General features: G+C 64.5%; 110 protein-coding genes and 1 tRNA gene (1 of these 111 running past the window's edge). 86 read left to right on the top strand and 25 right to left on the bottom strand.

The window, feature by feature from the left end:
* Window positions 1–1287, bottom strand: the 5' portion of a protein-coding gene (locus tag I6F38_RS11440; RefSeq protein WP_225160367.1) for a caspase family protein. 552 nt of this gene lie to the left of the window's left edge; only the first 1287 of its 1839 coding nucleotides appear in the window; the start codon lies at window positions 1285–1287; the stop codon falls past the left edge of the window.
* Between the two features lie 620 nt (window positions 1288–1907).
* Here I6F38_RS11440 and I6F38_RS11435 point away from each other — a divergent pair.
* The 3 genes from I6F38_RS11435 (at window position 1908) to I6F38_RS11425 (ending at window position 3282) form a co-directional block, all read left to right on the top strand.
* Window positions 1908–2465, top strand: coding sequence for a zinc-dependent metalloprotease (locus I6F38_RS11435; RefSeq protein ID WP_225160366.1), 558 nt, complete (start codon window positions 1908–1910; stop codon window positions 2463–2465).
* An 89-nt stretch (window positions 2466–2554) separates the two neighbouring features.
* Window positions 2555–3010: a cupin domain-containing protein gene (locus I6F38_RS11430; RefSeq protein ID WP_225160365.1), complete on the top strand. Its 456-nt coding sequence runs from the start codon at window positions 2555–2557 to the stop codon at window positions 3008–3010.
* A gap of 89 nt (window positions 3011–3099) precedes the next feature.
* Window positions 3100–3282, top strand: a complete 183-nt coding sequence (locus I6F38_RS11425) for a hypothetical protein (protein WP_168857061.1) — start codon at window positions 3100–3102, stop codon at window positions 3280–3282.
* A gap of 48 nt (window positions 3283–3330) precedes the next feature.
* Here the strand turns inward: I6F38_RS11425 and I6F38_RS11420 are convergent, their stop codons facing one another.
* Window positions 3331–4326, bottom strand: coding sequence for a phosphotransferase (locus tag I6F38_RS11420; protein ID WP_225160364.1), 996 nt, complete (start codon window positions 4324–4326; stop codon window positions 3331–3333).
* A 128-nt stretch (window positions 4327–4454) separates the two neighbouring features.
* Here I6F38_RS11420 and I6F38_RS11415 point away from each other — a divergent pair, with 128 nt between their 5' ends.
* The 4 genes from I6F38_RS11415 (at window position 4455) to I6F38_RS11400 (ending at window position 8085) form a co-directional block, all read left to right on the top strand.
* Window positions 4455–4925, top strand: coding sequence for a copper chaperone PCu(A)C (locus I6F38_RS11415; protein ID WP_346657109.1), 471 nt, complete (start codon window positions 4455–4457; stop codon window positions 4923–4925).
* Window positions 4926–5060: 135 nt separating this feature from the next.
* The gene (locus tag I6F38_RS11410; RefSeq protein ID WP_129965109.1) at window positions 5061–6833 is read left to right on the top strand and encodes a PQQ-dependent dehydrogenase, methanol/ethanol family; all 1773 of its coding nucleotides are present in this window, start codon (window positions 5061–5063) and stop codon (window positions 6831–6833) included.
* Between the two features lie 86 nt (window positions 6834–6919).
* Window positions 6920–7462 carry a c-type cytochrome gene (locus I6F38_RS11405; RefSeq protein ID WP_225160363.1) on the top strand — a complete coding sequence of 181 codons (543 nt, stop codon included), beginning with the start codon at window positions 6920–6922 and terminating at the stop codon, window positions 7460–7462.
* Complete coding sequence (locus I6F38_RS11400) at window positions 7459–8085, top strand: hypothetical protein (RefSeq protein WP_225160362.1); 627 nt, start codon at window positions 7459–7461, stop codon at window positions 8083–8085. The genes I6F38_RS11405 and I6F38_RS11400 overlap by 4 nt, the downstream gene beginning before the upstream one ends.
* A gap of 162 nt (window positions 8086–8247) precedes the next feature.
* On the opposite strand, the gene I6F38_RS11395 is transcribed toward I6F38_RS11400, so the two are convergent.
* Both I6F38_RS11395 and I6F38_RS11390 read right to left on the bottom strand, forming a co-directional pair.
* The gene (locus tag I6F38_RS11395; RefSeq protein WP_225160361.1) at window positions 8248–9921 is read right to left on the bottom strand and encodes a bifunctional protein-serine/threonine kinase/phosphatase; all 1674 of its coding nucleotides are present in this window, start codon (window positions 9919–9921) and stop codon (window positions 8248–8250) included.
* Between the two features lie 63 nt (window positions 9922–9984).
* The gene (locus tag I6F38_RS11390) at window positions 9985–11244 is read right to left on the bottom strand and encodes an MFS transporter (RefSeq protein WP_028339346.1); all 1260 of its coding nucleotides are present in this window, start codon (window positions 11242–11244) and stop codon (window positions 9985–9987) included.
* A gap of 636 nt (window positions 11245–11880) precedes the next feature.
* Here I6F38_RS11390 and nirB point away from each other — a divergent pair.
* The 4 genes from nirB (at window position 11881) to I6F38_RS11370 (ending at window position 18497) form a co-directional block, all read left to right on the top strand.
* Window positions 11881–14340: a nitrite reductase large subunit NirB gene (nirB, locus tag I6F38_RS11385; RefSeq protein WP_225160360.1), complete on the top strand. Its 2460-nt coding sequence runs from the start codon at window positions 11881–11883 to the stop codon at window positions 14338–14340.
* Window positions 14337–14669 (top strand): nitrite reductase small subunit NirD, encoded by a 333-nt coding sequence (gene nirD, locus I6F38_RS11380; protein ID WP_225160359.1) that lies wholly within the window; start codon window positions 14337–14339, stop codon window positions 14667–14669. Before nirB ends, nirD begins: the two co-directional genes overlap by 4 nt.
* 11 nt (window positions 14670–14680) lie before the next feature.
* Window positions 14681–17344 (top strand): nitrate reductase, encoded by a 2664-nt coding sequence (locus I6F38_RS11375; protein WP_225160358.1) that lies wholly within the window; start codon window positions 14681–14683, stop codon window positions 17342–17344.
* Between the two features lie 97 nt (window positions 17345–17441).
* Window positions 17442–18497 (top strand): amidohydrolase family protein, encoded by a 1056-nt coding sequence (locus tag I6F38_RS11370; RefSeq protein WP_225160357.1) that lies wholly within the window; start codon window positions 17442–17444, stop codon window positions 18495–18497.
* Here I6F38_RS11370 and I6F38_RS11365 read toward each other — a convergent pair.
* Window positions 18494–18745 carry a hypothetical protein gene (locus tag I6F38_RS11365; protein ID WP_225160356.1) on the bottom strand — a complete coding sequence of 84 codons (252 nt, stop codon included), beginning with the start codon at window positions 18743–18745 and terminating at the stop codon, window positions 18494–18496. The two genes, I6F38_RS11370 and I6F38_RS11365, sit on opposite strands and share 4 nt — an antisense overlap.
* A 272-nt stretch (window positions 18746–19017) precedes the next feature.
* On the opposite strand from I6F38_RS11365, the gene I6F38_RS11360 reads away from it, so the two are divergent.
* Both I6F38_RS11360 and I6F38_RS11355 read left to right on the top strand, forming a co-directional pair.
* Window positions 19018–20244, top strand: coding sequence for a CaiB/BaiF CoA-transferase family protein (locus tag I6F38_RS11360; protein ID WP_225160355.1), 1227 nt, complete (start codon window positions 19018–19020; stop codon window positions 20242–20244).
* A 243-nt stretch (window positions 20245–20487) separates the two neighbouring features.
* Window positions 20488–20883 (top strand): Rid family hydrolase, encoded by a 396-nt coding sequence (locus tag I6F38_RS11355; protein WP_225160354.1) that lies wholly within the window; start codon window positions 20488–20490, stop codon window positions 20881–20883.
* A 29-nt stretch (window positions 20884–20912) separates the two neighbouring features.
* On the opposite strand, the gene I6F38_RS11350 is transcribed toward I6F38_RS11355, so the two are convergent.
* The gene (locus tag I6F38_RS11350) at window positions 20913–21602 is read right to left on the bottom strand and encodes a TetR/AcrR family transcriptional regulator (RefSeq protein ID WP_225160353.1); all 690 of its coding nucleotides are present in this window, start codon (window positions 21600–21602) and stop codon (window positions 20913–20915) included.
* Between the two features lie 342 nt (window positions 21603–21944).
* On the opposite strand from I6F38_RS11350, the gene I6F38_RS11345 reads away from it, so the two are divergent.
* From I6F38_RS11345 to I6F38_RS44210, 4 genes are all read left to right on the top strand, one after another.
* Window positions 21945–23177, top strand: coding sequence for an acyl-CoA dehydrogenase family protein (locus I6F38_RS11345; RefSeq protein ID WP_225160352.1), 1233 nt, complete (start codon window positions 21945–21947; stop codon window positions 23175–23177).
* A gap of 135 nt (window positions 23178–23312) precedes the next feature.
* Window positions 23313–24371, top strand: coding sequence for a phosphotransferase family protein (locus tag I6F38_RS11340; RefSeq protein ID WP_018272167.1), 1059 nt, complete (start codon window positions 23313–23315; stop codon window positions 24369–24371).
* A 415-nt stretch (window positions 24372–24786) separates the two neighbouring features.
* A complete protein-coding gene (locus tag I6F38_RS11335) occupies window positions 24787–25407 on the top strand; it encodes a DMT family transporter (RefSeq protein WP_346657108.1) in 621 nt (206 codons plus the stop codon).
* Window positions 25401–25664 (top strand): DMT family transporter, encoded by a 264-nt coding sequence (locus tag I6F38_RS44210; RefSeq protein ID WP_346657107.1) that lies wholly within the window; start codon window positions 25401–25403, stop codon window positions 25662–25664. The genes I6F38_RS11335 and I6F38_RS44210 overlap by 7 nt, the downstream gene beginning before the upstream one ends.
* Before the next feature lie 32 nt (window positions 25665–25696).
* On the opposite strand, the gene argE is transcribed toward I6F38_RS44210, so the two are convergent.
* Both argE and I6F38_RS11325 read right to left on the bottom strand, forming a co-directional pair.
* Window positions 25697–26866, bottom strand: coding sequence for an acetylornithine deacetylase (gene argE / locus I6F38_RS11330; protein ID WP_225160351.1), 1170 nt, complete (start codon window positions 26864–26866; stop codon window positions 25697–25699).
* A gap of 634 nt (window positions 26867–27500) precedes the next feature.
* A complete protein-coding gene (locus tag I6F38_RS11325; RefSeq protein ID WP_225160350.1) occupies window positions 27501–28286 on the bottom strand; it encodes an SDR family oxidoreductase in 786 nt (261 codons plus the stop codon).
* 152 nt (window positions 28287–28438) lie between these two features.
* Between I6F38_RS11325 and I6F38_RS11320 the strand changes: the two genes are divergently transcribed.
* Together I6F38_RS11320 and I6F38_RS11315 are read left to right on the top strand one after the other, a co-directional pair.
* The gene (locus tag I6F38_RS11320) at window positions 28439–29146 is read left to right on the top strand and encodes a histidine phosphatase family protein (RefSeq protein ID WP_225160349.1); all 708 of its coding nucleotides are present in this window, start codon (window positions 28439–28441) and stop codon (window positions 29144–29146) included.
* A 139-nt stretch (window positions 29147–29285) separates the two neighbouring features.
* Window positions 29286–30053 (top strand): SDR family oxidoreductase, encoded by a 768-nt coding sequence (locus I6F38_RS11315; RefSeq protein WP_026192903.1) that lies wholly within the window; start codon window positions 29286–29288, stop codon window positions 30051–30053.
* A gap of 116 nt (window positions 30054–30169) precedes the next feature.
* On the opposite strand, the gene I6F38_RS11310 is transcribed toward I6F38_RS11315, so the two are convergent.
* Window positions 30170–31393 (bottom strand): serine hydrolase domain-containing protein, encoded by a 1224-nt coding sequence (locus tag I6F38_RS11310; RefSeq protein WP_225160348.1) that lies wholly within the window; start codon window positions 31391–31393, stop codon window positions 30170–30172.
* 169 nt (window positions 31394–31562) lie between these two features.
* On the opposite strand from I6F38_RS11310, the gene I6F38_RS11305 reads away from it, so the two are divergent.
* Window positions 31563–31638, top strand: a tRNA-Trp gene (locus I6F38_RS11305).
* A gap of 64 nt (window positions 31639–31702) precedes the next feature.
* Here the strand turns inward: I6F38_RS11305 and I6F38_RS11300 are convergent.
* The gene (locus tag I6F38_RS11300; protein ID WP_225160347.1) at window positions 31703–32908 is read right to left on the bottom strand and encodes an ABC transporter substrate-binding protein; all 1206 of its coding nucleotides are present in this window, start codon (window positions 32906–32908) and stop codon (window positions 31703–31705) included.
* Window positions 32909–33093: 185 nt separating this feature from the next.
* Here I6F38_RS11300 and I6F38_RS11295 point away from each other — a divergent pair, with 185 nt between their 5' ends.
* Together I6F38_RS11295 and I6F38_RS11290 are read left to right on the top strand one after the other, a co-directional pair.
* Complete coding sequence (locus I6F38_RS11295; RefSeq protein ID WP_018272155.1) at window positions 33094–33858, top strand: FCD domain-containing protein; 765 nt, start codon at window positions 33094–33096, stop codon at window positions 33856–33858.
* Window positions 33859–33917: 59 nt separating this feature from the next.
* Entirely contained in the window at window positions 33918–35531 is a 1614-nt protein-coding gene (locus I6F38_RS11290; protein ID WP_225160346.1) for an acyl-CoA synthetase, read from the top strand.
* A 5-nt stretch (window positions 35532–35536) separates the two neighbouring features.
* Here the strand turns inward: I6F38_RS11290 and I6F38_RS11285 are convergent, their stop codons facing one another.
* Window positions 35537–36370 carry a DUF3313 domain-containing protein gene (locus tag I6F38_RS11285; protein ID WP_225160345.1) on the bottom strand — a complete coding sequence of 278 codons (834 nt, stop codon included), beginning with the start codon at window positions 36368–36370 and terminating at the stop codon, window positions 35537–35539.
* Between the two features lie 204 nt (window positions 36371–36574).
* Here I6F38_RS11285 and I6F38_RS11280 point away from each other — a divergent pair, with 204 nt between their 5' ends.
* From I6F38_RS11280 to I6F38_RS11250, 7 genes are all read left to right on the top strand, one after another.
* Window positions 36575–37321, top strand: coding sequence for a response regulator transcription factor (locus tag I6F38_RS11280; protein ID WP_225160344.1), 747 nt, complete (start codon window positions 36575–36577; stop codon window positions 37319–37321).
* A complete protein-coding gene (locus I6F38_RS11275; protein ID WP_225160343.1) occupies window positions 37318–38655 on the top strand; it encodes an ATP-binding protein in 1338 nt (445 codons plus the stop codon). The genes I6F38_RS11280 and I6F38_RS11275 overlap by 4 nt, the downstream gene beginning before the upstream one ends.
* Window positions 38656–38991: 336 nt before the next feature.
* Window positions 38992–39183, top strand: coding sequence for a preprotein translocase subunit SecE (secE, locus tag I6F38_RS11270; protein ID WP_028335448.1), 192 nt, complete (start codon window positions 38992–38994; stop codon window positions 39181–39183).
* Between the two features lie 20 nt (window positions 39184–39203).
* On the top strand, window positions 39204–39737 hold the full coding sequence (nusG, locus tag I6F38_RS11265) for a transcription termination/antitermination protein NusG (RefSeq protein WP_021081670.1): 534 nt from the start codon (window positions 39204–39206) through the stop codon (window positions 39735–39737).
* A 130-nt stretch (window positions 39738–39867) separates the two neighbouring features.
* Window positions 39868–40296: a 50S ribosomal protein L11 gene (rplK, locus tag I6F38_RS11260; RefSeq protein ID WP_016840552.1), complete on the top strand. Its 429-nt coding sequence runs from the start codon at window positions 39868–39870 to the stop codon at window positions 40294–40296.
* 6 nt (window positions 40297–40302) lie between these two features.
* A complete protein-coding gene (gene rplA / locus I6F38_RS11255) occupies window positions 40303–40995 on the top strand; it encodes a 50S ribosomal protein L1 (protein ID WP_018272150.1) in 693 nt (230 codons plus the stop codon).
* Between the two features lie 155 nt (window positions 40996–41150).
* Window positions 41151–42107: a 2-hydroxyacid dehydrogenase gene (locus I6F38_RS11250; protein ID WP_225160342.1), complete on the top strand. Its 957-nt coding sequence runs from the start codon at window positions 41151–41153 to the stop codon at window positions 42105–42107.
* Between the two features lie 8 nt (window positions 42108–42115).
* On the opposite strand, the gene sigJ is transcribed toward I6F38_RS11250, so the two are convergent.
* The 3 genes from sigJ to I6F38_RS11235 are packed head-to-tail and all read right to left on the bottom strand — an operon-like array spanning window position 42116 to window position 43926.
* The gene (sigJ, locus tag I6F38_RS11245) at window positions 42116–43000 is read right to left on the bottom strand and encodes an RNA polymerase sigma factor SigJ (RefSeq protein ID WP_141342195.1); all 885 of its coding nucleotides are present in this window, start codon (window positions 42998–43000) and stop codon (window positions 42116–42118) included.
* Window positions 42978–43499 (bottom strand): hypothetical protein, encoded by a 522-nt coding sequence (locus I6F38_RS11240; protein ID WP_210183458.1) that lies wholly within the window; start codon window positions 43497–43499, stop codon window positions 42978–42980. The genes sigJ and I6F38_RS11240 overlap by 23 nt, the downstream gene beginning before the upstream one ends.
* A gap of 16 nt (window positions 43500–43515) precedes the next feature.
* Window positions 43516–43926 carry a hypothetical protein gene (locus I6F38_RS11235; protein ID WP_225160341.1) on the bottom strand — a complete coding sequence of 137 codons (411 nt, stop codon included), beginning with the start codon at window positions 43924–43926 and terminating at the stop codon, window positions 43516–43518.
* A 585-nt stretch (window positions 43927–44511) separates the two neighbouring features.
* Between I6F38_RS11235 and rplJ the strand changes: the two genes are divergently transcribed.
* From rplJ to I6F38_RS11205, 6 genes are all read left to right on the top strand, one after another.
* On the top strand, window positions 44512–45030 hold the full coding sequence (gene rplJ / locus I6F38_RS11230; RefSeq protein WP_028335452.1) for a 50S ribosomal protein L10: 519 nt from the start codon (window positions 44512–44514) through the stop codon (window positions 45028–45030).
* A gap of 52 nt (window positions 45031–45082) precedes the next feature.
* The gene (gene rplL, locus I6F38_RS11225; RefSeq protein WP_028335453.1) at window positions 45083–45463 is read left to right on the top strand and encodes a 50S ribosomal protein L7/L12; all 381 of its coding nucleotides are present in this window, start codon (window positions 45083–45085) and stop codon (window positions 45461–45463) included.
* Between the two features lie 441 nt (window positions 45464–45904).
* Window positions 45905–50023: a DNA-directed RNA polymerase subunit beta gene (rpoB, locus tag I6F38_RS11220; protein ID WP_057019553.1), complete on the top strand. Its 4119-nt coding sequence runs from the start codon at window positions 45905–45907 to the stop codon at window positions 50021–50023.
* Window positions 50024–50150: 127 nt separating this feature from the next.
* Complete coding sequence (gene rpoC, locus I6F38_RS11215) at window positions 50151–54353, top strand: DNA-directed RNA polymerase subunit beta' (RefSeq protein WP_225160340.1); 4203 nt, start codon at window positions 50151–50153, stop codon at window positions 54351–54353.
* Between the two features lie 180 nt (window positions 54354–54533).
* Window positions 54534–56594 carry an FAD-dependent oxidoreductase gene (locus I6F38_RS11210; RefSeq protein WP_225160339.1) on the top strand — a complete coding sequence of 687 codons (2061 nt, stop codon included), beginning with the start codon at window positions 54534–54536 and terminating at the stop codon, window positions 56592–56594.
* A gap of 226 nt (window positions 56595–56820) precedes the next feature.
* Window positions 56821–58860: an ABC transporter ATP-binding protein gene (locus I6F38_RS11205; RefSeq protein WP_225160338.1), complete on the top strand. Its 2040-nt coding sequence runs from the start codon at window positions 56821–56823 to the stop codon at window positions 58858–58860.
* 13 nt (window positions 58861–58873) lie between these two features.
* On the opposite strand, the gene I6F38_RS11200 is transcribed toward I6F38_RS11205, so the two are convergent.
* Window positions 58874–60085 carry an NAD(P)/FAD-dependent oxidoreductase gene (locus I6F38_RS11200; RefSeq protein ID WP_225160337.1) on the bottom strand — a complete coding sequence of 404 codons (1212 nt, stop codon included), beginning with the start codon at window positions 60083–60085 and terminating at the stop codon, window positions 58874–58876.
* A gap of 698 nt (window positions 60086–60783) precedes the next feature.
* Here I6F38_RS11200 and rpsL point away from each other — a divergent pair.
* The 33 genes from rpsL (at window position 60784) to I6F38_RS11035 (ending at window position 81293) form a co-directional block, all read left to right on the top strand.
* Window positions 60784–61155 (top strand): 30S ribosomal protein S12, encoded by a 372-nt coding sequence (gene rpsL, locus I6F38_RS11195; protein WP_006611834.1) that lies wholly within the window; start codon window positions 60784–60786, stop codon window positions 61153–61155.
* Window positions 61156–61170: 15 nt separating this feature from the next.
* Window positions 61171–61641, top strand: a complete 471-nt coding sequence (gene rpsG, locus I6F38_RS11190) for a 30S ribosomal protein S7 (RefSeq protein ID WP_016843741.1) — start codon at window positions 61171–61173, stop codon at window positions 61639–61641.
* A 30-nt stretch (window positions 61642–61671) separates the two neighbouring features.
* Complete coding sequence (gene fusA / locus I6F38_RS11185; RefSeq protein ID WP_092082422.1) at window positions 61672–63744, top strand: elongation factor G; 2073 nt, start codon at window positions 61672–61674, stop codon at window positions 63742–63744.
* A gap of 39 nt (window positions 63745–63783) precedes the next feature.
* Window positions 63784–64974 (top strand): elongation factor Tu, encoded by a 1191-nt coding sequence (gene tuf / locus I6F38_RS11180; protein ID WP_018272140.1) that lies wholly within the window; start codon window positions 63784–63786, stop codon window positions 64972–64974.
* An 86-nt stretch (window positions 64975–65060) separates the two neighbouring features.
* Window positions 65061–65369: a 30S ribosomal protein S10 gene (gene rpsJ, locus I6F38_RS11175; protein WP_002712302.1), complete on the top strand. Its 309-nt coding sequence runs from the start codon at window positions 65061–65063 to the stop codon at window positions 65367–65369.
* Between the two features lie 54 nt (window positions 65370–65423).
* The gene (gene rplC / locus I6F38_RS11170; RefSeq protein WP_092082424.1) at window positions 65424–66143 is read left to right on the top strand and encodes a 50S ribosomal protein L3; all 720 of its coding nucleotides are present in this window, start codon (window positions 65424–65426) and stop codon (window positions 66141–66143) included.
* Window position 66144: 1 nt separating this feature from the next.
* A complete protein-coding gene (gene rplD / locus I6F38_RS11165) occupies window positions 66145–66765 on the top strand; it encodes a 50S ribosomal protein L4 (RefSeq protein ID WP_016843745.1) in 621 nt (206 codons plus the stop codon).
* Window positions 66762–67061, top strand: coding sequence for a 50S ribosomal protein L23 (locus I6F38_RS11160; protein ID WP_028339313.1), 300 nt, complete (start codon window positions 66762–66764; stop codon window positions 67059–67061). The genes rplD and I6F38_RS11160 overlap by 4 nt, the downstream gene beginning before the upstream one ends.
* A 12-nt stretch (window positions 67062–67073) precedes the next feature.
* Window positions 67074–67907: a 50S ribosomal protein L2 gene (rplB, locus tag I6F38_RS11155; RefSeq protein WP_021081655.1), complete on the top strand. Its 834-nt coding sequence runs from the start codon at window positions 67074–67076 to the stop codon at window positions 67905–67907.
* A gap of 12 nt (window positions 67908–67919) precedes the next feature.
* Window positions 67920–68198 carry a 30S ribosomal protein S19 gene (rpsS, locus tag I6F38_RS11150; RefSeq protein ID WP_028335459.1) on the top strand — a complete coding sequence of 93 codons (279 nt, stop codon included), beginning with the start codon at window positions 67920–67922 and terminating at the stop codon, window positions 68196–68198.
* 10 nt (window positions 68199–68208) lie between these two features.
* Window positions 68209–68595 carry a 50S ribosomal protein L22 gene (gene rplV / locus I6F38_RS11145; protein ID WP_016843750.1) on the top strand — a complete coding sequence of 129 codons (387 nt, stop codon included), beginning with the start codon at window positions 68209–68211 and terminating at the stop codon, window positions 68593–68595.
* Between the two features lie 20 nt (window positions 68596–68615).
* Entirely contained in the window at window positions 68616–69317 is a 702-nt protein-coding gene (gene rpsC, locus I6F38_RS11140) for a 30S ribosomal protein S3 (protein ID WP_016843751.1), read from the top strand.
* A 30-nt stretch (window positions 69318–69347) separates the two neighbouring features.
* The gene (gene rplP / locus I6F38_RS11135) at window positions 69348–69761 is read left to right on the top strand and encodes a 50S ribosomal protein L16 (RefSeq protein WP_016843752.1); all 414 of its coding nucleotides are present in this window, start codon (window positions 69348–69350) and stop codon (window positions 69759–69761) included.
* 5 nt (window positions 69762–69766) lie between these two features.
* Window positions 69767–69973: a 50S ribosomal protein L29 gene (gene rpmC / locus I6F38_RS11130; RefSeq protein WP_016843753.1), complete on the top strand. Its 207-nt coding sequence runs from the start codon at window positions 69767–69769 to the stop codon at window positions 69971–69973.
* Window positions 69974–69983: 10 nt separating this feature from the next.
* On the top strand, window positions 69984–70232 hold the full coding sequence (gene rpsQ, locus I6F38_RS11125) for a 30S ribosomal protein S17 (protein WP_016843754.1): 249 nt from the start codon (window positions 69984–69986) through the stop codon (window positions 70230–70232).
* A gap of 75 nt (window positions 70233–70307) precedes the next feature.
* The gene (rplN, locus tag I6F38_RS11120; RefSeq protein ID WP_011473865.1) at window positions 70308–70676 is read left to right on the top strand and encodes a 50S ribosomal protein L14; all 369 of its coding nucleotides are present in this window, start codon (window positions 70308–70310) and stop codon (window positions 70674–70676) included.
* The gene (gene rplX / locus I6F38_RS11115) at window positions 70676–70990 is read left to right on the top strand and encodes a 50S ribosomal protein L24 (protein ID WP_016843755.1); all 315 of its coding nucleotides are present in this window, start codon (window positions 70676–70678) and stop codon (window positions 70988–70990) included. The genes rplN and rplX overlap by 1 nt, the downstream gene beginning before the upstream one ends.
* Window positions 70983–71540: a 50S ribosomal protein L5 gene (gene rplE / locus I6F38_RS11110; protein WP_016843756.1), complete on the top strand. Its 558-nt coding sequence runs from the start codon at window positions 70983–70985 to the stop codon at window positions 71538–71540. Before rplX ends, rplE begins: the two co-directional genes overlap by 8 nt.
* A gap of 46 nt (window positions 71541–71586) precedes the next feature.
* Complete coding sequence (rpsN, locus tag I6F38_RS11105) at window positions 71587–71892, top strand: 30S ribosomal protein S14 (protein ID WP_225160336.1); 306 nt, start codon at window positions 71587–71589, stop codon at window positions 71890–71892.
* A gap of 15 nt (window positions 71893–71907) precedes the next feature.
* Window positions 71908–72306, top strand: coding sequence for a 30S ribosomal protein S8 (rpsH, locus tag I6F38_RS11100; RefSeq protein WP_018272133.1), 399 nt, complete (start codon window positions 71908–71910; stop codon window positions 72304–72306).
* A gap of 14 nt (window positions 72307–72320) precedes the next feature.
* Window positions 72321–72854, top strand: coding sequence for a 50S ribosomal protein L6 (rplF, locus tag I6F38_RS11095; protein ID WP_092114986.1), 534 nt, complete (start codon window positions 72321–72323; stop codon window positions 72852–72854).
* An 11-nt stretch (window positions 72855–72865) separates the two neighbouring features.
* Window positions 72866–73225, top strand: coding sequence for a 50S ribosomal protein L18 (gene rplR / locus I6F38_RS11090; RefSeq protein ID WP_016843760.1), 360 nt, complete (start codon window positions 72866–72868; stop codon window positions 73223–73225).
* Window positions 73226–73283: 58 nt separating this feature from the next.
* Window positions 73284–73859, top strand: coding sequence for a 30S ribosomal protein S5 (rpsE, locus tag I6F38_RS11085; RefSeq protein ID WP_016843761.1), 576 nt, complete (start codon window positions 73284–73286; stop codon window positions 73857–73859).
* A gap of 39 nt (window positions 73860–73898) precedes the next feature.
* The gene (gene rpmD / locus I6F38_RS11080) at window positions 73899–74090 is read left to right on the top strand and encodes a 50S ribosomal protein L30 (protein WP_028335461.1); all 192 of its coding nucleotides are present in this window, start codon (window positions 73899–73901) and stop codon (window positions 74088–74090) included.
* A gap of 21 nt (window positions 74091–74111) precedes the next feature.
* A complete protein-coding gene (gene rplO, locus I6F38_RS11075) occupies window positions 74112–74597 on the top strand; it encodes a 50S ribosomal protein L15 (protein ID WP_225160335.1) in 486 nt (161 codons plus the stop codon).
* Between the two features lie 156 nt (window positions 74598–74753).
* Window positions 74754–76088: a preprotein translocase subunit SecY gene (gene secY, locus I6F38_RS11070; RefSeq protein ID WP_057019546.1), complete on the top strand. Its 1335-nt coding sequence runs from the start codon at window positions 74754–74756 to the stop codon at window positions 76086–76088.
* A gap of 71 nt (window positions 76089–76159) precedes the next feature.
* On the top strand, window positions 76160–77068 hold the full coding sequence (locus tag I6F38_RS11065; RefSeq protein ID WP_225160334.1) for an adenylate kinase: 909 nt from the start codon (window positions 76160–76162) through the stop codon (window positions 77066–77068).
* A gap of 189 nt (window positions 77069–77257) precedes the next feature.
* A complete protein-coding gene (gene rpsM / locus I6F38_RS11060) occupies window positions 77258–77626 on the top strand; it encodes a 30S ribosomal protein S13 (RefSeq protein WP_092082432.1) in 369 nt (122 codons plus the stop codon).
* Between the two features lie 114 nt (window positions 77627–77740).
* Complete coding sequence (rpsK, locus tag I6F38_RS11055) at window positions 77741–78130, top strand: 30S ribosomal protein S11 (RefSeq protein ID WP_006021048.1); 390 nt, start codon at window positions 77741–77743, stop codon at window positions 78128–78130.
* Window positions 78131–78249: 119 nt separating this feature from the next.
* Window positions 78250–79281 (top strand): DNA-directed RNA polymerase subunit alpha, encoded by a 1032-nt coding sequence (locus I6F38_RS11050; protein WP_035631062.1) that lies wholly within the window; start codon window positions 78250–78252, stop codon window positions 79279–79281.
* Between the two features lie 209 nt (window positions 79282–79490).
* The gene (rplQ, locus tag I6F38_RS11045) at window positions 79491–79907 is read left to right on the top strand and encodes a 50S ribosomal protein L17 (RefSeq protein WP_016843769.1); all 417 of its coding nucleotides are present in this window, start codon (window positions 79491–79493) and stop codon (window positions 79905–79907) included.
* A gap of 288 nt (window positions 79908–80195) precedes the next feature.
* Window positions 80196–80990, top strand: a complete 795-nt coding sequence (locus tag I6F38_RS11040) for an SDR family oxidoreductase (protein WP_225160333.1) — start codon at window positions 80196–80198, stop codon at window positions 80988–80990.
* A 6-nt stretch (window positions 80991–80996) separates the two neighbouring features.
* Window positions 80997–81293, top strand: coding sequence for a DUF1330 domain-containing protein (locus tag I6F38_RS11035; protein WP_225160332.1), 297 nt, complete (start codon window positions 80997–80999; stop codon window positions 81291–81293).
* Here the strand turns inward: I6F38_RS11035 and I6F38_RS11030 are convergent, their stop codons facing one another.
* From I6F38_RS11030 to I6F38_RS11020, 3 genes are all read right to left on the bottom strand, one after another.
* Window positions 81294–82421: a hypothetical protein gene (locus I6F38_RS11030; protein WP_225160331.1), complete on the bottom strand. Its 1128-nt coding sequence runs from the start codon at window positions 82419–82421 to the stop codon at window positions 81294–81296. It lies immediately after the preceding gene.
* 53 nt (window positions 82422–82474) lie between these two features.
* A complete protein-coding gene (locus I6F38_RS11025) occupies window positions 82475–83554 on the bottom strand; it encodes an ecdysteroid 22-kinase family protein (RefSeq protein WP_225160330.1) in 1080 nt (359 codons plus the stop codon).
* A gap of 190 nt (window positions 83555–83744) precedes the next feature.
* Entirely contained in the window at window positions 83745–84758 is a 1014-nt protein-coding gene (locus I6F38_RS11020) for a zinc-binding alcohol dehydrogenase family protein (RefSeq protein ID WP_225160329.1), read from the bottom strand.
* A gap of 117 nt (window positions 84759–84875) precedes the next feature.
* On the opposite strand from I6F38_RS11020, the gene I6F38_RS11015 reads away from it, so the two are divergent.
* Window positions 84876–85256, top strand: coding sequence for a helix-turn-helix domain-containing protein (locus I6F38_RS11015; protein ID WP_057019538.1), 381 nt, complete (start codon window positions 84876–84878; stop codon window positions 85254–85256).
* A 339-nt stretch (window positions 85257–85595) separates the two neighbouring features.
* On the opposite strand, the gene I6F38_RS11010 is transcribed toward I6F38_RS11015, so the two are convergent.
* On the bottom strand, window positions 85596–87194 hold the full coding sequence (locus tag I6F38_RS11010; RefSeq protein ID WP_225160328.1) for an OprO/OprP family phosphate-selective porin: 1599 nt from the start codon (window positions 87192–87194) through the stop codon (window positions 85596–85598).
* 345 nt (window positions 87195–87539) lie between these two features.
* Between I6F38_RS11010 and I6F38_RS11005 the strand changes: the two genes are divergently transcribed.
* Together I6F38_RS11005 and I6F38_RS11000 are read left to right on the top strand one after the other, a co-directional pair.
* Window positions 87540–88898, top strand: coding sequence for a DegQ family serine endoprotease (locus tag I6F38_RS11005; protein WP_225160392.1), 1359 nt, complete (start codon window positions 87540–87542; stop codon window positions 88896–88898).
* On the top strand, window positions 88895–90229 hold the full coding sequence (locus tag I6F38_RS11000; RefSeq protein WP_225160327.1) for a replication-associated recombination protein A: 1335 nt from the start codon (window positions 88895–88897) through the stop codon (window positions 90227–90229). Before I6F38_RS11005 ends, I6F38_RS11000 begins: the two co-directional genes overlap by 4 nt.
* 282 nt (window positions 90230–90511) lie before the next feature.
* On the opposite strand, the gene I6F38_RS10995 is transcribed toward I6F38_RS11000, so the two are convergent.
* Window positions 90512–91429 (bottom strand): alpha/beta hydrolase, encoded by a 918-nt coding sequence (locus I6F38_RS10995; RefSeq protein WP_225160326.1) that lies wholly within the window; start codon window positions 91427–91429, stop codon window positions 90512–90514.
* 167 nt (window positions 91430–91596) lie between these two features.
* Between I6F38_RS10995 and I6F38_RS10990 the strand changes: the two genes are divergently transcribed.
* From I6F38_RS10990 to I6F38_RS10980, 3 genes are all read left to right on the top strand, one after another.
* Window positions 91597–92865, top strand: a complete 1269-nt coding sequence (locus I6F38_RS10990; protein ID WP_225160325.1) for an RluA family pseudouridine synthase — start codon at window positions 91597–91599, stop codon at window positions 92863–92865.
* Between the two features lie 115 nt (window positions 92866–92980).
* On the top strand, window positions 92981–94195 hold the full coding sequence (locus I6F38_RS10985) for an amidohydrolase family protein (protein WP_225160324.1): 1215 nt from the start codon (window positions 92981–92983) through the stop codon (window positions 94193–94195).
* An 88-nt stretch (window positions 94196–94283) separates the two neighbouring features.
* The gene (locus tag I6F38_RS10980; protein WP_225160323.1) at window positions 94284–94586 is read left to right on the top strand and encodes a hypothetical protein; all 303 of its coding nucleotides are present in this window, start codon (window positions 94284–94286) and stop codon (window positions 94584–94586) included.
* A 146-nt stretch (window positions 94587–94732) separates the two neighbouring features.
* On the opposite strand, the gene I6F38_RS10975 is transcribed toward I6F38_RS10980, so the two are convergent.
* Window positions 94733–94942 (bottom strand): hypothetical protein, encoded by a 210-nt coding sequence (locus I6F38_RS10975; RefSeq protein WP_225160322.1) that lies wholly within the window; start codon window positions 94940–94942, stop codon window positions 94733–94735.
* A 427-nt stretch (window positions 94943–95369) separates the two neighbouring features.
* Between I6F38_RS10975 and glsA the strand changes: the two genes are divergently transcribed.
* The 4 genes from glsA to I6F38_RS10955 all read left to right on the top strand — a co-directional run bounded on the left by glsA (window position 95370) and on the right by I6F38_RS10955 (window position 100562).
* Window positions 95370–96368, top strand: a complete 999-nt coding sequence (glsA, locus tag I6F38_RS10970) for a glutaminase A (protein ID WP_225160321.1) — start codon at window positions 95370–95372, stop codon at window positions 96366–96368.
* A gap of 58 nt (window positions 96369–96426) precedes the next feature.
* Entirely contained in the window at window positions 96427–98091 is a 1665-nt protein-coding gene (locus I6F38_RS10965) for an MFS transporter (RefSeq protein ID WP_225160320.1), read from the top strand.
* A gap of 433 nt (window positions 98092–98524) precedes the next feature.
* Entirely contained in the window at window positions 98525–99088 is a 564-nt protein-coding gene (locus tag I6F38_RS10960) for an HdeD family acid-resistance protein (RefSeq protein WP_212056747.1), read from the top strand.
* Between the two features lie 112 nt (window positions 99089–99200).
* Window positions 99201–100562 (top strand): amidohydrolase family protein, encoded by a 1362-nt coding sequence (locus tag I6F38_RS10955; RefSeq protein ID WP_225160319.1) that lies wholly within the window; start codon window positions 99201–99203, stop codon window positions 100560–100562.
* A 114-nt stretch (window positions 100563–100676) separates the two neighbouring features.
* Here the strand turns inward: I6F38_RS10955 and I6F38_RS10950 are convergent, their stop codons facing one another.
* On the bottom strand, window positions 100677–101132 hold the full coding sequence (locus I6F38_RS10950; protein ID WP_225160318.1) for a hypothetical protein: 456 nt from the start codon (window positions 101130–101132) through the stop codon (window positions 100677–100679).
* A 70-nt stretch (window positions 101133–101202) separates the two neighbouring features.
* On the opposite strand from I6F38_RS10950, the gene I6F38_RS10945 reads away from it, so the two are divergent.
* The 5 genes from I6F38_RS10945 (at window position 101203) to I6F38_RS10925 (ending at window position 105577) form a co-directional block, all read left to right on the top strand.
* The gene (locus I6F38_RS10945; protein ID WP_225160317.1) at window positions 101203–101988 is read left to right on the top strand and encodes an ATP12 family protein; all 786 of its coding nucleotides are present in this window, start codon (window positions 101203–101205) and stop codon (window positions 101986–101988) included.
* Window positions 101989–102052: 64 nt separating this feature from the next.
* Window positions 102053–103636 carry a flagellar hook-length control protein FliK gene (locus tag I6F38_RS10940; protein ID WP_225160316.1) on the top strand — a complete coding sequence of 528 codons (1584 nt, stop codon included), beginning with the start codon at window positions 102053–102055 and terminating at the stop codon, window positions 103634–103636.
* Window positions 103633–103896 (top strand): EscU/YscU/HrcU family type III secretion system export apparatus switch protein, encoded by a 264-nt coding sequence (locus tag I6F38_RS10935; RefSeq protein WP_225160315.1) that lies wholly within the window; start codon window positions 103633–103635, stop codon window positions 103894–103896. The genes I6F38_RS10940 and I6F38_RS10935 overlap by 4 nt, the downstream gene beginning before the upstream one ends.
* A gap of 131 nt (window positions 103897–104027) precedes the next feature.
* Window positions 104028–104840: a class D beta-lactamase gene (gene blaOXA / locus I6F38_RS10930; protein WP_225160314.1), complete on the top strand. Its 813-nt coding sequence runs from the start codon at window positions 104028–104030 to the stop codon at window positions 104838–104840.
* An 80-nt stretch (window positions 104841–104920) separates the two neighbouring features.
* Window positions 104921–105577 carry a carboxymuconolactone decarboxylase family protein gene (locus I6F38_RS10925; RefSeq protein WP_225160313.1) on the top strand — a complete coding sequence of 219 codons (657 nt, stop codon included), beginning with the start codon at window positions 104921–104923 and terminating at the stop codon, window positions 105575–105577.
* Between the two features lie 233 nt (window positions 105578–105810).
* Here the strand turns inward: I6F38_RS10925 and I6F38_RS10920 are convergent, their stop codons facing one another.
* Window positions 105811–107184 carry a PLP-dependent aminotransferase family protein gene (locus I6F38_RS10920; protein WP_225160312.1) on the bottom strand — a complete coding sequence of 458 codons (1374 nt, stop codon included), beginning with the start codon at window positions 107182–107184 and terminating at the stop codon, window positions 105811–105813.
* A gap of 334 nt (window positions 107185–107518) precedes the next feature.
* Here I6F38_RS10920 and I6F38_RS10915 point away from each other — a divergent pair, with 334 nt between their 5' ends.
* A complete protein-coding gene (locus I6F38_RS10915; RefSeq protein ID WP_225160311.1) occupies window positions 107519–108382 on the top strand; it encodes a DMT family transporter in 864 nt (287 codons plus the stop codon).
* Between the two features lie 144 nt (window positions 108383–108526).
* Here I6F38_RS10915 and I6F38_RS10910 read toward each other — a convergent pair whose 3' ends face one another.
* Entirely contained in the window at window positions 108527–108943 is a 417-nt protein-coding gene (locus I6F38_RS10910; RefSeq protein ID WP_225160310.1) for a DUF4260 domain-containing protein, read from the bottom strand.
* Between the two features lie 160 nt (window positions 108944–109103).
* Here I6F38_RS10910 and I6F38_RS10905 point away from each other — a divergent pair, with 160 nt between their 5' ends.
* Entirely contained in the window at window positions 109104–110636 is a 1533-nt protein-coding gene (locus I6F38_RS10905) for an acyl-CoA carboxylase subunit beta (RefSeq protein WP_225160309.1), read from the top strand.
* A gap of 241 nt (window positions 110637–110877) precedes the next feature.
* Here I6F38_RS10905 and I6F38_RS10900 read toward each other — a convergent pair whose 3' ends face one another.
* Entirely contained in the window at window positions 110878–111948 is a 1071-nt protein-coding gene (locus I6F38_RS10900) for a serine hydrolase (RefSeq protein WP_225160308.1), read from the bottom strand.
* A 122-nt stretch (window positions 111949–112070) separates the two neighbouring features.
* On the opposite strand from I6F38_RS10900, the gene I6F38_RS10895 reads away from it, so the two are divergent.
* Window positions 112071–112418: a hypothetical protein gene (locus I6F38_RS10895; protein WP_225160307.1), complete on the top strand. Its 348-nt coding sequence runs from the start codon at window positions 112071–112073 to the stop codon at window positions 112416–112418.
* The last annotated feature ends 255 nt before the right edge of the window (window positions 112419–112673 follow it).

Below are 112673 nucleotides of genomic sequence, written 5' to 3'. Positions count from 1 at the left end.
CTGCGGCGGCGCCGTGTTCAAGGCGGCTACCTTCGCGCCCTCGCTATTCAGCGACGGGGTAGCGGTTGCAATATTGTCCGGCTTGGCGCTGTCTGGCACAGGTCCGTTCGCGGAAAGCATGGCGACCGTTGAGGTTTGGGATGCGGTCCGCTTCCGTTCAGCCTCGGCAGCTTGGTCCTGCGCCGCCTGCTTTGTTCTTTCTGCCGCGATACGAGCATCCTCCGCGGCCTTGAATTCTGCGGCCGCCTTTTCCTGCTCCGCTCGCTGGGCACCTTCGGACGCAAGCCGCGCCTTCTGCTGCTCCGCTTCCTGCGCTTTCCTGGTGGCGGTAACGCGCGCGTCCTCCGCGTCGATCTGGTTGAGCTGAAGCTTGGCCAGATTTGCATAATAGCCGTCGGGATGCTGGGCGAGGAACGCGCTCATGGCGGCCTTATTGCCGACCTGCAGGGCCAATTCGTAGTCGCGACGGATCTCCGACGAGGCGTTAACCGCCGGCGGCGCCGGCTCTTCTGCCTTTGGCACGAGCGCAACGTCCTCACCGCCCAGTGAGCCGTAAACGTAAGGCTCCTGCCGGTTGCCGGTCGCTTGCAAGACATCATCGCGGACGAAGCCGAAAGCCCTGCGCAGGTCCAGTCCAGGCTTTGCGATATATTTCACCAGCGCTGTCGCGTAGGGACTGTTCGTGCTGTTGCCGTCGAGCGCGGTCAGTCCGGCCTTCGCCGCAAACGCGATCAGCGTATTGGATACGGCGGGTTCTACCCGGGCGAGCCCGCGGCTGATCGCGCGCGAAGCGACGGTTCGTTTCATCGTGTCGGCGAATGGATTGTTGCGGCAGGCGTCGACAATCACGACGCGCAGCTGCTTCGCGGGCTCGATCGCCAGCAGGACACGATCGAGCGAGAAGGCCTCGTCATAGATATCGGTGTCGCGTTCAAGTCTGGCATCCGTCGGGATCAGATAATTCGTCCCGTCGATCTCGATTCCGTGACCTGCATAGTAGACGATGGCGATATCTGCATCGCGAGCTTGATCGGCGAAATCCCTCAGTGCCCGCCGCATGTCGCTCGAGGTCAGGTTCAGCCGAGACACCACCAAATCGAACCCGGCGCCCTTCAAGGTCGCGGCGATAGCGGTGGCATCATTGGCAGGATTCGGAAGTAGTGGCGCATTTTGATAGTTCGAATTGCCGACCACCAAAGCCACTCGCTTCGTTGCCCAGGCTGGCTGAGACGCCAGGAGAACCGAAGCAGCAAGAAAAACAAGAACTCGGAGGAGCGTGTAGCGCATGGCGAACGTCCAAAATCGGCTCGAAACAACGGCAGGTTTATCGAAGGTGGCCGCGCGCAAACTCCACTGCGTCAAGCGTTACGGGCGCCGGCATACCTCCGTAGAGAACAAACTTGAGTCCAATCCATTCCTGATGTTGTCGTCCGGGGCGGCGAGATTGTTCAAGGATACACCGAAGCGTGTAGGGCCGATGGTACACGGCCGAATAAATGTCAGTCGATCTGTAAGTTATTGAAATAGCTGTCTTTTATCTTTGGCGCCGGAATGGCTGGCAGTGCCGGCATCCGGCTGGGCTTCGCCAAGCGAAGTTCCATCTCTCGATAGTGATCTCGGAATTGAACTCGTATGCTCAGGCGATGCGCGTGCCGGATCGTCAGCGTGTGACGGCCGCGTCGTTGTTCTCGGTGGCGTCGACAAGGTTCAGCCCGTTCGTCTCGGCTGTTTGTCGCAGCCGCGGGCCTCTTCCATAGGAGCGCGAACTGCGTCTATCTGGAAGCAACGCCGATCCGTTCGAGCTGAGACGTGCGAGTCCCGAAAGAATCGAAATCTGCGTCCTCGGGATCCGGACGTCGACGTGTGGACGCCCACCGCAGGTGTCGTCGAAATCTCTGGAGACGCACATGTCTATTCCACTGAAAATCTACATTACGCCATTTGCCGAGAAAGGTGTCGCCGAGCCGCAAAAATGGAGTGGCGAGGCCGCCAAGAAGGCACTGGATGTGGTCAATAAGATCTGGGCGAAGGCCAAGATCGCGTTCGTGATCAATGATTACGTGGAAGATAAACCGCTCGATATGGCGAAGAGCGCGCGCAACAATGATCAGCGCGTGCTGGATGTTCTCAGTTTCCGGCATGCTCCCGACAATGCGGTCCACATCTATCTCGTCAATCCGATAGTCAATCTCTCGGCCGGTGGCGGCTCGTATCTTCATAGCGATCCCGAGCCGGCAAGCTTTGTCCAATGGTATGGCAATGACTTTGCCAACGGACGCGCGTGGGCCCATGAACTTGGGCATTTGATGAGTCTCGACCACGTCGACGTAGATTACGCCGATGAGAAGCAGGCCGCCCTGCGCAGCAACTTGATGACGAAGGGATTGAGCGTGGGAAGCGATTTGACCGGTCAGCAGATAAGCACGGCCAAAAGTTCAAAACTGGTGAAGCGATTTGGCGGCTGACCGCGGAACCTCCTCGCTGCCGCCTTCCATGAAACGGTTTACAGCCGGCCCGATCGCTCGTTCGCCCGCCAACTCGCTGGAGAGACGCCATGCCCAGGATCGACCTTGCAAACGTGGCGGAGCGCAAGGGGACCGGCTATCCGGCGGAGTTCGCGGCGCCGTGCGCCGAGCGGGTGCGGCAGCGTCTCGGTGATGCCGGCGGGCTCGCCGACTTCGGCGTCAACCTGATGCGGCTGCCGCCCGGCAACTGGTCGAGCCAGCGCCACTGGCATTCGGATGAGGATGAGTTCGTCTATGTGCTCGCGGGCGAGGTGGTTCTGGTGGAGGACGGCGGCGAGACGGTGCTGCGGGCCGGCGATTGCGCGGCGTTCCCGAAAAACTCCGGCAACGGGCATCATCTGATCAACAGGTCGCAGATGACGGCGACCTATCTCGAGGTCGGCTCGCGCTCGCGCGCCGACGTTATCACCTGCTCCGACATCGACATGATGAGCCCGAGCTCCGACGGCCGCTTCCTGCACAAGGACGGCAAGCCGTACGAATAGCCCTACCTGCCGCGGCCGCGCCCGAAATCGGGCGTTGCGGATTGGCCGGTGAAGGACCAATGTTCCGGCGAGGAGCTTTGGTCGCCTCCATGGCGGAATGGTATTTCATCTGGGTCGATGGTCCGCGCGGACCCGAGCCGCAGAAATGGTCGTCGGACGCGCTTTGGGGCCAGCTGGCGCGTCAGGACGTGATCGTGCGTTTTCCCCTGAGCGATCGCGAAGCCGAATTGTCGCTCGACCAGCTCGCAAGGCTGCACCCGGTGCCGCAGTGACCTGCGCCGCAGTTCTTTCCGTCGACGTTCAATCCGCCGGGGTGAACGTCAGACCGAAAGATCGAAGCCGGGCGTCGCGACCTCGGTCAGGAACGCGGCGACGAACATCTTGCCCAGCACGTGCTTGGCCGCCGGCGTGCCGGCCTTGAGCCGGCCGGCGCGTGTGGCATCTGCGAGCCCGGCAAGCGTCGGTGCCGCAAGGCTCGTGTCGGGTGTGGTGCGCGGCGCCGTCGCGGATGCGCTGAGCAGCACGCCGGCATAGTAGAGCCGGGTGAGCGCGCGGACATGTGCGAGCCGTGCGCGCAGCGCCTCGTCGAGCGGGCGGCCGAGCCAGGCACGGTGCAAGATGTTTTCCAGCTCCGGCGTCCGCGCCAGGCTATCGCCGACAATCGCAAGATCGACCAGCGGATCGGTGCGATAGGCGGATTCCCAGTCGATCATCCAGAGCCTGTTGCCGTCGAACAGGATGTTGGCGGGGAGCGAGTCGTTGTGGCTCGACACCGAGTTGGCCTCATCCCAGGCATAGGCCGCGCGGATGCGCGCGAGGTGCGCGTTGCAGCGCTCAAGCACGCCGGGCGCGAACAGGCCGGTGCGGCCGACATGGGCCCAGAGCCGGGCCACGATGTCGGGGTAGCGCACGAAAGCGGGAAAGGTCGGCGTCGCCTGCAGGCGCGCCAGCAATTCGCCGAGCGCCTTCGCCAGCGCCGGCAGGCCGCCGGGATAGCGGCCGAGCGGCTGCCGCTGCACAAAATCCATCACAGCGATGCGCGAGGCCTCGTCGACAAAATGGAGTCGCGGCGCGATGCCGGCCTCGGCGGCGATCCTGAGCGACACATACTGAAACGGATTGCGCAGCGGGCTCGGCATTCCTTCGATTCGGAGCAAATAATTCTCGCCGCCTGCATCGATCCGGAACAATTGCGCCGACGTTGCGCCGCCCGAGACCGATGTGACCGCGTCGATCGCTACGGTGCCGATCACCTGACGCAGTGCGGCATGTGCTGCGTCGCGCTGTGCCGGCGGAAGTTTATCGAGAGCACTCATGCGCAAGAAGCTAGCATGGCCGCTATGCGTGCCCAAAATCGCGTTGATGCAGCGTTCGCGATCTATTGCTGGAAGCGCACGACGAAGCATGAAACAATGCTGCAAAAATCATGTTGGGAGAGAACTTGATGTCGTTCGAGCGGGAGTTGCATTGCGCCGTTGCGTGCCGATCATGGATGGCGTTGCCATTATTCTGCCTGATCAGCACGTTCGGAGTGATGCATAACGCCGCCGCGAACGAGTCCTTGCAGATTGTGGACGCGCGCGTGCCGGCGGTCGACAAAGCGGGCGGGGACCTACCGTTGACGATGACGATCAAGAACGAGGCCGACAGCGCCGATGCGTTGCTTCGTGTCCGCTGCCCAGTTGCGAATTTTTCCGAGCGTCATACTGTGGATCGCGGCGAGGGCGCACCAGCGATGCGCTCGATATCCAATATACCAGTGCCGGCAAAGGCAATGCTCGAGCTGAAGCGTGACGGTTATCACGTCATGCTGCTGCAGATGCGTCAGGCGCTCACGCCGGGCGAGACCTTCAAATGCGCGATCGTTTTTCAGAAAGCAGGCACCATCGAGACGGAGGTACAGGTCCAGAAGTGACCTCACACAAGTGACTCAAGAAGACGGCGGGTGGTGCACAGCCATGCGCCGGGACTCAAGGCTTCTCGCGTGATCGCCCGTGTGTGACGGGCGGTTCGATCAATGAAGAATGCTAGATCCGGAGGAAATGAACTCATGACAAGGTTGAATTGGGTAAAGTCGCATATGCTCGCCGCGGCAGTAGCATCCGCAGCGACCTTCGCGGGCTCTTTCGCGCTCGCCGACGATGTCGGCCAGGACCGTCTGCTCAATGCTGACAAGGAAGCAGGCAACTGGCTGCACCACCACAAGAACTATTCGGCGACGCGCTTCTCGTCGCTGGCCGATATCAACAAGGACAACGTCAAGAACCTCAAGGTCGCCTGGACCATGCATCTCGGCGGCGTCGAGGGCGGCGGAATCTGGTCGCATGGCGGCCTGGAGGGGACGCCGATCGTCGAGAACGGCTTCATGTATGTCACCGACGGCTGGGGTTCGGTCTACAAGATCGATGCGCATGGCGGCAAAGGCGTGCTGCTCTGGAAGATGGATCCGAAGACCGACCATGACTGGGCCGGCGCAGTCGCCTGCTGCGGCGTCGACAACCGCGGCGTCGCATTGTGGGGCAACCTCGTCGTCTCGCACACGCTCGACGGCCGCCTGATCGCGACCAACAAGGAGACCGGGCAGGTCGCCTGGCAGCGCCAGGTCGCCGATCCCGACAAGGGCGAGGTGATCACCGGCGCACCGCTGATCGTCAAGGATATGGCGATCACGGGCGTTGCCGGCGCCGAATACGGCATTCGCGGCTGGATCGCCGCGACCGACCTGAAGAGCCAGAAGGAAGTGTGGCGCACCCACACCATCCCGGGCAAGGACGAGGCCGGTCACGAGACCTGGAAGGACGACAAGGACGCCAAGGCGAGCGGCGGCGGATCGACCTGGGTCACCGGCAGCTTCGACCCCTCGACCAACACCATCGTCTGGGGCGTCGGCAATCCCGGACCGGACTGGGACAACGAGTATCGGCCCGGCGACAATCTCTACACCGACTCCTCGCTTGGTCTCGATGCCGACACCGGCAAGATCAAGTGGCACTACCAGCACACGCCGAACGATCCCTACGACTATGACAGCGTGGCGGAGAACGTGCTGGTCGACGTCCCCGGTCCGAACAACACGACGCAGAAGCTCGCGCTCGAGGCCGACCGCAACGGCTTTGCCTATGCGATCGACCGCAACAGCGGCAAGTTCATCTGGGGGCTGCCGTTCGTCAAGAAGGTGACCTGGACCAAGGGTCTCGACCCCGAATCCGGCAAGCCGGTGGAGTATGATCCGAAGCAGGGCGTGCAGCGCTACAACGCGGCGGTGACGCCAAGCCGGACCAACAAGGTGACGGACATCTGCCCCGGCAACATGGGCGGCAAGAACTGGCCGCCGACCGCGTACAATCCGAACCTGAAGCTCTGGTACATCCCGGTGATCGAGAGCTGCAACCGGATCACGGTCGAGGAGACGACGCCGGACAAGTTGAAGAAGCGTGAGTTCTTCACGGGCGGCGGACCGAGCCAGCCGGTCAAGATCACCGGCAGCGTCACCGCGATCGACGTTACCACCGGCAAGGTGGCAGGGAAGGCGGAGACCGAATTCCCGAACCTCGGCGGCATCCTGGCGACGCCCGACCTCGTGTTCTCCGGACAGCCGTCCGGCGAGGTGATCGCCTACGACGCGAAATCGCTGCAGCAACTCTGGCAGTTCAACACCGGCGGCGGCGTCAATGCGCCTCCGATGACGTTCTCGGTGGATGGCAAGCAGTATGTCGCGATCCTGGTCGGCCTCGGCGGTGCCTGGGACAAGTGGTTCATCGATGCCACGCCCGAGCTGAAGCGGATGCAGCCGGGCTCGATGCTCTACGTGTTCGCCCTTTGACGTCGCAAGCGCGGGAGGCCTCTCACCGAGGCCTCCCGCGTCGATTTGGCCGAGAAAGACAAGAAAAAAGACAAGAAACAAGACAAATGAAAAAAATATCGCTGGTTGGCGCGTGGCTCGGCTACGCGCTGGTGATGGGATTTATCGGTACCGCGCAAGCGCAGTCGGCAAGCGATCCGACCGATGCGGGCAAGGCGGTGTTCAAGCGCGGCAATTGCGTCGGCTGCCACAAATGGCATGGCAATGGTGGCGGCGGCTATGGCGGCGACGCGCTGTCGCTGCGCAAGACCGAGCTGACCCGCGAGCAGATCATCGAGACCGTGACGTGCGGGCGGCCGGGCACCGGCATGCCGTTCTTCGTGCGCGGCTCCTACGACACCACGAAATGCTACGAGATGACTCGGCAGGACGTCGCGGACCGCATGCCGCCCGAAGCGAATGTGTTCCTGCGGCCGAACGAGATCGAGGCCGTCGCCGACTACGTGCTCGCCCGCGTCAAGGGCAAGGGCGAGCCGACCTACGATGAATGCATCGCGTTTTTCGGCGATGGCTCGCGGGTCTGCAACATCTACAAGGAGGCCGGCCACGCCGCCGCGCCGTCCGACCAGAGCGAGAAGGCAAAGCCATGAGCAAGCAAGGATCGGCAATCCGTGGCTTGGTCTTCGCTGTGACAGTCACGGCAGCGGTGCCGGCGATGGCGACCGCGGGAGACCTGCGCGACATCAGCGTCGGAATGACGATCAGCAGCGTACCGGACGCGGGCTACATCAACCTGACCTGCGTCGGCGAGAAGACCCACAGACTGGCCGACTGGGCGCAGTGGCAGGCTTGCCAGGCCGGACCGGACCAGCTGCGCGGCATCCGCTTCGAGTACGATCGCGAGAGCGGGCGGGAAGGCACCATGGTCGGCGGCCATCCCGCGATCCTCACCGTCATGATCGACAAGGACGCCAAGATCGCGGCGCTGATGATCGAGACCGATCCGAAGGCGCGGCTCTATCTGCGCAAGAAGGCCTTCCTGCTCGGCCTGCAGGCGAGGTCGCGCTATGGCGAGGACGGCTGGACCTGTTCCAAGGCACAGCCGGGCGCCGACAAGCAGGAGGTCGGCGGCGTATTTGTCGACGAGAAATGCACCAAGACGATCGACGGCCGCACGGTCGAGATCGAGCGCCATCTCTACCGCGAGCCGAACAAGGAACTCAAGGACATGACCGACGAGACCCGGATCACGATCCGCCGCGCCGGGTCCTGAGCTGCAAACTGAAATAGCCAAATTTCAGCTGCCTAACTGATCTAAGATGACTCTCTTTGTTTTCGTCATGGCCGGGCTTGTCCCGGCCATCCACGTCTTTTCTTACGCGATTGCAGCGAAGACGTGGATGCCCGGCACAAGGCCGGGCATGACGGAGCTAGTCTAATGCCGAGCCAGCAGCACGACGACGATCAGGGCCAGGATCGCGCACAGCACCTTCCAGAAGGTCACGGGATCGCGGTCGTGCAGCGATTTGCGGGTGGTGACGGCGGGGCCGGCCCAGGTCGCGCCGTTTTCCAGTTCGTGTGCGAACTCGATGGCATCGCCGAAGCGTTGCGCCGGGTCGACGCTGAGCGCCTTGCCGATCACCGCGTCGAGCCAGGCCGGCAGGTCCGGCCGGTAGCGCGATAGCGGCGCCGGCTTGCCGAAGCGAGGCCGCGAGAACGGTTCGATCTCGCCGAACGGATAGTTCGCGGTGAACATGCGATAGACCGTGACGCCGAGCGCGAACAGGTCGGAGGCCTCGTCACCGGCCTTGCCGCCGAACAGTTCGGGCGCCATGTAGCTCGCGGTGCCCGGAATGTCCTCGGCGGGAAAATCCTCCAGCAGCGGCACCCGCGCGACGCCGAGGTCGACAAGGCGCAACCCGCCGTCCTTCAGCAAGATCACGTTGTCCGGCTTGATGTCGCGATGGATGATGCCGGCGCGGTGCAGCGCGGTGACCGCGCGCACCAGCTTGGTTGCGATCGCGATGCCGTCGGTGAGCGACAGCCGCGGCGCGCGGCCAAGCCGCTGCTCGAGCGTTTCGCCCTCGTAGAGCGGCATCGCCGAATAGAGCCTGGTCTGCCGCTCCGCCGGCACCTCGATGATTTCGCCGATCCAGAGGCTGCGCACACGCGCGGCGACCCAGGCCTCGCGCACGAAGGCGAGGCGGTAGGAGCCTTCGCTCGCGACCCGTGGATGCGGAAACTTCAGCACCACTTCGCGGCCGGCGCGCTTGTCGATCGCCTTGAACAGGCGGCTGTAGCGCCCGTCGGACAAGACGTCGCCGAGGCTGAAATCGTCGATCGTATCGCCGGTCACCGGCAAATCGAGGATCGGCAGCGTCGCGATCGCGTGGGTGAGATCGTCGCGGTCCGCCGGCGGCAGGTCGACGACGTCGAGCACCAGCGCGGTCGTGTTGTCGCTGCTGCCGGCCGCGAGGGCGGCATCGACGATGCTGCGCGCCGATTTGTCCGGCGGCGTGCGTTCCTCCAGCAATTGCTGGAGGCGTAAATCGCCGAGCGCGCCGTGAACCCCGTCGCTGCAGATCAGGAGACGGTCGTGCTGCCGGAGCCCGAGGGACGTGTAGTCGAAGCGGGCGAATTCCTCGAAACCGATGGCCCGGTTCAGCATGTGGGCGAGGTCGCCGCGCCCGGCGATATGATCCTGCGTCAGGCGTTCCAGCCGGCCGTCGCTCAGGCGATAGACACGGGTGTCGCCGATATGGATCACATGGCATTGCCGCCGCGACAGGATGATCGAGGAGAACGCGCAGGCCATGCCGCTGCGCGCGGCATCGACGCGGCCCTGGCCGTAGATCCAGCTGTTGGCGGCTTCCAGCGCCCGCGCGGCGCGGCGGCGGACGCCGAGCGTCTCGGGCAGCGAATAATAGGCGTCGATGAAGCTGCGGACCGCGACCTCCGCGGCCTCGCGTCCGCCCTTGTGGCCGCCGACGCCGTCGGCGACCGCGGCGACGACGTCGCGGTGAACCGCACCCGGCTGGCCGAGGCAGGCCGCGACATAGTCCTCATTGGCGGCGCGCTTGCCGGTCTCGCTGGCGAAGCCGACGCGCACCCCCAAGTCCCGTTGCGAACCGTTCGCCACGTCCGAGCCCCGTCACGTTGCGGAGCGGAGTCCTCAGACGCGCGCTCCCGACACCGCGCCCCAGGTGGTGCGCCAGCGGACCTTGACCATGGCAAGTCCGATGAAGCCAAGCAACGCCAGCCCGCCGAAGAACAGGAAGCCCGCCCCGAATCCGCCGGTCATGCCCTTGGCGAAGCCGAGCGTCTGGGCAAGGAAGAAGCCGCCGATGCCGCCGGCGCAGCCGACCAGCCCGGTCATCAGGCCGATCTCGTGACGGAAGCGCAGCGGGATTAGCTGGAACACCGCGCCGTTGCCCATGCCGAGCGCCAGCACGCCGATCGAGAACAGCAGCACCGAGATCCAGGCGATGCGCGGCAGTTCCGTCAACGCCCAGCCGGCCTGCGTCGGCGCCGTCGGGCCCTCCGGCATGAAGGCGATGACGAGATAGGCGGCGACCACGACACCGAACAGGATCGACAGCGAACGAATGCCGCCGATCCGATCGGCGATCATGCCGCCGACGGGACGGAACCCCGAGCCGAACGCGACGATCAGCGCGACCAGCATGCCGGCCGCGACGCCGGAGACATGATACTGCACGGTGAAATAGAGCGGCAGCGCGTTGGCAAGGCCGACGAAGCCGCCGAAGGTGATGAAGTAGAAGAACATGAACCAGCGGCTGTCGGAATCCTTCAGCAGCGCGCCGTAAGCCTGCAGCGAGACCTTCTTGCGCTCGCCCGGCGCGTCCTTGGCTGCAAACGCGTAATAGGCGAGCACCATCAGCATCGGAATAAGCAGGCAACCGAACACGGCCTGCCAGCCCCAATGCTCGGCAATGGTCGGCGCAAGCAGGGTGTCGAGCACGACGCCCATATTGCCGGCACCGGCAATCCCCATCACCACGCCCTGATATTGCGGCGGATACCAGCGGCTCGCCTGGGGCAGGGCGACGGCAAACGAGGCGCCGCCGACGCCGAGCGCAAGCCCGAACAGCTCGATCGCGAGCTTGCTGGTCAGGCCGAAATGCCACACCGCAGCGGTCGCGGCGATCACGACGAGCTGGGCGATGATGCCGGTGCGCTTGGCGCCGATGATGTCGGCGAGAATGCCCATCGGCACACGCAGCAGCGCGCCGGCGAGCACGGGAATGGCAACGAGGGTGAACTTCTCGTTCACGGCCAGATTCATGTCTCTCGCGATGTAGACGATCAGCGGTCCAAGCGCGACCCACGCCATGAAACTGATGTCGAAGTACAGGAACGCGGCAAGCAGTGTCGGCCAGTGACCTGCCTTCTTGAACTCGGCTAGCTTCATCGCAAGCATCTCGCGTTGATGCGGCGGAGGCAGCCGCAAAAGCGCGGCCATCTCAGGCGCAGACAAATGGAATGTTGGTGAATGGTGAGTGCGCTCGTCGTTGAGACGCACTCCGTCAACAGTTGTGGTCAGCAATTACCGTGCCATCGATCCGGTCGCGTCGCTTTGCCGTGTAGTCGCAAGACGTTGCCGCGCACGCGCGAACAGCGTTCCGCCGGCGCGCGTGGCGTGGCTTGCGGCAAGTGCCGCCGCGCAAACGTGCACGCTGGTGCTTTTTTGTGCGATGCGACAAGCCCGTGCGATCGCGCATCAAATGCGATTTCGCGATCGCCATCGCGGCCCGCGATGCTGTGATGCACAAGAGATCATCGGCGTGGCTAAAATTTCGGCCGGCTGTCGGCGCGGAGCGCGACCTGGCGGATTTTGATCGGCCGGAAACGTGTTGATTTTGCAGCCGGATTCGCCCGCCACGGGTTGGCACGCGTTTTGAATATCAATCAATAACGGAACATCGGTCGTCATCGAAGACGGTCTGCGCCCGCGGCTGGGCTTCCTACAACTCCAAACCTTTATCGGTGCCCATCAACGACGCACGCCGCGTCGCTGCGCAGCGCCGTCGGAATTGAAAGGCGGACCATGCTCGACAAAGTGACCAAGCAAAAGCTCGTGGTGATCGGCAACGGGATGGCCGGCATCCGGACGGTCGAGGCGCTGCTGGAGCGCGCGCCCGATCTCTACGACATCACGGTGTTCGGCTCCGAGCCCTACGGCAATTACAACCGCATCCTGCTGTCGCCGGTGCTCGCCGGCGAGAAGACCGTCGACGACATCATGCTCAACACCGTCGACTGGTACGAGGACAACAACATCACGCTGCGCAAGGGCGAGACGATCACCATGATCGATCGCCGGACCTGCGAAGTCGTCACCGAGGCCGGCGAGCGGGTGCCCTATGACCGCCTGCTGATCGCGACGGGCTCAAACCCGATCATGCTGCCGCTGCCGGGCAAGGAACTGCCGGGCGTGATCGGCTTCCGCGACATCTATGACGTCGATCGCATGATCAAGGCTTCGACCGACTATCGCAACGCGGTCGTGATCGGCGGCGGCCTGCTCGGCCTCGAGGCCGCCAACGGGCTGATGAAGCGCGGCATGAACGTCACGGTCGTGCATCTGCTCGACACGCTGATGGAGCGTCAGCTCGATCCGGTGGCCGGCGGCCTCCTGCGCAAATCGCTGGAAGAGCGCGGCATGGTGTTCAAGATGCCCGCACAAACGCAGGCGATCCTGGGCGAGGACCGCGTCACAGGCGTGCGGTTCGGCGATGGCACCGAGCTGCCGGCCGATCTCGTGGTGATGGCGGTCGGCATCCGCCCGAATTTCGAGCTCGCCAAGAAGGCCGGGCTCTACTGCGAGCGCGGCATCGTCGTCTCCGACACCATGCAGACCTATGACGGCCGCATCTACGCGGTCGGCGAGTGCGTGCAGCACCGCCGCCAGACCTACGGTCTCGTCGCGCCGCTGTTCGACCAGGCCAGGGTCTGCGCCAACCACCTCGCGATGAAGGGGTTTGCCACCTATGACGGCTCGGTCACCTCGACCAAGCTGAAGGTCACCGGCATCGACCTGTTCTCCGCCGGCGACTTCGCGCCGGGGCCGGACAAGGAGGAGATCGTGCTGCAGGACGCCAACCGCGGCGTCTACAAGCGCATCATCCTGAAGGACAAGAAGATCGTCGGCGCCGTACTCTATGGCGACACCATCGACGGCCCCTGGTACTTCCAGCATCTGCGTGACGGCACCGACGTCTCGCATATGCGCGAGCGCCTGGTGTTCGGCGCCGCCAATCTCGGCGATGGCGGCGTCAGCGGCCAGAGCTCGGTTGCCGCGATGAGCGACGAGACCGAGATCTGCGGCTGCAACGGCGTCTGCAAGGGTGCCATCGTCAAGGCGATCAGCGAGAAGAAGCTGTTCACGCTCGACGACGTCCGCGCCCATACCAAGGCATCGTCGTCCTGCGGCTCCTGCACCGGCCTCGTCGAGCAGGTGCTGGCGTTCACGCTCGGCGGCGACTATTCGGCGGCCCCGAAGGTCAAGCCGCTGTGCAAATGCACCGATCACAGCCACGACGACGTTCGCCGCGTGATCGTCGAGCAGCAGCTCAAGACCATTCCCGCGGTCATGCGCTTCATGGAGTGGAAGACGCTAAACGGCTGCCACTCCTGCCGTCCGGCGCTGAATTACTATCTGCTCGCGACCTGGCCCGGCGAATATCGCGACGACCAGCAGTCGCGCTTCATCAACGAGCGCGTCCACGCCAACATCCAGAAGGACGGCACCTATTCGGTGGTGCCGCGGATGTGGGGCGGCGTCACCACGCCGAGCGAGTTGCGCGCGATCGCCGACGTCGCCGAGAAGTTCAACATCCCGACGGTGAAGGTCACCGGCGGCCAGCGCATCGACCTGCTCGGCGTCAAGAAGGAGGACCTGCCGGCGGTGTGGGCCGACCTCAACGACGCCGGTATGGTGTCGGGCCACGCTTACGCCAAGGGCCTGCGCACGGTGAAGACCTGCGTCGGCTCGGAATGGTGCCGCTTCGGCACCCAGGATTCCACCGGCCTCGGCGTCAAGCTGGAGAAGTTCATGTGGGGCTCGTGGACGCCGGCCAAGGTCAAGCTCGGCGTCTCCGGCTGCCCGCGCAACTGTGCGGAGGCGACCTGCAAGGACGTCGGTGTGGTCTGCGTCGATTCCGGTTACGAGATCCATTTCGCCGGTGCCGCCGGACTGCACATCAAGGGCACCGAGTTCCTGACCAAGGTCGAGACCGAGGACGAATGCCTCGAGGTGATCGTGGCACTGACCCAGCTCTACCGCGAGGAGGGCTGGTATCTCGAGCGCATGTACAAATGGTGCGACCGCGTCGGTCTCGAGCAGATCAGGAAGCGGGTGGTCGATGACGTTGCGAACCGCAAGGCGCTGTTCGCTCGCTTTGCCTATTCACAGCAGTTCGCGCAGACCGATCCGTGGGCCGAGCGTGCCAGCCGCGGCGTCGACCGCAACGAGTTCGCGCCTCTCGCCGAATTGGAGCTCGCATGACCCAGTGGATCGAAATCGGCGCATTGGCCGACATTCCGCGGCTCGGCTCGCGCGTGGTGCGCACGCCGGGCGGCAACATCGCGGTGTTCCGGACCGAGAGCGACGAGGTGTTCGCGCTCGACGACCGCTGCCCGCACAAGGGCGGGCCGCTGTCGCAGGGCATCGTGCACAACAAGCGCGTGACCTGTCCGCTGCATAACTTCGTCATCGAGCTGGCGAGCGGGCAGGCGGTCGCGCCCGACGAAGGCTGTACCCATACCCATCCGGCCAAGGTCGAGAACGGCGTTGTCTGGCTGTCGGTGCGGCAGGCGGCGGCGGCGGTGAGCTGAGCGGTCAGGCAATGTCCGTCAAGACCACGTGTCCCTATTGCGGTGTCGGCTGTGGCGTCATCGCGTCGAAGGACGCGGCGGGCGCCGTCCAGGTCGAGGGCGACAGGCAGCATCCGGCCAATTTCGGCCGGCTCTGCAGCAAGGGCTCGGCGCTCGCCGAGACCATCGATCTCGATGGGCGTCTGCTCGAGCCGATGGTGGACGGCGCGCCGGCGGCGTGGGACGACGCGCTCGATCGTGTCGCCGATGGCTTTAGCAGGATCATACGCGAGCACGGGCCCGACGCGGTCGCGTTCTATGTCTCCGGCCAGCTGCTGACCGAGGACTATTACGTCATCAACAAGCTCGCCAAGGGCTTCGTCGGCACCGCCAATATCGACACCAATTCGCGGCTCTGCATGGCCTCCAGTGTCGCCGGGCACAAGCGCGCGTTCGGCAGCGACACCGTGCCGGGCTGCTACGAGGATCTCGAGCAGGCGGACTTGCTCGTGCTGGTCGGCTCCAACGCCGCCTGGTGCCATCCGATCCTGCACCAGCGCATGCTGGCGGCGAAGGAGAAGAATCCGGCGTGCAAGATCGTGGTGATCGATCCACGCCGCACCGCAACCTGCGAGGGCGCCGATCTGCATCTGCCGCTGCGCTCGGGCAGCGATTCCGTGCTGTTCAACGGCCTGTTCGCCTTCCTCGCCGGCAGCAACGCGGTCGACCGCGGCTTTGTCGGCAATTGCACGACGGGTGTCGTCGACGCGCTCAAGCAGGTCGGCGGCCTGACCGTGGCGCAGACCGCGGCGATCTGCGGGCTGACCGAAGGCGCGGTCGGGCTGTTCTTCGACTGGTTCACCCGGACCGAGCGCGTCGTCACGCTGTATTCGCAAGGCATTAACCAGTCGTCGAGCGGCGTCGACAAGGTCAACGCCATCATCAACTGCCATCTGTTGACCGGGCGCATCGGCCGTCCCGGCATGGGGCCGTTCTCGCTGACCGGGCAGCCCAACGCGATGGGCGGCCGCGAGGTCGGCGGGCTCGCCAACCAGCTCGCCGCGCATATGGAGATCGAGAATCCCGCGCACCGCGCGCTGGTGCAGCGGTTCTGGCGTGCGCCTGTGATCGCGGAGAAGGCCGGTCTGAAGGCGGTCGACATGTTCGACGCGATCGCCGACGGCCGCATCAAGGCGGTGTGGATCATCTCGACCAATCCGGTGGTGAGCCTGCCCGATGCCGATCGCGCGCGCGCCGCGCTCGACGCCTGCGAGCTCGTCGTGGTGACGGATTGCATGCGCGACACCGATACCACGCGCCATGCCGACGTGCTGCTGCCGGCCTTGGCATGGGGCGAGAAGGACGGCACCGTCACCAATTCCGAGCGCCGGATCTCGCGGCAGCGGCCGTTTCTCGCAACGCCGGGCGAGGCGCGCGCCGACTGGCGCATCATCTGCGACGTCGCCGGTCGCATGGGATATTCCGGCTTCGACTATGCCTCGGCCGCCGAGGTGTTCCGCGAGCACGCCGAACTGTCGGGCTTCGAGAATAGCGGCCGGCGCGATTTCGACATCTCGGCGCTGGCGGCGCTGGATGATGACGCCTATGACGCGCTGGCGCCGGTGCAGTGGCCGGTGACGTCAGACCATCCGGCCGGCACGCCGCGGATGTTCGAGAGCCAGCAATTCTTCACGCCGGACCGCAAGGCGCGCTTCGTGCCGGTGGCGCCGCGCGCGGCGCGCAACGCCACCAGCCGCGACTTTCCGCTGGTGCTCAACACCGGCCGCGTGCGCGATCAGTGGCACACCATGACCCGTACCGGCAAAACCGGCCGGCTGCTGGCGCACGTGTTCGAGCCCTATGCCGAGTTTCACCCCGAGGATGCGCGGCAGGCCGGCCTGCAAAACGAGGGACTGGTGCGGCTGACCAGCAGCTGGGGCGAGATGATCGCGCGCGTCGTGGTCAGCGCCGACCAGCGCCGCGGCTGCGTGTTCGTGCCGATGCACTGGAACGAGGAGTTCGCCGGCGAGGGCCGCGTCAACGCGCTGGTCAATCCGGCGGTCGATCCGCTGTCCGGCCAGCCGGAGTCGAAGCACACGCCGGTCAAGGCCGATCCCTACGCGCCGAAATGGCACGCCTTCATCCTGAGCCGCGACGCGATCAGGCGTCCGGCAAGCGGCTATTGGGTTTACGGCAAGGCCGGCGATTGCACGCGGCTCGAACTTGCGCTCGACACTCGCCCGGAGAGCTGGCGCGACTGGGCGCGGGCGCAGCTCGGGCTCGAAGGTGTCGAGATCGAATGGATCGCCTATCGCGATCCGGCCGCGGGCCGCTTCCGCTACGCGGCGGTGCGTGACGGCCGGCTTGAGGGCTGCGTGTTCATCGCTCCCGATCACACGTTGCCGTCGCGTGCGTGGCTGACCGGCCTGTTCGTCGAACAGCAATTGTCGGCCAATGCGCGGATGTCGCTGCTGGCCGGACGGCCGTTCGGCGCGGGCGAGGATGTCGGCCCGATCGTCTGCTCCTGCTTCAGCGTCGGACGGCACCAGATCACCGCCGAGATCAAAAAGGGCGCCGACAGCGTCGATGCGATCGGCCGCTGCCTGAAGGCCGGCACCAATTGCGGCGGCTGCAAGCCCGAGATCGGCAAGCTGATCGGCGCCACCGCGCAGCTGCGGCAGGCGATCGCGTCGTAGGTCGCCGCGCCAGGGCCCAGCCGAGAAATGCGCGATTCAAGATTGTTGCGGCGCAAATTGACCGTGAGCCCTATTTCTACGGCCGCAATTTCCTGATGTGATCTTCAATATTGCGAGCCAGTTTGCGGTGACCCCTGCTGAGGCGCGCCGTGCCGATCACCATCATGTCGTGACCAAAGCCATAGAACAGGAAGGACATTACATGCCTTCACGCCGTCATCTTCTGACCGGCGCCGTCGCGACCGGTGTCGCGCTGTCAATGCAACGTGCCACGGCAGCAGTCGCGCAGCAAAAACGAGTGATCGTCGATTCGCAGGTTCACCTGTGGCCGGCAAGCACTCCGGAGAGACCCTGGCTCCCCGGTGCCAAGCCGCAGCTCCCGGAGCCCTTCACCATCGAGCGAGTCATTCCACTGATGGACGAGGCTGGCGTCGATCGCGTTGTCATCGTTCCGCCAGTGTCGCTTGAAGGTGAGCGCATCGATTATGCCCAGGAGGCAGTCAGACGGTACCCGGGCCGCTTCGCCATCATGGCGCGCGTCGCCCTCGACAAGCCCGACCGCGCGGCACGGCTTGCGACTTGGCGCGACCAGCCCGGCGTACTGGGCGTGAGGTTGAACGTCGGCCCCGGCGAAGCGGCGTGGCTGACAGACGGAACCGCGGACTGGTTCTGGCAGGCGGCGGAGAAGGCCCGCCTGCCGGTGATGTTTCTCACTGAGGGGCAGACGTCGCTGTTCGCCCGCATCGCCGAGCGGCACCCGCAACTTACGCTCATCATCGATCACATGGGCGTCGGCGCGGGACTTCGCCCTCGTCCCGGCTCATCGGAAAACAACATGGTGCCGGAGGCTATCGTCCAGGCGGCCGCGCTCGCGAAATATGCGAATGTATCGGTGAAGTTGTCGTCGGTCCCGCTGATTTCGACTGAGCCATATCCATTCCGCGACGTGATCCCGCACATCCACCGCCTGTTCGACGCCTACGGCCCGGAGCGCTGCCACTGGGGGACCGATCTAACCAACTCATTCGCCCGGGCCACTTACCGGCAGCGCGTGACGCAATTCACGGAGGAGCTTCCGTTCCTCAGCGAAAGCGACAAGGACTGGATCATGGGCCGTGCGATCCTGGCGCGGCTTCGCTGGACGTCGTCCTAGCAGCCGCGGCAGATGCTCTTCAGCTTGCTGTTGAGCAGGCGGTCCTCTTCGTCGGAGGCCGCCTTGGTGTAGGGGTCGTTGCCGTGGCGCTTGTCGTCGGCAAAACTGCCGGCGCCAGTGGCGCCGCCCACGTGCATGCCGTGAACCGCGTGCCCGCCTCCATGGCCGTGGCTGCCGCGCGCGTCCACCGGCGGCATCGCGGCCGCAAGCAGCGTCAGCAGCAACCCGACCGTCGTGATCGTCCGCATGTTTTCCTCCTCGTCGCGGCAAAATACCGCTGACGCTGAGGCAAATCGGTGTCGGCCATCTTCACAATTTCGCGTGGCGGCAATCGGGGCAGGGGCCGGCCGGTTCCGGCCAAATACCGCCGGTGCGCCGCACATAGGCCGCCCGGGGATGGCTTCATGCCGACAATGCAGTGCTCGTCACACCAAAATGGTGTATCGGCAGGCTTGAGCGCGCGCGGGCAGCGGCCCGACGCCACACAATCAAGATATCGTAAGATTTTGGAGGAACGTTCATGTCGGCTCTGCCACTCTCGGGCATCAAGATTCTCGATCTGACGCGGGTGCTCGCGGGCCCGCTGTCGGCCCAGATGCTGGCGGATCTCGGCGCCGAGGTGATCAAGATCGAGCGGCCCGGCGGCGGCGACGACGCCCGCGCTTTCGGCCCGCCCTATCTCGCCGACCCCGAAGGCAAGCAGAACAACAACAACTCGTTCTACCTCTGCGCCAACCGCAACAAGAAGTCGGTCACCGTCAACATCGCCAAGCCGGAAGGGCAGGCGATCATCCGCGAGCTCGCCAAGACGGCCGACGTGATGATGGAGAACTACAAGGTCGGCGACCTCAAGCGCTACGGCCTCGACTACGAGACCATCAAGCAGCTCAACCCCGGCATCATCTATTGCTCGGTCACGGGTTTCGGCCAGACCGGACCTTACGCGCCGCGCGCCGGCTACGACGCGATCCTGCAGGCGATGGGCGGCCTGATGAGCGTCACCGGCCATATCGACGGCGAGCCCGGCGAGGGCCCGATGAAGGTCGGCCCCTCGATCGTCGACTACATGACCGGCATGAACACCTCGATCGGCATCCTCTCGGCGCTCTACCATCGCGACGCCAACAACGGGGAAGGGCAGCACATCGACGTCTGTCTGTTCGACACGGTGATCGCATCGCTGTCGCACTGGCTGCAGATCTACCTCGTCAATGGCAAGACCCCGCCGCGCCGCGGCACTTGGGGCAATGGCGGCATGCCGGCCGGCGTGTTCCGCTGCACTGATGGCGAGCTGATGCTGGTGGTCGGCAATGACGGCCAGTTCCAGCGCACCTGCGCCGTGCTCGGCGAGCCCGAGCTCGCGAACGACAAGCGCTTCGTCAAGAACAACGACCGCGTCGTGCACGGCAAGGAGATCATGGCGATCTTTGCCGGGTTGTTCCTGAAGAAGCCGGTGGCCTATTGGCTGGAGAAGCTCGAGGAGGCCGGCGTGCCGTCCGGCCCGATCAACAATTTCGAGCAGGTGTTCAGCGATCCGCACGTGCAGTCGCGCGGCATGCGGGTCAAGGTCGACCATCCCTTCGAGCCGAACCTGTCGCTGATCCGCAACGCGCTGACCTTCTCCGGCACGCCGATCACCGAATACCGCGCCCCGCCGCTGTTAGGGGCCGACACCAAGGACGTGCTGGCGACCATCGGCTATGACGACGCCAAGGTCGAGGGCCTGAAGGCGCAGGGGATTCTGTAGGCGCTGACTTCGAGGCCGCGGGCCACCGTTCCGTCATCCTGAGGAGCGGCCACTTGGCCGCGTCTCGAAGGATGAACGGCCCGGCTGGTGGCCGTCGATCCTTCGAGACGGCCGCTGCGCGGCCTCCTCAGGATGACGGTTAGACAGTGGAGCCCGCGCAATAACACTTCGATCCATATCGAAACATCATTGACATCCGCCTGCTAGATTGGCGCCATCGATCCCTCATCGAAGGTGCCAATCATGAAACGGGAAGTGGTCCGCGTCGAACCGATCTCGAGCTGGCTGGAGCGCTGGAAGGCGCCGGCGTCGGCGGTCACGCGTGCGGGCAACATGATCTTCGTCTCCGGCCTGCCGCCGTTCGATCCCGCAACCGGCGAGTTCGCCGCCGGCGCGTCGATGGAGCGGCAAAGCGAACTGGTCATGGAGCAGCTCAAGCAATGCCTCGAGGCGGCCGGCGCCACGCTCGACAATGTGATGAAGTGCAACGTGTTCTGCGCCTCGGCAAAGCACTTCACGACCTTCAATGCAGTCTATGCAAGGTACTTCCCGCAGCAGCCGCCGGCGCGGATCTTCGTCTGCATCCCGGAATGGACCGGGCCGTTCGACGTCGAAATCGACTGCATCGCGATGGTGTAAGGGCAGGGCGCCGCAGCGGCGCCCTCGCTTCACAAATCCTGCCGCGTCAGCCGGCCGTGCATCGCGACCGGCCGCGCGGCCGGCCTGCTCGGCACGTCGCCCATCGTCAGCGCCATCACCGAGACCGTGACCACGCGATCGATGATGGCGCGGACGTCGTCGAGGTCGCATTTGCCTTCCGACAGCCGCAGCAGGCGTTCCTTCTCGCGGATGGTGTGATGCGCCATCGCGAGCGCGAAGTGCAGGCCCCAATAGAGCTCGGTGTCGCTGCTGGCCGGCATCGCGCGGCGCATCGCGGCGGCGAACTTGCGCAAATGATCGACCTCGCGATTCTTGATGCGGCGGATCGGCGGCACGGATTCGATCGAGGCGCGGATCATGAAGCGCGCCGCGGTCGAGCCCTCGCGATCCGGCCCGAGGCAGCCGCGCAAGGTGGGGCCGACGAGGGCGCGCATGATGTCCTCGATCGAGGCGCGGCCGCCGCCTTTTTCCTCCGCCGCCCGCAGTTCGTTGAGGCGCTCGCGGTTGGTCTGGATGCTGCGGGTGACGAACAGCTCCGCGATCAATTCGTCCTTGGAGCCGAAATGATAGTTCACCGCAGCGAGGTTGACGTTCGCCTCCGCGACGATGTCGCGCAGCGTGACGTCGCCGAAGCCGCGGTCGGCATAGAGCCGCTCGGCGGCGGCGAGAATGGCGGATCGGGTCTGGTCGCTGGCCATGGCTGAGAGCCTCCGGTCATTCCGGCGCGATGCGCAGCATCGAACCCGGAATCTCGCTCCACAATTTCCGGATTTCGGGTTCAGCCCTGCAGGCTGCCCCGGAATGACGAACGCAAGGTTGCATTTCAAACATTTGTATGAAACTATCGTTTGAACGGTCGGAAATGTCAATCCGCGGATCGCGGGGCAGCATTCTGGCACACCACCGCCGCCCTTCCGCGAACGCCCTTGCGAGCCGCGGAGGCGGGGTCAACAATGTCGGCAAATGGCTACGGCCCAGGTCATCGGCCCAAGTCAGCGGCCCAAGTCAGCGGCCCAAGTCTAGGAAACGAGGAGCGTCCCATGGATTTCACGATGTCGGCCAGGCAGAAGGAATGGCTGGAGCGCGTTCAGGCTTTCATGAAAACGCATGTTCGCCCGGCCGTGCCGATCTACGACAAGCAGGACGCCGAGGGCCCGCGCTGGAAGGTGATCCCGATCCTCGAGGACCTGAAGAAGAAGGCGAAGGCCGAAGGCCTCTGGAACATGTTCATGCCGCCGTCCTCGCATGAGGACGATGAATTCCACGGCGCGGGATTGACCAATCTCGAATACGCGCTTCTGTCGGAGGAGATGGGTCGCATCTCCTGGGCGTCCGAAGTGTTCAACTGCTCCGCCCCCGATACCGGCAACATGGAAGTGTTCATCCGCTACGGCACCAAGGAGCAGAAGCGCAAATGGCTGCGCCCGCTGATGGACGGCGAGATCCGCTCCGCCTTCCTGATGACCGAGCCGGCGGTTGCTTCGTCCGACGCCACCAACATCGAGACCCGGATCGAGAAGGACGGCGATCACTACGTCATCAACGGCCGCAAATGGTGGTCGTCGGGCGTCGGTGATCCCCGCTGCAAGATCGCAATCCTGATGGGCAAGACCGACTTCAACGCCGCCAAGCATCAGCAGCAGTCGCAGATCCTGGTGCCGCTCGACACCCCCGGCATCAAGGTCGAGAAGATGCTGCCGGTGTTCGGCTTCGACGATGCGCCGCACGGCCACGCCCAGGTGCTGCTCGAGAACGTCCGGGTGCCGAAGGAGAACATCCTGCTCGGCGAAGGCCGCGGCTTCGAGATCGCGCAGGGCCGTCTCGGTCCGGGCCGCATCCATCACTGCATGCGCACCATCGGCCAGGCCGAAGAGGCGCTGGAGAAGATGGTGAAGCGGCTCGCCTCGCGCACCGCGTTCGGCAAGAAGATCATCGAGCATTCGGTCTGGGAGCAGCGCATCGGCGACGCCCGCACCGACATCGAGATGAACCGTCTGCTCTGCCTCAAGGCCGCCGACATGATGGACAAGGTCGGCAACAAGACCGCACAGGCCGAGATCGCGATGATCAAGGTCGCAGCTCCCAACATGGCGCTCAAGATCATCGACCAGGCGATCCAGGCCTTTGGCGGCGGCGGCGTCTCCGACGACGCAGGCCTCGCCCGCGCCTATGCCCACATCCGCACGCTCCGTCTCGCCGACGGTCCGGACGAGGTGCACAATCGCGCCATTGCCAGACTTGAACTTCGGAAGTATGCAAACACGTCGCACTGAGCATGATGCGGAACGCATGGCGTTCGCGCGCACATCGTGCTCAGAATGAAAAAGAGAGATCAGGCTGGCGTGCCAGCCTGATTGAGGGAGCGCCCCGACGCGCTCCTTGAAAAATCGAGTTGAGGGAGCGTCATCGTGGCGGACGGCGTCAGGAAAGACGAAGAATTTTCCGGCACAAGGGAAGTCGAGGAGCGCCATCGTATCAACGAGGCCAGTCTCGATGCCTGGATGAGGGAACACGTCGAAGGCTATCAGGGCCCGCTCACGGTCCTGCAGTTCAAGGGTGGCCAGTCCAACCCGACCTACAAGCTCGAGACCCCCGGCCGCAACTATGTGATGCGGCGCAAGCCGTTCGGTAAATTGTTGCCGTCGGCGCATGCGGTCGATCGCGAGTTCCGCGTGATCGCGGCGCTCGGCAAGCAGAATTTCCCGGTTGCGAAAGCCTACGCCCTGTGCACCGACGACGCGGTGATCGGCTCGGCCTTCTACATCATGTCGATGGAAGAGGGGCGGGTGTTCTGGGATCCGACGTTGCCGACCCAGGAGCCCGACGCGCGCCGGAAGATCTTCGCCAGCAAGATCGAGACGCTGGCCAAGCTTCATCTGTTCAATCCCGAGGCGATCGGCCTCGGCGATTTCGGCAAGCCCGGCAATTATTTTGCGCGACAGGTCGATCGCTGGACCAAGCAGTACCGCGCCTCCGAAACCCAGCACATTCCCGAATTCGAGAAGCTCGCCGAGTGGCTGCCGAAAACCGTTCCGGAGCAGAAGCGCGTCTCGATCGTGCATGGCGACTATCGCCTCGACAACATGATCTTCCACGCCACCGAGCCGCGGGTGCAGGCGGTGCTCGACTGGGAATTGTCGACGCTCGGCGATCCCATGGCCGACTTCACCTACCTCTTGATGCAGTGGACCATGCCGGGCCTCGTCAATGCCGACCTCAAGGCATTGAACATTCCGAGCCAGGATGAGGCGGCGCAGATTTACTGCGACGTGACCGGCATCCCGGTGCCGGACCTGAACTGGTATTTCTCCTACAATCTGTTCCGCCTCGCCGGCATCACGCAGGGCATCGCGGGGCGGGTCCGCGACGGCACCGCGTCGAATGCCAAGGCCCTCGAGTCGGCCAAGCGCACCGTGCCGCTGTCGCAGGCGTCATGGGAATACGCGCAGAAGGCCGGCGCAACCTGATCCGAGAATGCGGCGCGATCCAACAGGGCTCGCGCCGCTTTTTCTTTTTACCTCGCCCCGCTTGCGGGGAGAGGTCGGATCGCATGCAGCGAAGCGAAGTGCGATCCGGGTGAGGGGGAGTCTCCGCAACTCGTCTGCCGCCGTCTGTGCGGAGCAAGCCCTTCACTCAACCCACTAAGAGCGGGCTTCGCTCGTCTCGGCCCCCCGCAAGAGCGGGGCGAGGGAGCAGTAGGCCGATCGCGATTCCAAAGGCTCGCGCCGCCGCTGCAAGGTGCGGCATGTTTCCGCACTGTAGCCATCTGTGACTTGAGTTCGCGCTGCCGCTTTGGCAAGTCAGTCCGGTCAACGCCCTCCCTGGTCCTGATCGGACATCTTCATTTTGACCCTTTCCTCTAACCTTCGCGGCAGCCTGTTCATGGCTGCGGCCATGGCCAGCTTCACGGTCAACGACACCATCACCAAGGCGGTGTCGGCGGAGCTCAACATCGGCGAGATCCTGCTGGTGCGCGGCCTGGTCGCGATGGTGCTGGTCGCGGCGCTCGCCTGGTATCGCGATGCGCTGCGTAGTTTCAGCGTGCTGCTGATCTGGCCGGTCGGGCTGCGCGTCCTTGGCGAGATCGGCGGCACGCTGACCTATCTCTCCGCGATCGCGCAGATCCCGCTCGCCAATGCGTCGGCGATCTTCCAGGCGCTGCCGCTGGTGATCACGCTCGGCGCGGCGCTGGTGTTCGGCGAGCCGGTCGGCTGGCGGCGATGGCTCGCGATCGCCGCCGGCTTCATCGGCGTCCTCGTCATCGTTCGGCCCGGTGCGGAAGGCTTTAGCCAGGCTGCGCTCTTGGCGCTGGCGTCGGTCGGCTTCTGCGCGGTGCGCGATCTCGCCACCCGCCGCATCCCGAAGGACTTGCCGACGGTGTTCATCACGCTGCTCACCACCGTGACCGTGACGACGCGGGTGCTGTCGTCCTTGTCCCGCTCGGCGGCTGGAAGGCGCCGTCCGGCAATGCGCTCGGCCTGCTCACCTTCGCCGCGGTGCTGATCCTGATCGGCTATCAATGCATCATCGTGTCGCTGCGCACCGGCGACATCTCGGCGGTGGCGCCGTTCCGCTACACCGCGTTGCCGTGGGCGATGCTGACGGGCTATCTCGCCTTCGGCCACAAGCCCGACGGTCCAATGCTCGCGGGTGCCGCGATCATCGTGGCCTCCGGCCTCTATGCCTTCTACCGCGAGCGCAAGCGCGACAAGCTCCGCCCCGCAGCGACCGGACCGGGCCTGCCGCCGGATGGGCTGTGAGGCATCCGTGATCCTACGCAATCATTTGCAAATCACTTCGCGCAATGTGCGATCAGCCGTGCGACGAATGCGCCGCACGCTTCGAGCTGCGACATCTCGACGAACTCATCCGGGGTATGCGCCTGAGCGATCGAGCCGGGGCCGACCACGACGGACGGCACGTCCGCCATGCTGACGAACAAGCTGGCTTCGGTGCCGAAGGCGACCTTGGCGTGGTCGTTGCGGCCGGCAAATTGCTTGGCGAGCGTGACGACGGCGGCGTCTGCCTGGGTGTCGAGTGCGGGGTAGTCGAGGATCTCCTCGAAGTCGATGCCGCATTCGGGGTGCCGCTTGCGCATGTCAGGCTCGATCTCGGCCTTCGCCCAGGCGATGATCGCGTCCGTCACCTCTCTCGACTCGGTGATGCCGATGCCGCGGCACTCGAATTCCACCACGCAACTGTCGGGCACGATATTCAGCGCGGCGCCGCCATGCACGATGCTGGTGAGCAGGGTCGAGTGCGGGACATCGTAGAGGCTGCCTTGTTCGGCATCCGCAGCCAGCAACGCGGCGCGGCGGCGGATCTCGGTGATGAGGTCGGCGGCATATTCGATGGCGTTGACGCCGTCGGGCGCGATCGAGGAGTGGCGGGCAAGCCCGCGGAACGTGGCGCGCACGCCGTGCTTGCCCTTGTGCCCGATGATCACCTGCATCTGGGTCGGCTCGCCGACGAAGCAGCCGAGCGGCTTGATCGGCTTGCGCGCGACCTCGCACAGCATCGGCCGCACGCCGACGCAACCGATCTCCTCGTCATAGGAGATCGCAAGATAGATCGGCGTCTTCAGATCGGCCGCGAGCATCTCGGGAACCATCGCGAGGCAGACGGCGACAAAGCCTTTCATGTCGGTGGTGCCGCGGCCGTACAGCCGGCCGTCGCGCTCGACGAGCTCGAACGGGTTGTGGCTCCAGTCCTGTCCCACAACCGGCACGACATCGGTATGCCCCGACAGCACCAGCCCGGCCTTGTCCTCGGGGCCGATCGTGACCCACAAAGAGGATTTCTGCCCGGTTTCATCGACGATGCGCTGCCCCGTGAGGCCAAGCGAGGTGAGGTAGCGCTCGATGTAGTCGATCAGGGGCAGATTGCTGCGGTCGCTGACGGTGTCGAACGCGACGAGGTCGGCCAAGAGCTTGCGGATACGGTCGGGACGTTGATTTTGCATTGCCTGTTCGTTTGCGAGGGGATTGTGCGAGGAACTGCGAGTGTGCGGGCGATCCTGCCAGCGAAGTATAACAGCTGGATAGCCTGCCGAGGCCAAGCAATATTCGGACCGTTGCCGGCGGTCATTGCAGGTCCAGGCGCGTAGGATGGGTAGAGCGAAGCGAAACCCATCAAATGTATCCGCGCGGTGAGATGGTGGGTTTCGTGGAGTTTGTCATCGGATCGCGCGCGTTGCGCGGACCTAGGTCGGAACGAAAGGCAGGACTCGGACGATTCATGTCGCGAGAATGCGAAACTGTTCCCCATTCTCGGCTGTCATCGCCCGGCTCGGACCGGGCGATTCAGTACGCCGCGCCCTCTCGGCTCAAGCACAGACGTCTCTGGAGTACCGGATCACCCGCATGCGTATGCGCAGGTGATGACACCGCGCATTTGTCATCATGAATCGGAGACCGTCCACTGCCGTCGTCCCGGCGGAGGCCGGGACCCATAACCACCAATGCTGCTTGTTGCGCGACGACGGAACGACGAGTCCCGCTCACAACCCCGGCTGCGGCGTATGGGTCCGGCCTTCGCCGGGACCGACGCTGGTGTATGCCGCGGCACCACGGACGATGGCTTGGAGACTGCCCTCGCTAGATCGGCTTGCCCGTATACGGCATCGATGCGGTGAGGCCGCCGTCGACCGGGATGGCCTGGCCGTTGACGTAGGACGCATCATCGCTCGCCAGGAACAATCCCATCGCGGCGAGCTCATGCGGTTGGCCGGCGCGCTTCAGCGGATTGAGCTGGCCGATCTTGTCCTGGGTGCCGCGCTCCTTGGCGCGATCGAACACCGGTTTGGTCATGCCGGTCTCGATCAGGCCCGGGCACACCGCATTGATGCGGACGCCGGTGCCGGAGAGCGAGTAGGCGGTGGTCTGCACCAGGCTGATGACGCCGGCCTTGCTCGCGCCGTAGGGATGTCCGCTGGCACCCGACTTCAGGCCCGCGACGGAAGCAGTGCAGACGATCGAGCCAAAGCCCTGCTTGGTCATGTGCGGGATCGAATGCTTGATCGCGAGGAACGGGCCGATCAGATTGACGCGCAGCACTTCCTGCCAATGCTCGACGGTCTGGTCGGCGAGCGGGACGAGACCGCCGCTGACACCGGCATTGGCCCAGATCGCATCGAGCTTGCCGTACTTCGAAACCGCCTTCTCGATGAAGGCCTTCACGTCGCTCTCCGAGCCGGCATCGGCGGTGACGGCCTCGACGGTGCCGCCGGCATCGCGCACCAGCTTGGCGGTCTCGTTCACGCCCTCGGTGCGATCGACCGCGATCAGCTTGGCGCCTTCCCTGGTGAACAGCAGCGAGGCGGCGCGGCCGATGCCGCTGCCAGCGCCGGTGATGATGACGGATTTGCCTTCGAGGCGGCCCATGAGTTTCTCCCTGTTCACGTGATTAGTTCGGGTGGTCCTTGGCGCGTCTGCCGCGCGACGGAATTCAAACAAAATTTCAAACGTCCGAAGCACTTGAGACGATGTGCGGCGTGACGTACAGCGAGACGGGACACTATTGAAGGGCTCATCCGATGTCCAATCCAGACAAGCCTGACGTGACGGTGACGCGGTGGTGGTGGGTTCGTCACGCACCGGTACGCAGCGATGGCGGCAACATCTACGGACAAGAGGATATCGACTGCGACACCGGCGATGTCGAGGTGTTCGAGGCGGTCGCCAAGATGCTGCCGCGCAACGCGGTCTGGTATTCGAGCAATTTGAAGCGCACGCACAAGACCGCGGACGCGATCTGGGCTGCCGGGTTTCCAAAGCCGGAAAGCATGACGCAGGAACGCGACTTCGCCGAGCAGCATCTCGGCCAATGGCAGGGTATGAACCGCGCCGCGTTTCTCGCCAGTCGTCCGCCGGGTACGGCCTGGTTCGCCGACGTCAACGAGCCCGCGCCCGGCGGCGAGAGCTACATGGATCTCTACACCCGCGTCTGCCGCACCATTGTGCGGATCACCGCCGCGGAAGCGGGCAGGAATATCATCGCCGTCGGCCATGGCGGCGTCATCAAGGCTGCGGTCGGGTTGGCGCTCGGCGGCCAGCCGGACAGGGGGCTGTCGTTCGATATCGACAATGTCTCGGTGACGCGGCTTGATCACATCGCGAGCGCCGGCCTGTCGACCTGGCGCTTGCCGATGGTGAACCAGCAGCCGTGGATTGCCGATCCGCGCCACGCCGCGATGCATCAGCCGTCCGGGCCTGAAGTCAGGCCGGCGAGCAAGCTTGCGTGATCGTCATTCCGGGATGGTCCGAAGGACCAGACCGCAGATGCGCAATTGCGCATCGGGGAATCTCGAGATTCCGGGTTCGACGCTGGTGCGTCGCCCCGGAATGACGCTAAGACGAACACTTAACATCAGGGAGAGAAACATGACCTTGTTCGACATGAAGGGAAAAGTCGCCGTCATCACCGGCTCGACGCGCGGCATCGGACGCGCGATCGCCGAGCGCATGGCCGAGCACGGCGCCAAGGTCGTGATCTCCTCGCGCAAGGCTGACGTCTGCGAGCAGGTGGCGAAGGAGATCAACGACAGCTACGGCAAGGGCACCGCGGTTGCGATCGCGGCCAACATCTCGTCGAAGGAAAACCTGCAGAACCTGGTCGACGAGAGCAACCGCGCCTTCGGCAAGATCGACGTGCTGGTCTGCAACGCGGCGTCCAATCCTTACTACGGTCCGCTCGCCGGCATCTCCGACGATCAGTTCCGCAAGATCCTCGACAACAACATCGTCGCCAACAACTGGCTGATCTCGATGGTGGTGCCGCAGATGATCGAGCGCAAGGACGGCTCGATCATCATCGTGTCATCGATCGGCGGCCTGAAGGGCTCGACCATCCTCGGCGCCTACGCGATCTCGAAGGCCGCCGACATGCAGCTCGCGCGCAACCTCGCCTGCGAATACGGCAAGCACAATATCCGCGTGAACTGCATCGCGCCGGGCCTGATCAAGACCGACTTCGCCAAGGCGCTGTGGGACAACCCGGACAATCTGAAGGCCTCGACCGCGCGCTCGCCGCTGCTGCGGATCGGCGTGCCGGACGAGATTGCGGGCGCCGCCGTGATGATGGGCTCGCGCGCCGGCGACTTCATGACCGGCCAGACCATCGTGATCGACGGCGGCGCGACGATCAGCTGAGCATCACTCGTCATTCCGGGGCAGCCCGCAGGGCTGAACCCGGAATCTCGATGTTGTTGCGCGAGATTCCCCGATGCGCGATTGCGCATCTTAGGTTCGCGCCCCGGAATGACGGACTACTCCACCGCCGCGTACACCCCGTTGCGTACCAGCGAGCGGGTATATTCGCGCTGGCCCGGGCCCTGCATCATGAAGACCGCGATCAGGTCTTCGCTCGGATCGATCCAGAAGAACGTGCCGGCCATGCCGCTCCAGAAATACTGCCCGACCGAGCCGGAGAACGGCGCGATGCCGTGCTGCATGCGCACCGCGAAGCCGAGGCCGAAGCTGTGGCCGGGCGACACCAGCGTGCCCTGGATCTTCACGCCGGCGCCGAGGTGATCGGAGGCCATGAATTCGAGCGTCTTGCGGCCGATGATCCTGGTGCCGTCGAGCGATCCGCCGTTCAGCAGCATCTGCGCGAAGCGGGCATAGTCCATGGTGGTCGAAACCAGCCCGCCGCCGCCGGATTCCATCGCCGGCTTCTCCAGCATGTTGAACAGCTGCACCTTGACGTTGGTCCAGGGATCATTGGCAAACGCCTCGGCGAGGCGGCCGGCATTGGCTTCCCCGGTGTGGAAGGCGGTCTCGGTCATCTGCAGCGGCGCGAGGATGTGCTCAGTGAGGTACGCGCCGAGCGTCTTGCCGCTGACGACCTCGATGATGCGGCCGAGGATGTCGGTGGAGCGGCTGTAGTTCCACTCGGCGCCGGGCTGGCAGACCAGCGGCATGCCGGCGAGCATGGTGGCGTGCTCGGCATTGGTGATCTTGCGGCTGCGCAGCCGCGACTGCTGGTAGAGCTGCTGCACCGGGCCGTTGCCGGTGTGGTCATAAGTAAGCCCAGACGTGTGGCGAAGCAGGTCGTGGATCGTCATCGGCCGCTGCGCGGGTACCAGCTCGAGCTTGCCGTTGTGCTCGACGCCGACCTTGGTCTCGGCGAATTCGGGGATGAATTTCGCCACCGGGTCGTTGAGCAGGAAGTGGCCGTCCTCCAGCAGCTGCATGATGCCGATCGAGACGATCGGCTTGGTCATCGAGAAGATGCGGAAGATCGTGTCATGGGCCATTGGCGCCGAGGCGGTCGGGCTTTGCCGGCCGATCGCGTCGAACCAGCCGATCTGGCCGCGCCGCGCCACCAGCACCGTCACGCCGGGCACGGTTCCCTTGTCGACCTCGCGGCGGAAGGTGTCGGACATCGCCTGCAGCCGCACGTTCGACAATCCGATCGATTCGGGCTTGGCGAGGGGAAGGGACGGGGTGGTCGGGCTGGCGGCGTGCTTGGTGGCGGTTTGGGCGTTCATGGTCTCTCCCTGGTTCTTGATTCTTGCGGCGAGGTGCCGACACGGGGTGATCGCCGAAGTCTGGCGCAGAAGTTTTGCAATGAACAGAAGCTTCACCGCTTCGCCCTTGCAAACCGGCCATGCCCTGTGCTTGAAACGGCGCGAACCGGCGGCGACGCGGGTTCCCTGCAGGAGTGTAGCTCAATTGGTAGAGCACCGGTCTCCAAAACCGGGGGTCGCAGGTTCGAGCCCTGCCACTCCTGCCAGCTTTTACCCAATCATTTGAAGGTGTTGGCCGAGGTCCCGGACCCCGGCCATGATCATGTTTGCCTACTTGATGAGCGGGCAGCCGCCGTCCTTCAGCGGCCGGAACGCCTGGTCGCCGGGCACTTCGGCGAGCACCTTGTAGTAATCCCACGGCGCCTTCGATTCCTCGGGCTTCTTGACCTCGAACAGGAACATCGAGTGCACCATGCGGCCGTCCTCGCGCACCACGCCGTTGTCGGTGAAGGCGTCGCGGACCGGGGTCGCGCGCATCTTGGCCAGCACCGGCTTGGTCTCCTTGGTGCCGGCGGCCTTCACCGCGTTGAGGTAGTGCAGGGTGGCGCTGTAGGTCGCGGCCTGGTTCATCGTCGGCATCCGCTTCATGCGCTCGAAGAAGCGCTTGCCGAAGGCGCGGGTGCGGTCGTTGAGATCCCAGTAGTAGGCCTCGGTGATGATCAGGCCCTGCGCGAGCTTCAGCCCGAGGCTGTGGATGTCCGAGATGAACATCACGATGCCGGCGAGGTTCTGCCCGCCAGCGACGATGCCGAATTCGGAAGCCTGCTTGATGGTATTGATGGTGTCGGCGCCGCCATTGGCCATGCCGATGATCTTGGCCTTCGAGGCCTGCGCCTGCAGCAGGAAGGACGAGAAGTCCGGCGTGTTGAGCGGATGCCGCGCGCTGCCGAGCACCTTGCCGCCGGCGGCGCGGACCACGTCGCCGGTGTCGCGCTCGATCGAATGGCCGAACAGATAGTCGGCGGTGATGAAGAACCAGGTATCGCCGCCGTTCTTCACGATCGCGCTGCCGACGGTGTGGGCGTTGGCGTAGGTGTCGTAAGTCCAGTGCAGCGTGTAGGGCGAGCAGGACTTGCCTGTGATGTCGGAGCTCGCCGCATCCGTCACGATCATGATCTTCTCGAACTGCTTCGACATCTCCATGCCGGCGAGCGCGGTCGCCGAGGTCGGCATGTCGATGATCATGTCGACATTCTCGGCCTCGTACCATTTGCGGGTGATGGTGGCGGCGACGTCGGCCTTGTTGAGGGCGTCGGCGGTGACGAGCTCGATCGGCTTGCCGAACATCGACCCGCCGAACTCCTCGATCGCCATCCTGGTGGCCTCGACATTGCCGGCGCCGCCGATGTCCGAATAGACCGACTGGAAATCCGTGAGCACGCCGATCTTGAGCGGCGCCTGCTGCGCGAGCGCCGGCCCTGCCAGCACAGCCGCGATCAGGCCGGCGGCGGACAGACTCGTGACGATGGATTTCATGATGGTGTGCCTCCCCGAGGTGTTCTTATCAGTTTGTCCGACAAAGTTAGATTTGCCCGGTTCCGGTGTCAATTTCGACCGCCCGGGTGCGACAATCAGGCCGAATATTGCCCGTTTGACGCCCCAAGGGCCTTCGCCTATCTTTTGTCCGACAAACGACAATCGGGGTCCGGGGGGAGCTGAAGATGCCCACCACGCCGCTGTTCCGGCGTATCGATGTCGCGCCGGCCTATCAGAAGGTCGCCGACGCGATCGAACGCGAGATCATCAACGGCCGGATCAAGCCGGGCGAGCCGATCGGCACCGAGCAGCAGCTGGTTGCGCAGTTCGGCGTCAACCGCTCGACGGTGCGCGAGGGCATTCGCGTGCTCGAGGAGGGCGGGCTGATCCGCCGCGATTCCAGCCGCCGGCTGCAGGCCTGCCTGCCGCGCTACAACAAGCTCGCGACGCGACTGTCCCGCGCGCTGATCCTGCACGAGGTGACGTTCCGCGAATTGTTCGAGACCTCGATGACGCTGGAGGTCGCGAGCGTCGAGGGCGCGGTGGAGCGCGCGACCGAGGAGAACATCGCCGAACTCGCCGGCAATCTCGAGCGCAGCGCAGCTGTCGTCGGCAACCCCGCTGCGCTGGCCGAGCTCGATGCGGAATTCCATGTGCTGATGGCCAAGGCCTCGCAGAACCGCGTGCTGCAGCTGGCGCGCGAGCCCGCCGCGCAACTGTTCTTTCCGACCACCGAGATGATCGTGGGCGGCGTGCCCGAGGGCGGCGCGCGGCTGGTCGAGGCGCATCATCATCTGCTCGACGCGATCAAGCGGCGCGACAAGGAGGCCGGCGTGCTGTGGACGCGGCGGCACCTGCAGGACTGGCGGCGCGGCTTCGAGAAGATCGCCTCGCTCGATCGCTCGGTCGAGCACACCTACATGGAACACGCTTACGCCGCCCGGCAATAGCGACGGCGCGGCCAAGACGAGACGAAAACAACGACAACAAGCACATTCGGGAGGGACAAATGAGCGGAGACATCGCAGCAACCATCCAGCGCGCCCGCGAGCACAGCATCGGCGATCTGCTGCGCCGGTCGGCGAAGCGCTACCCCGGCAAGACCGCGCTGATCTGCGGCGAAGTGAGCTGGAGCTTTGCGGAAATGGACGCGATCTGCAATCGGCTCGGCCGCGGCTTGCTCGCGCTCGGCGTTGCGAAGGGCGATCGCGTCGCGGTGCTGTCGCGCAACTCGCACGGCTTCGCCGCGCTACGCTTTGCGGTGGCCCGGATCGGCGCCATCCTGGTGCCGATCAACTTCATGCTCAATCCGGACGAGATCAATTTCATCCTCGCCAATTCCGGCGCCAAGCTGCTCGCGGTCGGCCCCGATTTCGTGGAAACGGCGCACGCTGCGGCCGCCAAGGGCTCGGCGGTCGAGACCTTGGTCTGGCTGCCCGGCGAGGATCCGGCCACCGCGCCCAACGGCATCACGACGTTCGACAGCCTGTTGCACAGCGACGCGTCGGCGCCGGAGGCGTCGGTGGACAGCCGCGATCCCGCGCAGATCATCTACACCAGCGGCACCGAGTCGCTGCCGAAGGGCGCGATCCTCACCCACGAAGCCGTCATGTGGCAGTATGTCAGCTGCATCATCGACGGCGGCATGGCGACGGACGATACGGTTCTGCACGCGCTGCCGCTCTATCACTGCGCGCAGCTCGACGTTTTCCTGGGGCCCGCGATCTATCTCGGCGCCACCAGTCTCATTACCGGCAAGCCGGTGCCCGACAATGTCCTGGCGCTGATCGCGGCCCACAAGATCAATTCGTTCTTCGCGCCGCCGACGATCTGGATCGCGATGCTGCGCTCGGGCGCTTTCGACCGCACCGACCTGTCGACCCTGCGCAAGGGCTACTACGGCGCCTCGATCATGCCGGTCGAGGTGCTGCTCGAGTTGCAGCGCCGGCTGCCCGAGGTGAAGTTCTGGAATTTCTACGGCCAGACCGAGATCGCGCCGCTCGCGACCGTGCTGACGCCGGAGGACCAGCTGCCGAAGGCAGGTTCAGCCGGCAAGCCGGCGATCAATGTCGAGACGCGGGTGGTCAGGCCTGATATGACCGACGTCGGGGTCGGGGAGGTCGGCGAGATCGTGCATCGCTCGCCGCATCTTCTATCCGGCTATTACAACGATCCGGTCAAGACCGCGGCCGCGTTCGCCGGCGGCTGGTTTCATTCCGGCGATCTCGCGACCGTCGATGCCGACGGCTACATCACCGTGGTCGATCGCGTAAAGGACATGATCAAGAGCGGCGGCGAGAATGTCGCGAGCCGCGAGGTCGAGGAGATGATCTATCGCCTGCCTTCGGTGTCGGAGGTCGCGGTGGTCGGGCTGCCTGATCCGCGCTGGATCGAGGCGGTGACCGCGATCGTCGTGGTCAAGGCCGGCCAGAGCCTCGATGCCGACGCCGTCATCAAGCATTGCGCGGCGTCGATGGCCCATTTCAAGGTGCCGAAGCAGGTCATCTTCGTGGATGCCTTGCCGAAGAATCCGAGCGGCAAGCTGCTCAAGCGCGAGCTGCGCCAGCGCTATCTCGGCGGCGCCACGCTCGACCAGGCGGTGCAGAAGAGCTTCGCCGGCTAGGCTGTCTATTGGCCAGCTGTCGCGGGCGCCTTGTCCGACCATTCCGGCGGCAAGCCAAGCTTGCCGGCGGCCATTCCGACCAGGCCGGGACTGCGGCCGAACGCCTCGCAGGCCGCGTATTTCGGCTTGCCGCCGAGCGTTGCGCCAATCTTGTCGAACGATGGCAGCTCCGGCGCCTTGCCGAATGGCGTCGCGCCGGTGACGACGAGCTTGCTGAAATCGTCGCTGAAGGAAGGGGCGAGATCGTAGGCGTCACCGGCGCTCGAGACCATCGGCGAGTTGGTGAACGAATTCGCCCCGCGGGCCCAGATCATCGCCGCCTGCTGGCGGCTGGCCTGATCCCGCACCTCGGCTTCGACGGTCAGGCTGCCAAGCCCGACCGGCAACCGCGGCACCGGCACCGGCACGCCCGCGCCGAGCGCGCTCGGCAGGAAGCTGACCACCTTGGAAGTGCCCGCCGCGACCTCGTCGGTGGGCGCCGCCTGGGTGACAAGCGCGTGCACGGACAGATCCGCAGGCTGATCGGCACCAACGACCTGAAGCCGCTCGCTCAGGCCGACGCACAGCGAACGATCGATCGCGTTGGCCACCAGGTGCCGCTGCTCCTGGGACAGCGTCGGCGACGCTGTCTGCGAGAAGGTCGTCGGGACGATCCGCACGGTCTTCGCGGCGAGGACCTCGTCCTTGTTGACGCGAACCAGCGATTTCGCCAGCACTCCGTCGGACGGCGTGAGATTGTCGTAGGATGCCAATGACCCGCCCCGCGTCATCGGTGCGCTGGCACAGCCCGACAACAACGCCACCACAACCGCAGCGCGCGGCAGAAATTCGATTCTCATGTACCCCTCGAACGACCGCTCACCCCACGAACGATCGCACGTCACGATAGGGCAGGGCCGCCGGGGTCGGGATTAAGAGATATTAAGTCAGATGTAGCTCGCGAAACCGCGCGACCTATTTGAGCCACATTTGGCCGTGCAGGCTTAACAAAACGCTATATTTGCGCACTGCGCATCCGGGGCCGAGGCCTCTAAAATGCCGTGATGCAAATCCTGGAATACGACCTCGTGGCTTTCCCCGTCACCAACGCACGCATCCTCTGCGTCGAGGACGATGCCGATATCGCGCGCATGCTGGCCGAGGTGCTTGAGGACAACGGCTTCAGGCCGGTGCTGGTCGGCTCGGCCGTGGAGATGGATGCGCTGCTCAAGCGCGAGAGCTTTGATCTCGTCGTACTCGACGTGATGCTGCCGGGCGAGGATGGGCTGAGCATCTGCCGGCGCCTGCGCATGTCGTCTTCGATTCCGATCATCATGGTCACCGCGCGCGGCGAGGACATCGACCGCATCCTCGGCCTCGAGCTCGGTGCCGATGACTACGTCACCAAGCCGTTCAATTCGCGCGAACTGGTCGCCCGCATCCGGGCGCTGCTGCGCCGCGTCGAGAGCGGCGCCTCGTCGCGGTCACGGCCGCGTCCGCTGACCTTTGCCGGATGGCGCATCAACCCCACTACCCGTGAGCTGCATGACCCCGCGGGCGTCCGGATCACGCTGACTGGGGCCGAGTTCGATCTGCTGCTGGCGTTCTGCCGCAACCCGGGACAGGTGCTGTCACGCGAGCAGCTGATCGAGCAGGCCTTCGGCGGCCTGATCGCCTCAGTCGAGCGCAGCGTCGACGTCCATATCAGCCGCATCAGGCAGAAGATCGAACCGGATCCGAAGGACCGCTCGATGATCAAGACGGTGCGGCTCGGCGGCTACCTCTTCACGCCTGCGGTCGAGCAGATATGATGGGATGGGCGCAGCGGCTGATGCCGCGCAGCGTCGCTGCGCAACTCATGAGCCTCGTCGCGCTCTCGGAACTGATCGGCATCACGCTCGCGGCGGTGACCATCATTTTTCTGTTCGATTCTCCCTCGATCACCGACACGCAGAAGTTTCTGGCCGGGCGGGTCGCGGAGCTCACGCAGCTTGTGCGTTCCACGAAGACGCTGGCAGACGCGGATGAACTGCTGGCCGCAGCCAGGCGCGGCGGTCTCGACGTCAGGCGCGTCGCCTTGGGCGAACTGGTGCCTCGAACAGCCGCAGAGACGCGGTCGTTTTCCATGCGAGCGTTCCGGCAACTGGCTGCCGAGCCCGGAATTGAATTGATGGAGGATCTGCGCCATCCCGCAGGCTCGTCGTCACAGGTGATCGTGAGACTCGACGATGGCCACGCGCTGATGGCCGACGTTGCGGTCAAAGGCGGCCTTTGGTCCACTTTGCTCCGCCCGCTGGCCGGGGGGACGATCATCGTGCTGATCTCGATGCTGTTGCTGTCGGTCTACGCGGTGCGTTGGGTGATCGCGCCGCTGGCCGACGTCGCGCGTGCCGCGACCTCGTTCGGCCGCTCGCCGCGGGCTCCCGAGGTGCTGCGCCGGCGCGGTCCGCTCGAAATCGCCCAGGTCGCCGACGCGCTGAACGACATGCGCACGCGTATCGCAGCGCTGCTCGACGACCGCACCCGCATGCTCGCCGCCATCAGTCATGACCTGCGGACGCCGCTGACCCGGCTCAGGCTGCGCACCGAGCGCGTCGGCGACGACGCCCTGCGCCCGGCGATGCTGGGCGATATCGCCAAGATGACGCGCATGATCAACGAGACCCTGGAGTATCTGCGCGAGGATGCCCGCTCGGAGGCGGCGTCGTTCATCGACCTGCCGAGCTTCCTGCAGACCATCTGTTCGGACTTCGCCGACATGGGCCACGCGGTATCCTATGCCGGGCCGGCGCGTCTGCCTTATGCCTGCCGGCCCCGCGCGCTGTCGCGCGCCGTCACCAATATCGTGGAGAATGCGGTCAAGCACGGCAGCAAGGTCGCGGTGACGCTTCGCCCCATGGAGGCCGGCCACATCGAGATCGAGGTGGCCGACGACGGTCCGGGCATTCCGCCGGCGCTGCACGACAAGGTATTCGAGCCCTTCTTCAAGGCCGACAGCGCCCGGCAGGAGGGGGGCTTCGGGCTGGGGCTATCGATCGCGCAGGATATCGCCAAGCGCCATGGCGGCAGCATCGCGTTGAGGCTGCGGGAGCCGAGCGGACTGCTCGTATCGATGCTGCTGCCGCCAAAACCCGGCCTGGCCTAGAGGAGGCGAGACGAACGACGCTGATCGCGCCAGGAAGCCAGGGATCGCAGGGCGCTGGCTAAGCCCTTGATTTGGAGAGACCAATGCCCGATCTGCCCGAACCGGGCGGGCGCCGGACCCGACCCCGCCGATCTTGACGTTTGGCCGGTCTCGCAGTAGATACCCGGCACTCGCAGCCGGCCCGCTTTGATGGCGGATATCCGGCGCGGCCTTATTCCCCGAACATTCGAGCTCGTTTATCGGCTCAACCTTCCAAACGAGGGCTGGGTCCGCAAGGTCGGCTGTTCGGATTCCTTGAAACGTTGCAATCGTCCGGTAACGGACGCGGATCTCACGATGGCTTTCAGCCCGTTCAAATTCCTGCAGGAAGTGCGCTCGGAGACCGCCAAGGTCACCTGGCCGACGCGCCGCGAGACGACCATCACCACCATCATGGTGTTCGTGATGGTGGCGCTGGCCTCGGTCTTCTTCTTCGCCGCAGATCAGATCATCCGCTATCTGATTACCCTGATACTGGGCATCCACTGATGAGCATGGGAACTCAATTGATGGACAAGCGCTGGTACATCGTCCACGCCTATTCGAACTTCGAGAAGAAGGTTCAGGAATCGATCCGCGAGCAGGCCAAGCAGCGTGGGCTGGAAGAACTGTTCGAGCAGATTCTAGTGCCGACCGAGAAGGTCACAGAGGTGCGCCGCGGCCGCAAGATCGACGCCGAGCGCAAGTTCTTCCCGGGCTATGTGCTGGTGAAGATGAAGCTGACCGACGAGGCGTTCCATCTGATCAAGAACACCCCGAAGGTGACCGGCTTCCTCGGCGCGGAAAACAAGCCGATGCCGATCTCGGAAGCGGAGGCGATGCGGATCCTGCACCAGGTGCAGGAGGGCGTGGAGCGTCCGAAGGCGTCGGTGTCGTTCGAGATCGGGGAGAACGTACGCGTGGCCGACGGCCCGTTCGCTTCGTTCTCCGGCGTGGTGGAAGAAATCGACGAGGCGCGCTCGCGCGTCAAGGTCGCGGTGTCGATCTTCGGCCGCGCGACGCCTGTGGAACTGGAATTCGGTCAGGTCGAAAAGGTGGTCTGACCGGACGGCGCGGGGTATATGCCTCGCGTCAAGTCGAGAGGCCGTGGGAGGGAGGAGGCGGTCGCCAGCCCCTTCAACCGAACCACGGAACCTGAAAACGCCGGCCCGTCCGGCACAACAGGAGTGATAAATGGCAAAGAAAGTGACCGGATACCTGAAGCTTCAGGTCCCGGCCGGTGCGGCGAATCCTTCGCCCCCGATCGGCCCCGCGCTTGGTCAGCGCGGCCTCAACATCATGGAGTTCTGCAAGGCGTTCAACGCGCAGACCCAGAAGGAAGAGAAGAACACCCCGATCCCGGTGATCATCACGATCTATGCGGACCGGTCCTTCACCTTCGAGATGAAGACCCCTCCGATGTCCTACTTCCTCAAGCAGGCCGCCAAGATCCAGTCCGGATCGAAGGCGCCGGGCCGTGACAAGGCCGGTCAGGTGACCAAGGCGCAGGTGCGCGAGATCGCCGAGAAGAAGATGAAGGACTTGAATTGCGACACCATCGAATCGGCCATGAAGATGGTCGAGGGCTCTGCCCGTTCGATGGGTCTGGAAGTTGCGGGGTAACGGGCCATGTCAATCGGAAAGCGTTTGAAGAAGGCCCGCGAGGGCGTCGATCGCGAGAAGCTCTATCCGCTCGCGGATGCCATCAAGATGGTCAAGGAGCGCGCCAAGTCGAAGTTCGACGAGACGATCGAGATCGCGATCAATCTCGGCGTCGACCCGCGCCACGCCGACCAGATGGTCCGCGGCGTCGTCAACCTGCCGAACGGAACCGGCCGTACGCTGCGCGTCGGCGTGTTCGCGCGCGGCGCCAAGGCTGAGGAAGCCAAGGCCGCCGGTGCCGACGTCGTCGGTGCCGAAGACCTGGTCGAGAAGGTGCAGGGCGGCGCGATCGATTTCGATCGTTGTATCGCCACGCCCGACATGATGCCGCTGGTCGGCCGCCTCGGTAAGGTGCTCGGTCCGCGCGGCATGATGCCGAACCCGAAGATCGGCACCGTGACCATGGACGTCACCAACGCCGTGAAGGGTGCCAAGGGCGGCTCGGTCGAGTTCCGCGTCGAGAAGGCCGGCATCGTGCAGGCCGGCATCGGCAAGGCCTCGTTCTCCGAGGACAAGCTGGTCGAGAACGTCAAGGCGCTCGCGGATGCGGTCTCCAAGGCGAAGCCGGCGGGCTCCAAGGGCACCTACATCCAGCGCGTGGCGGTTTCCTCCACCATGGGCCCGGGCGTGAAGGTCGAGCCGGGCACGATCCTCGGCTGAGATCCTTGGCCGTGACGAGATAAGAGGGGCGGGACCGGGCAACCGGTTCCGCCCTTTGTTTTTGCCAAGGCGTTTTCAAGCGAAGTGGCTACCGGTTCGCGTGAAGAAAGCGCGCCAAGACAAAGATCTGAAGCCTCTCGCAGGAAAGAAGAACAATGCCCGATAAGGTCCTGGTCTATTCACGCTTTCCCAAGGCCCAGCTGATCCGCTTCGGCGAGCGCTATGAGCTGTTGAACGCGGCGGGCAAACGATTGGACGAAGCGTTCCCGGCGGCCGAGCTCGCCGATATCAGCGCCATGATCACCGCGGGCGGCACGGCGCTCGGCACGGAGGCCATGGACATGCTGCCGAAGCTCGGCGCGATCGTCTGCTACGGCACCGGCTATGACGGCGTCGATCTCGCCGCGGCCGCCAGGCGCGGCATCGCGGTCGGCCACAGCCCGGGGGCCAATGCGGCCTCCGTTGCCGACACGGCGGTGACCTTGATGCTGGCGTCGGTGCGGCGGCTGCTGGTGGCTGACAATTACGTCCGGAGCGGCGACTGGGCCGGTGCAAAGCCGTCGCCGATGATGCGGCCGCAGGCCGGCATGCGCGGCCGCAAGGTCGGCGTCTACGGCATGGGCGAGATCGGCCGCAAGATCGCCGCCCGCGTCGCGGCCTTCGAGACCGCGGTCGGCTATTTCAGCCGCTCGAAGCACGACGTGCCCTATCAATACTTTCCGACGCTAGAGGCGCTCGCCGATTGGTGCAGCGTGCTGCTGGTCGCCGTCCGCGCCGGCGCCGAGACCGAGCATGCGGTCAATTCCGACATCCTGCGCCGGCTCGGCAGCGACGGGTTCGTCGTCAACATCGCTCGCGGCTCGGTCATCGACGAGAAGGCGCTGGTCGCAGCGTTGACCGACGGCGTGATCGCCGGTGCCGGCCTCGACGTGTTCGCAAGGGAGCCGCATGCGCCCGATGCGCTGACGGCGTTGCCGAACGTGGTGCTGTCGCCGCATCTCGGCGGCCACACGCTGGAATCGCACGTCGCCATGCAGGATTGCGTGCTGGCCAATCTCGACGCGTTCTTTGCCGGCAAACCGCTCGCCTATCCGGTGGCGACGGCGGCCTGACCGGAGCTTCAGCTCCGGCGCGGCGCGTGGCGCAGCTTGTCCGGGTTGCGGACGATGTAGATCGCCGCGATCCGGCCGGTCTCGCCGTCGATCGCCATGCTCAGTGTGTGGTCGACTTCGCCATCGAGGAAGATCAGCGCGCCCGCGCTACCATTGACCATCATCGGTTCGACGCGAACCTCGCTGCCGGCGTTCTTGCCGGCGATACCGATGATGAAGCGGACGATCTTCTCTGCCCCCTTGATCGGCTTCAGCGCCGCCAGCTTGCGGCCGCCGCCGTCGGTGATCGCGATGGCATCCTCGCGCAGCAGGTTGGCGAGGGCGGAGACGTCGCCGCTGGCCGCGGCCTTGCAGAATGCCGTCAGCAGCCGTGCGTGGCCTTCGGGCGGCTCGGCGGGAACAGGGCGGTTGTCGCGGACCGATCGGCGGGCGCGCGCGGCGAGCTGCCGGCAGGCCGCCTCGCTGCGCTCGAGGGTGCGGGCGACTTCCGCGAACGGCCGGTCGAACACGTCGTGCAGCAGGAACGCGGCGCGCTCGAGCGGCGTCAGGGCGTCGAGCGCCAGCATCAGCGCGAAGGAGAGATCGTCGGCGAGTTCGGTCGCCGCCTCGGCCGACAGCGCCTCGTCGAACACCGGCTCGGGCAACCAGGCACCGACATAGACCTCGCGCTGGGCGCGGGCGCTCTTCAGCCGGTCAAGACAAAGCCGGGTCACCACCGTGACGAGGAACGCCTCGGGATTGCGAACGTCGTCGACCGCGGCGAACCGCAGCCAGGCGTCCTGGACCACATCGTCGGCATCGCCGCGGCTACCGAGCATGCGATAGGCAAGCCCGGTCAGCCGCGCCCGATACGGCGCCAGCGGGTCGCGCTCAGGCAGCCTGCTTGATGACATCGATCTGATGGCCGGCCACGGTCACGCGGCGACACTCCCTGGCATATCCCAGCGCCAGCTTCATCATGGGGAATATCCGGCCGATTTGTAGGGCCATGGCGAGGTCGATCACGCCTTTTTCGCCCCAGCGCGCGCGAACGGCGTCGCGGCAGGCGTCATCGTCGGTCGAGCGCTGCACGATGGCGTCGGCGAAGTGGAAGCCGAGCGCGGTGTCCGCGGTCATGGCCGCAACGTCACGACGGAGCACGGCGGTGACCTGCTGTTCCGCCATTCCGGCTCCGATCGCCATGTCGACGACCAGTTGCGCACAGGGGCCGCAATCTTCTGCCAGGGCGCCGGTCAGCTTGGCGGCATAGAAGGCCTCAACCGGCGCGACCGCGCGGTAGGCGGCGGCCTTCATCGCGCCGGCGAATTTGAAGAACGCGGCGGGCGATTCCTTCAGCATGATCTCGAGATAGGTGGTGTCGTAGCCGTAGCGCCTGGAATAGGCGCGCAGCATGCGGCGCGCGATGAAGCTACGCATGTCGTTCTCCTTGATTTGGCAGGGCGGAATAGAGGGCGAGCGCCGCGGGCAGGACGACCGCCACCAGATCGGATGCGGCATGGCGGTCGTGGCCGCCGGCGATCATCACGAGATGCAGCAGGCCGTGGCCGGCCAGGAACGCGGCGCCCGCGACTGCTGCCGGCCACCAGGCCGGCCACAAGGCTCGCGCCGCCAGGCCGAGCCCGGCCGCGATGAAGGCAATGCCGACGTCCTGGACCAAATGAGGGTTGAACGGACCGGTATCGGCGGCGCCGGGCACCAGCGACCACCAGAGGGAACCGGCCGACAGCATCACCAGCCCATTGGCGAGGTTGAAGAGGGCGAGAATTCCTGCAATCCATCGTTTCATGCGAGCCTCCAGCGCCCAGACGAGCGACGGCATTGGAGCGTGACGCCTCGGGGAAGAAATTTTTCGCTGGGCCGGGCCGGTCGCCGAACTGGTCTGAAATTTGCTCTTGGCAAGCAGGGCAGGACCGGCTACATAGCGCCTTCCGGGCGTGCTGGCACTTGCTGGCATGTCCGTGCTCGCAATCCGAAAACCTGAGATGATAGGAGATCATTCCTTTCCGCATGCCCGCAAGGATGCTCGAAAGGAAGGAGACCCATCGCCTTCAGAGGAATGAGAGCAGGGGCCTTCAGCGCGCTGAAGTGCCTCGATCCTGTCCAAGACTGCAGGCGCCCGCGAGAACTTCGTGTTTTCAACGGCTTAATCGCATGGCCTGCATAGACGGGTGAAGACCGGATTTTGCCCTCCACGTCGCGATCAGTTCGCGGCCGGGAGGCTGGTTTGGTTCGAACCTCGACAGCCCATGGCCGCAAGGCTTTGGGAGGGCAGGCTTCTAGATGTCGTCTTGCCCGGCATGTCCGAAGGGGCTTGCGCCCCAAGGATCAGGTTTAGGGCGGGACGATGGGTGCAACCCGGCGGTCCTGCCTTCGCGGAAAGGCCGCCAACCGGAAAGAGCTTGCTGTGGAACGAGCGGCAAAAAAAGAGTCGGTCGAACAACTTAACGAGGTCTTCAAGACCACGTCGGTTGCGATCGTTGCTCACTATTCCGGCCTCACCGTGGCCCAGATGCAGAAGCTGCGCATGCAGATGAAGCAGGCGGGCGCGTCGGTGAAGGTCTCGAAGAACCGTCTCGCCAAAATTGCTCTTGAAGGCACTGACGTCGCTGCCATCGGCTCCCTGCTGAAGGGACCGACCGTGATCGCTACTTCGAACGATCCGGTTGCGGCGCCAAAGGTTGCCATCGAATTCGCCAAGGCGAACGAGAAGTTCGTCATCCTCGGCGGCTCGATGGGTAAAACCGTCCTGAATGTCGACAGCGTGAAGGCGCTTGCCTCACTGCCGTCGCTCGACGAACTGCGCGGCAAGATCGTTGGCCTCCTCGTGGCGCCGGCGACCAAGCTTGCTCAGCTCTCCAACGCGCCCGCGGCCAAGCTCGCACGCGTCATTCAGGCTCATGCCTCAAAGGGCGAAGCGGCCTGACCCTTCGCTAATCTCAAACCTGGTTCGAACCAAACGTTTAAGGAACTGAACAATGGCTGACTTGCAGAAAATCGTCGACGACCTCTCGAGCCTCACCGTGCTCGAAGCGGCCGAACTCGCCAAGCTCCTCGAAGAAAAGTGGGGCGTGTCCGCCGCTGCCGCCGTTGCGGTTGCCGGCCCGGCTGCTGGTGGTGGCGGTGCCGCTGCTCCGGCTGAAGAGAAGACCGACTTCACCGTCGTGCTGGCTGGGGCCGGCGACAAGAAGATCGAAGTCATCAAGGAAGTCCGCGCCATCACCGGCCTGGGCCTGAAGGAAGCCAAGGACCTCGTCGAAGGCGCTCCGAAGCCCGTCAAGGAAGGCGTCAACAAGGAAGAAGCCGACAAGATCAAGGCCCAGCTCGAGAAGGCTGGCGCCAAGGTCGAGCTCAAGTAATGCGCGATCCGGGAGCGCCGCAGGGCGCTCCCGGGCCATGCAAACGTCGTGCGACAGGTTGTCGCGTGGCGTGCCGGACACAAAAAAGTGTGGGGATCCGTGGACTTAACCCTCGAATCTCCTTTATTGCCATCCCATATCGGGTTGGCAGCGGAAAAACACGGTAGGCGGCGGGGACGGCAGGGTCCCTGGCGGAAGCCGTTGGGAGACAGTCAGATTTCGGGCTTTTTCAGTCCGTAAAGCGGAGCGTTTGGACGAGCGGGTGCAGTGATGCGCCCCGCGCGTTGTTTTGCGTTTTGGAGGTGGTCGGGGCCGGGACGGGGATTTAATTCCTGACTTTGCGCTTCGTTCCTTCGAGACGATTCGAAATTCAACCCGGGGCCGATGGCAGTCGCTCCCGGAAGGTTCGCCCCACAAAGGCGACGAAAATGAGAGGCCACGATGGCGCAGCAGACATTCACCGGTCGCAAACGCGTACGCAAGTTTTTCGGTCACATCAAGGAAGTCGCCGAGATGCCGAACCTCATCGAGGTTCAGAAGGCGTCCTATGACCAGTTCCTGATGGTCGACGAGCCGACCGGCGGTCGGCTCGACGAGGGCCTGCAGGCGGTGTTCCGCTCGGTGTTCCCGATCTCGGATTTCTCCGGCACCTCGATGCTCGAATTCGTCCGCTACGAGTTCGAACAGCCGAAATATGACGTCGACGAGTGCCGCCAGCGCGGCATGACCTTCGCTGCGCCGCTCAAGGTGACGTTGCGCCTCATCGTGTTCGATATCGACGAGGAAACCGGCGCCAAGTCGGTGAAGGACATCAAGGAGCAGGACGTCTACATGGGCGATATCCCGCTCATGACGATGAACGGCACCTTCGTCGTCAACGGCACCGAGCGCGTCATCGTCTCGCAGATGCACCGTTCGCCGGGCGTGTTCTTCGACCACGACAAGGGCAAGACCCATTCGTCCGGCAAGCTGCTGTTTGCCGCGCGCGTGATTCCGTATCGCGGTTCCTGGCTCGACATCGAGTTCGACGCCAAGGACATCGTGTTCGCGCGCATCGACCGCCGCCGCAAGCTGCCCGTGACCTCGCTGATGTACGCGCTCGGTCTCGACGGCGAGCAGATCCTGTCGACCTTCTACAAGAAGATCACCTACAAGCGGACCAAGGACGGATGGCGCGTGCCGTTCGATGCCAACCGCTTCCGCGGCTATTCGACCGTCAACGACCTGATCGACGCCGACACCGGCAAGGTGGTGCTCGAGGCCGGCAAGAAGCTGACCGTGCGCCAGGCGCGCCAGCTTCAGGAGAAGGGCCTGAAGGCGCTGCGCATGTCGGACGAGGAGCTCGTCGGCAACTATCTCGCCGAGGATCTCGTCAACCCGAAGACCGGTGAGATCTACGCCGAAGCCGGCGAGGAGATCACCGAGAAGTCGCTCAAGGTGCTGAACGAGCAGGGCTACAAGGACCTGCCGTTGCTCGACATCGACCACGTCAATGTCGGCGCCTATATCCGCAACACGCTGTCGGCCGACAAGAACATGACGCGCGAGGACGCGCTGTTCGACATCTACCGCGTGATGCGTCCGGGCGAGCCGCCGACGCTGGATTCGGCGCAGGCGATGTTCCAGTCGCTGTTCTTCGACGCCGAGCGCTACGACCTCTCCGCGGTCGGCCGCGTCAAGATGAACATGCGCCTCGAGCTCGATGCGCCCGATACCCATCGCACGCTGCGCAAGGAAGACATCCTGGCGGTCATCAAGACGCTGGTCGACCTGCGCGACGGCAAGGGCGAGATCGACGACATCGACCACCTCGGCAACCGCCGGGTGCGCTCGGTCGGCGAGCTCATGGAGAACCAGTACCGGATCGGCCTGCTCCGCATGGAGCGCGCGATCAAGGAGCGCATGTCGAGCGTCGATATCGACACCGTGATGCCGCAGGACCTGATCAACGCCAAGCCCGCGGCTGCCGCGGTGCGCGAGTTCTTCGGCTCCTCGCAGCTGTCGCAGTTCATGGACCAGACCAACCCGCTGTCGGAGATCACCCACAAGCGGCGCCTGTCGGCGCTTGGCCCGGGCGGCCTGACCCGCGAGCGCGCCGGCTTCGAAGTCCGCGACGTGCATCCGACGCATTACGGCCGCATCTGCCCGATCGAGACGCCGGAAGGTCCGAACATCGGCCTGATCAACTCGCTGGCGACGTTCGCGCGCGTCAACAAGTACGGCTTCGTCGAGACGCCCTATCGCAAGATCAAGGACGGCCGGGTCACCGACGAGGTGATCTATCTGTCGGCGATGGAAGAGGGCCGCTACCGCGTCGCGCAGGCCAACGTGCCGCTCGATGCCAAGGGCCGCTTCACCGACGACCTCGTGGTCTGCCGTCACGCCGGCGAAGTGCTGCCGGTGACGCCGGACAAGGTCGACTACATGGACGTGTCGCCGAAGCAGCTGGTTTCGGTCGCCGCGGCGCTGATCCCGTTCCTCGAGAACGACGACGCCAACCGCGCGCTGATGGGCTCGAACATGCAGCGCCAGGCGGTGCCGCTGGTTCGCGCCGAGGCGCCGTTCGTCGGCACCGGCATGGAAGGCGTGGTCGCCCGTGACTCGGGCGCGGCGATTGCCGCGCGCCGCTCGGGCGTGATCGACCAGATCGACGCCACCCGCGTCGTGATCCGCGCCACCGAGGATCTCGATCCGACCAAGTCGGGCGTCGATATCTACCGGCTGATGAAGTACCAGCGCTCCAACCAGTCGACCTGCATCAACCAGCGTCCGCTGGTGAAGGTCGGCGACATCGTCAAGAAGGGCGACATCATCGCCGACGGTCCGTCGACCGATCTCGGCGAGCTCGCGCTCGGCCGCAACGTGCTGGTCGCGTTCATGCCGTGGAACGGCTACAACTTCGAAGACTCGATCCTGCTCTCCGAGCGGATCGTGAAGGACGACGTCTTCACCTCGATTCACATCGAGGAGTTCGAGGTGATGGCCCGCGACACCAAGCTCGGTCCTGAGGAAATCACCCGCGACATTCCGAACGTCTCGGAAGAAGCGCTGAAGAACCTCGACGAAGCCGGTATCGTCTACATCGGTGCGGAAGTCCGTGCCGGCGACATCCTGGTCGGCAAGATCACGCCGAAGGGCGAGAGCCCGATGACGCCGGAAGAGAAGCTGCTGCGCGCCATCTTCGGCGAGAAGGCCTCCGACGTCCGCGACACCTCGCTGCGCGTGCCTCCGGGCGTGCAGGGCACCATCGTGGAAGTCCGCGTGTTCAACCGTCACGGCGTCGACAAGGACGAGCGTGCGCTGGCGATCGAGCGCGAGGAGATCGAGCGTCTCGCCAAGGACCGCGACGACGAGCAGGCGATCCTGGACCGCAACGTCTACAACCGCCTCGCCGAGCTGCTGGAGAACCGCCAGGGCATCGCCGGCCCGAAGGGCTTCAAGAAGGACACCAAGATCACCCGCGCGGTGCTCGACGAGTATCCGAAGTCGCAGTGGTGGCTGTTCGCCTCGCCGAACGACAAGCTGATGGCCGAGATCGAGGCCATGCGGAAGCAGTACGACGAGTCGAAGAAGGGCCTCGAGCAGCGCTTCCTCGACAAGGTCGAGAAGCTGCAGCGTGGCGACGAGCTGCCGCCCGGCGTGATGAAGATGGTCAAGGTCTTCGTCGCGGTGAAGCGCAAGATCCAGCCCGGCGACAAGATGGCCGGCCGTCACGGCAACAAGGGTGTGGTGTCGAAGATCGTTCCGATCGAGGACATGCCGTTCCTCGAGGACGGAACGCACGCCGACATCGTGCTCAATCCGCTCGGCGTGCCGTCGCGCATGAACGTCGGTCAGATCCTTGAGACCCATCTCGGTTGGGCCTGCGCCGGCCTCGGCAAGCGCATCGGGCAGACCATCGACGCCTATTATCACAAGCAGGATCTCAAGCCGCTGCGCGAGACCCTGAAGAAGATCTACGGCGAGGATGAAACCATCAAGTCGCTGAACGACAACGAGCTGGTCGAACTCGGCCGCAATCTGAGCCACGGCGTGCCGATCGCAACGCCGGTGTTCGACGGCGCCAAGGAGGCCGACATCGAGGAGATGCTGAAGCTCGCGGGCTTCGACGCCTCCGGCCAGTCGACCGTTTATGACGGCCGTACCGGCGATCAGTTCGATCGTAAGGTGACGATGGGCTACATCTACATGCTCAAGCTGCACCATCTCGTGGACGACAAGATCCACGCGCGTTCGATCGGTCCGTACTCGCTCGTCACCCAGCAGCCGCTGGGCGGCAAGGCGCAGTTCGGCGGCCAGCGCTTCGGCGAAATGGAGGTCTGGGCGCTGGAAGCCTACGGCGCCGCCTACACGCTGCAGGAGATGCTGACCGTGAAGTCGGACGACGTCGCCGGCCGTACCAAGGTGTACGAGGCGATCGTGCGTGGCGACGACACCTTCGAGGCCGGTATTCCGGAATCGTTCAACGTGCTGGTCAAGGAAATGCGCTCGCTCGGCCTCAACGTCGACCTGCACAATTCCAAGGTGGGACCGGCGTCGACGTCGGAAGCCGCCGAGTAACGCTGTGATCATGCCCGGCGCGAGACGCGCCGGGCCTCCGCACTCCGCTCGGACGTTGGGCGGGGCGCGCGCTGAATAAAAGTTTCGAATTTGCTGCCGGTGACGATCGGCACGCGAGGAGAAGACCATGAATCAAGAGATTATGAATCTTTTCAATCCGACGACCCCGGCCCAGGTCTTCGACCAGATCCGGATTTCGATCGCGTCTCCGGAGAAGATTCTGTCCTGGTCCTACGGCGAGATCAAGAAGCCGGAGACCATCAACTACCGCACCTTCAAGCCGGAGCGTGACGGCCTGTTCTGCGCGCGCATCTTCGGGCCGATCAAGGACTACGAGTGCTTGTGCGGCAAGTACAAGCGGATGAAGTACAAGGGCATCATCTGCGAGAAGTGCTCGGTCGAGGTGACGCTGTCGCGCGTCCGGCGCGAGCGCATGGGCCATATCGAGCTGGCGGCGCCGGTCGCCCACATCTGGTTCCTGAAGTCGCTGCCCTCGCGCATCGGCCTCCTGCTCGACATGACGCTGAAGGATCTCGAGCGGATCCTGTACTTTGAATACTACGTCGTGCTCGAGCCGGGTCTTACCGCGCTCAAGGACCGTCAGCTGCTGTCGGAAGACGAGTATCTGAAGGCGCAGGACGAGTACGGCCAGGACTCCTTCACCGCCATGATCGGCGCGGAGGCGATCCGCGAGTTGCTCAAGGGGCTCGAGCTCGAAAAGCTCGAGGCGACGCTGCGTGCCGACATGGCGGAGACCGACTCCGACATCAAGCACAAGAAGCTCGCCAAGCGTCTGAAGATCGTCGAGGCCTTCCGCGTCTCCGGCAACAAGCCGGAATGGATGATCATGACGGTCGTGCCGGTGATTCCGCCGGATCTGCGTCCGCTGGTGCCGCTTGACGGCGGCCGGTTCGCGACCTCCGACCTCAACGACCTGTACCGCCGCGTCATCAACCGCAACAACCGCCTGAAGCGGCTGATGGAGCTGCGTGCGCCCGACATCATCATCCGCAACGAAAAGCGCATGCTGCAGGAGGCCGTCGACGCACTGTTCGACAACGGCCGCCGCGGCCGCGTCATCACCGGCGCCAACAAGCGTCCGCTGAAATCGCTCGCCGACATGCTGAAGGGCAAGCAGGGCCGGTTCCGCCAGAACCTGCTCGGCAAGCGCGTCGACTATTCGGGCCGTTCGGTGATCGTGGTCGGTCCCGAGCTGCGCCTGCATCAGTGCGGCCTGCCGAAGAAGATGGCGCTCGAGCTGTTCAAGCCGTTCATCTACTCGCGGCTCGACGCCAAGGGTCTGTCCACCACGGTGAAGCAGGCCAAGAAGCTGGTCGAGAAGGAGCGTCCGGAGGTCTGGGATATCCTCGACGAGGTGATCCGCGAGCATCCGGTGCTGCTCAACCGCGCGCCGACGCTGCATCGCCTGGGCATCCAGGCGTTCGAGCCGGTGCTGATCGAAGGCAAGGCGATCCAGCTGCATCCGCTGGTCTGCGCCGCCTTCAACGCCGACTTCGACGGCGACCAGATGGCCGTGCACGTTCCGCTGTCGCTCGAAGCGCAGCTGGAAGCGCGCGTCCTGATGATGTCGACCAACAACATCCTGCATCCGGCGAACGGCCAGCCGATCATCGTGCCGTCGCAGGACATCGTGCTCGGCCTCTACTACGTCTCGATTATGCGCGAAGGCCTGCCCGGCGAGGGCAAGATCTTCGGCGACATGGCCGAGCTCGAGCACGCCCTGCATTCGAAGGTCATCCACCTCCACACCAAGATCAAGTACCGGTGGGAAGGCCTCGACGAGGAAGGCAAGCAGTCCAAGCGCTGGATCGAAACCACCGCGGGCCGCGTCATGCTCGGCAACCTGCTGCCGAAGAACCCGAAGATCTCGTACGACATCATCAACAAGCTGATGACCAAGCGCGAGATCTCCGGCGTGATCGATCAGGTCTACCGGCACTGCGGTCAGAAGGAGACGGTGATCTTCTGCGACCGCATCATGGCGCTCGGCTTCTACAACGCCTTCAAGGCGGGCATCTCGTTCGGCAAGGACGACATGGTCGTGCCGGCGTCGAAGTGGAAGATCGTCGATCAGACCCGTACGCTGGCGAAGGATTTCGAGCAGCAGTACAATGACGGCCTGATCACCCATGGCGAGAAGTACAACAAGGTCGTCGACGCCTGGTCGAAGGCCGGTGAAGAAGTCGCCAAGGCGATGATGAAGGAAATCTCGTCCACCAAGAAGACGGCGGCGGGCGCGGATGCCGACATCAACTCGATCTACATGATGGCGCACTCCGGTGCGCGTGGTTCGCCGGCCCAGATGCGCCAGCTCGCCGGCATGCGCGGCCTGATGGCCAAGCCGTCGGGCGAGATCATCGAGACGCCGATCATTTCCAACTTCAAGGAAGGTCTGTCGGTGCTCGAGTACTTCAACTCGACCCACGGCGCCCGCAAGGGCCTCGCGGACACCGCGTTGAAGACCGCGAACTCGGGCTACCTGACCCGCCGTCTGGTCGACGTCGCGCAGGACTGCATCATCACGCAGACCGACTGCGGCACCACGCTCGGCATCAAGATGCGCGCCATCGTCGATGCCGGCACGGTCGTCGCCTCGCTCGGCTCGCGCATCCTGGGCCGTGTGGCCTGCGATGACGTGCGCGATCCCGCCACCAACGAGGTCGTCATCAAGCGCGACACGTTGATGGAGGAGAGCCATGTCGACGCGATCCAGCAGGCCGGCATCCAGGAAGTGAAGATCCGCTCGGCCCTGACCTGCGAGCTGATCAACGGCATCTGCGCCAAGTGCTACGGCCGCGATCTCGCCCGCGGCACCCCGGTCAACCACGGTGAGGCCGTCGGCGTCATCGCGGCGCAGTCGATCGGTGAGCCCGGCACGCAGCTGACGATGCGCACGTTCCACATCGGCGGCGCGGCGCAGCTCAACGAGCAGTCGTTCGTCGAATCGAACTTCGACGGCAAGATCGTGATCAAGAACAAGGCGATCGCCCGCAACAGCGAAGGCAGCCTGATCGCGATGGTGCGCAACATGGTCGTTGCGATCGTCGATGCCGACGGCACCGAGCGTGCGACCCACCGTATTCAGTACGGTTCGAAGATGCACGTCGACGAAGGCGATATGGTCAAGCGCGGCCAGCGCATCGCCGAGTGGGATCCCTATACCCGCCCGGTGCTGAGCGAGGTCGAGGGCACGATCGGTTTCGAGGATCTGGTCGAGGGACAGTCGATCTCGGAAACGCTCGACGAGTCGACCGGTATCGCCAAGCGCGTGGTCATCGACTGGCGCACGACGCGCGGCGGTTCGGACCTGCGTCCGGCCATCGTGGTCAAGGGCAAGGACGGCAAGGTGATGAAGCTCGCGCGTGGCGGCGATGCCCGCTACATGCTGTCGGTCGACGCCATTCTGTCGGTCGACACCGGCGGGAAGGTGATGCCCGGCGACATCCTGGCGCGTATCTCGACCGAGAGCGCCAAGACGCGTGACATCACCGGCGGTCTGCCGCGGGTGGCGGAACTGTTCGAGGCTCGCAAGCCGAAAGATGCGGCGATCATCGCGGAGACCGCGGGAACGATCCGCTTCGGCCGCGACTACAAGAACAAGCGCCGCATCTCGATCGAGCCGATGGACAAGACCGAGGAGCCGCGCGAGTACCTGATCCCGAAGGGCAAGCACATCCACCTTCAGGACGGCGACATCGTCGAAAAGGGCGATTTCATCGTCGAAGGCAATCCGGCGCCGCACGACATCCTGGCGATCAAGGGCATCGAGGAACTCGCTGCCTATCTGGTCAACGAAATCCAGGAGGTCTACCGGTTGCAGGGCGTGCTCATCAACGACAAGCACATCGAGGTGATTGTCCGTCAGATGCTGCAGAAGGTCGAGGTCACCGATCAGGGCGACACCGACATGATCTCGGGCGAGCAGGTCGACAAGATCGAGTTCGACGCGCTCAACACCAAGGCCAAGGAGGAGGGCAAGAAGCCCGCCACGGGTACGCCGGTTCTGCTCGGCATCACCAAGGCGAGCTTGCAGACCCGCTCCTTCTTCTCGGCGGCGTCGTTCCAGGAGACCACGCGCGTGCTCACCGAAGCTGCCGTCAACGGCAAGGTGGACCCGCTCGAGGGCCTCAAGGAGAACGTCATTGTCGGCCGCCTGATCCCGGCCGGCACCGGCGCCTCGATGGCGCGGATCCGCGAAGTCGCGGTCAAGCGCGACAAGCTGATCCTCGACGAGCGCGAGAAGCAGCAGGCGGCGATCGTGCCGACGGCTCCGGAAGCGGAGCCGCTGGCGCTGCCGCCCGCGGAATAGGCATCCGCAAGACTACGGGTATGGCGAGAAGGCCGGCGTTTAGCCGGCCTTTTTGCTGCTTTCTTTGCTTGCTGCGGTGCAGGGACGCAGTTTGTTCATCTTTCCTTCAGGCAAAAAAGTGCCTTTGCTAGGGTGACTTAGACCGGCTGTTTGGCTCGCGCCGGAGACGACGGAATCCATATGCTCGACTTGGCTATCGTAGGCGGCGGCCCCGGGGGGCTGATGAGCGCCTGGTATTTGAAGCGCAAACTCGGCGACCTCTGCCGCGTTACCATCTTCGAGGCGTCGAACCGCCTCGGCGGCAAGATCGTCACGCGCAAATTCGACACCGCGCCCGCGATGTATGAGGCCGGAGTCGCCGAAATCTATGATTACTCGATGACGGGGCCGGATCCGCTGCGCGAGCTGATCCAGCATTTCGGCCTGCAGACGATCCCGATGGACGCCGAGCAGGTGCAGCTCGACGGCGAGCTGCTCGCCGACGTTCCCGGCATGCGCCGCAAATACGGGGCGAAGACCGCGGCCGCGATCGAGGCGTTCCGCAAGCGCTGCAGCGACCTGGTGTCGCCGATCGAATATTACGAGGGCGTCGGCGCCCACGACAACGAACACCCGTGGGCCTACAAGACCGCCGAGCAGGTCCTCGACGAGGAGGTCGAGGACGCGACCGCCAAGCGTTTCTTCAAGGTGATGGCGCGTTCCGACATCGCGACCGAGAGCCACAACACCAACGGCCTCAACGCGCTGAAGAACTACGTGATGGACGTCGACGGCTATATCGGCCTGTATTCGATCCAGAACGGCAACGAGCAGCTGATCGATTGTCTGCGCTCGGAAGTCAGCGCCGACATCCAGCTCAACCATCGTGTGCTCAAGGTCGGCAAGACCGCTGGCGGCCGCTACCAGCTCAACATGATGAACGGCAAGGGGCCGGAGACGCGCGACTTCGATCTCGTGCTGGTCTGCCTGCCGCACTCCTGGCTCGCGACCATGCGCTGGGACGGCGAACAACTGCGCAAGTCGATGGTCAAGCACGTCGCCTATTTCGACCGGCCCGCGCATTATCTGCGGGTCTCGATCCTGTTCGACGAGCCGTTCTGGGGCGAGAAGATCCCGGGCGCCTGGTTCATGTCGGAAGCGTTCGGCGGCTGCTGCGTCTACAATGAGGGCGCGCGTCACGATGTCGGCAAGCACGGCGTGCTGAACTGGCTGATCGCGGGCTCGGATGCGCTTGCCTTCGCCAATCTCAGCGACCAGGAGCTGATCGATGCCGCGTTGAAGTCGCTGCCGGCCTCGCTCGGCGATGCGCGCGAGCATTTCCTGGAAGGCAAGATCCATCGCTGGCTGTCGTCGGTCAACGCGCTGCCGGGCGGCCTGCCGGTGCGCGACGTCATGACCAACCACCGGCCTGAGCCGAAGGAGCACCCCGGCATCGTGGTGGTCGGCGACTATCTGTTCGATTCGACGCTGAACGGACTGCTCGATTCCTCCGATGCCGCGACCGACATCATCGTCACCGAGATGATGCGGCTGCGCCGTAGCCGCGCGCAGGACGAGAGCTCGCTGTCCGACAAGATCGACCGCAGCTATTTCGACGATTATCGCGGCGTCGGCCCCTACAGCGAGGTCTGGCGCAACTTCACCGACCCGGCCTATCTGACGGACCTGATCAAGACGGTCTGGGGCAGGGCGAAGGGCTACAAGCTGCTGATCGCCGGCTCCGCCAGCGGCGAACTGGTCGGCGCTCTGCGCGAACGTGGCATCGATGCCTGGGGCATCGAGAACAACCGCTACATCCACGGCAAGACGCCGAAGGCGCTCAAGAAGTACAACAAGCTCGGCTCGATCGCCGACATGCCCTTTAAGACCAACGAGTTCGACTTCGTGTTCGAGACCTCGCTGTGCCATCTCGGCGAGAAGCAGGTCGTGCGCGGGGTGCGCGAGCTCAACCGCGTGGTCAAGACCGGCGTCGTGTTCGCGTCGGTGACCTCTGACATGGCGGCGGCAGTGATCGATCGCTACGACCTGCTGCGCGGGGTGAAGAAGCTCGGCACCTGGTGGGAGTGGTCGGAATTGTTCTTCGGCAACGGCTTCGACCTGTCGATGCACCGCCGCGACTGCACCGATGCGCTGTGGACATTGACGCTGGCCGCCAACAAGGGGCCGGGGCAGTGGTACGCCGACTCCGACAGCCTGCGCTATTCCTTCTTCGACAAGGTCGAAGCCGACCTCGACGATTAGCGGGACCGACCGGAAGCTTTTGCCGCCAGGCGACCGGCCTCGTGTCAACCAGCTGTCAAACGGCGGCAATTCTGCGCTCCGCGAATCCGCGCGAGCGCGCCGCGGCGCGTCGGCCGTTCCAAACGCTTTGCCGAATTCGTCGTGATCGCATAGGATTACCGGCGCAGTGTCATCAGCTGCGGTTTCGATTTGCGGTCATGCCGGCCGTGGAGCATCGGTTGGTTTCATGGCGCCAAGACCTCCTGCATCAGACGATCCGACGAGAGCGGCGGCCGACGATCCCGAGCTGAAGAAGAAGCCCGCGTCCGGTCCGCCCGCGGCGGCCGCCTCCACGAAGCCGTCCGCGGCGCCTGCTGACGACGAAGAGGAAGACGACGCGGACGACGAGCTCGAGCTCGATGACGACGATGATGACGAGGACCTCGTCGTCTTCACCGCCAAGGAAGCCGCCGGCGCGCTCTCCACGATCTTTGGCTTCGTCAGGCCGATCCTGGCGAACTACAAGAAGCCGTTCGCCTGCGTCGCCTTCGGCGTGCTGGTCGAGACGTTGTTCAACGTCATCATGCCGCTCAGCCTGAAATTCCTGATCGACGACGCGCTCGGCGAGGAGGATTTCGGGGCCCTCTACAAGATCCTCGGCGTGCTCGCGGTTGCCGGCATCGTCACCTCGATCATCGCGGTCTGGTACGAGCGCTGGGATGCGCGGCTTGGCGCCGGCATCATCGCCGACGTGCGGACGCGGCTGTTCGACCATGTCCAAAACCTGCCGTCGGCCTATTTCGCGCGCACCAAGCGCGGCGAGATCCTGTCGCGCTTCTCGATCGATCTGTCGGCGTTCGAGGGCTCGGTCAAGACCTTCGCCAACAGCGCGGCGCTGCCGGGCCTCGAGCTGGTCGCGGGCATCATCCTGATGCTGTTCCTGAACTGGCAGCTTGCCGTGGTCGCCTTGCTGGTGTTTCCGATCACCCTGATCGGGCCGCGCATCCTGACGCCGAAGGCGGTGCAGGCCAATTACGAGCAGAAGCAGAACGAGGCCGCGCTGCTCGGAACCGTGCAGGAGAACGTCGCCGCGCAGGCGGTGGTGAAGGCGTTCAATCTGCAGCGCCGGGCGCTCGGCTGGTTCACGATGCGCAACCGCGACGTCCGGGCCAAGGCCGCGTCAGCCATGTTCCTGTCGACCATGGTGGAGCGCACCGTCACCATCGCGGTGCTGCTGCTCCACCTCGTGGTGCTGGCGATCGGCGCCTATCTCGCCACCAAGGGGCAGATCACCGTCGGCACCTTCGTGACCTTCGAGAGTGCGTTCTGGGAGGTGTCCTACAACATCGCCCATCTGATGCATTTCATCCCGGTGTCGATCCAGTCGGCGGCGGCGGTGCGGCACATCCAGGAACTGCTCGACGAGCCGACCCGCGGCGCCGATCGTCCCGGCGCGCCGGATCTGCCGCGCATCACCAACGACATCTCCTTCGATCGCGTCACCTTCCAGTATGAGGGGGCGCAGACGCCGGTGCTCGACAATCTCAGCCTCAAGCTCAATGCCGGCAAGAGCATTGCGATCGTCGGTCCCAGCGGCTCGGGCAAGAGCACGCTGATCAACCTGATCCTGCGGCTCTACGTGCCGGACGAGGGCCGCGTCGCCGTTGACGGCGTCGATATCCGCCGGGTGACGCGCGAGTCGCTGCGGGCCAACATGGCGGTCGTGTTCCAGGAGAACATGCTGTTCAACATGTCGATCCGCGAGAACATCCGGCTCGGCAAGGAAGGCGCGACCGACGCGGAGGTCGAGGACGCTGCCCGCAAGGCCGAGATCCATCGCTACATCATGAGTCTGCCGCAGCGCTACGACACGCCGGTCGGCGAGCGCGGCGATACCCTGTCGGGCGGCCAGCGCCAGCGCATCGCGATCGCGCGCGCGATCATCCGTAACCCGTCCGTGCTGCTGCTCGACGAGGCGACTTCGGCGCTCGACCAGACCACGGAGGCTGCGATCAATCGCACGCTGCTCAAGGTCGCCGAGGGCCGCACCATGATCTGGTCGACGCATCGCCTGACTTCGGTGGTCGAGATGGACGAGATCATCGTGATCTCCGGCGGCAGGGCGATCGAACGCGGCTCGCACGAGGAGCTGCTGGCCCGCAATGGCGTCTATCGCAAGCTGTGGGACGACCAGGGACATCTGAATCACGACGAGGACGCCGACGACGCGGACGATGACGATGACGATGATGAAGATGAGGACGAAGACGAGGATGAGGAGGCGTGAGGCCCGTGCCGCGTCACGCCCGGTCCGCGGCGTGCGGACGTTGCCGGAAGTGGTTGGCCGGCTGCGTCGTTGACGCCGCCGCTGCGGGGTTGTGCAGCCGGCGCAGCCAGCCGCGGCCGAGATAGCCGAAAAAGCGCGCCCAGCGCTGGGCCTGCCACGTGGGCCCGCTGCCGACCGACACCTCGCGGAAGCTGAATGCCTTGGCGTTCGACCAGGCGTCGCAGGCGGTCTTGACCGGATCGTCGTAGAACGCGGTGATCTTCTCCTCGCCCATGCCGTCGGTCGACAGCCAGGCCGGGATGTGGACGTTGCAGAGCTGGGCGACGTCGGTGAACACCTTGTCGGTACCGGTGCCGGTGACGGGGCAGGTGCTGGCGAAGGCATCACCCACCAGCACCACGCCGGCCTGCCGATAGCCGGTGCTGACAAAGATGTCGGCGGGCCTGATCTTGATATCGCCGGCGATGCCGAACTCGCCGGTGAGCCGGCGCAGCCGCGGCAGCGCGGCGTTCAGCGTCTCGACCGGATTGCGCCGCATCGCCCGCAGCCAGGGATCGTCGGCCTTGCGATAGGTGAAGAGGTTGGCGCGCATCCGGTTTCCGATCGGAAACAGCGTGATGTAGGGGATGCGGTCGCTCGGCCGCTCCGAGAAGTAGGTCATGGCCGCGAACGGGAAGGCGGGGCGGCCGACGGGGACGAAATCGAAGCCGAGCGAGATCGAGTGGCAGAAGCTCGTGACCAGCCGGTCGATGCCGAGCATCCGGCGCAACCCGACGTTCAGGCCGTTGGCAAGCACCACAAGGCGCGCCGAGATCTCCTCGCCATTGGCAAGCACGAGCCGCTGCCGCTCGGAACTGGTCGCGACATTGATCACCTTGTCGCAGATGAATTCCGCCGGCCCGGCGATTTCGTTCCGAATCGCCGCAATCAGCGCGTCGTACATGATGCCGTATTGCCGGCTCGGCTGCCGGTCGAGCAACCGGCCGAATCGCGCGATCCAGTTCTCGCCGTCCAGCGTCGCCGAGCGGAGCACCGACTCGGCGAGGCCGGTCCTGGCGAATCGCTCGAGCTGGAGGTCGCCGCCGATCTTTTCGACACGGAAATCGAACGGGTAGACCCGGTGGGGGTCGATCAGGACCGTCGGTATCCCGGCACGGCCGAGCATGGCGGCTGCGGTCGAGCCCGCAAGACCGCCGCCGATGATCGCGATGTCGGTGTACCGCATGAGAATTCCGTGGCTGTGACCCCGATTTTTGCGCTGCGAATGGCAAATAAAGGCTTAGTTTTGAAGTTTGCCTTCGGGACTAACTTGGGGAGAGTTGTTTCTATTCATATTTTACCCGGATATAATATGGTTCCGCACGCGCCCGAAGATTCGGATGAGGGCGCGGGGAGGTCGGTCGGCCGTCACATTTCGCCTTGCGCCGAACCGCGGCGAAATGCGAAATCCGCAAGTGCCAGAGGCGTTTCTTTGCTTGTCGTTTTGCTTGACTTCACTATCTCTCGATTATACAAGGCGCCCACTTAACGACAGGCGGTGAGCTACGCCAGCGTCGGAACGGAACACCCGAAGGTCCTTTTTGAGGAGCCGGACGGGCACCAACCTCGACGAATGCCGCTCAAACGCTGTCGATGATAGCTAGGCAATGCCAGGACGATATTGGTTCTCTTGAGCACGTCCTCTTGAGAGTGATTTCGGATGCATGACCTCGGTGGCGGACCGAACAGCGAACGCTGAACGGTTCGGGATCGTGGTCCTCTGTGGCGTCGATGCGCTTTCCGCTCAGCGATGAGTGGTTGGCGCGATTTCGCTTTGCGCGGTTGTTTGTTCCGTGTCGAGCGGGCCGTGCGGGACGGCTAGTCCTGAGAAGAAATTTGCGGAGCCATTCAAGGTTTTCGCGCGAACTAAAGGGTGAAGGCTGCATGCCGACGATCAACCAGCTGATCGCAAATCCGCGTGAAGTGCAGAAGTCGCGTAAGAAGGTGCCGGCGCTGCAGCAGTCGCCGCAGAAGCGCGGCGTGTGCACGCGCGTCTACACCACGACCCCGAAGAAGCCGAACTCGGCGCTTCGTAAGGTCGCCAAGGTGCGCCTGACCAACGGCTTCGAGGTGATCGGCTACATCCCGGGTGAGGGCCATAACCTGCAGGAGCACTCGGTGGTCATGATCCGCGGCGGCCGCGTCAAGGACTTGCCCGGTGTGCGCTACCACATCCTCCGCGGCGTGCTGGATACCCAGGGCGTCAAGAACCGTAAGCAGCGTCGTTCGAAGTACGGCGCGAAGCGTCCGAAGTAAGCGGGAACCGATCAGATGTCGCGTCGCCATTCTGCCGAGAAGCGTGAAGTTCTTCCGGATCCGAAGTTCGGGAACATCATCATTACGAAGTTCATGAACTCGGTGATGTACGCCGGGAAGAAGTCGGTTGCCGAAAACATCGTCTACGGTGCGCTCGGCATGATCGAGGCCAAGACCAAGCAGAACCCGCTCGGCGTGTTCGAGCAGGCGCTCGAGAACGTGATGCCGACCATCGAGGTTCGTTCCCGCCGCGTCGGCGGCGCGACCTACCAGGTTCCGGTCGAAGTCCGTTCGGTGCGCCGTCAGGCGCTCGGCATCCGCTGGCTGATCTCGGCCGCCCGCGAGCGCAACGAGAAGACCATGACGGAGCGTCTCTCGGCTGAGCTGCTCGACGCCTCGAACAATCGCGGCAACGCCGTCAAGAAGCGGGAAGACGTGCACCGGATGGCGGAAGCCAACCGCGCGTTCTCGCACTATCGCTGGTAAGGCGAACAACGGAATTTAAGGAACAGTCTCATGCCCCGCCAACATGCCATCGAGGACTACCGCAACTTCGGTATCATGGCGCATATCGACGCCGGCAAGACCACGACCACCGAGCGTATCCTGTATTACACCGGCAAGAGCCACAAGATCGGCGAAGTGCACGAAGGTGCCGCGACGATGGACTGGATGGAGCAGGAGCAGGAGCGTGGCATCACGATCACCTCGGCTGCGACCACCGCGTTCTGGAACGGCAAGCGCCTGAACATCATCGACACCCCCGGCCACGTCGACTTCACCATCGAGGTCGAGCGTTCGCTGCGCGTGCTCGACGGCGCCGTTTGCGTTCTCGACTCCAACCAGGGCGTCGAGCCGCAGACCGAGACCGTCTGGCGCCAGGGCGACAAGTACAAGGTTCCGCGCATCGTCTTCGCCAACAAGATGGACAAGACCGGCGCCGACTTCTTCAAGTGCCTGTCCGACATCGTCGACCGCCTCGGCGCCAAGCCGATCGCGATCCAGCTGCCGATCGGTGCCGAGAACAACTTCAAGGGTCTCGTCGACCTCGTGAAGATGAAGGGCGTCATCTGGAACGATGAGTCGCTCGGCGCCAAGTTCGACTATGTCGACATTCCGGAAGATCTGGTCGAGCAGGCCAAGGAGTATCGCGAGAAGATGGTGGAAGCCGCCGTCGAGCTCGACGACGACGCTTTGGCTGCCTTCCTCGACGGCAAGGAGCCGGACGAGGCGACCCTGAAGCGCCTGATCCGCAAGGCCGTGCTGACCGGCGCGTTCTATCCGGTGCTGTGCGGCTCCGCGTTCAAGAACAAGGGCGTGCAGCCGCTGCTCGACGCCGTCGTCGACTATCTGCCGTCGCCGATCGACGTGCCCGCGATCAAGGGCACCGACGATGACGGCAACGAAGTCGTGCGCAAGGCGGACGACAAGGAGCCGCTGGCGCTGCTCGCGTTCAAGATCATGGACGACCCGTTCGTCGGCACCATCACGTTCTGCCGCATCTACTCCGGCATCCTGCAGTCGGGCACCGGCGTGGTGAACTCGACCCGCGAGAAGAAAGAGCGTATCGGCCGCATGCTGCTGATGCATGCGAACAACCGCGAAGACATCAAGGAAGCCTATGCCGGCGACATCGTCGCGCTGGCTGGCCTGAAGGAAGCGCGCACCGGCGACACGCTGTGCGATCCCGACAAGCCGGTGATCCTCGAGAAGATGGAATTCCCGGAGCCGGTGATCGAGATCGCGATCGAGCCGAAGTCGAAGGCCGACCAGGAAAAGCTCGGCGTGGCGCTTGCCAAGCTCGCCGCGGAAGATCCGTCGTTCCGCGTGTCGACCGACCAGGAGTCCGGCCAGACCATTCTCAAGGGCATGGGCGAACTGCATCTCGACATCAAGGTCGACATTCTCAAGCGCACCTACAAGGTCGACGCCAACATCGGCGCGCCGCAGGTGGCGTTCCGTGAGCGCGTGACCAAGAAGGCCGAAGTCAAGTACACCCACAAGAAGCAGACCGGCGGTACCGGTCAGTTCGCCGAAGTGTCGATCGTCGTCGAGCCGAACGAGCCCGGCAAGGGCTATGAGTTCGAATCGAAGATCGTCGGCGGTGCGGTGCCGAAGGAATACATCCCCGGCGTCGAAAAGGGCCTCAACAGCGTGATGGGCTCCGGTGTCGTTGCCGGCTTCCCGGTGGTGGACGTCAAGGTGCAGCTGGTCGACGGCAAGTATCACGACGTCGACTCGTCGGCACTGGCGTTCGAAATCGCATCGCGGGCTGCGTTCCGCGAAGCGTTGACGAAGGGCAAGTCCGTTCTGCTCGAGCCGATCATGAAGGTCGAGGTGGTGACCCCGGAAGACTACACCGGTTCGGTCATCGGCGACCTGAATTCCCGGCGTGGCCAGATCCAGGGCCAAGACATGCGCGGCAACGCCAACGTCATCAACGCGATGGTGCCGCTCATGAACATGTTCGGTTACGTGAACAACCTGCGCTCGATGAGCCAGGGTCGCGCGACCTTCACCATGCAGTTCGATCACTACGCCGAAGCTCCGGCGAACGTGTCGGCTGAAGTCCAGAAGAAGTTTGCCTGATTGTCGTTGATGGCAGTCAACGATTGAACGGAGAGTCAAATGGCCAAAGCTAAATTCGAACGTAACAAGCCCCACTGCAACATCGGCACCATCGGTCACGTCGACCATGGCAAGACCTCGCTGACCGCAGCGATCACCAAGGTGCTCGCAGAAACCGGCGGCGCGACGTTCACCGCCTACGACCAGATCGACAAGGCGCCGGAAGAGAAGGCCCGCGGCATCACGATCTCGACCGCTCACGTCGAGTACGAGACGACCAACCGCCACTACGCCCACGTCGACTGCCCCGGCCACGCCGACTACGTGAAGAACATGATCACCGGTGCCGCCCAGATGGACGGCGCGATCCTGGTCGTGTCGGCTGCTGACGGCCCGATGCCGCAGACCCGCGAGCACATCCTGCTCGCCCGCCAGGTCGGCGTGCCCGCGCTCGTCGTGTTCCTCAACAAGTGCGACATGGTCGACGATCCGGAGCTGCTCGAGCTCGTCGAGCTCGAAGTCCGCGAGCTGCTCTCGAAGTACGAATTCCCGGGCGACAAGATCCCGATCATCAAGGGTTCGGCTCTCGCCGCCCTCGAAGACAAGGACAAGAAGCTCGGCCACGACGCCATCCTCGAGCTGATGCGCAACGTCGACGAGTACATCCCGCAGCCGGAGCGTCCGATCGACCAGCCGTTCCTGATGCCGGTTGAAGACGTGTTCTCGATCTCGGGCCGCGGCACCGTCGTCACCGGCCGTGTCGAGCGCGGCGTGATCAAGGTCGGCGAGGAAATCGAGATCGTCGGTATCCGCGACACCCAGAAGACCATCGTCACCGGCGTCGAAATGTTCCGCAAGCTGCTCGATCAGGGCCAGGCCGGCGACAACATCGGTGCGCTGCTCCGCGGCACCAAGCGCGAGGAAGTCGAGCGTGGCCAGGTGCTGTGCAAGCCGGGTTCGGTCAAGCCGCACACCAAGTTCAAGGCCGAGGCTTACATCCTCACCAAGGAAGAGGGCGGTCGCCACACCCCGTTCTTCACCAACTACCGTCCGCAGTTCTACTTCCGCACCACCGACGTGACCGGTGTCGTGCACCTGCCGGAAGGCACCGAGATGGTGATGCCGGGCGACAACATCGCGATGGAAGTGCACCTGATCGTGCCGATCGCGATGGAAGAGAAGCTGCGCTTCGCGATCCGCGAAGGCGGCCGCACCGTCGGCGCCGGCGTCGTCGCCGCGATCATCGAATAACTACGCGAATAGGGAATGGCGAGTAGCGAGTGGGTCACTCCATTCGCTATTCGCTACTCGCCACTCACTAAAGAAAGAATACGGCAATGAACGGCCAAAATATTCGCATCCGTCTCAAGGCGTTCGACCATCGAATCCTCGATACGTCGACCCGCGAGATCGTGAACACGGCGAAGCGCACCGGTGCGCAGGTTCGCGGACCGATTCCGCTGCCGACCCGCATCGAGAAGTTCACCGTCAACCGTTCGCCGCACGTTGACAAGAAGAGCCGCGAGCAATTCGAGATGCGCACCCACAAGCGCCTCCTCGACATTGTCGACCCGACCCCGCAGACCGTCGATGCGCTGATGAAGCTCGACCTGGCCGCCGGTGTCGACGTCGAGATCAAGCTCTAAGGTTTTGGATTTTTACGTCCGCCGCTTGCGGACAGAAAGACAGGAAGCACGCCGATGCGCTCCGGAGTGATCGCACAAAAGGTCGGGATGACGCGGGTCTTTACGGAGACCGGCGAGCATATCCCTGTGACCGTGCTGAAGTTGGGCAACTGCCAGGTGCTGGGCCACCGCACGACCGAGAAGAACGGCTATGTCGCTCTTCAGCTCGGCTCGGGCGCCCGCAAGACCGTGTACATGCCCAAGGCCGAACGTGGCCAGTTCGCGGTCTCCAAGGTCGAGCCGAAGCGCAAGGTCGCCGAGTTCCGCGTGTCCGAGGATGCGCTGATCCCGGTCGGCGCGGAAATCCAGGCGGACCATTTCGTGGTCGGCCAGTTCGTCGACGTGACCGGCACCTCGATCGGTAAGGGCTTCGCCGGCGGCATGAAGCGCTGGAATTTCGGCGGTCTGCGCGCCACCCACGGCGTGTCGATCTCGCACCGTTCGATCGGTTCGACCGGTGGCCGTCAGGACCCCGGCAAGACCTTCAAGAACAAGAAGATGCCCGGTCACATGGGCGTCGACCGCATCACCACGCTCAATCTGCGCGTGGTTTCGACCGACGTCGAGCGCGGCCTGATCCTCGTCGAAGGCGCCGTTCCCGGCTCCAAGGGCGGCTGGATCTCGGTGCGCGACGCGGTCAAGAAGCCGCTGCCGAAGGAAGCCCCGAAGCCCGGCAAGTTCAAGGTTGCAGGTGGCGAAGCTGCCGAGGCTGTGGCCGAGAAGGAGGGCGTGTGAGATGGAATTGAAAGTCACGACCCTTGAAGGCAAGGACGCCGGATCCGTCGAGCTCTCGGACGCGATCTTCGGTCTCGAGCCGCGCGCCGACATCATCCAGCGCTGCGTGCAGTGGCAGCTGAACAAGCGTCAAGCCGGCACCCACAAGGCCAAGGGCCGCGCCGAGATCTGGCGCACCGGCAAGAAGATGTACAAGCAGAAGGGCACCGGCGGCGCCCGTCACGGCTCGGCCCGCGTGCCGCAGTTCCGCGGCGGTGGCCGTGCGTTCGGTCCGGTCGTTCGCTCCCATGCGACCGACCTGCCGAAGAAGGTGCGCGCGCTCGCGCTCAAGCATGCGCTGTCGGCCAAGGCCAAGGACGGTGGGCTGATCGTGATCGACAATGCGCAGCTCGAGGCCGCCAAGACCAAGGCGCTGCTCGGCCACTTCTCCGGCCTCGGGCTGACCAACGCGCTGATCATCGACGGCGCCGAGCTCAACGCCGGTTTCGCGACCGCGGCCCGCAACATTCCGAACATCGACGTGCTGCCGATCCAGGGCATCAACGTCTACGACATTCTCCGCCGCCAGAAGCTGGTGTTGACCAAGGCTGCGGTTGATGCGCTGGAGGCGCGCTTCAAATGAAGAACATCGATCCGCGCCACTACGACGTCATCATCTCTCCCGTCGTGACGGAAAAGGCGACGCTCGCCTCCGAGCACAACAAGGTGATGTTCAAGGTCGCCGGCAAGGCGACCAAGCCGCAGATCAAGGAAGCGGTCGAGAAGCTGTTCGACGTCAAGGTGAAGAGCGTCAACACTCTCGTTCGCAAGGGCAAGACCAAGGTGTTCCGCGGCAATCTCGGCTCGCAGTCGGACACCAAGCGCGCGATCGTGACCCTGGAAGAGGGCCACCGCATCGACGTGACTACCGGACTATAAGGCGCAACGACGATGGCATTGAAAACCTACAATCCCACGACGCCGGGCCAGCGCCAGCTGGTCATGGTCGATCGTTCGGCGCTCTACAAGGGCAAGCCGGTGAAGACCCTGACCGAGGGCAAGCTCGGCAACGGCGGTCGCAACAACACCGGTCGCATCACCGTGCGTTTCCGCGGCGGCGGCCACAAGAAGGCCTACCGCACCGTCGACTTCCGCCGCGACAAGGTGGACATGCCGGCGGTCGTGGAGCGGCTCGAGTATGATCCAAACCGCACCGCGTTCATCGCGCTGATCAAGTATCAGGACGGTGAGCTGGCCTACATCCTGGCGCCGCAGCGCCTGGCGGCAGGCGACACCGTCGTCGCCGGCAACTATGTCGACGTCAAGCCAGGCAACGTCATGCCGCTCGGCAACATGCCGGTCGGCACGATCGTGCACAACATCGAGCTGAAGATCGGCAAGGGCGGTCAGCTGGCGCGCTCCGCCGGCACCTACGCCCAGATCGTCGGCCGCGACCAGGACTACGTGATCGTCCGCCTGAACTCGGGCGAGCAGCGTCTCGTGCACGGCCGTTGCCGCGGCACGATCGGCGCGGTCTCGAACCCGGATCACATGAACATCTCGATCGGCAAGGCCGGTCGTACCCGCTGGCTCGGCTGGCGTCCGCACAACCGCGGCGTCGTCATGAACCCGATCGATCACCCGCACGGCGGTGGTGAAGGTCGTACCTCGGGCGGTCGCCACCCGGTTACTCCGTGGGGCAAGCCGACCAAGGGCAAGAAGACCCGCACCAACAAGTCGACCAACAAATTCATTCTCCTCAGCCGCCACAAGCGGAAGAAGTAAGGAACGCCGGACATGGTTCGTTCAGTCTGGAAAGGCCCGTTCGTCGAGGGTTCTCTGCTCAAGAAGGCAGATGCCGCGCGCTCGTCCGGCCGTCACGACGTTATCAAGATCTGGAGCCGCCGCTCGACCATCCTGCCGCAGTTCGTCGGCCTGACGTTCGGCGTCTATAACGGCCACAAGCACGTGCCGGTGGCAATCAACGAGGAAATGGTGGGTCACAAGTTCGGCGAGTTCTCGCCGACCCGGACCTTCCACGGCCATTCGGGCGACAAGAAAGCCAAGAAGGCTTGAGGATTAACCGATGAGCAAACCAAAGCGCGAACGTAGCCTCGCGGACAATGAGGCCAAGGCCGTCGCCCGCATGCTGCGCGTCAGCCCGCAGAAGCTCAACCTGGTGGCGCAGCTGATCCGCGGCCGCAAGGCGTCCGCTGCGCTCGCCGACCTGCAGTTCTCGCGTAAGCGGATCGCGGTCGATGTCAAGAAGTGCCTGGAATCGGCGATCGCGAACGCCGAGAACAACCATGACCTCGAGGTTGACGATCTGGTCGTCGCCGAGGCGCATGTCGGCAATGGCATCGTGATGAAGCGTTTTGCTCCGCGCGGCCGTGGCCGTTCGGGCCGTGTGTTCAAACCGTTCTCGCACCTGACCATCGTGGTTCGTCAGGTCGAGGCCGAGGCAAGCGCCTAAGAAGGGCGCAGGAGAAGACGATGGGTCAAAAGATCAATCCAATCGGGCTGCGTCTCGGCATCAACCGGACCTGGGACTCCCGTTGGTTCGCCGGCAAGCAGGAATACGGCAAGCTGCTGCACGAGGACGTCAAGATCCGCGAGATCCTGCACAAGGAGCTCAAGCAGGCGGCCGTCGCCCGCATCGTGATCGAGCGTCCGCACAAGAAGTGCCGCGTGACGATTCATTCGGCCCGTCCGGGCGTCGTGATCGGCAAGAAGGGCGCCGACATCGACAAGCTGCGCAAGAAGGTTGCCGACATCACCTCGTCGGACGTCGTGATCAACATCGTCGAAATCCGCAAGCCTGAGCTCGACGCGACCCTGGTCGCTGAATCGATCGCCCAGCAGCTCGAGCGCCGCGTCGCGTTCCGCCGCGCCATGAAGCGCGCCGTGCAGTCGGCGATGCGTCTCGGTGCCGGCGGCATCCGCATCAACTGCTCGGGCCGTCTCGGCGGCGCCGAAATCGCGCGCATGGAGTGGTACCGTGAAGGTCGCGTGCCGCTGCACACGCTGCGCGCCGACGTCGACTACGGCGTTGCCACCGCGTTCACGACCTTCGGCACCTGCGGCGTCAAGGTCTGGATCTTCAAGGGCGAGATCCTCGAGCACGATCCGATGGCCCAGGACAAGAAGATGGCCGAGGGCGACAGCACGCCGCGTTCGCGCCGCGACGCCGCTTGAGGCAAAGCAGGAATTTGAGGGCTTAAAGCCATGATGCAACCTAAGAAAACGAAGTTCCGGAAGGCGCATAAGGGCCGTATCCACGGCGTTGCGACCTCTGGCGCGACGTTGGCGTTCGGCCAGTTCGGCCTGAAGGCGATGGAGCCTGAGCGCGTCACCGCCCGTCAGATCGAAGCCGCCCGCCGCGCGCTGACCCGTCATATGAAGCGCGCCGGCCGCGTCTGGATCCGCGTGTTCCCGGACGTGCCGGTGTCGAAGAAGCCCGCCGAAGTCCGCATGGGCTCCGGCAAGGGTGCCCCGGAATTGTGGGTGGTCCGGATCAAGCCGGGCCGCGTGATGTTCGAGATCGACGGCGTGCCGGTGCAGACCGCGAAGGAAGCGCTGTCGCTCGCCGCCGCCAAGCTGCCGATCAAGACGCGCTTCGTTGCGCGCATTGCGGAGTAATCGCCATGGCCGAGATGAAAGTTGAAGACATTCGCGCGATGAGCGACGACCAGCGGGAAGACGCGATCCTGAATCTGAAGAAGGAACGCTTCAACCTGCGTTTCCAGCGCGCCACCGGGCAGCTGGAGAACACCTCGCGGATGCGGGAAGCCCGCCGCGATATCGCTCGTATCAAGACCATCGCTGCCCAGCAGCGCGCGAAGAAGAAGTAAGGGGCCAGCTATGCCGAAACGTACTCTGCAGGGCGTGGTCGTCAGCGACAAGCAAGCCAAGACCATCGTGGTGCGCGTCGATCGCCGCTTCACCCACCCGATCTACAAGAAGACGATCCGCCGTTCCAAGAACTACCACGCGCACGACGAGAACAACCAGTTCAAGCCGGGCGACATGGTCTGGATCGAGGAATCGAAGCCGATCTCGAAGCTGAAGCGCTGGACCGTGGTCCGGGGCGAACACAAGAAAACGGCCTGATTACCTCGGCCTGGCCGAGGGAATTCAGGGAAATTTTGAGCGCGCTGAAGCGCAGAAAGAGGACGAGGTGCATCAATGATTCAGATGCAGACCAACCTCGACGTGGCCGATAATTCAGGCGCACGCCGTGTCATGTGCATCAAGGTTCTTGGAGGTTCCAAGCGCCGCTATGCCACCGTGGGCGACGTTATCGTTGTGTCGATCAAGGAAGCCATTCCGCGTGGCAAGGTGAAGAAGGGCGACGTGATGAAGGCCGTCGTGGTCCGGGTCCGCAAGGACATCCGTCGCGCCGACGGTTCGGTCATCCGTTTCGACCGCAACGCCGCCGTGCTGATCAACAATCAGTCCGAGCCGGTCGGCACCCGTATCTTCGGGCCGGTGCCGCGCGAGCTGCGCGCCAAGAACCACATGAAGATCATTTCGCTCGCGCCGGAGGTGCTGTGATGGCTGCCAAGATCCGCAAGGGCGACAAGGTGATGGTGCTCACCGGCCGCGACAAGGGTCGCACCGGCGAGGTGTTCGAGGTGCGTCCGGACGAGAACAAGGCTCTCGTTCGCGGCATCAACATGGTGAAGCGTCACCAGAAGCAGACCCAGACCCAGGAAGGCGGCATCATCTCCAAGGAGATGCCGATCGACCTTTCGAACATTGCGTATGTCGGCAAGGACGGAAAGCCGACCCGCATCGGGTTCAAGATTCAGGCCGATGGCAAGAAGGTTCGTGTTGCCAAGAGCTCGGGAGCAGAGATCGATGGCTGATACAGCTTACACGCCGCGTCTGCGCGCGGAGTACGACAAGAAGATCCGCGGCATGATGACCGAGAAGTTCGGTTATGCCAACGTGATGCAGGTGCCGCGCCTCGACAAGGTCGTGCTCAACATGGGCGTGGGCGACTCCGTCAACGACCGCAAGAAGGCCGAGACCGCCGCCGCCGAGCTGACCCAGATCGCCGGCCAGAAGGCGATCGTAACCTATTCGCGGATCGCGATCGCGACCTTCAAGCTGCGTGAGAACCAGCCGATCGGCTGCAAGGTCACGCTGCGCAAGACCCATATGTACGAGTTCATCGACCGCCTGGTGAACGTGGCGCTGCCCCGCGTCCGCGACTTCCGCGGCCTGAACCCGAAGAGCTTCGACGGCCGCGGCAACTATTCGCTCGGTATCAAGGAGCACATCATTTTCCCCGAGATCGACTTCGACAAGGTCTCGGAAGCGCGTGGCATGGACATCACGGTCTGCACCACCGCCAAGACCGACGACGAGGCGCGCGCCTTGTTGACCGCTTTCAATTTCCCGTTCCGGCAGTGAGTAGCTGAGCCAAAGCCACTCAAACGCGGATACCCAGGAGCCAAGCATGGCAAAGAAGAGTTCAGTCGAGAAGAACAACCGGCGCAAGCGGATGGCGAAGAACGCCAGCCCGCGCCGCGAGAAGCTGAAGGCGATCATCGCCGACAAGACCAAGCCCATGGAAGAGCGCTTCGCGGCGACGCTGAAGCTCGCCGAGATGCCGCGCAACTCGTCGCCGACGCGCATCCGCAACCGTTGCGAGCTGACCGGGCGTCCGCGCTCGAACTATCGCAAGAACAAGCTCTCGCGCATCGCGCTGCGTGAACTCGGCTCCAAGGGCCTGGTTCCCGGCCTCGTGAAGTCGAGCTGGTAAGGGAGGGTCGGAACAATGTCTACGCACGATCCGATCAGCGATCTCATCACCCGCATCCGCAACGCGCAGATGCGCTCCAAGTCCAAGGTCTCGAGCCCCGGCTCGAAGATGCGCGCCAACGTGCTCGAGGTGCTGAAGTCCGAGGGTTACATCCGCGGCTACGCCAGCGTCGAACATGCCTCGGGCCGCAGCGAGCTCGAGATCGAGCTGAAGTATTTCGACGGCGAGCCCGTCATCCGCGAGATCGAGCGGGTGTCGAAGCCGGGCCGCCGCGTTTACGCCTCGGTGAAGAACCTGCCGCGCGTGAACAACGGTCTCGGCATTTCGGTGTTGTCGACGCCGAAGGGAATCATGGCTGACCACCAGGCGCGCGACGCCAACGTGGGCGGCGAAGTTCTCTTCACGGTGTTCTGAGGAAGGATTTTACGATGTCACGTATCGGCAAAAGGCCGGTGGCGATCCCGTCGGGTGTGACGGCAAGCGTCGAGGGCCAGACGGTGAAGGTGAAGGGGCCGAAGGGCCAGCTTCAGTTCGTCGTGCATGACGACGTCGAGGTGAAGTTCGAGAACGGCCAGGTCAAGGTCGCTCCGCGGGTCAAGACCAACCGCGCGCAGGCGATGTACGGCACCGCGCGCGCGCAGGTCGCCAACCTCGTCGAGGGCGTCACCAAGGGCTTCGAGAAGAAGCTCGAGATCACCGGCGTCGGCTACCGCGCCGCGATGCAGGGCAAGAACCTGCAGCTCGCGCTCGGCTACAGCCACGACGTGGTGTACGCGATCCCGGAAGGCATCACCATCGCGGTGCCGAAGCCGACCGAGATCACGATCACCGGCAACGATCCGCAGCGCGTCGGCCAGGTCGCCGCGGAGATCCGCGCCTACCGTCCGCCGGAGCCCTACAAGGGCAAGGGCGTGAAGTACGCCAACGAATTCATCTTCCGCAAGGAAGGCAAGAAGAAGTAACGGAGCCGGTCATGTCACTCAAGGTTACGAATGCCCGGCGCAAGCAGCGCGTGCGCCTTGCGCTTCGCCGCTCGGCAGGCGGCCGTCCGCGGCTGTCGGTGTTCCGCTCGTCCAAGCACATCTACGCCCAGGTCATCGACGACCAGAAGGGCGAGACGCTCGCTTCCGCCTCGTCGCTGGAGAAGACCATGCGCGACGCCGGCAAGACCGGCGCCGACATCGATGCGGCGAAGGCGGTCGGCAAGCTGCTCGCCGAGCGCGCGGCGCAGAAGGGTGTCAAGGAAGTCGTGTTCGATCGCGGCGCCTACATCTATCACGGGCGCGTCAAGGCGCTCGCGGATGCGGCGCGCGAAGGCGGATTGAGCTTCTAAACTTTACGAACGATGACGAGGAAAGAGGCGCAAGGCCTCCTAGAGATTGGAAAACACCATGGCAGGTGAACGCGAACGCGGCGGACGCGAACGGAGCAGGGAGCGCGAGGAGCGCGACAGCGAGTTCGTCGACAAGCTCGTCCACATCAATCGCGTGGCGAAGGTCGTCAAGGGCGGCAAGCGCTTCGGCTTTGCGGCGCTGGTCGTGATCGGCGACCAGAAGGGCCGGGTCGGGTTCGGCCACGGCAAGGCGCGCGAAGTTCCGGAAGCGATCCGCAAGGCGACCGAATCGGCGAAGCGCAACCTGACGCGCGTCGCGCTTCGCGAAGGCCGCACGCTGCATCACGACATCGCCGGCCGTCACGGCGCCGGCCGCGTCTACCTGCGTGCCGCTCCGGCCGGTACCGGCATCATCGCCGGCGGCCCGATGCGCGCGGTGTTCGAGACGCTCGGCATCCAGGACGTGGTGGCGAAGTCGATCGGCTCGTCGAATCCCTATAACATGGTTCGCGCGACGTTCGACGCGCTGAAGCATCAGGATTCGCCGCGCTCGGTGGCGGCACGCCGCAACATCAAGGTCTCCACCCTGCAGTCGCGCCGCGTCGGCGGCGACGCCGAAGTGGTGGCGGAATAACAACGCGCGCTTCTCGAAGCGCTATTCGGAGTTACTGTCATGGCCAAGGCCAGCAAGACCATCAAGGTCGAGCAGATCGGCAGCGCAATCCGCCGCCATCACTCGCAGCGTTCGACGCTGATCGGCCTCAAGCTCAACAAGATCGGCCGGGTCGCCGAGCTGCAGGATACCCCTGAAGTTCGCGGCATGATCAGCAAGGTTCAGCATCTCGTCCGCGTCGTCGGCGAGTAAGCAGAGATAAGGAGAAGGGCGATGAAGCTCAGCGATATCGCCGACAACGCCGGCTCGCGCAAGAAGCGCATGCGTGTCGGCCGTGGCATCGGTTCCGGCAAGGGCAAGACCTCGGGCCGCGGCGGCAAGGGCCAGACCGCGCGTTCGGGCGTCCGCGTCAAGGGTTTCGAAGGCGGCCAGATGCCGATGCATCGCCGTCTGCCGAAGCGCGGCTTCAACAACATCTTCCGGCTCGACTTCGCCGAGATCAATCTCGACCGTCTGCAGGAAGCGATCGACAACAAGCTGGTTGATGCGAGCGCGACGGTGAACGTCGAATCGCTGGTCAAGGCCGGCGTGCTGCGCCGCGCCAAGGACGGCCTGCGGCTGCTCGGCCGCGGCGAGATCAAGACCAAGCTGACCATCGAGGTGCACGGCGCTTCCAAGTCGGCCATTGCCGCGGTCGAGAAGGCCGGCGGCTCGGTCAAGATCCTGGCCCCCGCCAAGGAAGAAGGCGAGGCGGCGTAACATCTGCGTCATTGCCCGCGACGCGCGGGCAATCCGCAGATCGAATGATGGACTTATCGAGGCCGAGCACCAGATAATGTCCGGTGTCTGCCGGCGCCCAGGGAATTGATCTCTTTGGGGGCGCCGGCGAATGGGGCTCCGGGAGAAAGCCGAAACATGGTCTCAGCAGCCGAACAACTTGCCGCCAACCTCAATTTCGGACAGCTGGCGAAAGCCGACGAGCTGAAGAAGCGCATCTGGTTCACCCTGGGTGCGCTGCTTGTTTATCGGCTCGGCACCTACATCCCGCTGCCCGGCATCGATCCCAACATCTGGGAGCAGGTATTCCGCAGCCAGTCCGGCGGCATCCTCGGCATGTTCAACATGTTCGCCGGCGGCGGCATCCACCGCATGGCGATCTTCGCGCTGAACATCATGCCGTACATCTCGGCATCGATCATCGTGCAGCTGCTGACCACCGTGTCGCCGCAGCTCGAGGCGCTCAAGAAGGAAGGCGAGGCGGGCCGCAAGACGCTGAACCAGTACACCCGCTATCTGACGGTGATCCTGGCGCTGTTCCAGTCCTACGGCATCGCGATCGGCCTCGAAGGCGCCGGCAATGTCGTCAGCGACCCCGGCATGTTCTTCCGGATCTCGACCGCGATCACGCTGACCGGCGGCACCATGTTCCTGATGTGGCTCGGCGAGCAGATCACCTCGCGCGGCATCGGCAACGGTATCTCGCTGATCATCCTGTCCGGCATCGTCGCCGAGCTGCCGTCGGCGCTCGCCAACATGCTGGAACTCGGCCGCCAGGGTGCGATGTCGACCGGCCTGATCCTGATCGTCATCGTGATGGCGGTCGCCGTGATCGCCTTCATCGTGTTCATGGAGCGCGCGCAGCGCCGGCTTTTGATCCAGTATCCGAAGCGCCAGGTCGGCAACAAGATGTTCGAGGGCCAGTCCTCGCATCTGCCGCTCAAGCTCAACACCTCGGGCGTGATTCCGCCGATCTTCGCCTCGTCGCTGCTGCTGCTGCCGACCACGGTCGCGAACTTCAACGCCGGCAAGGGGCCGGAATGGTTCCAGTGGATCACGACCCAGCTCAGCCACGGCCGGCCGCTGTTCCTGTTCATGTATCTCGCGCTGATCGTGTTCTTCGCGTTCTTCTACACCGCGATCGTGTTCAATCCGACCGAGACCGCGGACAATCTGAAGAAGCATGGCGGCTTCATCCCGGGCATCCGGCCGGGCGAGCGCACCGCCGAGTATATCGACTATGTGCTGTCGCGCATCACGGTGCTCGGCGCGGTCTATCTCGCGATCGTCTGCCTGATTCCTGAAATTCTGATTTCCTACGCATCGGTCCCGTTCTACTTTGGCGGCACCTCGCTGTTGATCGTCGTCAGCGTGACGATGGATACGGTGTCGCAGGTGCAGGGCTATCTGCTCGCTCATCAGTATGAGGGGCTGATCAGGAAGTCGAAGCTCAGGGGAGGCCGCCGCCGCTGATCGCGGTTCGGCTTCGAACTCAAAACACAGGTGTGCGGACGTCGCCCACCTAGCCGGGGGGCGAAACAGATATGAGATTGATCCTTTTGGGGCCGCCGGGCTCGGGCAAGGGAACCCAGGCGCAGCGGCTGGTGCACAAGTACGGCATCGTCCAGCTCTCGACCGGTGAGATGCTGCGCGCTGCGGTCGCCGCGGGCACGCCGGTCGGCTTGCAGGCCAAGGAGATCATGGCCAATGGCGGGCTGGTTCCAGACGAGGTCGTGGTGGGAATCATCGCCGACCGGATCGAGGAGCCCGATGCCAAGAAGGGGTTCATTCTCGACGGCTTCCCGCGCACCGTGCCGCAGGCCGAGGCGCTCGACGATCTGCTCCGGAAAAAGCACCTCAAGCTCGACGCGGTGGTTGAGCTCCGCGTCAACGAGAGCGCGCTGCTCGCCCGCGTTGAGAAGCGTGCCGAGGAAACCCGCGCGCGCGGCGAGGAAGTCCGCCTCGACGACACGCCGGAAGTGCTGACCAAGCGCCTGGCGCAGTACCGTTCGCTGACGGAGCCGCTGATTCACTATTATTCGGAGCGGCGGAAGCTCCTGACGGTCGATGGCATGATGACCATCGAGCACGTCACACGCGAGATCAACCGGATCCTGACCGCACTCGGCGCGCTGGAACCGAAGGATCACGAGGATCACGCCCCGAAGGCGGCTAAAAAGGCCGCCAAGGCGGCCATGAAGGCCAGCAAGAAGCCGGCCAGGAAGGCAGCAAAACCAGCCAAAAAGGCCGCCAAATCGTCCCGGAAGGCTGCCAAGGCGCCCTCCAGGGCCAAAGTGACCAAGAAAACCGTGAAGAAAACCGTGAAGAAGGCCGTGAAGAAGGCCGTGAAGAAGGCGGTAAAGACGGCCGCCCGCGCCGCGAAAGCCCGCAAGGGAGCAAAGACGGCCAAAAAGGCGGCAAAAAAGCTCACGAAAAAGCGAGCTAAACGCTAGGAGCGGTTGACGAAACCGACATGAATCCTTTAATAAGCCCCGCATCCAAGTTGGATAGTTTTATGACGATGCCGGGCCCCGAAGGACATGAGGGGAGGGCGTCGTGTTCGCGTTTGTGGACACAAGCCCGAGAGAGCAAGCACTTGAGAAGCCCGTATCCGTGATGGATCGGCGACAGGAGAGAAGTCCGTGGCCCGTATTGCCGGCGTCAACATTCCTACCAACAAGCGCGTCCTGATCGCGCTTCAGTACATCCATGGCATCGGCCAGAAGAACGCGGCCGACATCGTGGAGAAGGTCAAGATCCCGCTGGACCGTCGCGTCAACCAGTTGACCGACCAGGAAGTCCTGCAGATCCGCGAAGTGATCGACCGCGACTATCTGGTCGAGGGCGACCTCCGTCGTGAGGTCGGCATCAACATCAAGCGGCTGATGGACCTCGGCTGCTACCGCGGCCTGCGTCATCGCCGCGGTCTGCCGGTGCGCGGCCAGCGCACCCACACCAATGCGCGCACGCGCAAGGGGCCGGCCAAGGCGATCGCCGGCAAGAAGAAGTAAGTTTTGCGAATTGCAGGTGGGGAGTAGCGAATGGAAATTCGCTACTCGCCATTTGCGTTTTGAGGTGTAGCCGCTGGCACTACGGCGGCGTCGAGATCACAGGAAAGGTTTGAAATGGGCAAGGAAGCCACCCGCGTACGCCGCCGCGAACGCAAGAACATCGCCTCCGGCATCGCGCACGTGAATTCGTCGTTCAACAACACGACCATCACCATCACCGACGCGCAGGGCAACACCATTGCCTGGTCGTCGGCCGGCACCATGGGCTTCAAGGGCTCACGCAAGTCGACCCCCTATGCCGCGCAGGTCGCGGCGGAAGACGTCTCCAAGAAGGCGCAGGAACACGGCATGCGCACGCTTGAGGTTGAAGTGGCCGGCCCGGGTTCGGGCCGTGAGTCGGCGCTCCGTGCGCTGCAGGCTGCGGGCTTCACCGTCACCTCGATCCGCGACGTGACCACCATCCCGCACAATGGCTGCCGTCCGCGCAAGCGTCGGCGCGTTTGATCTGTAAGTCGCGGGCGGCCTCTGGCCGCCCTGCGATGGTTTTTGGAATTGACCGCGCGGACTGATCCGCGATCTCCAACGCCGGGTTCGGCCATTCGATTTGGCCCTGTGACCGGCAAATGGGTGAAACAGTGACGATCCAGAAAAATTGGCAAGAACTCATTCGACCGAACAAGCTGCAGGTGACGCCGGGCTCGGACGCGAGCCGGTTCGCCACCGTGGTCGCCGAACCGCTCGAGCGTGGCTTCGGCCAGACGCTCGGCAACGCGCTGCGCCGCATCCTGTTGTCCTCGCTGCAGGGCGCGGCGGTGCAGTCGGTGCATATCGACGGCGTGCTGCACGAGTTCTCCTCGATCGCCGGTGTCCGTGAAGACGTCACCGACATCGTCCTCAACATCAAGGACATCTCGATCAAGATGCAGGGCGAAGGCCCGAAGCGCATGGTCGTGAAGAAGCAGGGCCCGGGTGCCGTCACCGCCGGCGACATCCAGACCGTCGGCGATGTCACGGTGCTCAACCCCGACCTACAGCTCTGCACGCTGGACGACGGCGCCGAGATCCGCATGGAGTTCACGGTCACGACCGGCAAGGGCTATGTCGCCGCCGAGCGCAACCGTCCCGAGGATGCTCCGATCGGCCTGATCCCGGTCGACAGCCTGTTCTCGCCGGTCCGCAAGGTCTCCTACAAGGTCGAGAACACCCGTGAGGGCCAGATCCTCGACTACGACAAGCTGACCATGACGATCGAGACCAACGGCGCGATCACGCCGGAGGACGCGGTGGCCTACGCCGCGCGCATCCTGCAGGATCAGCTCAACGTGTTCGTCAACTTCGAAGAGCCGCGCAAGGAAGTCACGCAGGAGATCATCCCCGATCTCGCGTTCAACCCGGCGTTCCTCAAGAAGGTCGACGAGCTCGAGCTGTCGGTGCGTTCGGCAAACTGCCTGAAGAACGACAACATCGTCTACATCGGCGACCTCGTGCAGAAGTCGGAAGCCGAAATGCTCCGCACCCCGAACTTCGGCCGCAAGTCGCTGAACGAGATCAAGGAAGTGCTGGCCCAGATGGGTCTGCACCTCGGCATGGAAGTGCCGGGCTGGCCGCCGGAAAACATCGACGAGCTCGCCAAGCGCTTCGAGGATCACTACTGATCCGTTTTCACCGTCGTGGCCGGAAAACTTCCGGCCACGATTTTTTACCCAGCATGATCCCGGAAAAGTGCGGAGCGGTTTTCCGGCGAGGATCATGCTCAAAGAGATAGCAAAAGCGCGCTAAGGCGCTTTTGCGGGCGAACGCAGGATGCCCACCTGCAAAACTTGTCGCTGAACCACCGCGGCAGAATTGAAGAAGGAATAAGTCAATGCGTCACGGCAAGGTTCATCGGAAGCTCAACCGCACCGCCGAGCACCGGCGTGCGATGTTCGCCAACATGGCGGCCGCGCTGATCAAGCACGAGCAGATCGTCACCACGCTGCCGAAGGCCAAGGAGCTGCGGCCGATCGTCGAGAAGCTCGTCACCCTCGGCAAGAAGGGCGGCCTCGCCCTGCGCCGTCAGGCGATCTCGGAGCTGCGCGACGTCGACCAGGTCAAGAAGCTGTTCGACACGCTGGCGACCCGCTACAAGGACCGCCAGGGCGGCTACACCCGCATCATCAAGGCCGGCTTCCGCTACGGCGACAACGCGGCGATGGCCGTGATCGAGTTCGTCGACCGCGACGTCGACGCCAAGGGCCAGGACTCCGGTCCGGCCCAGGACAAGGAAGCCGAGGCGGCGTAAGCCCCGCCTAGGGTCAGTTTTGAAAGCGGCGCCTTCGGGCGCCGTTTTTATTTGGTGGCCACGTTCCATCCCCGTCGTCCTGGCGAAAGCCAGGACCCATTACCCCAAATCTAGATTGTTGCGCGACGCTGGGGCTCAAATCCTTCTCATAATCACCTGCGGTGGTAATGGATCCTGGCTTCCGCCAGGACGACGAGGTGTGTTCTATTTCCTCACGCATCGGTGAGATGCAATTGCGGCGCTCCATGCCGCGCCCGATATGTCCGTCGACATCAATGGAGATGACAGATGAAAATCGACCTTTCCGGAAAGACTGCACTGGTGACCGGCTCGACCGCGGGCATTGGCAATGCCATCGCAAGGGGGCTGGCCGAAACCGGCGCCGAGGTCGTCGTCAACGGCCGCGGTCAGGCCAAGGTCGATGCCGCGATTGCCGCGATCACGAAGGCAGTACCGGGCGCGAAGCTCCGCGGCATTGCCGCCGACGTGTCGAGCGCTGCCGGTTGCAAGGCGCTGCTCGCGGCGCTGCCGGACGTCGACATCCTCGTCAACAATGCCGGCATCTTCGAGCCGAAGCCGTTCTTCGACATTCCCGACGAGGATTGGAGCCGCTTCTACGAGGTCAACGTGATGTCGGGCGTGCGGCTGTCGCGCGGCTACATGCAGGGTATGCTGAAGCGCAACTGGGGCCGCATCGTCTTCATCTCCTCGGAGTCGGGCCTCAATATTCCGACCGAGATGATTCACTACGGCATGACCAAGACCGCGCAGCTTGCGATCGCGCGCGGTCTCGCCGAGCTGACCAAAGGCACCGCCGTGACCGTCAACTCGGTGCTGCCCGGACCGACCATGTCCGAGGGCGTCGAGACCTTCGTCAAGGATCTCGCCAAGCAGAACGGCCAATCGGTCGAGGAGGCGGCCTCCAACTTCGTCAAGCAGCACCGGCCGACCTCGCTGCTGCAGCGCTTTGCCAGCACTGAGGAGATCGCCAATCTCGTGGTCTATGTCTGCTCCAGGCAGGCGTCGGCGACCAACGGCGCCGCGCTGCGCGCCGAGGGCGGCATCGTCAACACGATCGCATGAGGCCGCATGCCGGCCTATGTGATCTCCGAAGTCGAGATGCGCGACGTCGCGGGGTTCGAGGCCTATCGGATGCTGGCGGCGAACACCATCGCACAATATGGCGGGCGCTACGTCGTGCGCGGCGGTACAGTCGAGGTGGTGGAGGGCGGTCCACCACCGAACGCGATCGTCATCGTCGAATTTCCGACCATGGCGCGCCTGCGCGAATGGTACGCGTCACCGGAATACGCCGAAGCGTTGAAGCTTCGCGCAACCGCGCTGGAGCGACGCCTGCTGTTCGTCGAGGGCGTGCCGCCGATCTAGCTATCCCTTCGCGCCGTCCAGGAATTCGCTGAAGCCGGCGGGACGGTAGGGGCCGAAGCAAATCTGCTCCAGCACGCCAATTGCCGTGTGGCCGCCCTGGCGGGCGCGGACCACCTGCTGCACGTGCACATTCTCGCGGGCCAGCGGATCCAGCGTCGATGGATCGAACGACTCGCCGCCGATCTCGAGCTCGCCCTTCCATATGCCCTGGCCCCATTGCGGATGGCCGTAGCCGAGGCCCTTCATCTGGAATTTGAGGATCGGGTCGAGCGCGATGGTCGTGGTGTGGCCGTCGATATCGACGAGGTCGATTTCAGCCGACTGCGCGAGCCGGGTGTGCGGCACGTATTTGACGCGATGCCGCGCGGTCGCCATGCGGCGGTCGAGGCCGTCGACCACGCCGGGAATCTCGGCCTCGCATCGGTAGAGCGGCGCGGTGATGCCCTCGCGGACCAGCGCCTCGCCCTGCGTCCCGTCGAAGAAGATCGCGTGCGAGATGTGGTCGTCCCAGACCAGCGGCGCCCAGAGGAAGAACACGCTCGGCGGCGGCATCGGCGCGCCTCCGACGTCGCGTTCGCCGACATTGCGCACGCCCCAGGAGCGATCCTTGATGCCGTAACAGGTGCGATCGTCGACCTTGATCCCGCCATCGGGGTGGCTGATGACACCGCTCCAGCGGCCGAACTGGTCGAACCGGGTCGAATCCATCGCGCGGCGGCCGCCCGACCAAAGCGTCTGGCGCGCTTCCTGGATCGCGGCGGTGCGCGCGGAGAAGGTCAGGTCGCAGGCAAGGCCCGTCGCATTGTCGTCGAGCACCACCCGGGTCCGCAGCATCGGCTCGAGCACTTCGAGCCTGAACGGACCGACCTGCATCTCGGTGCGCTCGATCGGGGCGCGCCGCGAACCGTAGAAGCAGTGCTGTCGTCCGCCGCGTTCCACGACGCTGAAGGCACAATCGAGGATCTTGCGGTGCGGGTAGATCGCAATGCCGATCCCGAAATAATACGCGCCGTCGGCGGTGTAGCCGTTGAACCAGGTCCGGTCATAGACATTGCGGTCGCTGGTCGAGGGAACCGCGATCGGCTCCGGCGTCTGGTGGATGGGGAAATCGTCCAGTTTGTTGAGCACGCCGATCCCTTTCGATGTCCTGACGCATTGTATCCACTTCGCTCGAAAGCGCGTCAGTCCTGCCAGTATGAAAAACTGTCGTGGTCCAGGGCTTGCGCGCAGGCGCCGCGGGTCATTTTCAGGAACAGCGCGTCGCCGCGCTCGGAGCGCTGGACGCTGAGCGCGGAGACGACGCCCATCATGATGCCATGCAGCGTGTAGCGCCGATAGTCCCGCCAGCAACGATCCCACTCATAGTCCCGCACGCCGCGCCGGATCAGTTCCGAATGATAGAACCGCACCAGGTCGGCCTCATGAAGCCGCCGTTCGGATGGATCGATGCCGGCCGAGAGGAAATAGGCGACGTCGACGATTCCCGGGCCCACTGTCAGTGTCTGCCAGTCCAGCGTCGCCATCGGATGGGTATTGCCGCGGACGTCGAACAGCATGTTGTCGAGCCGGAAATCCGCATGCTGGAGGGTTCGCGGCGCCGATCGATCGGACTGGTAGCGCAATAGCGCGTCCGGAAGCCGGTCGATCAGATCAAGGAATTCCGGCTCGATCACGCCGCGATATCGCTCCTTGTAGTGACCGATGATGCCGGGCAGCACCGCGCGAAGGTCTCTGCGCCGGCTTGCGGCCATCACGAAGCATTGCACCGCATCGAGGCTCGGGTCATTCCATCGCGGCGCATGCAACGCCGCGGCCTCGGTCATGGCCATCTGGCTGTCGGCGATCGAGCATCCGGCGAGCTGATCGCCCGGACGTGCGGGCGCGAGGTCCTCCAGGATCAGGGTGAAGTCGTCGGTCGCCGGATCGATTTCGGCAAGAATCGGCCGCGGGGTGTGAATGGCGACGGTCGCCGCCAGCTCGCGATAGAACGCGACCTCGCGGACGTAAAGCGTGTGCGCGGAACCGGAGCGGCGGCTGTCGGGATCTGCGGCCGGGAATTTGCCGACGACGCTCAAGGGAGCGTTCGGCTCGTCACCGTCATAGGTCAGACGAAATCGATAGCTGTCGCCGACGAGGCCATTGCCGACCGGCTTGCAGGCGAGATCGACGACCCTGACCTGGTCGATCACACCGGCTTCGCGCAGCGCCCGCGTCATCCACTCCGGATCGATCCGCGACGGATCGGCCGTGAGCAAATTCATCGGTTTCCTCCCATCCCCGTGGGCGTCACCACCGCTCCAGCTGCGTCCTGCGCGGCCGGATTGAGGACGGGGTGATCGTTGCGCAAATCATACAGGCGATGCCGTGGCTTTGGCAAAAGCCGCGGCGGGCCTGTGGGGATATCATGCCCGGGATGTTTCCCCGGGCATGAGGAAGCGGACGTGAGGAGCCTTACCAGCCTTCCAGCACGATCTTGCCGCGTGACTTGCCGCTTTCCAGCAAAGCGTGAGCGCGCTTGAGGTTGGCGGCGTTGATGGTACCGAAGGTCTGGTCGAGCGTGGTGCGCAGCACGCCCTTGTCGATCAGGTCGGCGACATCGTTGAGCAGATGATACTGCGCGATCATGTCGGGCGTCTGGAACGACGAGCGCGTGAACATCGATTCCCAGTGCACCGACACCGCCTTGCCCTTGAACGCGGCGACGTTGAATTCCGGCGGATCGTCGATCAGGCCGAACTTGCCCTGCGGCGCGATGAAGTCGGCGATCGACTTGTAGTGCTGGTCGGTGAAGGTGAGGCTGGCGACGAGGCCGACCGGCGGCAGCCTCAAGCTCTCGATCTGCTCCTTCATCGGCTGCGAGTGATCGATCACCGCATGGGCGCCGAGATCGCGGCACCACTTTTGCGACTCCGGCCGCGTTGCGGTCGCGACCACGGTCAGCCCGGTGAGGCGGCGCGCAAGCTGGATCAGGATCGAGCCGACACCGCCGGCGCCGCCGGTGATCAGAAGCGTGCGCGGGTCGAGGCTCTTGCCCGGCACCGCGCCGAGCCGGTCGAACAGCAGCTCCCACGCGGTGATCGAGGTCAGGGGCAGGGCGGCGGCCTGCGCGAAGGACAGCGACGCCGGCTTGTTGCCGACGATGCGTTCATCGACCAGATGAAATTCCGAATTGGTGCCCTGGCGCAGGATCGAGCCCGCGTAAAACACCTCGTCGCCGGGCTTGAAGAGCGAGACGTCGGGCCCGACCGCGTCGACCACGCCGGCCGCGTCGAAGCCGAGGATCTTGTATCCGCCGTCGGTCGGCGCCGCGCGCTTGCGCACCTTGTAGTCGACCGGATTGGCCGAGATGGCCTTCACCGCGACGCGGATGTCGCGCCCCTTCGGCTCGGGCTTGGCGATCTCGAAATCGACGAGCGAATCCGCCGCCTCGATCGGCAGCGATTTTTGGTATCCGACGGCCTTCATGCCTGGTCTCCGTGTGGGCGATTGCCTGCCGATTAACTGTCGCGCTGGCGTCCATTTGGCAAGTACTGTAAAAACAGGGAACTAGTCCCTGTTTGTATACTATTGGGAAAATACTGCATGAAACGGAAGAATTTCGCGCGCCGGCCGGGCTGCGCGGTCGAGGCGGCCCTCGACCTGATCGACGGCAAATGGAAGGGCGTGATCCTGTATCATTTGCAGGCCGGCACCCAGCGCTTCGGCGAGTTGCGGCGGCGGATGCCCGGCATCACCCAGCGCATGCTGACCAAGCAGCTGCGCGCGCTCGAGGACGATGGCCTCGTGATCCGCAAGGTCTATGCCGAGGTGCCGCCACGGGTCGAATACACGCTTTCCGAACTCGGCGAGAGTCTGCGCCCGGTGATCGATATTCTGAAAGCCTGGGGCGAGGGCCATCAGGAGCGGCTGTCCTGCGCGCCGGCGCCGGAGGTCATTGTGAAGAAGTCGAAGCGCGCGGCCTGAAAGCATGTTCGCGCGACGCGCTCCGCTTCACCTCGCCCCGCGTGCGGCAGGGCAATCGCATATGGAATGAACCGATTCTTCCGCACCGTCATGGCCGGGCTTGTCCCGGCCATCCACGTCTTTCTTCGCCTGGAAACAAAGACGTGGATGCCCGGGACAAGCCCGGGCATGACGAATTTGTGGAGCGACCGAGCTCATATGCGATAGCCCTGCCCGCAAGCGGGAGAGGGAACGCAGTTTCGATGCCGCTACGGCTCGATGATTTCAAGCATTTCAGAGCAACAAAAACGGCCGGAGCAATGCCTCGGCCGTTTGCCGTCGACGACAGATCAGCTCGCCTCAGAACGCAACCTGCGTACGCAGCGCGACCGCGTCGAACTTCGAGCCGACGTCCGCAGCCGAGGTCGCCGAGGCCTGCTTGGCGATATCGCCGTGCAGGTAGTTCAGCATGAAGCGGACGTTGTTGTTGACGTACCAGTTCAGCGCAGCGGTGTAGACGGTCTGCCGGCCGCCCGCGATGCCGACCGCCTGCGCGATCTGATCGTTGAGGTCCATCGTGCTGACGCGGCCGGCGATTTCCCAGGCGCCCCAGCCGCCGCCGGCGAGCGAGAACGGATCATGCGGCTTGATCCCGCTATAGGAGGCCGTTGCCGGATTGTAGGCGTGGTTCTCGCCGGTCAGCACGTAGCCGACCTGCGCGTAACCGCCGTCGAACTTCAGGCTCGGCGCGCCGAACGGCGGCAGTCCGGTGTTCGCGGAGCGATCGACATTGAACCAGTAATATTCGCCCTGCGCGATGAACGGGCCATAGGTCGCTGCCGCCTCGACGCCGTAGACCTGCGCGCCGGAGACATTGGCGATCGCACCGGTCGAGATCAGCGTCGTCGGATCGATGCGCAGCTCGGGCCGGTCGCTGAGCGTGAGCGTCTGCGCCTGCGTGAGCTGGTTGCGCGGCGGCTGCACCAGCCATTCCGCATCGGCGCCAATGTGCACCGAATAGTTCTTGCCGCTGATCGGATTGCCGGCGACGCGGATGACGCTGCCATACTGCTCGGACGTGCCGGCCGGCGAGGCGGAGGACGCGGAGTGGATGGCGCCCGACGTCGGTCCGGTGACATAGCCGCCGATCCAGAACTGGTCGTTCCACCAGCGGGTGCCGGCGGCCGAACGGAAGTCACCGGCGGCGATGTTCTGTGCGATGATGCCGACCGAGGCGCGCTCCATGAACAGGATGTCGTTGGAGCTGGTCGCTTCGTCGAGTGTCCACGGCACGTCCATGATGCCGCCTTCGATCGCCATCTTGCCGCCGAACGGCTTGAAGCCGGTGTAGCTCAGATACGCATTCTCGATGCCCGAGGTGCCGCCGCCGGGTAGCGATCCCGGCGCCGCGCCGCCGAAGCCGTCGGACGAGCCGCCGAAATCGTAGATCAGCGAGTAATTCCAGTCGCCGAAGAATTTGCCGACGATGCCGATGCGTGCGCGGCGGACGTTCTCGCCGCTGTCGAGCTTCTGCGGCGAGGTGCCTGCGGTGTTCGGACGATAGTCATAGCCGCCGACATCCCAGTGCACGCGGCTCGTGATCGCAACGCAGTTCTGTTCGTCGGCGGTGCAGATCGTCGGCCGGTTGTTCGGCATCGTCACCACGACGCCGGACGGCGCGACCGGGCCCTTCACCGGGATCGCGGCGTTGGCGGTCGCCACCCGCGCGGCCTTGGCATCCGCCGCCTTCGCATTGGCGTTTGCGCTGGCTGCGCTTGCGGTATTGGCGTTGGTCTGCTTCTGCAGTTTGTCGAGCTTCTGCTCGAGCATCTTCAGCTGCTGCTTCAGCAGCGCGATCTCCGCATCGCTGCCGCCTCCGGCCGATTGCGAATAGGCCGGCGAGGCGGCAAGCGCCCCTGCCAGGCCTATGGCGATTGCACTGACTTTTGTTGCACCCATTGTGCACCCCTGTTGTGTTTGAATTCCCCACTCACTCACTGAACGGTCCTAGGAGCGTATCGTGACTGACGCACGACAGTGCTTCCGGGCATCGCAGTTCCGCTTGTGGTCCGCAGGCAACAAGCGGAGCGGCGCAGTGAGATGACAGCCATCATAGAAGCTTGGCGGCGCGCTTCAACGCGGCCGCCGCGGGTTGTGCACCGGTACGGCGGGGGGCCAGTTATCCGGCCGGGCGCCCTTCAATTGCCCGGCGAACACGCCTATATTCCGGCGTTTCCACGAGAGGTGAGAATGCTCCGACCTGTCCGCTTTGCTGCCGTATCCGCTCTGTGCACGTTGGCCTTCATGGGGAATCTTTCCGCAGTCGCGGCCCAGGACCGCCGCGTGCCGTCCTCGCAGGCCGAGCTGCAATTGTCCTATGCGCCGATCGTGCAGCGGGTGCAGCCGGCGGTGGTCAATGTCTACGCCGCCAAGACCGTGCAGAACCGCAATCCATTTCTGGATGACCCGATTTTTCGCCGGTTCTTCGGCGTGCCGGGACAGCAGCCCGAGCAGATGCAGCGCTCGCTCGGCTCCGGCGTGATGGTCGATGGCTCTGGCCTCGTGGTCACAAACAATCACGTGATCGAGGGCGCCGATCAGGTGAAGGTCTCGCTCGCCGACAAGCGCGAATACGAGGCCGAGATCGTGCTGAAGGACAGCCGTACCGACCTCGCGGTGCTGCGCCTGAAGGACACCAACAAGGAGAAGTTCGCGACCCTCGACTTCGCCAATTCCGACCAGCTGCAGGTCGGTGACGTCGTGCTCGCGATCGGCAATCCGTTCGGCGTCGGCCAGACCGTGACGCACGGCATCATCTCGGCCCTAGCGCGCACTCAAGTCGGGATCACGGATTATCAATTCTTCATTCAGACCGACGCCGCGATCAATCCCGGCAATTCCGGCGGCGCGCTGGTCGACATGACCGGCCGGCTCGCCGGCATCAACACTGCGATCTTCTCGCGCTCCGGCGGTTCGCAGGGCATCGGCTTTGCGATCCCCGCCAACATGGTGCGCGTCGTGGTGGCCTCCGCCAAGAGCGGCGGCAAGAATGTGAAGCGGCCATGGCTCGGCGCGCGGCTGCAGGCGGTGACGCCGGAGATTGCCGAGACGCTCGGGCTGAAGCTGCCGTCTGGCGCGCTGGTCGCCAACGTCGCGCCGAACAGCCCGGCGGCGAAGGCGGGCTTGAAGCTCTCCGACCTGATCGTCGGGATCGACGGCACGCCGATCGACGATCCCAACGCGTTCGACTACCGCTTCGCGACCCGTCCGCTCGGCGGCAACGCGGAGATCGAGGTGCAGCGCGCCGGCAAGCCGGTGAAGCTCACCATACCGCTGGAGACCGCGCCCGACACCAACCGCGACGAGATCGTGCTGACCGCGCGCTCGCCGTTCCAGGGCGCGAGGGTCGCCAACATCTCGCCGGCGCTGGCCGACGAACTGCATCTCGACGCCGGTGCCGAGGGCGTGGTGGTGACTGATCTCGCCGGTGACGGCACCGCGGCCAATGTCGGCTTCCAGAAGGGCGACATCATCCTCGCGGTCAATAACGAGAAGATCGTGCGGACCAGCGACCTCGAGAAGGCATCGAAGACGGGGACGCGGGTCTGGCGCATCACGCTGGTGCGCGGCGGCCAGCAGATCAACGTGACGCTCGGCGGATGAGCCCCAAGCAACCGCGAGAGGCCGGCAACCTGTTCGCCGCGGCGGGGATGGAGCAGGACGCCCCACACCCTCTGCCGGACCGGCTGCGCCCGCGCACGCTGGCCGATGTCGTCGGCCAGGATCACATCCTCGGCCCCGACGGCGCGCTGACGCGGATGCTGGAGACGCGCACGCTGGGCTCGCTGGTGTTCTGGGGACCGCCCGGCACCGGCAAGACTACCGTGGCGCGGCTTCTGGCCGACGCCACCGAGCTGCATTTCGAGCAGATCTCCGCGGTGTTCTCCGGCGTCGCCGATCTCAAGAAGGCGTTCGATGCTGCGCGTGCCCGTCGCGAGACCGGCAAGGGCACGCTGCTGTTCGTCGACGAGGTGCATCGTTTCAACCGCGCGCAGCAGGATTCCTTCCTGCCCGTGATGGAGGACGGCACGGTGGTGCTGGTCGGCGCCACCACGGAGAACCCGTCCTTCGAGCTCAACGCGGCGCTTTTGTCGCGCGCCCGCGTGCTGGTGTTTCACTCGCTCGATACGGCGGCGATCGAGAAACTGTTCGCCAATGCCGAGAAGATCGAGGGCAAGCAGCTGCCGCTCGATGCCGAAGCCCGCGCCGTGCTAGTGCGGATGGCCGATGGCGACGGCCGCGCCTCGCTGACATTGGCCGAAGAGGTCTGGCGCGCCGCCCGCAAGGGCGAGGTGTTCAACGCCGAGCAGTTGCAGGCCATCCTGCAGCGCCGCGCGCCGATCTACGACAAATCGGCCGACGGCCATTACAACCTGATCTCGGCGCTGCACAAGTCAGTGCGCGGCTCCGATCCGGATGCGGCGCTGTATTATCTCGCACGCATGCTCGATGCCGGCGAGGACCCGCTGTTCCTGGCGCGGCGCGTGGTGCGCATGGCGGTCGAGGATATCGGCCTTGCCGATCCGCAGGCGCTGGCGGTGTGCAACGCCGCCAAGGATGCTTACGATTTCCTCGGCTCGCCGGAGGGTGAGCTCGCGATCGCACAGGCCGTGGTCTATCTCGCCACCGCACCGAAATCGAACGCGGTCTACACCGCATTCGGCGCGGCGATGCAGACTGCGAAGCAGGGCGGCTCGCTGCTGCCGCCCAAGCACATTCTGAATTCGCCGACCAAGCTGATGAAGTCGGAGGGCTACGGCTCCGGCTATCAATATGATCACGACATGCCGGACGCATTCTCCGGCCAGGACTATTTCCCGGAAGCGCTGGGCCGCCAGACCTTCTACGATCCGCCCGACCGCGGCTTCGAACGCGAGATCCGCAAGCGGCTGGATTACTGGCAGCGGCTGCGCAAGGAACGGGGCGGGAGCTAGGGCAAGACGAGATTGGGCCGCGGCCGCGAATAGCGCGCGTTCCCGTTTCCACCTGCGGCGTGGAAGCGTCGGTTGCGGAGGCTCGCCAATGCCATATGCAACACCTTCGGGCGAGGAATACTTGCGTAACTTCGGAATATTAGAAATATATTCCTGATTTGCCCGACGTGTCAAGTTGCTTGGTGCCACGCCGATCGCCGCCGGCTCCTTTGCATGGGGTTGTTCTCGATATTTTGCCAGCGCCCGCTGCAACGGCCCATAACCTCATATTGCGCTGGCGTGTCACTTGACGCTCTTCACGAACTCCAGGATCTCGTCCGTCAGCCGCGTGTCCGGCGTGTTGATCGCATAGACCTCCGACATGTGGCTGTGCTGCGGCAGCATGAAGCTGCGGGCGCAGCCGCTCGGCCGCTTGCAGCTGGCCTGCTTCATGAGCTCGAACTGCTCGACGAAGCGCGGCGGATCGAGCTCGGCTGCGGTGATCAGGAACGGGATCGGGCTCGCGACCAGCCCTTGCAGCGAGGAGCGTTCGGCATAGCGCGAGGGGTCGGAGCCGTAATAGGCGAGCTCGGCGTCACCGGCCGGCGAGGCCGTCAGATCATAGATGCCCGACACCATGATCGCGCCGGCGAGGCCGCCGCCCTTCACCTTGTGAAATTCGCCATGGGAGACATAGCTCGCGACATGGATCGCGCCGGCCGATTGGCCCATCAGGAAGATGCGCCTGGGCTCGCCGCCGCGGGAGGCGATGTTTTCCGCAACCCACTGCACGATCGCACCGATGTCCTCCGGGCCTGCCGGCCACGGAAAGGCCGGCGCCAGGCGATAGGTGGCATTGACGCCGACGAAGCCGTTCTTGACCGCCCACAGCATGATGTTGTCGTAGAACGGGCTGCCGGGCGCGCGCTTGTTGCCCGCGACGAAGCCCCCGCCATGGATGTAGATCAGCACGGGTCGTGCGGGCGCCGCCGTCTCCGGCGTGAACACGTCGAGCAGATGCCGGTCGGCGGGGCCGTATTTGAGGTCGCGCTCGACCTTGACGCCCTGATAGGGCTCCTTCTGTTGCAGCGGCGCGTAGAGTGCAGCGGTCTTGGGTGGGTCGATGACGCGGCCGAGTTCCAGGAGCTTCCAGGCCAGATCTTCCGGCATCGCGGCTTCGGGCATCGGGCTTTGCTGGGCGAGCGCAGGGTCCGTGAGCATCAGGGCCGCCGCCAAAGCCGATATCGCCAGTCTCATTCCAGGGCCCCCGTCGATTGCCGTATGCGGCCGAACATGGCCGATGTTGCACCGGATTCACACCGATTTCGCCGTGACGATTCGCGGCATTTGCGCTAGGCACAATGCAGGTCTGGAGCCGAAAAATCACCATGAGCCGCCGCATCAAGAGAACTACATCGCCGGGCGACCGCGCCAAAGGGCGCGACAAGGGCCGCGACCGGGACCGCGCCGGCGATCGCGGCAAGAGCGGATCGGCGCCGCGCGGCCGCAAGCCGGACGATCGCAAGTTCGGTGAGCGCAAGTCCGGTGAGCGTCCGTTCGCGCATCGTGCGGCCGGAAAGCCGCCGCGCCTTGCCGAGTCGCGTCGCGACCGGCAGGACCGGGCTGAGCCCGCCGCTACGAAGCCCGCGGCCGAGCAGCCGCTGCCGACCAAGGTGCAGACCGTCGTCGTCACCGCCGACGAGAACGGCATGCGCGTCGACCGTTTCCTCGAGGCACGCTTTCCCGGCCTGTCGTTCTCCCACATCCAGCGCATCGTCCGGAAGGGCGAGCTCAGGGTCAACGGCAAGCGCGCCGATTCCAAGGACCGGCTGGAGGAGGGCCAGAGCGTGCGCATCCCGCCGCTGCGGCTCGATACGCCGAAGACATCAGGCACGCTCTCCGAGGCCGAGGCGAAGACGCTGCAGGCGCTGAAGGACATGACGCTGTACGAGGACGACGACGTGCTGGTGCTGAACAAGCCGGCCGGTCTCGCCGTGCAGGGCGGCTCCGGCATGACGCGCCATGTCGACCAGATGCTCGAGGTGATGCGCGACGCCAAGGGGCAGAAGCCGCGGCTGGTGCATCGGCTCGACCGGGAGACCTCCGGCTGCCTCTTGGTCGCCAAGACGCGTTTCGCCGCCACGCACCTCACCGGCGCATTCCGCCATCGCTCCGCGCGCAAGATCTACTGGGCGCTGGTCGCCGGTGTGCCGAAACCCAAGCAGGGCCGCATCTCGACCTATCTCGCCAAGGAGGAGAGCGAGGAGGACAGCATCATGCGGATCGCCGAGCATGGTGACGAGGGCGCGAGCCACGCGGTGACCTATTACGCCGTGGTCGAGACCTCGGCCACCAAGCTCGCCTGGGTGTCGCTCAAGCCGGTGACCGGCCGCACCCATCAATTGCGCGCCCATATGGCGCATATCGATCATGCCATCGTCGGCGATCCGAAATACTTCAACAAGGAGAACTGGCAGCTGCCCGGCGGCTTGCAGAACCGGCTGCATCTGCTCGCCCGCCGTATCGTGATTCCGCACCCGCGCGGCGGCGTGATCGATGCCACCGCGCCGCTGCCGCCGCACATGCTGCAATCCTGGAATCTGCTCGGGCTCGAGGCCGACCGCTTCGACCCGATCGAGAACGCGCCCGAGGAGTGACGGGCGGGGCGCGGCCTCCAATATCCGGCGCGGACAGCAACAACGATCAAACGGCTCCGCGCCTTGCGGCTATCTTCGCGCGCCGGCCTTTGCCGGCCTGCAACGGAGACTCTCCATGATCGGCACCTGGCTGCGCATCGCGCTTTTCCTGATCGGCTCGGCTGTCGCCGCGGTGACGGCACAGGCCGAGACCATCGTGCTTCGCGGCGGCACGCTCTACGCGTCGGCCGATGCGCAAGCGCTGCCGAATGCGGTGGTCGTGATGACCGACGGCGTCATCAGCGCTGTCGGCAAGTCCGGCGACATCCAAGCGCCGCCGGATGCCCGCGTGATCGATTGCAGCGGCAAGACCATCGTCGCCGGCTTCTGGAACAGCCATGTCCATTTCACGCAAAAAGTCTGGCGCAATTCCGGCGCAGCGCCGGCCGCGGCGCTGACGCAGCACATGCAGGAGATGCTGGCGCGCTGGGGCTTTACCACGGTCTGGGATCTCGGCTCCGATCCGAGCGACACGTTGCCGCTGCGCAAGCGCATCGTCGCGGGCGAAGTCGCCGGCCCCAACATCCTGCTTGCCGGCAACATCTTCCCGAAGGGCGGGCACCCCGTTTACATCCCGCGTGAAGTGCAGCTTCCTGAAGTTGCAACGCCGGAGGAGGCCACGAAATGGGCGCGCGACTGGCTCGGCATGGGTGAGGACGGTATCAAGCTGTTCACCGGCGCGTTCATGGGGGACAAGCCCGTCGTCAACATGGACCCTGCAATCGCCAGAGCGGCTGTCGACGTCGCGCATGCGCAGGGCAGGCCGGTGTTCGCGCATCCGCAGAACAAGGTCGGCGTCGAGACGGTGATCGAGTCCGGCGTCGACGTGCTCGCGCACACCACGCCCGGCGAACCCAGCTACACCGCGGATCAGCTGGCGCGGTTCAAGGCACAGGGGACTGCGCTCGTTCCCACATTGTCGCTGTTCACCACCGTTGTGCTCGATCCCAACGTCACCAACCGTCTGGTGGCTTCGACCGTCAACCAGCTCAAGCAGTTTTCGGAGAATGGCGGCACGGTGCTGTTCGGCACCGATGTCGGTTTCACCACGCTGTACGACACCACGCAGGAATTTCAGCTGATGCACCGCGTGTTGTCGGAGCGGCAGGTGCTGGCCTCGCTGACGACCAATCCGGCGCGGTTCTTCAGGGCCGCGAAGAAGGGACGGGTGGAGCAGGGCTTCGACGCCGATCTCGTGGTGCTCGACGGCGATCCGCTCGGCGATGTCGGCAATCTTGCGAAAGTGAGCAGCACCATCCGTGCCGGTCACGTAATCTACCAGAAGCCGTAACGATGGCGGGGAACTCGCATTTCGGGGGCAGCATTGACGCTTGGTGCGTTCACTTGAACCGTTGCTGCCGCGTCACGACATATAGGCTATGAAGCGATCCCTGATTGTTGCCGGCATTCTGCTCTGGGCCATCGGCGCGGCCAGCGCGCAAATCCTTGCGCCCGGCCGCTCGACGTGGGATCCGCCGGTCCCTCAACCCCCACCGCCGCCGCGGATCGAGGTGCCCGCCATCCCCAGGATGGACGCGCCGACGCAGCCGAGCCTGCGCTCGCGGCCGCGCAGCTCGTTCGGCGACCGCGTCAGCCGGTGCCTCGACGAGGCCGCCGCCGCGGGCCTGAACCAGGCCGAGCGTGCCGCTTATTCGCGATCCTGCGCCAACCACCGGGATTAGGGCAGGGCGTGGTCTGCTAGACAAGCCTTGCTGACGCATGGACGGAATTGTCGTCGCGCCGGTGCGAGTTCGAACGGGCAAGCGGCATCGGCCGGCGGAGGCGCGGCGATCCGGTTCAGGGCTGTCGAATTTGCGGATCTGTCTGGCTATCCAAACGGACCGCTTTGATTTCGTCTCATGATCTTGAGCGTGAGCAGCGCCGCCCCGAGCACAAGAAACAGGACACCGACGACAATTGTGCTTGTCGATTCGAATGTCACACCGACTGCTGTCAGCAAGCAGCCGACAAGGATAGCAATAAGCCCACCAAGCTTCTTTACCAACAGAAGCTGTCCGTCGCTTGCGCGCGCCACCATGATCAACCTCACTCTGTAAGTGATGCGGTCATTCCACCGTCGCCGCGGGCCGGTGTTGCTTGGACAAGCGGCGGGCTCACATCCGCACACGATGATCGTACTCTCGCGTGCCAATCATGGAAATCGCTCGTTGCTGCCATGATGACTTCTCTTTTGATTCAATTGCGCCGCGGGTGATTGGACAATCTTGCTTACCTAGCCGCGCCGAAACGTCGCATGACTATATCGAATGTGCATCGCGCAACGGCGCTGCGATTCCGCGATACGCAATGCGTTCAGCGCATTTGTCGTAAAGTGTTCTGGACCAACGCAAGCATTGCAAAGGCTGCGCAGGTGGGTCGTTGACTCCCTGGTTTTTTGGGTGCCTACTTCTGGTTGCCGACTAGAAGACCTGAAGCAATAAGGTCGAAATCCGGAAGGACAGCCAATGCGGCCGCCTTCGATCGCGGAACAAGCGGAGCGGCCCTACATCTCGACCGGGCACTTGCCCGAACCCGAGATGGTGCAGGAGCTCGTGTCTCAAGCGCATCAGCGCTTCAAGTCGAACAGCGAAGGGACCAATTCGCAGGTTTATCCGGCCCTGGCCAGGGTGCCGAGTGAACTGTTCGGCGTCTGCGTGGCCGGTACCAGCGGACGTGTCTACGGCGCGGGCGATACCGAATACGAATTCTCGATCATGAGTGTATCGAAGCCATTCGTATTCGCATTGGTGTGCGAGGCGATCGGCCCTGAAGAGGCTCGTGCAAAACTGGGCGCGAACGCGACCGGGCTGCCGTTCAATTCACTGGCGGCGATCGAGCATGGAGCCGGACGCACCAACCCGATGGTGAACGCAGGCGCGATCGCGACCACAAGCCTCGTGCCGGGCTCGAGCGCTGACGAGCAATGGCAGTTCATCCATGACGGTCTCTCGCGCTTCGCGGGCCGCAAGCTTTCGCTCAACGAGGAAGTCTACGCATCGGCATCCAAGACCAATTTTCGCAATCGAAGCATCGCGCGGTTGCTGGAGAGCTACGACCGGATCTATTGCGACGCCAGGCAGGCGACCGATCTCTACACCCGGCAGTGCTCGCTGAATGTGAGCGCCAGGGATCTCGCCGTGATGGGTGCGACGCTGGCCGATGGTGGCGTGAATCCGGTGACCCGGCAGCGGGTGGTCGATGCGGCCGTGTGCCACTATGCGTTGGCCGTCATGGTCACTGCCGGGCTGTACGAGACGTCGGGCGACTGGCTGTACGACATCGGTCTGCCCGGCAAAAGCGGCATTGGTGGAGGCATCGTCGCGGTGTCTCCGGGAAAGGGTGGTTTCGGCACTTTCGGGCCGCCACTGGATGCGGCCGGCAACAGCGTGCGAGGGCAGCTCGCCGCGAAGTTCCTGTCGCAAAGACTGGGCATGGATCTGTTCGTGTCCCAACCGGACGAGTGAACAAGAGGCACTGAAGATCGGTCGAGCTGTGGCCCGATCGATCGCAACGTCGGGCAGGTTGGAGGACGCGATGGCAACGCAAGCAATCTCGATCGGCGACATTCATCAGGAAGAGCGCGCATCATGGGTGCCCATGGTCGCGATTGCGTTCGGCCAGATGATCATGTCGTTCAACGTCGCGTCGTTGCCGGTTGCGATGGGGGGAATGGTGGCCAGCTTCGGCGTACCGCCGACCACGGTCGCAACCGGAATCGTGGCTTATTCGATGCTTGTGGCCGGGTTCGTGATGCTTGGCGCGAAGCTCGCCCAAAGGTTCGGGGCGGTGCAGGTATTTCGTGCTGCCGTCGTGCTTTTCCTGATAGCGCAGATTGCGATGACGTTCAGCCCCACGGCCTCCGTCATGATTTCCGCTCAGGCGCTTTGCGGCGCTGCGGGCGCGGTGATCGTGCCCTCGCTCGTCGCGCTGATTGCCGAGAATTATGCCGGACGCCAGCAGGCGACGGCCCTTGGCGCGTTGGGCTCGGCGCGGGCTGCCGCCGGCGTGCTGGCATTTGTCGTCGGCGGGTTGCTCGGCACCTATATCGGCTGGCGCCCCGCGTTTGGAGTTCTCATCGTTGCCTCGGCGATCGCTTTCGCTCTGAGTTTCCGCCTGCGGCCGGACCGCGGTCGCGCGGATGTCCAGATCGACCTGATCGGCGTCGCCCTGGCAGCGAGCGCAATCATTTTCATCAGCTTCGGATTCAATAATCTGAACGGTTGGGGGGTGATCCTTGCGACCCCCAACGCGCCGTTTGACTTGCTGGGCGTCTCGCCGGCGCCGATCCTGATTGTGCTCGGCATCGTGCTCGGGCAGGCATTCCTGATGTGGACGCATCGGCAGCAGGCCGCGGGGAAGACGCCCCTGCTGGCGTTGGAGGTGCTCGACTCGCCGGAGGAGAGGTGTGCGGTCTACGCGCTGTTCGCGGTTGTGGCGCTCGAGGCCGCGCTGAACTTCACGGTGCCGCTCTACATCCAGATCGTGCAGGGACGCTCGCCAATTGCCACAGCGATCGCGATGATGCCGTTCAATCTGACCGTTTTCCTCTCGGCGATGATGATCGTCAATCTCTACGACAAGCTGACGCCTCGCCAGATCGGACGCTTCGGCTTTGGCCTCTGTACCGTCGCGTTGTTATGGCTCGCGTTCGTCGTGCGCAACGACTGGAGCGAGATTCCCGTTCTGCTCGGACTGGTGCTGTTCGGCATTGGCCAGGGCTCGCTGGTGACACTGCTGTTCAACGTTCTGGTCACGGCCTCACCCAAGGCGTTGGCGGGGGATGTCGGGTCTTTGCGCGGAACCACGCAGAATCTGGCGGCTGCCGTTGGCACCGCGGTGGCTGGAGCTCTGCTGGTCGGTCTTTTGAGCACGATTGCGCTCGGCAGGATCGCGGCCAGTCCGGTGCTGACCAAGGAGCTTCAGAGCCAGGTTGACCTCGGCAACATCACCTTCGTCAGCAATGACCGGCTGCGCAGTGTGCTCGAAGGTACGAGCGGTACGCCGCAGCAGGTCGAGGAAGCCGTCCGGGTCAACACCGAAGCGCGCCTGCGCGCTTTGAAGATCGGATTGTTGATCATGGCCGGCCTCGCACTGCTTGCGGTCATTCCCGCGGGAGGGCTGCCGAATTATCGGCCAGGCGAAATACCGGACGACGGAGCGACCGGCGAGCGCGAGCGATCGGCCTGATCGTATGTTGGCCGCCTCCGGGCAAGAAGGTCTCTGCAATAGCGAGATGCCAGATATGGATGAACTCGATCGTCGGATCGTGCTCCGGAGAATGCTCAGCGGCGTCGCAGCCGCTGGTCTCGGAACCGGCTTGCTGACGCAGGCGGCCAAGGCGCTGGCAGTCGCCCCCGAAGCTGCCCTCGTCGCGAAGACGGGTGATCCCGAGCGGCCGCTTCATATGGTCGTCGCCCGGCCGCCACCGCGCCCGCGTCCTCCGCCACCGCGCCGCCGCTGGCATCGCCGACGCCGCTGGACCTGTTGGTGGCACAGAGGTCGCCGCCGCTGCGGATGGCGCTGGTGACGGCAGGCACAAGCTTCGGCAGCTCGAGTGGCCCGGTTGCGCGGCCTGGAATGCGCGACCGGGCCATGGCTGCCTGGGATCAAGGAGGACGACATGGCTACCTATGAGAACAGCTCCACGATGCTCCGCGGCCTGCCTGGCCCGCCGTTATGGGTCTGCGTTCTGCTGGGCCTCGTCATGATCGCCGCGGGCCTTCTGGTCCTGGGAGATGTCGTGCTTTTCACCGTGATCAGCGCCATCTTTATCGGCTGGACCGCCATCGTTGCCGGCGGGTTCGAAATCCTGCACGCCTTCTGGACCAAGGGCTGGGGTGGATTCGTATGGCAGCTTCTGCTCGGGGTGCTCTACCTTGCCTGCGGAATCGTCCTGCTCAGCCAACCGGTGGCGAGCGCGCTGCTCCTGACCTATGCCCTCGGTCTCATGCTTTTAGTCTCCGGGATTGTGCGCATGCTGGTCGGCATCGGCCATTGGCAGCAGTCCGGCTGGATCATGCTGGCATCCGGGCTGTTTGGCGTTCTGGCCGGCCTCATCATTCTGACGGGATTTCCGGCGACCGGGCTGTGGGTGCTCGGGCTGCTGCTGGGGATCGATCTGCTGTCTCATGGCATCGGATGGCTGAGTTACGCTTTACAGCCTGCCGCCAGAGCGGCTCAATAGGCCGTCGATCCTCCAGGGAGCAGCAGAACTCTCATTAATCGTCTGAAATCAAGTCGGCTCCTCGCGACATCAATGACGGTCTCGCGCGATGCGCCATCGGCGGAGAGTGGACATGTCAGGTTTGAGGAAGGGCGTGAGAGTTTCGGCGCTGGTTGCGTCGATTGTGATGAGCCTCGTCGCCTTGTTGCCCGCGCAAGCTCAGCAGGATGGTGGCGTGCTGTTTCAGAACGTGCGCATTTTCGATGGCAGAAATGACGCGCTGTCCGGGCCGTCCAATGTGCTGATCCGGAACAACAAGATCGAGAAGATTTCGACTGCGGCGATCACGGCCGACGCTCAGGTGATTGCCGGCGACGGACGGGTGCTGATGCCGGGGCTGATCGACGCGCACTGGCATGCAATGCTGGTACGCCCGACGCCGGCGGCCGTGATGGCCAGCGACATCGGTTACACCAATCTTCTTGCCGCCGCCGAGGCAACGGCCACCCTCATGCGCGGCTTCACCACCATTCGCGACATGGGCGGGCCGGCCTTCTCCCTCAAGCGGGCGATCGACGAAGGTCTCGTCGCCGGTCCCCGCATCTACCCATCCGGTGCCATGATCACCATCACCGGTGGCCATGGCGACTTCCGGCCGCTGTCCGATCTGCCCAGAACGATCGGCGGCATGCTCAGCCGCATGGAGAGGATAGGCGGCGCCATGGTCGCGGACAGCCCGGATGAAGTTCGCGTGCGCGCGCGCGAGCAGCTCATGCAGGGGGCTACGCAGGTCAAGCTCACGGCGGGCGGTGGGGTGGCGTCGCCGTTCAGCCCGCTCGATGTGTCCACGTTCACTGAACCGGAGTTGCGCGCCGCGGTCGAGGCTGCGGAGAACTGGGGTACTTATGCCGTCGTACACGCCTACACGCCGGTCGCGATCCAGCGATCGATCGCAGCGGGGGTCAAGTGTATCGAGCATGGTCATTTGATGGACGACGCGTCGGCCCGCCTGATGGCCGAGAAGGGAATTTGGCTGAGCACACAGCCCTTCCTCGATATGTCGGGCGCCAGCGCCCTTGGACCTGCGGAGCAGGACAAGATGCGGCAGGTTGTTGCCGGCACCGACAGGGTCTACGGCTTTGCGAAGAAGTACAAGTTGAAGACGGCATTCGGTACCGACGTCTTGTTCTCGAAGGCGCTTGCTGACCGGCAAGGAGCCATGCTGACGACCCTCACGCGATGGTACACGCCGGCTGAAGCGCTCATCATGGCGACATCGACGAATGCCGAATTGCTCAGTCTGTCCGGGCTTCGAAACCCATATCCAGGCAAGCTGGGCGTGGTGGAGGAAGGTGCGCTCGCCGACCTTCTGCTGGTCGACGGCAATCCAATCGACAACATCAAGCTGATAGAGGATCCGGCGAAGAACTTCCTGGTCATCATGAAAGATGGGAAGGTCTACAAGAATCTTCTCGGTGGTGACCGGAACAGGTAGGCGGACATGGTCACAAGGCGGGCCAAGCGGCAGCATCAAAGCATCGGCTCGTAGCCGATATGGCTGCCGACGTGGCCGGTGGAGCAGCGATCGCCGGACGGGCAAGGCAGTCTACTACCGCCGAAACTGCGTCAGAAACGTCCGCAAGGAATCGTGCGGGCTCTCGACATCGGAAATCACCCAGCCGTCGGGACCGTTGACGACGATGAAGTTGAGCGTGACGGCGCGGCCTTCATTGTCGAATGTCACCGTCACGTCGGCCTTGTCGAACTGCCGGCGCGGGATTGCGATCGAGATCGGGCCGAGCCGCCAGGTCGGGCTCTGCACCAGAAAATCGTAGGGCGCATCGTGCAGCGCGGTCCAGGCACCGCGCAGGGTGGGATCGAAGAATCGGCGAGCGGTTTCCTCGTCGCGCGGCAGGCCGTTGGAATATTCGGCGCTGCCTCGCCCATAATGGGCGTAGACGTTGCGGATCAGGGATTCCGGCGAACGGAACCCGGCGCAGGCTGTGGCGGCGGCGAAAACCGCCGCAACCAGCGAAAAACCCGCAAGGAATTTGCCGCGTCCCATCAGCTTTATTTGCCGTTGCCCCTGACATATCTTGCAGGGAAATCCCTTTGAACGAAAGCTACCCGGCGCGATGCGCGAACTTTTCGATGATGTCCCAGAACAATCTCCGTTCGATCCGCAGGAGGCGGTGCGGCGCCACATTCGCACGCCCCAGCGCAAGCGGTTCTACACCAGCGCCGGCGTCGCCGAGGCCGATGGCGGATTTTCGATCACCCTCGACGGCAAGCCGATCCGCTCGCCATCCGGCAAGCCGATCGCGGTGCCGACGCGGGCCATTGCGGACGCGGTGGCGGCGGAATGGAATGCGCAGGGCGAGACCATCGATCCCATGACCATGCCGCTGACGCGCCTTGCCAACAGCGTGATCGAGGGGGTGATCGATCGCGTCGACGAGGTCGCCGACGATGCGGCCAAGTTCCTCGGCAGCGACCTCTTGTTCTACCGCGCCGGCCATCCAGAGACGCTGGTGGCGCGCGAGGCCCAGCACTGGGATCCGATCCTGTTCTGGGCCGCCGACGCGCTCGGCGCCCATTTCGTGATGGCCGAGGGGGTGATGCATGTCGGCCAGCCCGAGCCTGCGATCAAGGCGGCGCGGGCGGCGTTCCCGACCGACCCATGGTCGGTCGCGGCGCTCCATGTGGTGACGACGCTGACAGGCTCGGCGCTGCTGGCGCTGGCGCTGGCGCATGGCGTACGCGACGAGGACCAGGTCTGGGCCGCCGCCCATGTCGACGAGGACTGGAACATCGAGAGATGGGGCGTCGACGAGGAGGTCGCCGCCCGCCGCGCCGCCCGCCAGCTCGATTTCAAGGCCGCCGCCGGCGTGCTCAGGGAGCTCAAGCCGGCTGCCGGTTAACGAGGGGTTTACGGCGCCGGGCTAGCCTGCGGCACGTTCCTCGCGCCTGGCCGAGATTTCCGACATGGCAATCGCCATCAATCCCGTGCTGCCGGTGCTCGCCTCGAAGGAGGCGGACAGCGTTGCGCCGGACCTCACGCTGGAGGCCGGCAGCGTCGTCAATGCGCAGGTGCTGAAGGTGCTGTCCGCCGATCTGGTGCGGATCGCGATCGCGAGCCTGTCGATCGACGTCCAGACCGAAGTGCCGCTGCAGCAGGGCCAGAACCTGCAGCTTGCGGTGTCGCAGACCAATGACGGCATCCGCCTGCAGCTGGTTGGGCCGGGCCCGGACACCGGCGATGCCGTACGGCTGTCGCCGGCGGCGGCCAACGCCACCGATGCCGCCCAGCCGGTCGCCACGGCACCGAAGGCGGTGCTGACGCAGCTGGAGCGCGTCACCATCACCGCGACGGCGCAGACCGCGGCGGCGGTGCAGGGCAGCCAGGCGCCGCTGTTCGCCAATCTGGCCGCGGTCGGCTCGGCCAATCTGCCGCCGAAGCTGCAAGCCGCGATCGCGCAGGTGCTGGCGCAACAGACCGACCTCGACGAGAATTTGAGCGGCGATGCGGTGAAGACCGGCTTGCAGAAATCCGGCCTGCTGTTCGAGGCGACGCTCGCTGCGGGTATGGCGCCGGCGAGCGGCAGTGCGCCCGACCTGAAGGCCGCGCTGATCGTGCTGCGCCAGGCGCTGGCCTCGCTTGGTACCGCTGATGCCGGCAGGCCCGCGTCCGCCACACCGCTCCAGCAACCGGCGCAGGCCAGCGCCGCGACGGTGCCGAGCCTCATGCCATCCGGCACGCCAGACCTCGACGTTCAGGAGATCCTGCTGCCGCAGGCCCGCCTGCCGGTCGCCGAGGATGTCAGCCGCGGCACCGCAGGGCTCGCAGGGGCGCTTGCGGATGCGCTCGATGCCGGCCCGTCCTCCGGCGGCGCGCTCAATCTCATTCAGGAAGCGCTGCACGAACTCGGCAATCCCGCACGGCAAGGCGCCGCGCCGAGGGAGATGCTGCCGGGCGAGGTGCCGGTACGCGGCAACACACCGCCACCGCCGTTTCACGGCGCGCTGCCGTCGGCGCAGGCCGTCGCCGAGCCGTCGATTGCCCCAAACACGCCGCTCGCGACCGCCGCGCATCGTCTGCTGGAAAACACCGACGCCGCGCTGGCGCGGCAGACGCTGCTGCAGGTCGCCTCGCTGCCGGACCGCGGCGACGCTGCGCGCCCGCAGCTCGACGCCATGCTGCCGCGCTGGAATTTCGAGATCCCGTTCCTGACCCCGCAGGGCACGGCGATGGCGCAGTTCGAGATTTCCCGCGACGGCGGCGGCAATGAGGTCGAAGCCGCCAAGCGGGTGTGGCGCGCGCGCTTCACGCTCGACGTCGAGCCGGCCGGGCCAGTGCACGCGCTGGTCTCGCTGAACGGCGAGCGCACCTCGGTGCGGATGTGGGCCGAGCGTCCTTCGACCGCCGCGCAATTGCGCGCCGGCGCGTCCGAGCTGAGCCAGGCGCTGACCAGGGCCGAGCTTACGCCCGGCGATATCGAGATCCGCGACGGCACCCCGCCGCAGCCTGCGCCCGCGCGCGCCGGCCATTTCCTGGATCGCGCATCATGAGCGAGGCCAACAACCAGCTCGCGGTCGCGCTGCATTACGACTACGCCGGCGCGCCGCGCGTGGTGGCGAAGGGCAAGGGCGCGATCGGCGCCAAGATCATTGAGGTCGCCAAGGCCAACGACATCCCGATCGAGGAGAACGAGGTGTTGGCCGGCGCGCTCTCCAATGTCGAGCTCGGCGACGAGATTCCGGCCGAGCTCTACAAGGCCGTCGCCGAGGTGCTGGTGTTCGTGCTGCGGATGTCGGGCCGGGCGCGGTAACGGGCGCGTTTTCGAGCGAAGTGGACACCGGTTCGCGTGAAGAAACGCGACAAACAAGTGAGTCTTATTGCCATCCTTTCACCACGATGGCATCAGCATCGTCGTCAATCCGAACCTGCCCAGGACTTGTCGTGATCCATCGCCGCCATGCGCTCGGCCTGCTTGCTGCCGCTACGATCCTGCCGTCGCGCAGCTTCGCCAATGTGTCCTACCAGCGCAGCGAGTTTCGCGAGGAGCTGCAAAAGCGGTTCTTCGAGCTCGGCACCGAGGGCACCTTCGTCGGCTACAAGGTCGAGGACTATCTGATCATCGCCAGCGACAAGGTCCGCTCGGGCGAGGGCAGGCTGCCGGCCTCGACCTTCAAGATCCCGAACGCGCTGATCGCGCTCGAGACCGGCGTGGTGCAGGACCCCGACAAGGACGTCTTCAAGTGGGACGGCACAACGCGCAGCATCGAGGCCTGGAACAAGGATCACACGCTGCGCTCCGCGCTCGCGGTGTCGGCGTTTCCGGTGTTCCAGGAGATCGCCCGCCGCATCGGCGAGGAGCGGATGAAGAAATATCTCGAGATCATCGACTACGGCAACCGCGACATCGGCGGCGGCATCGACCAGTTCTGGGTGACCGGCAATCTGCGGATCGATCCGGTGCAGCAGATCGATTTCCTCGACCGGCTGCGCCGCGGCGTGCTGCCGGTCGACAAGCGCAGCCAGCAGCTGGTGTGCGACATCCTCCCGGTGACGAAAGTCGGCGACGCCGTCATTCGCGCCAAGACCGGCCTCACCGACAAGGAGCACGGCTCGCTCGGCTGGCTGGTCGGCTGGGCCGAGAAGGGCACCGACATCACGGTGTTCGCGATGAACATGGACTGCAAGACGCAGGCGCAGATCGATGCGCGGATGAACGTCACGCAGCAATGCCTCACCGATATCGTCGCGCTGTGATGACCTGATCTGCGTGTTCATCGCTGGCTGGCGCTACGTAGCTCGACTAGCATCCTCCGATAAAATCAAGCGGAGGAATCATGCATTCAGCAACAGTCTGGCTCTTGTCGCTCACGCTGGCCGCGGCCGGCGGCTGGCTCGCAGCAACGGTGTTTTCGGCGCCGGCCACCAGCAAGGAGCCGCGCTTCCCGCAGCTCACGATGGAGCAGCTCAGCGATCTGCAAAAACCGCTCGGCGAGCAGATCATGAAGGTGTCGAGCGTCGGCATCGGTGGACCCTACAATCCGATGATCAGGAGCCCGGTGCTCGGCCAGCGCCTCTACGATCTGTTCTATTATCTGCGCTGGCAGACCTCGGTGCCGACACGGCTGAACGAGTTCGCGATCCTGATCATCGGCCGGCAGTGGCGCTCGCAGGTCGAATGGTTCGCGCACGCGCCGCTTGCCGCCAAGGCCGGCCTGCCGCCCGATGTCATCGCGGAGCTCAAGGCCGGCAATCGCCCGTCGAAGATGGCCGACGACGAGGCGGTGGTGTACGACTTCGTCACCGAGCTGACCACGACCAAGAAGGTCTCCGACGAGACCTATGCGCGCGCCAGGAAGATTTTCAACGATCAGCAGATCGTCGACCTCACCGCGGTCGCCGGCAATTACGTGATGGTGGCGATGATCCTGGCGATGGCGGAGGAGACCGTGCCGCCGGGCAAGGAGGAGCCGTTCAAGGTTGGTGAGAAGTAGGGGCGGCTGAGGCGGTTGTGCGCTCCGGCATCGGCTCCGCTTCACCTCGCCCCGCGTGCGGGGAGAGGTCGGAACGCATCACTAGATGCGTTCCGGGTGAGGGGGAGTCTCCGCAAGCGTGGCTATCACCGAATGCGCGGAGATAGCCCCTCACCCCAACCCTCTCCCCGTAAGAACGGGGCGAGGGAGCGCAGCGCCGTCGCGGTCGCTATTCAACCCAACCTCATCAATTGCTAACGCCCGATCGCCCGCTGCAAGGTCGGCATCAGCTTCGGGTCGCGGCATTGCGCGACGTTGAAGCGCATGAAGGCGGCGGCCGTCTGCGAGGCGCTGAACACGTTGCCGGGCGCCAGCACGACATTGTCCGCGAGCGCCAGCCGCGCCACGTCGGCGGAGTCGCACCCGTCGGGCAGATGGCACCACCGATAGAAGCCGCCGCGCGGCATCAGCCAGGGTGTGACGCCGATGCGCTGCAGTTTGTCGCCGACGTCGCGGCGGGCGCGGGCAAGGCGCCGGCGCAGCTCCTCGACATGCTTGCGATAGAAACCGCTCGACAGCACGCTGGCGATGATCTCGGTGGCGACCGCGCTGGGGCCGCCGAAACCGGTCGCGACCTGGAGATCGACGAGATCCTCGATCCAGTCCGCGCGCGCGGCGATGAAGCCGCAGCGCACCGATGCCGACAGCGTCTTGGAGAAGCTGCCGATCCGGATCACGCGGTTCAGGCCATCGAGCGCGGCGAGCCGCGCCGAAGGCTCCGGCTCGAAGTCCGCAAAGATGTCGTCCTCGACGACGGTGAGATCGTAGGCTGTGGCGGCATTCAGCACGCGGTGCGCGGTCTGCGGCGACAGCGTCGCACCGGTCGGATTATGCAGCGCCGAGTTGGTGACATAGAGCCGCGGCCGCTCGGCGGCCAGTGTCGCCTCGAAGCTCGCGACATCGGGCCCCGACGCCGTATAGGGCACGCTGACGATGCGCACCTGATGCGCGCGCAGCAGCGCCCGGAAATTGAAATAGCAGGGATCGTTGACCAGCACAGTGTCGCCCGGCCGCAGCAGGAAGCGGCAGACGAGGTCGATCGCCTGCGTGCCGGACGCGGTCAGCAAGAGCTGCTCGGGTGGCACCTCGAGGCCCTCGTCGGCAAACCGCGCCATCAGGATCCGACGCAGCGTGAGCGAGCCGCGTGTCGCGCCATAGTCGGAGAGCACGGCGTCGTCGGCCCGCGCGAGGCCGCGCAGCGCACGCCGCAACGCCTCTGTCGGCATCCACTCGGCGGGCAGCCAGCCGCAGCCGGGCTTGAGCGCGCCGGTCTCGGCATCGAGCGATTGCCGCGACACCCAGAACGGATCGACTGCGCGGTCGCGCTGCGGCTGGTCCTTTGCGAGCGCGAGCGGCGGCAGCGCCGTGGACGAGACATAGAAGCCGGAGCCGGGCCGGGCGCGGATCAGGCCCTCGGCCACCAGCCGGTCATAGGCCTCGACGACGGTGGAGGGCGAGACGCCCATGGTCGCGGCCAGGCCGCGGATCGAGGGCAGGCGGTCGTCGGCGACCAGCGCGCGGCTCGCCACCCTGGCGCGGATCGCGTTCATCACCTCGGTGGTCCGCATCGTCTTTGGCGCATCGGATTGCTGTTGCAAGTGTATGCCTACCTTTGCCCATACAGTTTTGCGATATTGTACTGATCTGTAGCTGCCTTGGCGAGCCTCCGCTGGCTATGGTCGGGGCGAGGTCGGACTCGGCTTCACCTCGCCCCGCCTGCGGGGAGAGGTCGGAACGCATCGCCAGATGCGTTCCGGGTGAGGGGGAGTCTCCACGGGTTCGGCCGTTACCGAGTATGCGGGGCGGCCCCTCACCCCAACCCTCTAAGAGCGAGCTTCGCTCGTCTCGGCCCCGCAAGAGCGGGACGAGGAGGCGCAGTTACGTTTTGGGAAGCAAAGTACGATGGACAAGGCTTCGATCGACGGCTGGGGCAGCGGCCTGCTCGGCGTGATTATCTTCAGCGGCTCGCTGCCGGCGACCCGCGTGGCCGTGGCAGGGTTCTCGCCGCTGTTTTTGACCTCGGCGCGGGCGGCGATCGCGGCGCTGCTCGGCGCCGCGCTGCTTGCGGCGCTGCGGCAGCCCTGGCCGCAGCGCAAGGATCTGGTGTCGCTGACCATCGTCGCACTCGGCGTCGTGATCGGCTTTCCGCTGCTCACCGCGCTCGCGCTCCAGCACATCACCTCGGCGCATTCGATCGTGTTCATCGGGCTGCTGCCGCTGTCGACCGCCGTGTTCGGCGTGCTGCGCGGCGGCGAGCGGCCGCAGCCGCTGTTCTGGCTGTTCTCCTGCATCGGCAGCGCGACGGTCGGCGCGTTCGCCTTGTCGAGCGGCGGATCGGCGTCGCTGACCGGCGACCTCCTGATGGTCGCCGCCATCATCGTCTGCGGCCTCGGCTATGCCGAGGGGGCTGCGCTGTCGCGGCGGCTCGGCGGCTGGCAGGTGATCTCCTGGGCGCTGGTGCTGTCGGCGCCGGTGGTGCTCCTGATGACGATCATGACTCTGCCGCCGAGCTGGCAGGGCATCGGCGCGCCGGCCTGGCTCGGGCTCGCCTATGTCTCGATCTTCAGCATGCTGGTCGGCTTCGTGTTCTGGTATCGCGGGCTTGCGATCGGCGGCATCGCCAGCGTCGGCCAATTGCAGCTGCTGCAACCGTTCTTCGGCCTCGCGCTGGCCGGCCTGTTGCTGCACGAGCAGGTGCCGTGGTCGATGATCGTGGCGACCATGCTCGTCGTCGTCTGCGTGGTGTTCGCGCGCCGCTTTGCTTGACGTCTGTCTCTCCTCACGGTGAGGAGCGCGGAACGCGCGTCTCGAACCATGAGGCCACAGGCGGGCCTGCATCCTTCGAGACGCCAGCAATCGACGCGCACGCTGTCAATTTGACCGGCCGTGCGTGACGTCAGGAAGCGGGCGCTAGGTGGGCTCTTGCGCTTTCCCGATCCGCCCGAGATGGGTGAAGCCAAAGCCCTTGGAATATTTCAGCCCGTAGCCGAGCGCGCGGTCGATCCCGATATGGGCGAGCCAGATCATCGCGATCGACAGCACCAGCGGCGCCGCGGCGGCAAAGCCCAGCGTCATCAGCGCGACCGGCGCCAGATAGCTGTGGGCGGCGTTGTAGACGATGGCGCCGACCCGCGGGCCGGCGAGATAGGCCGCGAAACTCAAATCCGGCACCAGGAACAGCAGGACATAGACCAGCCACGAGCCCTCCCATTGGGCATAGAGCACGGTCATGCCGAGGAACAGCACGAGGCCCTCCAGCCGGAGCAGGGTGCGCACCCCGCCGGTCGGTGCGCCGGTCTCGACCGTGGCCGTGCTCGTGTCGGTCATCGCTATCTCCCCAGATATCGGAAAATCCTACCGTTTTTGCGCCCGAACCCGTCCACAACCGCCTTTCCGGTTCCGAAATGGCCGTGCTAAGCCATTTCCGAACGAAGCGGACCTCGGCTCGCGCCGGGACGCGGACTGTAGCTAACACGGGCGGAAACAAATGAAAGATATCCTCGATACCCTCGAAGAGCGGCGCGCCGGCGCCAAGCTGGGCGGCGGCGAAAAGCGCATCGAGGCGCAGCACGCCCGCGGCAAGCTGACCGCCCGCGAGCGGATCGAGCTCCTGCTGGACAAGGGCTCGTTCGAGGAATTCGACATGTTCGTCGAGCACCGCTCGATCGAATTCGGCATGGAGAAGACCAGAATCCCCGGCGACGGCGTCGTCACCGGCTGGGGCACGGTCAACGGCCGCAAGACGTTTGTCTTTGCCAAGGATTTTACGGTCTTCGGCGGCTCGCTCTCCGAAACCCACGCGCTGAAGATCACGAAACTTCAGGACATGGCGATGAAGGCGAGGGCGCCGATCATCGGTCTCTATGACGCCGGCGGCGCCCGCATCCAGGAGGGCGTCGCGGCGCTCGCGGGCTATTCCTACGTGTTCCGCCGCAACGTGCAGGCTTCGGGCGTGATCCCGCAGATCTCCGTCATCATGGGCCCCTGTGCTGGCGGCGACGTCTATTCGCCCGCGATGACCGACTTCATCTTCATGGTGAAGAACACCAGCTACATGTTCGTCACCGGCCCCGACGTGGTGAAGACCGTCACCAACGAGGTGGTGACGGCGGAGGAACTCGGCGGCGCCTCGGTGCACGCGACGCGCTCCTCGATCGCCGACGGCGCGTTCGAGAATGACGTCGACGCGCTGCTGCAGATGCGCCGCCTGATCGACTTCCTGCCCTCGAACAACAGCGACGGCGTGCCGGAATGGCCGAGCTTCGACGATATCGGGCGGGTCGACATGTCCCTGGACACGCTGATCCCCGACAATCCGAACAAGCCCTACGACATGAAGGAATTGATCCTCAAGGTCGTCGACGAGGGCGACTTCTTCGAGATCTCGGAGACCTTTGCGAAAAACATCGTCACCGGCTTCGGCCGCATCGCCGGCCGCACCGTCGGCTTCGTCGCCAACCAGCCGATGGTGCTGGCGGGCGTGCTTGACAGCGACGCCTCACGCAAGGCCGCGCGCTTCGTTCGGTTCTGCGATGCGTTCAACATCCCGATCGTCACTTTCGTCGACGTGCCGGGCTTCCTGCCGGGCACCGCGCAGGAATATGGCGGCCTGATCAAGCACGGCGCCAAGTTGCTGTTCGCATACTCGCAGTGCACGGTGCCGCTTGTTACCATCATCACCCGCAAGGCCTATGGCGGCGCCTTCGACGTCATGGCGTCAAAGGAAATCGGCGCCGACATGAACTACGCCTGGCCGACCGCGCAGATCGCCGTGATGGGCGCCAAGGGCGCGGTCGAGATCATCTTCCGCGCTGACATCGGCGACCCCGACAAGATCGCCGCGCGCACCAAGGAATACGAAGACCGCTTTCTGTCCCCCTTCATCGCAGCCGAGCGCGGCTACATCGACGACGTCATCATGCCGCATTCGACAAGGCGCCGCATCGCGCGGGCGCTTGCAATGCTGAAGGACAAGAAGATCGAAATCCCCGCGAAGAAGCACGACAATCTGCCGTTGTAAGGAGAGCGTAGGGTGGGTTAGCGCAAGCGTAACCCACCATCTTCGCATGTGCGTCTCGCTTTGTTGTTCTTGTTGTCGTCATTCCGGGGCGCGCGTGAGCGCGAACCCGGAATCTCGAGGTTCCAGGGGCGTACGATCCGTGGCGGGTTGCGGCTTCCGCCTTCGCTCGCTGCGCTACGCGGACGCAGTCGCGTAACCGGCCCTGCGAACAGAGAGCTGAGCTCAGCCCCATTCCAACCCTTTACGCTGAAAGGGGCGGACAGTCCGTCACGGCAGGCAGAACAAACTGGTTGAGGATGGCGTTTGAGATGGCTTCGTGGTCGAAGGCGTTCACGACGACCACCAGATCGAGCCCGGGCACGATGAAAAGGCGTTGGCCGCCGCTGCCGTACGCGGCGATCCAGATCAGGTCGTGACCGTTCAGCAAGGAACGGCCAAGCCACCAGTGATAACCATAGTAGACGGCCACGTGCCCGCCGGCGTTAACGCGGGGCTTCGTCGACTCGGCGATCCACGAGGCGGGGACGACCTGTCTGCCGTTCCAGCGCCCATCATCCGTGACGAGTTGGCCAAGCTTGGCGAGGTCGCGCGGCCGCAGCCGCAATCCGGCAAACGCCGCGAGTTCGGCACTGCCCGTAAAAGTCAGCCATTCGACATCCGTGATGCCGAGCGGCTCGAACAGCTGCTCCTTGGCATAGACATCGATGCTTTGGCCGACGGCTTTGGCAAGAGCCGCTGCGAGCAGGCTGGTGGCGCCGCCGCTATAGTTGAACGATACGCCGGGCGGGAGCGCCATCCGCTGTTGCAGAACATAGCGGTAGGGATCTTTCGCTTCGAGCAGATGCCGTTCGTTGTTCGCCTGACTGTTCCAGCCGCGCGCTTCATCCCACCGAAGACCGTGCGACATGGTGAGCAGGTGCCGGAACGTGATGCGAGCGTTCCTCGTCGTACGAAGATCGGCATATTCGGGGAAATAGTCGATAACAGCGGAATCGAGCGGCGGAAATTGTCCCTCGCTGATCGCCAAGCCGATCAGAAGTGAGGTTACGCTCTTCGAGATGGAGCGGATGTCGTGCTTCGTTTCCGGCGAAAATTGAACCGGTGCCGACCACTCCATCCACCGCCGCTCCCGGCCGGCGAAATAGCGCTCGAACACAAGCTTGCCGCGCCGTACGATGACAACGGCGTGAACGTTGCGCTTGGGCCATTGTTTGAGAAACGCGTCGAGTCCGGAGAGGCTTTCGGCATCGAAGCCGACCTCGGCGGGATCCGCAGCGACCCATCCGTCGTCGAGCGTTGAACAGGCTAACATTTGATTTGAGTCCGAATCGGATGACCAAGAGCTAGCGCGCGCCTGAAGCGTAGCGATTTCTTGCGAAAATGAACACGGCGGGTTACGGCTTCCGCCTGACCCGCCCTACAGGTTCGAACCTGATGTCCGAAAACGAGCCGACCGACGAGATTTCCGAGATCGAGGCGCAGATCGAGGAGCTTGCCGAGAGCGCCGAGCGCTCCCGGCGGATCATTCTCGGCTCGAAGGTTGCGATCGCAGGCGGGTTCGCGTTGCTGGCCGTCGCGCTGCTCGGGCTGCTGGGCGCCGGTCAGACCGCGGCACTCGGATCGATCGCGCTGGTGCTCGGCGGCATCGTGTCGCTCGGATCGAATGTCAGCACACTGCGGCAGACCGAGGCTGCGATCAGCACCGCCGAGGCGCGCCGTGCGCGGCTGATCGGCAACATCGACCTGCGGCTGGTTCACGACGCGCCGCTGAAGCTGATGTGAGGCGCGGCGGGCGCGCAAAGCGGCGCCACAAACTCAGTGTTGTCCTGGCGAAAGCCAGGACCCATTACCCCAAATCTCAATTGTTGCGCGACGCTGGGGCCACGATCCCGTTCATGATCAAATGCTGTGGTTGATGGTGTGGACGGCCCCCTACGGCATCAGTGTGCCAGAATGAGGTTGTCTAGATCTCATACAAGGGAGCCGTCCGTGAACCAGATTATCCGCATTGGGATTGATACGTCGAAGTATATTTTT

The sequence above is a fragment of the Bradyrhizobium sp. BRP56 genome, from assembly GCF_020194035.1.
GTDB classification, from domain to species: domain Bacteria; phylum Pseudomonadota; class Alphaproteobacteria; order Rhizobiales; family Xanthobacteraceae; genus Bradyrhizobium; species Bradyrhizobium australafricanum.
This window is presented reverse-complemented; position numbering and strand designations above follow the sequence as displayed.

Bases quoted from the DNA above. Each gene is read 5' to 3' on its own strand.
- I6F38_RS11435 (WP_225160366.1), top strand. From the start codon at position 1,908: ATGTCTATTCCACTGAAAATCTACATTACGCCATTTGCCGAGAAAGGT.
- I6F38_RS11430 (WP_225160365.1), top strand. From the start codon at position 2,555: ATGCCCAGGATCGACCTTGCAAACGTGGCGGAGCGCAAGGGGACCGGC.
- I6F38_RS11425 (WP_168857061.1), top strand. From the start codon at position 3,100: ATGGCGGAATGGTATTTCATCTGGGTCGATGGTCCGCGCGGACCCGAG.
- I6F38_RS11420 (WP_225160364.1), bottom strand. From the start codon at position 4,326: ATGAGTGCTCTCGATAAACTTCCGCCGGCACAGCGCGACGCAGCACAT.
- I6F38_RS11415 (WP_346657109.1), top strand. From the start codon at position 4,455: ATGTCGTTCGAGCGGGAGTTGCATTGCGCCGTTGCGTGCCGATCATGG.
- I6F38_RS11410 (WP_129965109.1), top strand. From the start codon at position 5,061: ATGACAAGGTTGAATTGGGTAAAGTCGCATATGCTCGCCGCGGCAGTA.
- I6F38_RS11405 (WP_225160363.1), top strand. From the start codon at position 6,920: ATGAAAAAAATATCGCTGGTTGGCGCGTGGCTCGGCTACGCGCTGGTG.
- I6F38_RS11400 (WP_225160362.1), top strand. From the start codon at position 7,459: ATGAGCAAGCAAGGATCGGCAATCCGTGGCTTGGTCTTCGCTGTGACA.
- I6F38_RS11390 (WP_028339346.1), bottom strand. From the start codon at position 11,244: ATGAAGCTAGCCGAGTTCAAGAAGGCAGGTCACTGGCCGACACTGCTT.
- nirB (WP_225160360.1), top strand. From the start codon at position 11,881: ATGCTCGACAAAGTGACCAAGCAAAAGCTCGTGGTGATCGGCAACGGG.
- nirD (WP_225160359.1), top strand. From the start codon at position 14,337: ATGACCCAGTGGATCGAAATCGGCGCATTGGCCGACATTCCGCGGCTC.
- I6F38_RS11375 (WP_225160358.1), top strand. From the start codon at position 14,681: ATGTCCGTCAAGACCACGTGTCCCTATTGCGGTGTCGGCTGTGGCGTC.
- I6F38_RS11365 (WP_225160356.1), bottom strand. From the start codon at position 18,745: ATGCGGACGATCACGACGGTCGGGTTGCTGCTGACGCTGCTTGCGGCC.
- I6F38_RS11360 (WP_225160355.1), top strand. From the start codon at position 19,018: ATGTCGGCTCTGCCACTCTCGGGCATCAAGATTCTCGATCTGACGCGG.
- I6F38_RS11355 (WP_225160354.1), top strand. From the start codon at position 20,488: ATGAAACGGGAAGTGGTCCGCGTCGAACCGATCTCGAGCTGGCTGGAG.
- I6F38_RS11350 (WP_225160353.1), bottom strand. From the start codon at position 21,602: ATGGCCAGCGACCAGACCCGATCCGCCATTCTCGCCGCCGCCGAGCGG.
- I6F38_RS11345 (WP_225160352.1), top strand. From the start codon at position 21,945: ATGGATTTCACGATGTCGGCCAGGCAGAAGGAATGGCTGGAGCGCGTT.
- I6F38_RS11335 (WP_346657108.1), top strand. From the start codon at position 24,787: ATGGCTGCGGCCATGGCCAGCTTCACGGTCAACGACACCATCACCAAG.
- argE (WP_225160351.1), bottom strand. From the start codon at position 26,866: ATGCAAAATCAACGTCCCGACCGTATCCGCAAGCTCTTGGCCGACCTC.
- I6F38_RS11325 (WP_225160350.1), bottom strand. From the start codon at position 28,286: ATGGGCCGCCTCGAAGGCAAATCCGTCATCATCACCGGCGCTGGCAGC.
- I6F38_RS11320 (WP_225160349.1), top strand. From the start codon at position 28,439: ATGTCCAATCCAGACAAGCCTGACGTGACGGTGACGCGGTGGTGGTGG.
- I6F38_RS11315 (WP_026192903.1), top strand. From the start codon at position 29,286: ATGACCTTGTTCGACATGAAGGGAAAAGTCGCCGTCATCACCGGCTCG.
- I6F38_RS11310 (WP_225160348.1), bottom strand. From the start codon at position 31,393: ATGAACGCCCAAACCGCCACCAAGCACGCCGCCAGCCCGACCACCCCG.
- I6F38_RS11300 (WP_225160347.1), bottom strand. From the start codon at position 32,908: ATGAAATCCATCGTCACGAGTCTGTCCGCCGCCGGCCTGATCGCGGCT.
- I6F38_RS11295 (WP_018272155.1), top strand. From the start codon at position 33,094: ATGCCCACCACGCCGCTGTTCCGGCGTATCGATGTCGCGCCGGCCTAT.
- I6F38_RS11290 (WP_225160346.1), top strand. From the start codon at position 33,918: ATGAGCGGAGACATCGCAGCAACCATCCAGCGCGCCCGCGAGCACAGC.
- I6F38_RS11285 (WP_225160345.1), bottom strand. From the start codon at position 36,370: ATGAGAATCGAATTTCTGCCGCGCGCTGCGGTTGTGGTGGCGTTGTTG.
- I6F38_RS11280 (WP_225160344.1), top strand. From the start codon at position 36,575: ATGCAAATCCTGGAATACGACCTCGTGGCTTTCCCCGTCACCAACGCA.
- I6F38_RS11275 (WP_225160343.1), top strand. From the start codon at position 37,318: ATGATGGGATGGGCGCAGCGGCTGATGCCGCGCAGCGTCGCTGCGCAA.
- secE (WP_028335448.1), top strand. From the start codon at position 38,992: ATGGCTTTCAGCCCGTTCAAATTCCTGCAGGAAGTGCGCTCGGAGACC.
- nusG (WP_021081670.1), top strand. From the start codon at position 39,204: ATGGACAAGCGCTGGTACATCGTCCACGCCTATTCGAACTTCGAGAAG.
- rplK (WP_016840552.1), top strand. From the start codon at position 39,868: ATGGCAAAGAAAGTGACCGGATACCTGAAGCTTCAGGTCCCGGCCGGT.
- rplA (WP_018272150.1), top strand. From the start codon at position 40,303: ATGTCAATCGGAAAGCGTTTGAAGAAGGCCCGCGAGGGCGTCGATCGC.
- I6F38_RS11250 (WP_225160342.1), top strand. From the start codon at position 41,151: ATGCCCGATAAGGTCCTGGTCTATTCACGCTTTCCCAAGGCCCAGCTG.
- sigJ (WP_141342195.1), bottom strand. From the start codon at position 43,000: ATGTCATCAAGCAGGCTGCCTGAGCGCGACCCGCTGGCGCCGTATCGG.
- I6F38_RS11240 (WP_210183458.1), bottom strand. From the start codon at position 43,499: ATGCTGCGCGCCTATTCCAGGCGCTACGGCTACGACACCACCTATCTC.
- I6F38_RS11235 (WP_225160341.1), bottom strand. From the start codon at position 43,926: ATGCCGTCGCTCGTCTGGGCGCTGGAGGCTCGCATGAAACGATGGATT.
- rplL (WP_028335453.1), top strand. From the start codon at position 45,083: ATGGCTGACTTGCAGAAAATCGTCGACGACCTCTCGAGCCTCACCGTG.
- rpoB (WP_057019553.1), top strand. From the start codon at position 45,905: ATGGCGCAGCAGACATTCACCGGTCGCAAACGCGTACGCAAGTTTTTC.
- rpoC (WP_225160340.1), top strand. From the start codon at position 50,151: ATGAATCAAGAGATTATGAATCTTTTCAATCCGACGACCCCGGCCCAG.
- I6F38_RS11210 (WP_225160339.1), top strand. From the start codon at position 54,534: ATGCTCGACTTGGCTATCGTAGGCGGCGGCCCCGGGGGGCTGATGAGC.
- I6F38_RS11205 (WP_225160338.1), top strand. From the start codon at position 56,821: ATGGCGCCAAGACCTCCTGCATCAGACGATCCGACGAGAGCGGCGGCC.
- I6F38_RS11200 (WP_225160337.1), bottom strand. From the start codon at position 60,085: ATGCGGTACACCGACATCGCGATCATCGGCGGCGGTCTTGCGGGCTCG.
- rpsL (WP_006611834.1), top strand. From the start codon at position 60,784: ATGCCGACGATCAACCAGCTGATCGCAAATCCGCGTGAAGTGCAGAAG.
- rpsG (WP_016843741.1), top strand. From the start codon at position 61,171: ATGTCGCGTCGCCATTCTGCCGAGAAGCGTGAAGTTCTTCCGGATCCG.
- fusA (WP_092082422.1), top strand. From the start codon at position 61,672: ATGCCCCGCCAACATGCCATCGAGGACTACCGCAACTTCGGTATCATG.
- tuf (WP_018272140.1), top strand. From the start codon at position 63,784: ATGGCCAAAGCTAAATTCGAACGTAACAAGCCCCACTGCAACATCGGC.
- rpsJ (WP_002712302.1), top strand. From the start codon at position 65,061: ATGAACGGCCAAAATATTCGCATCCGTCTCAAGGCGTTCGACCATCGA.
- rplC (WP_092082424.1), top strand. From the start codon at position 65,424: ATGCGCTCCGGAGTGATCGCACAAAAGGTCGGGATGACGCGGGTCTTT.
- rplD (WP_016843745.1), top strand. From the start codon at position 66,145: ATGGAATTGAAAGTCACGACCCTTGAAGGCAAGGACGCCGGATCCGTC.
- I6F38_RS11160 (WP_028339313.1), top strand. From the start codon at position 66,762: ATGAAGAACATCGATCCGCGCCACTACGACGTCATCATCTCTCCCGTC.
- rplB (WP_021081655.1), top strand. From the start codon at position 67,074: ATGGCATTGAAAACCTACAATCCCACGACGCCGGGCCAGCGCCAGCTG.
- rpsS (WP_028335459.1), top strand. From the start codon at position 67,920: ATGGTTCGTTCAGTCTGGAAAGGCCCGTTCGTCGAGGGTTCTCTGCTC.
- rplV (WP_016843750.1), top strand. From the start codon at position 68,209: ATGAGCAAACCAAAGCGCGAACGTAGCCTCGCGGACAATGAGGCCAAG.
- rpsC (WP_016843751.1), top strand. From the start codon at position 68,616: ATGGGTCAAAAGATCAATCCAATCGGGCTGCGTCTCGGCATCAACCGG.
- rplP (WP_016843752.1), top strand. From the start codon at position 69,348: ATGATGCAACCTAAGAAAACGAAGTTCCGGAAGGCGCATAAGGGCCGT.
- rpmC (WP_016843753.1), top strand. From the start codon at position 69,767: ATGGCCGAGATGAAAGTTGAAGACATTCGCGCGATGAGCGACGACCAG.
- rpsQ (WP_016843754.1), top strand. From the start codon at position 69,984: ATGCCGAAACGTACTCTGCAGGGCGTGGTCGTCAGCGACAAGCAAGCC.
- rplN (WP_011473865.1), top strand. From the start codon at position 70,308: ATGATTCAGATGCAGACCAACCTCGACGTGGCCGATAATTCAGGCGCA.
- rplX (WP_016843755.1), top strand. From the start codon at position 70,676: ATGGCTGCCAAGATCCGCAAGGGCGACAAGGTGATGGTGCTCACCGGC.
- rplE (WP_016843756.1), top strand. From the start codon at position 70,983: ATGGCTGATACAGCTTACACGCCGCGTCTGCGCGCGGAGTACGACAAG.
- rpsN (WP_225160336.1), top strand. From the start codon at position 71,587: ATGGCAAAGAAGAGTTCAGTCGAGAAGAACAACCGGCGCAAGCGGATG.
- rpsH (WP_018272133.1), top strand. From the start codon at position 71,908: ATGTCTACGCACGATCCGATCAGCGATCTCATCACCCGCATCCGCAAC.
- rplF (WP_092114986.1), top strand. From the start codon at position 72,321: ATGTCACGTATCGGCAAAAGGCCGGTGGCGATCCCGTCGGGTGTGACG.
- rplR (WP_016843760.1), top strand. From the start codon at position 72,866: ATGTCACTCAAGGTTACGAATGCCCGGCGCAAGCAGCGCGTGCGCCTT.
- rpsE (WP_016843761.1), top strand. From the start codon at position 73,284: ATGGCAGGTGAACGCGAACGCGGCGGACGCGAACGGAGCAGGGAGCGC.
- rpmD (WP_028335461.1), top strand. From the start codon at position 73,899: ATGGCCAAGGCCAGCAAGACCATCAAGGTCGAGCAGATCGGCAGCGCA.
- rplO (WP_225160335.1), top strand. From the start codon at position 74,112: ATGAAGCTCAGCGATATCGCCGACAACGCCGGCTCGCGCAAGAAGCGC.
- secY (WP_057019546.1), top strand. From the start codon at position 74,754: ATGGTCTCAGCAGCCGAACAACTTGCCGCCAACCTCAATTTCGGACAG.
- I6F38_RS11065 (WP_225160334.1), top strand. From the start codon at position 76,160: ATGAGATTGATCCTTTTGGGGCCGCCGGGCTCGGGCAAGGGAACCCAG.
- rpsK (WP_006021048.1), top strand. From the start codon at position 77,741: ATGGGCAAGGAAGCCACCCGCGTACGCCGCCGCGAACGCAAGAACATC.
- I6F38_RS11050 (WP_035631062.1), top strand. From the start codon at position 78,250: ATGGGTGAAACAGTGACGATCCAGAAAAATTGGCAAGAACTCATTCGA.
- rplQ (WP_016843769.1), top strand. From the start codon at position 79,491: ATGCGTCACGGCAAGGTTCATCGGAAGCTCAACCGCACCGCCGAGCAC.
- I6F38_RS11040 (WP_225160333.1), top strand. From the start codon at position 80,196: ATGAAAATCGACCTTTCCGGAAAGACTGCACTGGTGACCGGCTCGACC.
- I6F38_RS11035 (WP_225160332.1), top strand. From the start codon at position 80,997: ATGCCGGCCTATGTGATCTCCGAAGTCGAGATGCGCGACGTCGCGGGG.
- I6F38_RS11025 (WP_225160330.1), bottom strand. From the start codon at position 83,554: ATGAATTTGCTCACGGCCGATCCGTCGCGGATCGATCCGGAGTGGATG.
- I6F38_RS11020 (WP_225160329.1), bottom strand. From the start codon at position 84,758: ATGAAGGCCGTCGGATACCAAAAATCGCTGCCGATCGAGGCGGCGGAT.
- I6F38_RS11015 (WP_057019538.1), top strand. From the start codon at position 84,876: ATGAAACGGAAGAATTTCGCGCGCCGGCCGGGCTGCGCGGTCGAGGCG.
- I6F38_RS11010 (WP_225160328.1), bottom strand. From the start codon at position 87,194: ATGGGTGCAACAAAAGTCAGTGCAATCGCCATAGGCCTGGCAGGGGCG.
- I6F38_RS11005 (WP_225160392.1), top strand. From the start codon at position 87,540: ATGGGGAATCTTTCCGCAGTCGCGGCCCAGGACCGCCGCGTGCCGTCC.
- I6F38_RS11000 (WP_225160327.1), top strand. From the start codon at position 88,895: ATGAGCCCCAAGCAACCGCGAGAGGCCGGCAACCTGTTCGCCGCGGCG.
- I6F38_RS10995 (WP_225160326.1), bottom strand. From the start codon at position 91,429: ATGCTCACGGACCCTGCGCTCGCCCAGCAAAGCCCGATGCCCGAAGCC.
- I6F38_RS10990 (WP_225160325.1), top strand. From the start codon at position 91,597: ATGAGCCGCCGCATCAAGAGAACTACATCGCCGGGCGACCGCGCCAAA.
- I6F38_RS10985 (WP_225160324.1), top strand. From the start codon at position 92,981: ATGATCGGCACCTGGCTGCGCATCGCGCTTTTCCTGATCGGCTCGGCT.
- I6F38_RS10980 (WP_225160323.1), top strand. From the start codon at position 94,284: ATGAAGCGATCCCTGATTGTTGCCGGCATTCTGCTCTGGGCCATCGGC.
- I6F38_RS10975 (WP_225160322.1), bottom strand. From the start codon at position 94,942: ATGGTGGCGCGCGCAAGCGACGGACAGCTTCTGTTGGTAAAGAAGCTT.
- glsA (WP_225160321.1), top strand. From the start codon at position 95,370: ATGCGGCCGCCTTCGATCGCGGAACAAGCGGAGCGGCCCTACATCTCG.
- I6F38_RS10960 (WP_212056747.1), top strand. From the start codon at position 98,525: ATGGCTACCTATGAGAACAGCTCCACGATGCTCCGCGGCCTGCCTGGC.
- I6F38_RS10955 (WP_225160319.1), top strand. From the start codon at position 99,201: ATGTCAGGTTTGAGGAAGGGCGTGAGAGTTTCGGCGCTGGTTGCGTCG.
- I6F38_RS10950 (WP_225160318.1), bottom strand. From the start codon at position 101,132: ATGGGACGCGGCAAATTCCTTGCGGGTTTTTCGCTGGTTGCGGCGGTT.
- I6F38_RS10945 (WP_225160317.1), top strand. From the start codon at position 101,203: ATGCGCGAACTTTTCGATGATGTCCCAGAACAATCTCCGTTCGATCCG.
- I6F38_RS10940 (WP_225160316.1), top strand. From the start codon at position 102,053: ATGGCAATCGCCATCAATCCCGTGCTGCCGGTGCTCGCCTCGAAGGAG.
- I6F38_RS10935 (WP_225160315.1), top strand. From the start codon at position 103,633: ATGAGCGAGGCCAACAACCAGCTCGCGGTCGCGCTGCATTACGACTAC.
- I6F38_RS10925 (WP_225160313.1), top strand. From the start codon at position 104,921: ATGCATTCAGCAACAGTCTGGCTCTTGTCGCTCACGCTGGCCGCGGCC.
- I6F38_RS10920 (WP_225160312.1), bottom strand. From the start codon at position 107,184: ATGCGGACCACCGAGGTGATGAACGCGATCCGCGCCAGGGTGGCGAGC.
- I6F38_RS10915 (WP_225160311.1), top strand. From the start codon at position 107,519: ATGGACAAGGCTTCGATCGACGGCTGGGGCAGCGGCCTGCTCGGCGTG.
- I6F38_RS10910 (WP_225160310.1), bottom strand. From the start codon at position 108,943: ATGACCGACACGAGCACGGCCACGGTCGAGACCGGCGCACCGACCGGC.
- I6F38_RS10905 (WP_225160309.1), top strand. From the start codon at position 109,104: ATGAAAGATATCCTCGATACCCTCGAAGAGCGGCGCGCCGGCGCCAAG.
- I6F38_RS10900 (WP_225160308.1), bottom strand. From the start codon at position 111,948: ATGTTAGCCTGTTCAACGCTCGACGACGGATGGGTCGCTGCGGATCCC.
- I6F38_RS10895 (WP_225160307.1), top strand. From the start codon at position 112,071: ATGTCCGAAAACGAGCCGACCGACGAGATTTCCGAGATCGAGGCGCAG.